104 protein-coding genes and 2 tRNA genes (1 of these 106 running past the window's edge) are annotated in these 115,343 nt (G+C 67.6%); 68 read left to right on the plus strand and 38 right to left on the minus strand.

Features of this window, described 5'->3' with window-relative positions; translation table 11 throughout:
- The first annotated feature begins 729 nt into the window (after positions 1-729).
- Positions 730-1,377 (plus strand): HAD family hydrolase, encoded by a 648-nt coding sequence (locus AC5WS7_RS15500; RefSeq protein WP_495955206.1) that lies wholly within the window; start codon positions 730-732, stop codon positions 1,375-1,377.
- Here the strand turns inward: AC5WS7_RS15500 and AC5WS7_RS15505 are convergent.
- Positions 1,374-2,540 carry a hypothetical protein gene (locus tag AC5WS7_RS15505; protein WP_495955207.1) on the minus strand — a complete coding sequence of 389 codons (1,167 nt, stop codon included), beginning with the start codon at positions 2,538-2,540 and terminating at the stop codon, positions 1,374-1,376. The two genes, AC5WS7_RS15500 and AC5WS7_RS15505, sit on opposite strands and share 4 nt — an antisense overlap.
- A gap of 1,162 nt (positions 2,541-3,702) precedes the next feature.
- Between AC5WS7_RS15505 and AC5WS7_RS15510 the strand changes: the two genes are divergently transcribed.
- A complete protein-coding gene (locus AC5WS7_RS15510; protein ID WP_495955208.1) occupies positions 3,703-4,161 on the plus strand; it encodes a pyridoxamine 5'-phosphate oxidase family protein in 459 nt (152 codons plus the stop codon).
- A gap of 14 nt (positions 4,162-4,175) precedes the next feature.
- Here AC5WS7_RS15510 and AC5WS7_RS15515 read toward each other — a convergent pair whose 3' ends face one another.
- Positions 4,176-4,604 carry a MarR family winged helix-turn-helix transcriptional regulator gene (locus AC5WS7_RS15515; RefSeq protein ID WP_495955209.1) on the minus strand — a complete coding sequence of 143 codons (429 nt, stop codon included), beginning with the start codon at positions 4,602-4,604 and terminating at the stop codon, positions 4,176-4,178.
- Between the two features lie 128 nt (positions 4,605-4,732).
- Between AC5WS7_RS15515 and AC5WS7_RS15520 the strand changes: the two genes are divergently transcribed.
- A complete protein-coding gene (locus tag AC5WS7_RS15520; protein ID WP_495955210.1) occupies positions 4,733-4,978 on the plus strand; it encodes a hypothetical protein in 246 nt (81 codons plus the stop codon).
- 70 nt (positions 4,979-5,048) lie between these two features.
- Here the strand turns inward: AC5WS7_RS15520 and AC5WS7_RS15525 are convergent, their stop codons facing one another.
- Positions 5,049-6,041 (minus strand): GIY-YIG nuclease family protein, encoded by a 993-nt coding sequence (locus tag AC5WS7_RS15525; RefSeq protein WP_495955211.1) that lies wholly within the window; start codon positions 6,039-6,041, stop codon positions 5,049-5,051.
- A 218-nt stretch (positions 6,042-6,259) separates the two neighbouring features.
- Here AC5WS7_RS15525 and AC5WS7_RS15530 point away from each other — a divergent pair, with 218 nt between their 5' ends.
- The gene (locus tag AC5WS7_RS15530) at positions 6,260-6,742 is read left to right on the plus strand and encodes an NUDIX domain-containing protein (RefSeq protein WP_495955212.1); all 483 of its coding nucleotides are present in this window, start codon (positions 6,260-6,262) and stop codon (positions 6,740-6,742) included.
- Positions 6,743-6,933: 191 nt separating this feature from the next.
- Positions 6,934-8,010, plus strand: coding sequence for a phospho-N-acetylmuramoyl-pentapeptide-transferase (gene mraY, locus AC5WS7_RS15535; RefSeq protein ID WP_495955213.1), 1,077 nt, complete (start codon positions 6,934-6,936; stop codon positions 8,008-8,010).
- Between the two features lie 6 nt (positions 8,011-8,016).
- Here the strand turns inward: mraY and AC5WS7_RS15540 are convergent, their stop codons facing one another.
- Both AC5WS7_RS15540 and AC5WS7_RS15545 read right to left on the minus strand, forming a co-directional pair.
- Positions 8,017-9,021: a Gfo/Idh/MocA family protein gene (locus AC5WS7_RS15540; protein WP_495955214.1), complete on the minus strand. Its 1,005-nt coding sequence runs from the start codon at positions 9,019-9,021 to the stop codon at positions 8,017-8,019.
- Between the two features lie 72 nt (positions 9,022-9,093).
- Positions 9,094-10,098: a LacI family DNA-binding transcriptional regulator gene (locus AC5WS7_RS15545; protein ID WP_495955215.1), complete on the minus strand. Its 1,005-nt coding sequence runs from the start codon at positions 10,096-10,098 to the stop codon at positions 9,094-9,096.
- Positions 10,099-10,358: 260 nt separating this feature from the next.
- Between AC5WS7_RS15545 and AC5WS7_RS15550 the strand changes: the two genes are divergently transcribed.
- From AC5WS7_RS15550 to AC5WS7_RS15610, 13 genes are all read left to right on the plus strand, one after another.
- Positions 10,359-11,267 carry a TIM barrel protein gene (locus AC5WS7_RS15550; RefSeq protein ID WP_495955216.1) on the plus strand — a complete coding sequence of 303 codons (909 nt, stop codon included), beginning with the start codon at positions 10,359-10,361 and terminating at the stop codon, positions 11,265-11,267.
- 71 nt (positions 11,268-11,338) lie between these two features.
- Entirely contained in the window at positions 11,339-12,346 is a 1,008-nt protein-coding gene (locus tag AC5WS7_RS15555) for a sugar ABC transporter substrate-binding protein (RefSeq protein WP_495955217.1), read from the plus strand.
- 11 nt (positions 12,347-12,357) lie between these two features.
- Complete coding sequence (locus AC5WS7_RS15560) at positions 12,358-13,425, plus strand: ABC transporter permease (RefSeq protein ID WP_495955218.1); 1,068 nt, start codon at positions 12,358-12,360, stop codon at positions 13,423-13,425.
- Positions 13,422-14,219, plus strand: a complete 798-nt coding sequence (locus AC5WS7_RS15565; RefSeq protein WP_495955219.1) for an ATP-binding cassette domain-containing protein — start codon at positions 13,422-13,424, stop codon at positions 14,217-14,219. The genes AC5WS7_RS15560 and AC5WS7_RS15565 overlap by 4 nt, the downstream gene beginning before the upstream one ends.
- 127 nt (positions 14,220-14,346) lie before the next feature.
- On the plus strand, positions 14,347-15,312 hold the full coding sequence (iolC, locus tag AC5WS7_RS15570; protein ID WP_495955220.1) for a 5-dehydro-2-deoxygluconokinase: 966 nt from the start codon (positions 14,347-14,349) through the stop codon (positions 15,310-15,312).
- Positions 15,313-15,321: 9 nt separating this feature from the next.
- Positions 15,322-16,215 carry a Cgl0159 family (beta/alpha)8-fold protein gene (locus AC5WS7_RS15575; protein WP_495955221.1) on the plus strand — a complete coding sequence of 298 codons (894 nt, stop codon included), beginning with the start codon at positions 15,322-15,324 and terminating at the stop codon, positions 16,213-16,215.
- Between the two features lie 274 nt (positions 16,216-16,489).
- Complete coding sequence (iolB, locus tag AC5WS7_RS15580) at positions 16,490-17,380, plus strand: 5-deoxy-glucuronate isomerase (RefSeq protein ID WP_495955222.1); 891 nt, start codon at positions 16,490-16,492, stop codon at positions 17,378-17,380.
- Between the two features lie 163 nt (positions 17,381-17,543).
- Complete coding sequence (iolD, locus tag AC5WS7_RS15585; protein ID WP_495955223.1) at positions 17,544-19,385, plus strand: 3D-(3,5/4)-trihydroxycyclohexane-1,2-dione acylhydrolase (decyclizing); 1,842 nt, start codon at positions 17,544-17,546, stop codon at positions 19,383-19,385.
- Between the two features lie 97 nt (positions 19,386-19,482).
- A complete protein-coding gene (locus AC5WS7_RS15590; protein ID WP_067888569.1) occupies positions 19,483-19,692 on the plus strand; it encodes a cold-shock protein in 210 nt (69 codons plus the stop codon).
- 578 nt (positions 19,693-20,270) lie between these two features.
- Entirely contained in the window at positions 20,271-20,474 is a 204-nt protein-coding gene (locus AC5WS7_RS15595; protein WP_040749676.1) for a cold-shock protein, read from the plus strand.
- 211 nt (positions 20,475-20,685) lie between these two features.
- Entirely contained in the window at positions 20,686-22,710 is a 2,025-nt protein-coding gene (locus tag AC5WS7_RS15600) for an ATP-binding protein (protein WP_495955224.1), read from the plus strand.
- Between the two features lie 328 nt (positions 22,711-23,038).
- The gene (serA, locus tag AC5WS7_RS15605) at positions 23,039-24,637 is read left to right on the plus strand and encodes a phosphoglycerate dehydrogenase (RefSeq protein WP_495955225.1); all 1,599 of its coding nucleotides are present in this window, start codon (positions 23,039-23,041) and stop codon (positions 24,635-24,637) included.
- Between the two features lie 671 nt (positions 24,638-25,308).
- Positions 25,309-26,316 carry a 3-isopropylmalate dehydrogenase gene (locus AC5WS7_RS15610; RefSeq protein ID WP_495955226.1) on the plus strand — a complete coding sequence of 336 codons (1,008 nt, stop codon included), beginning with the start codon at positions 25,309-25,311 and terminating at the stop codon, positions 26,314-26,316.
- A gap of 189 nt (positions 26,317-26,505) precedes the next feature.
- On the opposite strand, the gene AC5WS7_RS15615 is transcribed toward AC5WS7_RS15610, so the two are convergent.
- Positions 26,506-27,684, minus strand: coding sequence for an MFS transporter (locus AC5WS7_RS15615; protein WP_495955227.1), 1,179 nt, complete (start codon positions 27,682-27,684; stop codon positions 26,506-26,508).
- A gap of 162 nt (positions 27,685-27,846) precedes the next feature.
- Between AC5WS7_RS15615 and AC5WS7_RS15620 the strand changes: the two genes are divergently transcribed.
- The 4 genes from AC5WS7_RS15620 to AC5WS7_RS15635 all read left to right on the plus strand — a co-directional run bounded on the left by AC5WS7_RS15620 (position 27,847) and on the right by AC5WS7_RS15635 (position 30,459).
- On the plus strand, positions 27,847-28,620 hold the full coding sequence (locus tag AC5WS7_RS15620; protein ID WP_495955228.1) for a fumarylacetoacetate hydrolase family protein: 774 nt from the start codon (positions 27,847-27,849) through the stop codon (positions 28,618-28,620).
- A gap of 15 nt (positions 28,621-28,635) precedes the next feature.
- The gene (gene gltX, locus AC5WS7_RS15625) at positions 28,636-30,150 is read left to right on the plus strand and encodes a glutamate--tRNA ligase (RefSeq protein WP_495955229.1); all 1,515 of its coding nucleotides are present in this window, start codon (positions 28,636-28,638) and stop codon (positions 30,148-30,150) included.
- A gap of 121 nt (positions 30,151-30,271) precedes the next feature.
- Positions 30,272-30,343: transfer RNA gene (locus tag AC5WS7_RS15630), tRNA-Gln, on the plus strand.
- Between the two features lie 43 nt (positions 30,344-30,386).
- Positions 30,387-30,459, plus strand: a tRNA-Glu gene (locus tag AC5WS7_RS15635).
- A 172-nt stretch (positions 30,460-30,631) separates the two neighbouring features.
- Here the strand turns inward: AC5WS7_RS15635 and AC5WS7_RS15640 are convergent.
- Positions 30,632-31,132, minus strand: coding sequence for a pyridoxamine 5'-phosphate oxidase family protein (locus tag AC5WS7_RS15640; protein WP_495955230.1), 501 nt, complete (start codon positions 31,130-31,132; stop codon positions 30,632-30,634).
- Positions 31,133-31,205: 73 nt separating this feature from the next.
- Positions 31,206-31,907: an IclR family transcriptional regulator gene (locus AC5WS7_RS15645; RefSeq protein ID WP_495955231.1), complete on the minus strand. Its 702-nt coding sequence runs from the start codon at positions 31,905-31,907 to the stop codon at positions 31,206-31,208.
- 278 nt (positions 31,908-32,185) lie between these two features.
- On the opposite strand from AC5WS7_RS15645, the gene leuC reads away from it, so the two are divergent.
- From leuC to AC5WS7_RS15660, 3 genes are all read left to right on the plus strand, one after another.
- Positions 32,186-33,610 (plus strand): 3-isopropylmalate dehydratase large subunit, encoded by a 1,425-nt coding sequence (leuC, locus tag AC5WS7_RS15650; RefSeq protein ID WP_495955232.1) that lies wholly within the window; start codon positions 32,186-32,188, stop codon positions 33,608-33,610.
- A 98-nt stretch (positions 33,611-33,708) separates the two neighbouring features.
- Positions 33,709-34,308 carry a 3-isopropylmalate dehydratase small subunit gene (gene leuD, locus AC5WS7_RS15655; protein ID WP_495955233.1) on the plus strand — a complete coding sequence of 200 codons (600 nt, stop codon included), beginning with the start codon at positions 33,709-33,711 and terminating at the stop codon, positions 34,306-34,308.
- Between the two features lie 165 nt (positions 34,309-34,473).
- Positions 34,474-35,103, plus strand: coding sequence for an HU family DNA-binding protein (locus AC5WS7_RS15660; RefSeq protein ID WP_495955234.1), 630 nt, complete (start codon positions 34,474-34,476; stop codon positions 35,101-35,103).
- 84 nt (positions 35,104-35,187) lie between these two features.
- On the opposite strand, the gene AC5WS7_RS15665 is transcribed toward AC5WS7_RS15660, so the two are convergent.
- The 3 genes from AC5WS7_RS15665 to cofC all read right to left on the minus strand — a co-directional run bounded on the left by AC5WS7_RS15665 (position 35,188) and on the right by cofC (position 39,204).
- Complete coding sequence (locus AC5WS7_RS15665) at positions 35,188-36,138, minus strand: NUDIX hydrolase (protein WP_495955235.1); 951 nt, start codon at positions 36,136-36,138, stop codon at positions 35,188-35,190.
- Positions 36,135-38,348, minus strand: coding sequence for an RNA degradosome polyphosphate kinase (locus tag AC5WS7_RS15670; protein ID WP_495955236.1), 2,214 nt, complete (start codon positions 38,346-38,348; stop codon positions 36,135-36,137). Before AC5WS7_RS15670 ends, AC5WS7_RS15665 begins: the two co-directional genes overlap by 4 nt.
- Before the next feature lie 154 nt (positions 38,349-38,502).
- A complete protein-coding gene (cofC, locus tag AC5WS7_RS15675; protein WP_495955237.1) occupies positions 38,503-39,204 on the minus strand; it encodes a 2-phospho-L-lactate guanylyltransferase in 702 nt (233 codons plus the stop codon).
- 91 nt (positions 39,205-39,295) lie between these two features.
- Between cofC and AC5WS7_RS15680 the strand changes: the two genes are divergently transcribed.
- From AC5WS7_RS15680 to AC5WS7_RS15690, 3 genes are all read left to right on the plus strand, one after another.
- Complete coding sequence (locus tag AC5WS7_RS15680; RefSeq protein ID WP_495955238.1) at positions 39,296-40,291, plus strand: NAD(P)H-dependent glycerol-3-phosphate dehydrogenase; 996 nt, start codon at positions 39,296-39,298, stop codon at positions 40,289-40,291.
- Between the two features lie 45 nt (positions 40,292-40,336).
- Positions 40,337-41,494, plus strand: a complete 1,158-nt coding sequence (locus tag AC5WS7_RS15685; protein ID WP_495955905.1) for a D-alanine--D-alanine ligase family protein — start codon at positions 40,337-40,339, stop codon at positions 41,492-41,494.
- 215 nt (positions 41,495-41,709) lie between these two features.
- On the plus strand, positions 41,710-42,018 hold the full coding sequence (locus AC5WS7_RS15690) for a DUF6191 domain-containing protein (protein ID WP_495955239.1): 309 nt from the start codon (positions 41,710-41,712) through the stop codon (positions 42,016-42,018).
- On the opposite strand, the gene AC5WS7_RS15695 is transcribed toward AC5WS7_RS15690, so the two are convergent.
- Positions 42,015-42,776 carry a DUF3515 domain-containing protein gene (locus AC5WS7_RS15695; RefSeq protein ID WP_495955240.1) on the minus strand — a complete coding sequence of 254 codons (762 nt, stop codon included), beginning with the start codon at positions 42,774-42,776 and terminating at the stop codon, positions 42,015-42,017. The genes AC5WS7_RS15690 and AC5WS7_RS15695 overlap by 4 nt on opposite strands.
- Positions 42,777-42,897: 121 nt before the next feature.
- On the opposite strand from AC5WS7_RS15695, the gene AC5WS7_RS15700 reads away from it, so the two are divergent.
- The 3 genes from AC5WS7_RS15700 to AC5WS7_RS15710 are packed head-to-tail and all read left to right on the plus strand — an operon-like array spanning position 42,898 to position 44,885.
- The gene (locus AC5WS7_RS15700; RefSeq protein WP_495955906.1) at positions 42,898-43,866 is read left to right on the plus strand and encodes a thiamine-phosphate kinase; all 969 of its coding nucleotides are present in this window, start codon (positions 42,898-42,900) and stop codon (positions 43,864-43,866) included.
- Between the two features lie 39 nt (positions 43,867-43,905).
- Positions 43,906-44,583: a uracil-DNA glycosylase gene (locus AC5WS7_RS15705; RefSeq protein ID WP_495955241.1), complete on the plus strand. Its 678-nt coding sequence runs from the start codon at positions 43,906-43,908 to the stop codon at positions 44,581-44,583.
- A 35-nt stretch (positions 44,584-44,618) separates the two neighbouring features.
- A complete protein-coding gene (locus AC5WS7_RS15710; protein ID WP_495955242.1) occupies positions 44,619-44,885 on the plus strand; it encodes a hypothetical protein in 267 nt (88 codons plus the stop codon).
- Between the two features lie 40 nt (positions 44,886-44,925).
- On the opposite strand, the gene AC5WS7_RS15715 is transcribed toward AC5WS7_RS15710, so the two are convergent.
- Positions 44,926-45,441: a GNAT family N-acetyltransferase gene (locus AC5WS7_RS15715; protein ID WP_495955243.1), complete on the minus strand. Its 516-nt coding sequence runs from the start codon at positions 45,439-45,441 to the stop codon at positions 44,926-44,928.
- A gap of 79 nt (positions 45,442-45,520) precedes the next feature.
- Positions 45,521-45,712 carry a 50S ribosomal protein L28 gene (gene rpmB / locus AC5WS7_RS15720; RefSeq protein ID WP_011210730.1) on the minus strand — a complete coding sequence of 64 codons (192 nt, stop codon included), beginning with the start codon at positions 45,710-45,712 and terminating at the stop codon, positions 45,521-45,523.
- A 337-nt stretch (positions 45,713-46,049) separates the two neighbouring features.
- On the opposite strand from rpmB, the gene AC5WS7_RS15725 reads away from it, so the two are divergent.
- The 3 genes from AC5WS7_RS15725 to AC5WS7_RS15735 all read left to right on the plus strand — a co-directional run bounded on the left by AC5WS7_RS15725 (position 46,050) and on the right by AC5WS7_RS15735 (position 51,685).
- Positions 46,050-48,068 (plus strand): DAK2 domain-containing protein, encoded by a 2,019-nt coding sequence (locus tag AC5WS7_RS15725; RefSeq protein WP_495955244.1) that lies wholly within the window; start codon positions 46,050-46,052, stop codon positions 48,066-48,068.
- A 3-nt stretch (positions 48,069-48,071) separates the two neighbouring features.
- A complete protein-coding gene (recG, locus tag AC5WS7_RS15730) occupies positions 48,072-50,339 on the plus strand; it encodes an ATP-dependent DNA helicase RecG (protein WP_495955245.1) in 2,268 nt (755 codons plus the stop codon).
- Positions 50,340-50,770: 431 nt separating this feature from the next.
- Positions 50,771-51,685 (plus strand): EamA family transporter, encoded by a 915-nt coding sequence (locus tag AC5WS7_RS15735; protein WP_495955246.1) that lies wholly within the window; start codon positions 50,771-50,773, stop codon positions 51,683-51,685.
- Positions 51,686-51,760: 75 nt separating this feature from the next.
- Here the strand turns inward: AC5WS7_RS15735 and AC5WS7_RS15740 are convergent, their stop codons facing one another.
- Positions 51,761-53,182, minus strand: a complete 1,422-nt coding sequence (locus AC5WS7_RS15740) for a short-chain fatty acyl-CoA regulator family protein (protein WP_495955247.1) — start codon at positions 53,180-53,182, stop codon at positions 51,761-51,763.
- Between the two features lie 421 nt (positions 53,183-53,603).
- On the opposite strand from AC5WS7_RS15740, the gene AC5WS7_RS15745 reads away from it, so the two are divergent.
- Both AC5WS7_RS15745 and rsmD read left to right on the plus strand, forming a co-directional pair.
- Complete coding sequence (locus AC5WS7_RS15745; protein ID WP_495955248.1) at positions 53,604-57,008, plus strand: pyruvate carboxylase; 3,405 nt, start codon at positions 53,604-53,606, stop codon at positions 57,006-57,008.
- A 79-nt stretch (positions 57,009-57,087) separates the two neighbouring features.
- Entirely contained in the window at positions 57,088-57,645 is a 558-nt protein-coding gene (gene rsmD, locus AC5WS7_RS15750) for a 16S rRNA (guanine(966)-N(2))-methyltransferase RsmD (RefSeq protein WP_495955249.1), read from the plus strand.
- 75 nt (positions 57,646-57,720) lie between these two features.
- On the opposite strand, the gene AC5WS7_RS15755 is transcribed toward rsmD, so the two are convergent.
- Complete coding sequence (locus AC5WS7_RS15755; protein WP_495955250.1) at positions 57,721-58,629, minus strand: LysR family transcriptional regulator ArgP; 909 nt, start codon at positions 58,627-58,629, stop codon at positions 57,721-57,723.
- Positions 58,630-58,701: 72 nt separating this feature from the next.
- Here AC5WS7_RS15755 and AC5WS7_RS15760 point away from each other — a divergent pair, with 72 nt between their 5' ends.
- Positions 58,702-59,325, plus strand: coding sequence for a LysE/ArgO family amino acid transporter (locus AC5WS7_RS15760; RefSeq protein WP_495955251.1), 624 nt, complete (start codon positions 58,702-58,704; stop codon positions 59,323-59,325).
- Position 59,326: 1 nt separating this feature from the next.
- Here AC5WS7_RS15760 and AC5WS7_RS15765 read toward each other — a convergent pair whose 3' ends face one another.
- The 7 genes from AC5WS7_RS15765 to AC5WS7_RS15795 form a co-directional block, all read right to left on the minus strand.
- Positions 59,327-60,370: a PHP domain-containing protein gene (locus AC5WS7_RS15765; RefSeq protein ID WP_495955252.1), complete on the minus strand. Its 1,044-nt coding sequence runs from the start codon at positions 60,368-60,370 to the stop codon at positions 59,327-59,329.
- 347 nt (positions 60,371-60,717) lie between these two features.
- Entirely contained in the window at positions 60,718-61,320 is a 603-nt protein-coding gene (locus AC5WS7_RS15770; RefSeq protein ID WP_495955253.1) for a dihydrofolate reductase family protein, read from the minus strand.
- 81 nt (positions 61,321-61,401) lie between these two features.
- The gene (gene mutM, locus AC5WS7_RS15775; RefSeq protein WP_495955254.1) at positions 61,402-62,259 is read right to left on the minus strand and encodes a bifunctional DNA-formamidopyrimidine glycosylase/DNA-(apurinic or apyrimidinic site) lyase; all 858 of its coding nucleotides are present in this window, start codon (positions 62,257-62,259) and stop codon (positions 61,402-61,404) included.
- Positions 62,260-62,994, minus strand: coding sequence for a ribonuclease III (rnc, locus tag AC5WS7_RS15780; RefSeq protein ID WP_495955255.1), 735 nt, complete (start codon positions 62,992-62,994; stop codon positions 62,260-62,262).
- Positions 62,995-63,013: 19 nt separating this feature from the next.
- A complete protein-coding gene (gene rpmF / locus AC5WS7_RS15785) occupies positions 63,014-63,196 on the minus strand; it encodes a 50S ribosomal protein L32 (RefSeq protein ID WP_040826295.1) in 183 nt (60 codons plus the stop codon).
- Positions 63,197-63,260: 64 nt separating this feature from the next.
- Positions 63,261-63,863, minus strand: a complete 603-nt coding sequence (locus tag AC5WS7_RS15790) for a YceD family protein (RefSeq protein ID WP_495955256.1) — start codon at positions 63,861-63,863, stop codon at positions 63,261-63,263.
- A 103-nt stretch (positions 63,864-63,966) separates the two neighbouring features.
- Positions 63,967-64,713 (minus strand): DivIVA domain-containing protein, encoded by a 747-nt coding sequence (locus AC5WS7_RS15795; protein ID WP_495955907.1) that lies wholly within the window; start codon positions 64,711-64,713, stop codon positions 63,967-63,969.
- A 227-nt stretch (positions 64,714-64,940) separates the two neighbouring features.
- Here AC5WS7_RS15795 and AC5WS7_RS15800 point away from each other — a divergent pair, with 227 nt between their 5' ends.
- Positions 64,941-65,462 (plus strand): GtrA family protein, encoded by a 522-nt coding sequence (locus AC5WS7_RS15800; RefSeq protein ID WP_495955257.1) that lies wholly within the window; start codon positions 64,941-64,943, stop codon positions 65,460-65,462.
- A gap of 47 nt (positions 65,463-65,509) precedes the next feature.
- Positions 65,510-65,995 carry a pantetheine-phosphate adenylyltransferase gene (gene coaD / locus AC5WS7_RS15805; RefSeq protein WP_495955258.1) on the plus strand — a complete coding sequence of 162 codons (486 nt, stop codon included), beginning with the start codon at positions 65,510-65,512 and terminating at the stop codon, positions 65,993-65,995.
- Between the two features lie 6 nt (positions 65,996-66,001).
- On the opposite strand, the gene AC5WS7_RS15810 is transcribed toward coaD, so the two are convergent.
- The 6 genes from AC5WS7_RS15810 to AC5WS7_RS15835 form a co-directional block, all read right to left on the minus strand.
- Entirely contained in the window at positions 66,002-67,168 is a 1,167-nt protein-coding gene (locus AC5WS7_RS15810; protein WP_495955259.1) for a glutathionylspermidine synthase family protein, read from the minus strand.
- Entirely contained in the window at positions 67,169-68,080 is a 912-nt protein-coding gene (locus tag AC5WS7_RS15815; RefSeq protein WP_495955260.1) for a hypothetical protein, read from the minus strand. It abuts the gene before it with no gap.
- A gap of 25 nt (positions 68,081-68,105) precedes the next feature.
- Complete coding sequence (locus AC5WS7_RS15820) at positions 68,106-68,384, minus strand: acylphosphatase (RefSeq protein ID WP_495955261.1); 279 nt, start codon at positions 68,382-68,384, stop codon at positions 68,106-68,108.
- 61 nt (positions 68,385-68,445) lie between these two features.
- Positions 68,446-68,916, minus strand: coding sequence for an OsmC family protein (locus AC5WS7_RS15825; protein WP_495955262.1), 471 nt, complete (start codon positions 68,914-68,916; stop codon positions 68,446-68,448).
- A gap of 50 nt (positions 68,917-68,966) precedes the next feature.
- Positions 68,967-69,632, minus strand: a complete 666-nt coding sequence (locus AC5WS7_RS15830) for a response regulator (RefSeq protein ID WP_495955908.1) — start codon at positions 69,630-69,632, stop codon at positions 68,967-68,969.
- A 92-nt stretch (positions 69,633-69,724) separates the two neighbouring features.
- Positions 69,725-72,265: a DUF4118 domain-containing protein gene (locus AC5WS7_RS15835; protein ID WP_495955263.1), complete on the minus strand. Its 2,541-nt coding sequence runs from the start codon at positions 72,263-72,265 to the stop codon at positions 69,725-69,727.
- Between the two features lie 404 nt (positions 72,266-72,669).
- Here AC5WS7_RS15835 and kdpF point away from each other — a divergent pair, with 404 nt between their 5' ends.
- The 4 genes from kdpF to AC5WS7_RS15855 are packed head-to-tail and all read left to right on the plus strand — an operon-like array spanning position 72,670 to position 77,541.
- On the plus strand, positions 72,670-72,756 hold the full coding sequence (kdpF, locus tag AC5WS7_RS15840; RefSeq protein ID WP_495955909.1) for a K(+)-transporting ATPase subunit F: 87 nt from the start codon (positions 72,670-72,672) through the stop codon (positions 72,754-72,756).
- Positions 72,757-74,430: a potassium-transporting ATPase subunit KdpA gene (gene kdpA / locus AC5WS7_RS15845; protein ID WP_495955264.1), complete on the plus strand. Its 1,674-nt coding sequence runs from the start codon at positions 72,757-72,759 to the stop codon at positions 74,428-74,430.
- Between the two features lies 1 nt (position 74,431).
- Positions 74,432-76,591, plus strand: coding sequence for a potassium-transporting ATPase subunit KdpB (gene kdpB, locus AC5WS7_RS15850; RefSeq protein ID WP_495955265.1), 2,160 nt, complete (start codon positions 74,432-74,434; stop codon positions 76,589-76,591).
- Positions 76,591-77,541, plus strand: a complete 951-nt coding sequence (locus AC5WS7_RS15855) for a potassium-transporting ATPase subunit C (RefSeq protein ID WP_495955266.1) — start codon at positions 76,591-76,593, stop codon at positions 77,539-77,541. The genes kdpB and AC5WS7_RS15855 overlap by 1 nt, the downstream gene beginning before the upstream one ends.
- A 216-nt stretch (positions 77,542-77,757) precedes the next feature.
- On the opposite strand, the gene AC5WS7_RS15860 is transcribed toward AC5WS7_RS15855, so the two are convergent.
- Positions 77,758-78,963, minus strand: coding sequence for a L,D-transpeptidase (locus AC5WS7_RS15860; protein ID WP_495955910.1), 1,206 nt, complete (start codon positions 78,961-78,963; stop codon positions 77,758-77,760).
- Between the two features lie 540 nt (positions 78,964-79,503).
- Between AC5WS7_RS15860 and AC5WS7_RS15865 the strand changes: the two genes are divergently transcribed.
- The 6 genes from AC5WS7_RS15865 to thpD all read left to right on the plus strand — a co-directional run bounded on the left by AC5WS7_RS15865 (position 79,504) and on the right by thpD (position 84,481).
- Positions 79,504-80,214, plus strand: a complete 711-nt coding sequence (locus AC5WS7_RS15865; RefSeq protein WP_495955267.1) for a response regulator transcription factor — start codon at positions 79,504-79,506, stop codon at positions 80,212-80,214.
- Positions 80,201-81,265, plus strand: coding sequence for a HAMP domain-containing sensor histidine kinase (locus AC5WS7_RS15870; protein WP_495955268.1), 1,065 nt, complete (start codon positions 80,201-80,203; stop codon positions 81,263-81,265). Before AC5WS7_RS15865 ends, AC5WS7_RS15870 begins: the two co-directional genes overlap by 14 nt.
- A 188-nt stretch (positions 81,266-81,453) precedes the next feature.
- Positions 81,454-81,921, plus strand: coding sequence for a diaminobutyrate acetyltransferase (gene ectA, locus AC5WS7_RS15875; RefSeq protein WP_495955911.1), 468 nt, complete (start codon positions 81,454-81,456; stop codon positions 81,919-81,921).
- Positions 81,918-83,177 carry a diaminobutyrate--2-oxoglutarate transaminase gene (gene ectB, locus AC5WS7_RS15880; protein WP_495955269.1) on the plus strand — a complete coding sequence of 420 codons (1,260 nt, stop codon included), beginning with the start codon at positions 81,918-81,920 and terminating at the stop codon, positions 83,175-83,177. The genes ectA and ectB overlap by 4 nt, the downstream gene beginning before the upstream one ends.
- Positions 83,178-83,179: 2 nt before the next feature.
- Entirely contained in the window at positions 83,180-83,575 is a 396-nt protein-coding gene (locus AC5WS7_RS15885) for an ectoine synthase (protein WP_495955270.1), read from the plus strand.
- A 15-nt stretch (positions 83,576-83,590) separates the two neighbouring features.
- Positions 83,591-84,481 carry an ectoine hydroxylase gene (gene thpD, locus AC5WS7_RS15890; RefSeq protein WP_495955271.1) on the plus strand — a complete coding sequence of 297 codons (891 nt, stop codon included), beginning with the start codon at positions 83,591-83,593 and terminating at the stop codon, positions 84,479-84,481.
- Between the two features lie 83 nt (positions 84,482-84,564).
- Here the strand turns inward: thpD and AC5WS7_RS15895 are convergent, their stop codons facing one another.
- From AC5WS7_RS15895 to AC5WS7_RS15905, 3 genes are all read right to left on the minus strand, one after another.
- Complete coding sequence (locus AC5WS7_RS15895) at positions 84,565-85,404, minus strand: DUF72 domain-containing protein (protein WP_495955272.1); 840 nt, start codon at positions 85,402-85,404, stop codon at positions 84,565-84,567.
- Between the two features lie 158 nt (positions 85,405-85,562).
- Positions 85,563-86,687 carry an acyl-CoA dehydrogenase family protein gene (locus AC5WS7_RS15900; protein ID WP_495955273.1) on the minus strand — a complete coding sequence of 375 codons (1,125 nt, stop codon included), beginning with the start codon at positions 86,685-86,687 and terminating at the stop codon, positions 85,563-85,565.
- 15 nt (positions 86,688-86,702) lie between these two features.
- Positions 86,703-87,932: an acyl-CoA dehydrogenase family protein gene (locus AC5WS7_RS15905; RefSeq protein ID WP_495955274.1), complete on the minus strand. Its 1,230-nt coding sequence runs from the start codon at positions 87,930-87,932 to the stop codon at positions 86,703-86,705.
- A gap of 172 nt (positions 87,933-88,104) precedes the next feature.
- Here AC5WS7_RS15905 and AC5WS7_RS15910 point away from each other — a divergent pair, with 172 nt between their 5' ends.
- The 3 genes from AC5WS7_RS15910 (at position 88,105) to AC5WS7_RS15920 (ending at position 92,793) form a co-directional block, all read left to right on the plus strand.
- The gene (locus tag AC5WS7_RS15910) at positions 88,105-88,545 is read left to right on the plus strand and encodes a DUF1707 SHOCT-like domain-containing protein (RefSeq protein ID WP_495955275.1); all 441 of its coding nucleotides are present in this window, start codon (positions 88,105-88,107) and stop codon (positions 88,543-88,545) included.
- Between the two features lie 73 nt (positions 88,546-88,618).
- Entirely contained in the window at positions 88,619-92,242 is a 3,624-nt protein-coding gene (smc, locus tag AC5WS7_RS15915) for a chromosome segregation protein SMC (RefSeq protein WP_495955276.1), read from the plus strand.
- A gap of 53 nt (positions 92,243-92,295) precedes the next feature.
- Positions 92,296-92,793 (plus strand): hypothetical protein, encoded by a 498-nt coding sequence (locus AC5WS7_RS15920; protein ID WP_495955277.1) that lies wholly within the window; start codon positions 92,296-92,298, stop codon positions 92,791-92,793.
- A gap of 12 nt (positions 92,794-92,805) precedes the next feature.
- Here the strand turns inward: AC5WS7_RS15920 and AC5WS7_RS15925 are convergent, their stop codons facing one another.
- The 3 genes from AC5WS7_RS15925 to AC5WS7_RS15935 all read right to left on the minus strand — a co-directional run bounded on the left by AC5WS7_RS15925 (position 92,806) and on the right by AC5WS7_RS15935 (position 95,916).
- On the minus strand, positions 92,806-93,825 hold the full coding sequence (locus AC5WS7_RS15925) for a DUF3089 domain-containing protein (RefSeq protein ID WP_495955278.1): 1,020 nt from the start codon (positions 93,823-93,825) through the stop codon (positions 92,806-92,808).
- A 68-nt stretch (positions 93,826-93,893) separates the two neighbouring features.
- Positions 93,894-94,376, minus strand: a complete 483-nt coding sequence (locus AC5WS7_RS15930) for a glucose-6-phosphate dehydrogenase (RefSeq protein WP_495955279.1) — start codon at positions 94,374-94,376, stop codon at positions 93,894-93,896.
- Between the two features lie 616 nt (positions 94,377-94,992).
- Positions 94,993-95,916, minus strand: coding sequence for an NmrA family NAD(P)-binding protein (locus AC5WS7_RS15935; RefSeq protein WP_495955280.1), 924 nt, complete (start codon positions 95,914-95,916; stop codon positions 94,993-94,995).
- A gap of 110 nt (positions 95,917-96,026) precedes the next feature.
- On the opposite strand from AC5WS7_RS15935, the gene AC5WS7_RS15940 reads away from it, so the two are divergent.
- Positions 96,027-96,815, plus strand: a complete 789-nt coding sequence (locus tag AC5WS7_RS15940) for a TetR/AcrR family transcriptional regulator (protein WP_495955281.1) — start codon at positions 96,027-96,029, stop codon at positions 96,813-96,815.
- Positions 96,816-97,067: 252 nt separating this feature from the next.
- Here the strand turns inward: AC5WS7_RS15940 and AC5WS7_RS15945 are convergent, their stop codons facing one another.
- Positions 97,068-97,457 (minus strand): DUF2237 family protein, encoded by a 390-nt coding sequence (locus tag AC5WS7_RS15945; RefSeq protein ID WP_067888406.1) that lies wholly within the window; start codon positions 97,455-97,457, stop codon positions 97,068-97,070.
- Between the two features lie 265 nt (positions 97,458-97,722).
- Here AC5WS7_RS15945 and ftsY point away from each other — a divergent pair, with 265 nt between their 5' ends.
- The 12 genes from ftsY to trmD all read left to right on the plus strand — a co-directional run bounded on the left by ftsY (position 97,723) and on the right by trmD (position 110,668).
- Positions 97,723-99,243, plus strand: a complete 1,521-nt coding sequence (gene ftsY / locus AC5WS7_RS15950) for a signal recognition particle-docking protein FtsY (protein WP_495955282.1) — start codon at positions 97,723-97,725, stop codon at positions 99,241-99,243.
- A 570-nt stretch (positions 99,244-99,813) separates the two neighbouring features.
- Positions 99,814-101,229: an ammonium transporter gene (locus AC5WS7_RS15955; protein ID WP_495955283.1), complete on the plus strand. Its 1,416-nt coding sequence runs from the start codon at positions 99,814-99,816 to the stop codon at positions 101,227-101,229.
- A gap of 5 nt (positions 101,230-101,234) precedes the next feature.
- Positions 101,235-101,573 (plus strand): P-II family nitrogen regulator, encoded by a 339-nt coding sequence (locus AC5WS7_RS15960; RefSeq protein WP_495955912.1) that lies wholly within the window; start codon positions 101,235-101,237, stop codon positions 101,571-101,573.
- Positions 101,574-101,662: 89 nt separating this feature from the next.
- Positions 101,663-104,080: a [protein-PII] uridylyltransferase gene (locus AC5WS7_RS15965; RefSeq protein ID WP_495955284.1), complete on the plus strand. Its 2,418-nt coding sequence runs from the start codon at positions 101,663-101,665 to the stop codon at positions 104,078-104,080.
- 321 nt (positions 104,081-104,401) lie between these two features.
- Complete coding sequence (locus tag AC5WS7_RS15970) at positions 104,402-104,713, plus strand: hypothetical protein (protein WP_495955285.1); 312 nt, start codon at positions 104,402-104,404, stop codon at positions 104,711-104,713.
- A 144-nt stretch (positions 104,714-104,857) separates the two neighbouring features.
- Positions 104,858-106,498 carry a signal recognition particle protein gene (locus AC5WS7_RS15975; RefSeq protein WP_495955286.1) on the plus strand — a complete coding sequence of 547 codons (1,641 nt, stop codon included), beginning with the start codon at positions 104,858-104,860 and terminating at the stop codon, positions 106,496-106,498.
- An 82-nt stretch (positions 106,499-106,580) separates the two neighbouring features.
- A complete protein-coding gene (locus AC5WS7_RS15980; protein WP_495955287.1) occupies positions 106,581-107,681 on the plus strand; it encodes an amidohydrolase family protein in 1,101 nt (366 codons plus the stop codon).
- 217 nt (positions 107,682-107,898) lie between these two features.
- Positions 107,899-108,477, plus strand: coding sequence for a Uma2 family endonuclease (locus AC5WS7_RS15985; RefSeq protein ID WP_495955288.1), 579 nt, complete (start codon positions 107,899-107,901; stop codon positions 108,475-108,477).
- A gap of 209 nt (positions 108,478-108,686) precedes the next feature.
- A complete protein-coding gene (rpsP, locus tag AC5WS7_RS15990) occupies positions 108,687-109,121 on the plus strand; it encodes a 30S ribosomal protein S16 (RefSeq protein ID WP_495955289.1) in 435 nt (144 codons plus the stop codon).
- On the plus strand, positions 109,121-109,366 hold the full coding sequence (locus tag AC5WS7_RS15995) for an RNA-binding protein (RefSeq protein ID WP_067888384.1): 246 nt from the start codon (positions 109,121-109,123) through the stop codon (positions 109,364-109,366). Before rpsP ends, AC5WS7_RS15995 begins: the two co-directional genes overlap by 1 nt.
- 26 nt (positions 109,367-109,392) lie before the next feature.
- Entirely contained in the window at positions 109,393-109,947 is a 555-nt protein-coding gene (gene rimM, locus AC5WS7_RS16000) for a ribosome maturation factor RimM (protein ID WP_495955913.1), read from the plus strand.
- Positions 109,948-109,984: 37 nt separating this feature from the next.
- The gene (gene trmD / locus AC5WS7_RS16005) at positions 109,985-110,668 is read left to right on the plus strand and encodes a tRNA (guanosine(37)-N1)-methyltransferase TrmD (protein ID WP_495955914.1); all 684 of its coding nucleotides are present in this window, start codon (positions 109,985-109,987) and stop codon (positions 110,666-110,668) included.
- Between the two features lie 314 nt (positions 110,669-110,982).
- Here the strand turns inward: trmD and AC5WS7_RS16010 are convergent, their stop codons facing one another.
- Complete coding sequence (locus AC5WS7_RS16010; RefSeq protein WP_495955290.1) at positions 110,983-111,867, minus strand: SDR family NAD(P)-dependent oxidoreductase; 885 nt, start codon at positions 111,865-111,867, stop codon at positions 110,983-110,985.
- A gap of 83 nt (positions 111,868-111,950) precedes the next feature.
- On the opposite strand from AC5WS7_RS16010, the gene AC5WS7_RS16015 reads away from it, so the two are divergent.
- The 3 genes from AC5WS7_RS16015 to AC5WS7_RS16025 form a co-directional block, all read left to right on the plus strand.
- Positions 111,951-112,526 (plus strand): TetR/AcrR family transcriptional regulator, encoded by a 576-nt coding sequence (locus AC5WS7_RS16015; RefSeq protein WP_495955291.1) that lies wholly within the window; start codon positions 111,951-111,953, stop codon positions 112,524-112,526.
- Positions 112,527-112,781: 255 nt separating this feature from the next.
- Positions 112,782-115,154, plus strand: a complete 2,373-nt coding sequence (locus tag AC5WS7_RS16020) for a Tex family protein (protein ID WP_495955915.1) — start codon at positions 112,782-112,784, stop codon at positions 115,152-115,154.
- Between the two features lie 157 nt (positions 115,155-115,311).
- Positions 115,312-115,343, plus strand: the start of a protein-coding gene (locus AC5WS7_RS16025) for a hypothetical protein (RefSeq protein WP_495955916.1). 853 nt of this gene lie beyond the right edge of the window; only the first 32 of its 885 coding nucleotides appear in the window; its start codon is at positions 115,312-115,314; its stop codon lies off the right edge, out of view.

Below are 115,343 nucleotides of genomic sequence, written 5' to 3' on the forward strand. Positions count from 1 at the left end.
AGGGACTGAGGTCCCAAAGACTGCGCTGCACAACTGGGTGCACGGACGGCAGAAGATTCCGGCGCCTGACGACCTCCGAAGGGTCTACAAGCATGCGGCTGAGTTGGCGGGCATCGAGCGCATTCCGGCGTTGGATGACTTGGAGCACTGCAGGATGGCGGCGGTGGGCGAATCCGACAGGCCTGATTTGTCCTATGAGGACTGGGAAATTCGCCCCCTGGCTCATAGGGATTTGAAGGTCCACCGCCGACAACGGACATGCTCTGCGTGTGGAACTCCCTGCGATGCCTGCGGTGGTGCTGGGTCTGTTGAAGGGGCGGTTAGCGCTTCGGCCGGTGTGCCGCCTGTTACTCGGAGTGTTGCGCCGGTCCCCCCGGCAGAGGGGGACCGGCGCAACGAGCCGCACACGGATCTGCGATGGCCGGACGCCTTGCATCTGCGGGCTTTGGTCGCTGCCGGCAAGCTCGAAGACTTGAGCAGTCAGGTTCGTTGGATAGGCGCTGGTCTCAGTCCAGCGGACGCAGCAGATGCTATTGACTCATGCCGAGTCATCGACTTGCATGATGCGGCGGATGCGATCATCCACAGCGCGAGTCGCGAGCGCGAGCCGCAGGATGTGCTGTGTGTAATGAAGGCATTGGTGGATCGCGGGAGGTGTAGCGACGCAGAGGCTCTGCTCAGGCTTGTTGTGCCATGACAGTCTCGGTTGTGCGCCAGATACAGTGTGAGGTGAGCATCTTGATCCGGTCGATCATTTTCGACGTGGGTGAAACCCTGCTCGATGACAGTCGTGAGTTCGGGGTCTGGGCTGACTGGATCGGGGTTCCGCGTCATACCTTTTCAGCCGTGCTGGGAGCGGTGACTGCTAGTGGGGCCAATAATGCGGAGACGTTCCAGTATTTCCGGCCCGGCTTCGATGTGCAACATGAGCGGCAGCTTCGGGAGGAAGCCGGCGTCGGGGAGAACATCGCCGAAGAAGATCTCTATCAGGACGTCAGATCTGCGATGTCCGCTCTTCGGAAGCGAGGAGTGTGGGTTGGAGTCGCCGGCAACCAGACCGCCCGCGCGGCTGGCCTGCTACGGGCGCTCGATCTCCCCTGCGATGCGATCGCGACATCGGGTGAGTGGGGTGTTGCGAAGCCGGATTCTGCCTTCTTCGACCGTGTTGCAGAGTTCGCGCCGGGTGCGAAGGACGAGATCCTCTACGTGGGCGATCACCGGGACAACGACATGATTCCTGCTCGCGCGGCTGGCCTTCGGTGTGCGCTCATTCGGCGAGGGCCGTGGGGATATCTGTGGGCCGATGATGTTGCAGCTCGAGGGGAAGCTGATTGGGTGATCAGTTCGCTTGATGAACTGGTTGATCTGGTCACCTAGGTGCTGAGCCGGGTCAGCATGTCTTTCACCCGAGGATGACTGCTGGTGTGCTGTGGAGCGATCGCGTGTGCCTTCTGGATTGCGGTCATGGCATCGTCGCGCTTGTTGGCCTGTATGTTGGCACGGGCCAGGTCGATGTAGAAATGGGAGCGACGCTCAGCGGGGACGTCGTTGGCGGGGAACCAGTTCCGCGCGACAGTGAGGGCTGCGTCGATGTCGCCGAGCTCGATGTTGAGGGACATTCGGTGGATCTGTACTGATGACTGCCCGAAGGCGGTTCCCAGATACGAGGATTCGGCAACCGACTCTGCGGCACGTTGTGCCTCGCCGAGGTGTGCTCGTGCGACATCGGGCAGGAGCTCGCGGCCGGCGAGGACTGCTGCGCGCATGTGCAGAGTGCCGAAAGTGGCTGCGGCGCGGACCGAGTCTGTTGGATTAACACTGCACGCAGCAGCTTCGAGGAGTTTGCGTCCGGTGGCGAATTGGCGATTGCCGAAGAAGAGTTCGCTGCGGACGTAGGTTGTCGTCGCGGCCAGAAGTTCATCACCGGATCCGAGTGCGGCGTCGTACATCATGCCGATGATGCGCGCGGACAGGTCCGTGTAGCCGTACTTGTCGGCGATCGCGTCCGCGGCGCGGTATGCCTGCGCGAGAAGGGAGTTCATTTCCATGCCGGGACGTTGGAGACGCGCCCGATGCAGCTCGGTCAGTAGGGAGGGGAGTTCGCAGGCGAGTCGCAGGTAGTTCGAGTTGAGTCGATCTGCGATCACCGAGGCGACAGTCTCGCGGAGTAGCGTGACCGATCGTACCGGGCCGTCTTCAGGCATGTCGTGGGAGTCGAGGGCGCGGCGGAGATCCGGGAGCCGCGCTTCGACGGCGCTCACGGTGTCGTCTGCGGGCTGAGGCAGTGCCCGGTGCACACCAAGTGCGGTCTCGAAGCGTGCGGCTTGGTGCTCGTCCAGGCGCTGCAACAGCGTGTCCATTGCTGCGGCGAACTGGCGAACCAGTGTGATCGTGTCTCCCCGACCTTCCCACTTCCTGATGACTGCCTCGCTGAAGCCGAGCCGCTCGGCGAACTCGCGCTGTGTGATGCGGAGTGCATCGACGCGCAGTGCGCGAACTTCCCTGCCTGTCCATCTGGTCACGCTCATTGCGATCTTCACCGCCTGCGTCCGCTGGTCCGTATCTGCAGCGTAGAGGTTCCGTAGCTGCCGTGTGGCTTCAATCCCCGGCGGTGTCGGACGAACCTTGAACCAGCCCCGCCGCCGGGTTGACGAGGCCGGTGCCGATCGCCCTCGCGTGGGCGTGGTCCGGAAGTCTCCGTCGGCGGGTGCTTTTCAAGCATTCAGGAGGGAATCGAAGGTGATATCGAACGTTGTTGGTCTGCTGTCGTGTGGTGGACGATCGAGAATGCCGCCGTGGACGTGGCAGCCGCATATGGACGATGGAGTAGCAGGGGTTCGGCGGGCGATCGGTTACATCGATAGTTCATTGCCTGGGTGGCCGGACAACGAAGTGGCCGTTCATCGGCACGCGGTGCAGCTCGGATACATCTTCGCACGACTTGTTCTCTATTACAGTGCGACAGTTGATGATTCGAGTGCTCGATTGATCGCTCTCGCGTCTGTGTACAACGTGAACGCGATCGTGGTCCCGAGCCTCGAGCATCTCGGCGGCGCTCCCGGGAGTCTTCGTCATGTATGTGCTGTCGAAACTGTCACTCCCGCTGTGACATTCGCGCCTGTCGAGACCCTCGACGGTGATCGGTGACTGCGCTGGGTCTCCGGAGCAGTGCTACCGGCCGAGCGGCATTGTCGTACGTGGCCGAGGGGTGCTTTCGATATGTCTATCAGCACAATTCATCTGTTGGATGCGGTCTACAGCGATGTGCTGTGGACCGACAGGAGACAGCGGCCACCGTCGTCTGTAGCTGGAGTTCAGTGTGGTCGTTTCTGGCCGTAGTCGGCCTCAGCGTGGGCGCAGTGGCACTGGCGGCGTGCCTGTGGCCGAGCGTAGACGTGGGTAATGAGATGACTCCTCACGCGTCGAAAGCCGGTGGCGCGAGAGCCTTTGCGGGAAGGGAGCAGTGGCCGAACATACAGATTCACGCGGCACCGGGCGATCCTTTCGATGTTGCCGCGGCACACCGGAACATGCAGTTGCACTCGAGTTGTCATCTCGACACCTGTCCGCGCAAGGCTATGGCGTTGCATATTCTGGAGGCAGCCGGGCGACGGACTGCGGACCGATCTCGGCGGCTTTGAGTTCCAGGCCCACACGAGTGTCATCGGACCTGTCCGGAATCTACGGCCGTAGCGTGTAGCCGTGGATGAACGCGAGCTTCTCGAGGAGTACGTCCGGGACGCCAAGCTGATGCAGCTGTCGACGGTATGCGGGGACGGCACACCATCGGTGTGCAGCGTGTGGTACCTAGCGGCATTCAGGCCGGATCGGTTGTATTTCGTCTCCCGCACCGATCGGCTGCATTCGAACAACATTCGGCGCAACCCCGCGGTCGCGGGGGCGATTCTGGACAATCCGCCGGCGGAACTCGGGCTGACGGCTCGTGGGGTTTCGTTCACCGGGCGGGCGCGGCAGCTGCCTGGGACTGGTATCGATGACTTGGGTCGGGCGTTCGTTGCTCGCTGGCCGAAGGCGGCGGGGGTGGTGCAGGCGATGCCGGAGGGGGCGTCGCGAATGTTCGAGATCGCGGTGGGGCAGTGGGTGTTGTTCGATGAGGAGAACTTTCGGGGTGGGCCGCGCCGTGAGATCGATGGCGTGTGAAATGGCGGCAGCGCTTACCCTTCGGCTTGGACCTCGGGGATGGGCAGGCTCGCGGTCAGGTGGTCGAGTAGGGGAGTGAGCCTTCCCAATTCGGCGAGATGCAGTTCGCTGAGGGCCTCGATTCGCTCTTCTCCCAACGCCGTGGCGATCAACCGGACCACCCGTGAATCCTGTGGATCCCGAATGCGTTGCACCAGACCGGCTTCCACGGCCCGGTCGACCAGGCCGACTGCGCTGTGGTGGCGGACGGTGAGGTAGTCGGCTACCTCGCCGATGGTAGGGCCTTGGTGGTCGGTGTGGCCGGTGATCGCCAGCAGGAGTTGGTGTTGGGCGGGGGTGAGGCCTACCTGCTTGGCGCGTTCCTCGCTCCAGCGCTCGAAGCGGCGTAGGGCGGTGCGGAAGTGCAGGAGCGTGCTGTAGTCACGCGATGTCAGCTTGGGCATGCCGTTCCAGTTCCCTCGTATCGCGTACCGGTCGGTGCGAATGACTGATTGTTCACACCCTACCGCCCTTGTATCGGGTCACGACATATAAGTATCGTAGTACGATATTTGCAGAAGGAGTTGAGCCCATGGCCTTGGATATTCTGGCTTTCGCACTGCCGGTGGTCGTCCTGATCCTGGTGATCACTGGGCTGCTGATCGGCTGGTCGGAGCTGTCCGATCCGCCGACCTCCACGAACTGCGCCAACTGCGACCGGTGGATGATCAACAAGCATCACCGGGCGCATCCGATCTGCATGCGGTGCCGCGTGCAGTACCTGTTCGCCGAGCCGCAGCCGCACCCCCGGCACAGCGATCTGTACAGGATTCACTGAGGGTGATCAGCGTCCCGCCGACCGGCTCGGCGGTGGGCGGCCTTGTACCGAGCGGGGTGATCCGCGTGGGTCAGAGTTCCCCGCCGAAGTCCATCTGCTGCCGGTACGCCTCGGTCAGCACGTCGTTGGCCAGATCCTGATTGTGGTTGCGGGCGTAGCGGGAGATGCCGCGGCGCATCATCCGGATGTTGAGGCTGTAGGCGAGGTCGAAGAAGTCGTAACCGCTGGTGACCGAGTCGACGTTGATGTCCTCCTCGATCAGGTCGTACAGCCCGAAGACCCACGACCACACGCGCTGATTGCGATAGGTACCGGGTAGGGCGTGGAACAGATCGCTCTCGATGGTCAGGTCCTCGTCGGCCATCCCGTGCGGGATGTCGACGTTCATCCGGATCGTGGTGTAGAGACTGCCGTCGTCGAGTTTGCTTTCCGAGACGAACAACGTCTCCAGGCCCCCGCAGCGCAATGTCATCAGCCGGCGCCCGCCCCGCGAACGGGTCGGCAGCGCGGAGATGTTCCACAGATAGCGTTGCGTGTTCACCGGATCCGGAATCGTCTCGTTGATGTACAGCGCGATGGCGGCACGCAGCGCGGGATAGTCGTTGTGCCGGTGCAGCTCCCAGTAGCGGTGTCGTTGCTCGCCGGCGGTTCCGGTGTCCACCGTGGTGCGTGATCCGCGGTCCCAGGGCAGCACGATCGAGCGCGCGTGCTCGACCGGGACGAATTCGTCGTCGTCGTCACCGGCCAGATAGACCCACTGCTTGTTGCGCAGTTCGGTGGTCTGCTCCAGCAGCGAGATCAGGTGACGTTCGGCGAAGTCGAGGTCCTCGACCGGCCACGGTGCGAAATCGATCGTCTCGATGTCGTTCCACATCCGGGCGTGCGCGGAGAATCTGGCCGCCACGTTGACCGACTGTCCCACATACGCCTCACCGTCGGAGAAGTGCAGGACGTACAGCCCGCAGAGGGTCGTCTCCGCGACCAGAAGCGGCGTGATGGTACCCAGACCCGACACGTTGTAGCACTTGAATCGGTACTCGGGCTCGAGCGCATCGTTCGCCATGGGTCATCGATATCAGAATTGCCAGGCGGCGGGGTAATTATGCATACCTATCGATACCCATGAAACCCGGTGCGGCCCAGATGAAAACCGATCGCTCCCTGCGCCGTCCTGTGCGGATGCCGGGCGCGCGGCAGTGCCGGTATGAGATCGTGTTCGGCGAATGTACGGATCCGGAATGAAGTCTCGCATCGTGCGGGCTGGTGAGGTCGGTGGGCGACATGAATGCCTCGTTTGAGCAAACCAGTTATACCCCTGAAGTTTTCGCCCGACCGTGGCTCGCCGCCGGAGCACTGTTCGTGCGTGACGAGTCGGTACTGCTGGTGCACAAGACCTACGGCGACGGCTGGGACATCCCCGGCGGATTCGTGGACGTGAGCGAGGCCCCGGTGGAGGCGTGCCGCCGGGAGATCGCCGAGGAACTCGGCATCGCGCGGCCGCCCCGGCGTCTGCTGGTCTGTGATTGGGCACCGCACGACGGTACCGATCGGCTGCTGTTCGTGTTCGACTGCGGTCGGCTCGGCGACGAATCGGCCATCGTGCTGCAGGACAGCGAGCTGGATCGGTGGGAATGGGTGCCAGTCGCGGCGCTCGACGACTACGCGGTGCCGCGGCTGTCGAGCCGGCTGCGGCAGGCGTACGCGGCCTATCACGAGGGTCGCACGGTGTACCTGGAGCGCGGGGAGCCGTTCGTCGGGGTGTGAGCCGGTCGGGCGCGGGAATTCGGTCTGCGCGCAACGGTTGTCGCAGGCGCGTGCCGGAACCGGTTACGCGGCCGTTGGTTTCGATCTCGCGTCGTTCCGGACCGGGGCACGGCGGGTGGAAAGCGGGCATGGTTACCATCGGTGAAATCCGCCGGAGTGGTCGGCGGCTGTAGTCGGTGGTACGGGAGCGCATGAACCAGGTCCTCTTCGCGGCCATGATCGCGCTCGCGGTCTCGATCACGTTGACGCCGTTACTGATCAGGTGGTTCACCCGCAGCGATGTCGGACAGGAGATCCGCGCCGAGGGCCCGGCGAGTCACCAGGCCAAACGCGGCACGCCGACGATGGGCGGTATCGCCATCCTCGCCGGTATGTGGGCGGGGTATCTGGGCGCGCATCTGATCGGGGCGCACTACCATCCGCCGGGGATTTCGGCCTCGGGCCTGCTGGTGCTGGGCCTGGCGACGGCGCTGGGTGCGGTCGGGTTCGTCGATGACCTGCTCAAGGTCCGCCGAAGACGCAATCTCGGGCTGACCGCGGGCGGGAAGTTCGCCGGGCAGATCGCCGCGGCACTGATCTTCGGGGTGCTCGCGCTGCGTTTTCCGAGCAGTACTGGGTTGACCCCGGCCAGTGTGCACGTGTCCTATGTGCGCGATATCGATACCGTCGCCTTCGGGCTCGTCGCATTCCTGCTGGTCGTGTCCTTTCTGGTGGTGGCCTGGTCGAACGCGGTGAACATCACCGACGGGCTGGACGGGCTGGCGGCCGGATCGATGGGCCTGGCGCTGGGCGCGTACGTGGTGGTGACGTCGTGGCAGTACATCAACTCCTGTTCCACCCGGCCCGAGATCGGCTGCTACGACGTCCGTGATCCGCTCGACCTGGCCGTGGTGTGCGCGGCCGGGGTGGCGTCCTGCGTCGGATTCCTGTGGTGGAATGCCGCGCCGGCGCGGATCTTCATGGGCGACACCGGATCGCTGGCGCTGGGCGGAATGCTGGCCGGGCTGTCCGTCACCACCCGGACCGAACTGCTGACCGTGGTGATCGGCGCACTGTTCGTCGCGGAGATTGCCTCGGTGTTGCTGCAGATCGTGGTCTTCCGCACCACGCGCAGCCGGTTGTTCAAGATGGCGCCGTTCCATCACCATTTCGAGTTGAGCAAATGGGCCGAGACGACCGTCATCATCCGGTTCTGGATACTGGGCGGGATCGCCGCGGCCATCGGGCTGATGCTGTTCTACGGGGAGTATCTGCACGTCGTCGGGTGAGGCGCCTCAGCGAACCTCGGCGACCGACACCGTGCGATTGTGCCTGCGGGACAACTCACATGCCTCGGCGACGTGAAACGCTTCGAGCGCATCGACTGCGCCGCAGGGGTTTTCGGCCTCGCCGGTGGCCACGGCGGTGAAGACGGTCAGCTCCTCGATGTAGGCGCGGCGGAAGCGTTCCATGAAACCGGGGTAGGCGGGGAACAGCGGCGGCGGATAGTCCGGTTCGACCGAGCGCAGTGGTGCGCGATCATCCAGGCCCACAATGGCATTGGCGACCGAACCGAGCACCTCGAGGCGCACGTCGTAGCCCGCGCCGTTGTAGCGGCTCAGGGAGACCGTGGCCAGGGTGTCGTCGTCCAGGCGCAACGCGATCGCGGCGGTGTCCACGTCACCGGCGTCGCGGAAGAAGCGTTCACCGCGATTCGCGCCCAGGACCGTCACCTCGGTGATCTCGCGGCCCGAGACCCAGCGGATGATGTCGAAATCGTGTACGCCGCAATCGCGGAACAGCCCGCCCGAGCGCGGAATGTATTCCGCCGGCGGGGGAGCGGGGTCCAGCGTGGTGGCGCGCAGGGTGTGCAGGCGGCCGAGTTCGCCGGAGGCGACGGCGGCGCGGGCGGCCCGGTACCCGGCGTCGAAACGCCGCTGGAAGCCGATCTGCACGGGTACCCGCGAGTGCGCGAGATGATCGATCACCGCGAGCGTGCCCGCGATATCCGCCGCGACCGGTTTCTCGCAGAAGACCGGGACACCGAGATCGACGGCCGCGCTGATCAGTTCGGGATGTGCGTCGGTGGCTGTGGTGATCACCAGACCGGTGAGATCCGAGGCGAGCAGCGTCTCGATATCGGGCGCGAACGCCACGCCCAGTTTCGCCGCGGTGGTGCGGGCGCGTTCGGGCTCGGCATCGGCCACGACGACCTCCTCCACGGCGGGCAGGTTGCGCAGGATCTCCGTATGTGCGGCGCCGATGCGGCCGGTGCCTGCCAGGCCTATCCGGATTGTCATGGGGGCGTTCTCCTTTCGTGGCGGGGCGGGCGAGTCCGGGGACCCGTACGACCGGCGTGGTGTGCTCGATGGTCAATCGGCGGGTGCGGCGGTGGTCGCGCGGACGATCAGCGCGGGCTGCACGCGCCGCCGGACCGGGTCGGTGCGATCGGCGTGCAGACGTTGGGCGAGCGCCTCGATCGCGAGGCGGCCGATCTCGGTGCGCGGCTGATCGATGGTGGTCAGCGCGACGTGACGCAGCGCGGCCAGCGACGAGTTGTCGTAACCGACGACCGAGACGTCCTGCGGCACACGCAGTCCCGCATCCTCCAGCGCGGACATCGCGCCCACGGCGTTGAAGTCGTTGCCGCACACCAGGGCGGTGGGAAAGTTGTTGGGGGAGAACACCGTCAGGAGTTTGCGCACGGCCGCGATGCCCGCTTCGTCGGTGTGCTCGCTCGGCACGACCAGCGGTTCGAGGCCGTGCCGGTGCATCGCCGCGACGTACCCCTTGCGCCGGGGGGTCGCGCTGAAGGCCGCGCCCCCGTCGAAGTGCACGATGCGCCTGTGCCCCAGGGCGACCAGATGATCCACGGCCAGCGCGGAGCCCGTCTCGCCGTCGTCGTCCACGGTGTCCACGCCCGCCGCCGACGAACTGCGCGAGACCATGACGACCGGGCACTGCGTGGACGCCTCCCGAATCGCCGCGGCCGCGAGAACCGGTGAGAGCAGGATGATTCCGCCCGGCCGGAAGGCCAGCAGGCTGCTCAGCGCGGTGCGTTCGCGAGCGGGGCTGCGGCGGCCGGTGTTGAGGATCAGCTCGAGGCCGGCCTGCTGCGCAGCGCCGTCCATGGCCTCCACGACGTCGGCGAAGAACGCGTTGTGCAGATCGGAGACCAGCACGCCGACGATATTGGAGGTCCGGCTGGCCAGCGAGCGGGCCATGGTGTGCGGCCGATAGCCGAGTTCGGCGGCCGCGGCCAGGACCGCGCGGCGGCGATGGTCGCTGACCTTCGGCGAATCGCGCATCACGAGCGAGACCAGGGCGCGCGAGACGCCCGCCCGTGCGGCGACGTCCTGCATCGTCGGTCGCTGCATCGTGCCCTCTCCCGGACGGTCGGCGGAACCTGTGCGCCGACGGTACCGCGCGCCGCCGAGTCGAGCAATAGAGCGCTCCAATCGGACATTCATACCATCGTGATTTTCCGGGATTCGCCTGGATGCGGCACATTCTCCGTGGTAGAAGACCTGTAAATGCGATGCGGGGCCCTCTTGACACTACCGTGACACAGGTTACATTGTTGGAGCGCTCCAATGACGCCGAGCGTACCGTGCACCGACAGGCCGGAGCAGTTCTGATGACCGAACCGATGCGTCCGCTGCGGATCGCCGCCGCGCCGATCTCGTGGGGCGTGTGCGAGGTGCCCGGCTGGGGGCAGGTGCTGCCCGCCTCGACCGTGCTGTCGGAAATGACCGCACTCGGGCTCACCGCCACCGAATTCGGGCCGCCGGGATATCTGCCGCGCGAGCCCGATCGGCTGCGGGAACTGCTGGCTCCCTTGGGTATCGCGGCGATCGGTGGATTTCTCGCCCTCGCCTTGCATCGCGATCCGGCAGTTGCGCGTGCCAGAGCCCGCGAGAGCGCGGAGCTGTTCGCCGCGGCGGGGGCCGAGGTGCTGGTACTCGCGGCGGCGACCGGAGACGAGGGATACGACACCCGTCCGCAACTCGATGATCACCAGTGGCGAACCCTGCTCCGCACCGCCGCCGAAATCCGCGATATCGCCGCCGGCTACGGTCTGCGAACCGTTCTGCACCCGCATGTGGGCACGCTCGTGCAGACCGCCGCGGAGGTCGAACGGCTGCTCGCCGACTCGGATCTCCAATTGTGCTTGGACACCGGGCATCTGCTGATCGGCGGCGTCGATCCGGTGGCGCTGGCCCGTCGGCACGCCGATCGGATCGGGCATATCCACCTCAAGGATGTGCGTGCCGATCTCGCGGACCGAATTCGCAGCGGCGCAACGGAATACAGCGTGGCCGTGCGACAGGGACTGTTCGTGCCGCTGGGCGAGGGGGATGTGGACATCGAGGCCCTGATCCGGTGCGCGCACGCGGGCGGTTACCGCGGTTGGTATGTGCTCGAACAGGATACGGCGCTGGCGGCGGGCGACACCGCCGCCGGGCCGAGCCGGGATACCGAACGGAGTCTGCGCCGACTCGAACATATCGGCGCCGCACTGGTTTCCGCCGGAACCCAGGAATGAGCGGATCGGAGCCGGAGGCAGCGGAGCGTGACTCCGCCGACCCTCGCCGTTCCGCGCTGATAGGAGAGATGATGACAACGAAGTCCGCCCCGGCCCGCACCGTCCGATCGCGGTGGCGGCGTGTGCTGCCGTGGTTCGCCACCGCCGCGGTGCTGGCCGCGTGCAGCGGGCCCGCCGCCGAGAACACCACCACGCCCCAGGCCCCCAGTGCGGCAGGCGCGTTGACGTCGGTCTCCGTGGTTACGCACGGCAGCGCGGGCGACGCGTTCTGGAACGTGGTCAAGAACGGGGCGGATGCCGCGGGTAAGCAGCTCGGGGTCAAGGTCGACTATCAGTCCTCCGGCGATCCGACCCAGCAGGCCAAACTCATCGACAACGCCGTGGCCCAGGGGGTCGGCGGCCTCGTGGTCTCCATGGCCAATCCGGACGCGCTGCGTCCCTCGATCCAGAAGGCCGTTGCCGCGGGCATTCCCGTGGTCACCATCAACTCCGGCGAGGCGCAGAGCGTTGGCGTCGGGGCGATCGGGCACGTCGGGCAGAGCGAGGAGTCCGCGGGTGAGGGCGCGGGCAAGCGTCTGGCCGCGGCCGGAAAACACAAGCTGCTCTGCGTGATTCACGAGGCCGGCAATATCGGCGACAATCAGCGGTGCGACGGTGCGACCAAGGGGTTCGGCGGCAGCGCGAGCACGCTGCAGGTCGACATCAACAACCCGACCGACGCACAGTCCCGGATCAAGGGCGCCCTGGACGCTGACCACTCCATCGACGCTGTGCTGACGCTCAATTCGCAGGTGGCGGCGCGCGCGGTGGCCGCGGTCGGGGAATCGGGATCGGCCGCGCAGGTCGCGACGTTCGATCTGAACAGCGAGGTCGTCGACGCCATCAAATCCGGCAAACTGCTGTTCGCCATCGATCAGCAGCAATACGAGCAAGGCTATCTGCCGATCGTGATGTTGCAGCTGTACAAGTCGAATCGCAATACCGTCGGCGGCGGCGCGCCGGTGCAGACCGGTCCGGCGTTCGTGGACAAGGACAATGTCGACGCGATCGCGACGTTGGTGTCGCAGGGCACCCGCTGAGAGGCGATGAATTGAGTACCGCCGCAACGTCTTCGGAATCGGCCGCCGCGCAGGGTGCTGCGCCGGAAGCGGTCTCGGGCCCCACGCTGCTGCAACGGGCGATCGTGCGGCCCGAGATCGGAGCGCTGCTCGGCGCGCTGCTGGTGTTCGTCTTCTTCAGCGTGATCACCGACAGATTCCTGAGCCCGCTGGGCATCGCGAACTGGCTCGACGATTCCTCGACGCTGGGCATCATGGCGGTCGCGGTGGCGCTGTTGATGATCGGCGGGGAGTTCGATCTGTCGGCGGGCGTGATGACGGCCTCGACCTCCCTGGTCACCGCGCTGCTGGCGGTGCACGCGGGTTGGAACGTGTGGTTCGCGCTGCTGGCCTCGCTGCTGTTCGCGCTGGCCGTGGGCGCGTTCAACGGATGGGTCGTGATGCGGACGGGGCTGCCGAGCTTCATCGTGACGCTCGGTACGTTCCTCGCGTTGCAGGGCCTGAATCTCGGTGTGACCCGGCTGGTCACCGATACCGTGCAGGTCGCCGGGATTCGCGGCGCGGCGGGATACTCCTCGGCCGGTGCGGTTTTCGCCTCCACGATCGATCTGGGCGGCACCCGCATCCAGGCGTCGGTGGTGTGGTGGATCCTGCTGACTGTCCTGGGCTCGATCCTGTTGCTGCGCACGCGATTCGGCAATTGGACGTTCGCGGTGGGCGGGTCGCTGCCCAGCGCCCGCGCGGTCGGCGTGCCCGCGGTGCGGACCAAGATCCTGCTGTTCATGGGGACCGGATTCGCCGGGTGGGTGGTCGGCTCGTGCGGCATTCTGCGGTTCGGCAGCGTGCAGGCGAATCAGGGCGTCGGGCTGGAACTGCAGTTCATCATCGCGGCCGTGGTGGGCGGCTGCCTGCTGACCGGCGGATTCGGGTCGGTGATCGGTGCGGCCCTCGGTGCGCTCATCTTCGGAATGGCCAGGCAAGGCATCGTATTCGCGCGCTGGAACGACGACTGGTTCATGTTGTTCCTGGGCGTGCTGCTGCTCGCGGCGGTATTGGTCAACAACGCATTCGGCAAGCGCGCGGAGAGGATTCGGCGATGACCGAGACGTCCGAGGTGACCCCGCTGATCGAAACCGTCGGCGTCACCAAGAGTTACGGCGGCGTGGTCGCGCTCGAGAACGTGTCCATGGTGGTGAACGCCGGCGAGGTCACCTGCGTTCTGGGTGACAACGGGGCGGGAAAGTCCACGCTGATCAAGGTTCTGGCCGGGGTGCATCAGCACGATTCGGGTGAGCTGCTCGTCGAAGGGGAGCCGACCCGGTTCGCCAACCCGCGGGCGGCGCTCGATCGCGGAATCGCCACGGTCTACCAGGATTTGGCGGTCGTGCCGCTGATGAGTGTGTGGCGCAACTTCGTGCTGGGCTCCGAGCCGACCTACGGGGTCGGGCCGCTGCGCCTCCTCGATCGTGGTCGCGGCCGCGAGATCGCGCGTAAAGCGCTGTGGGACATGGGCATCGAGATCCGCGATATGGAACAGCCGGTGGGTACGCTCTCGGGCGGACAGCGGCAGTGTGTGGCGATCGCACGGGCGGTGCACTACGGCGCGAAGGTGCTCATCCTGGACGAGCCGACCGCCGCACTGGGCGTGAAACAGGCCGGGGTGGTGCTGCGGTACGTCGTCCAGGCGCGCGATCGTGGTCTCGGGGTCGTGCTGATCACGCACAACCCGCACCACGCCTATCCCGTCGGTGATCGCTTCCTGCTGCTCAAACGCGGCGCGTCACTCGGTTCGTACGCCAAGTCCGAGATCGACCTGCCCGAGCTGACCCGTCAGATGGCCGGTGGCGCCGAACTCGCCGCGCTGGAACACGAATTGGAGCGGGTGACCGAATGACCGGGAAGGGGTCGGACCGCGACGATGTGGCGATCCTGTCGACGTGCGGAGTCTCGAGCCCATCAGACCCGAACACACCATCGGGGTACGGCGATGGTGGGGCCCTGCTCGCGGGTGGTGAACCGACGTGAGCGAGCTGGAGGTCCTGACGATCGGGCGGGTCGGGGTGGATCTGTATCCGGAACAGAGCGGTGTTCCGCTGGCTCGGGTCCGGACGTTCGCGAAGTCGCTGGGCGGCACCGCGACCAACGTCGCGGTGGCCGCCGCCCGGCTCGGGCGGCGCAGTGCGGTGCTGACCAAGGTCGGGGCGGACGGGTTCGGTGAGTACGTGCGAACGGCGCTGGGGGAGTTCGGAGTATCCGCGCGGTACGTGTCCACCTCGGCGGATCTGCTGACGCCCGTGGTGTTCTGCGAACTGAATCCGCCGGCCGATCCGCCGTTGCTGTTCTATCGTGCCCCGATCGCGCCGGACCTGACCCTGACCGATGACGATATCCCTTGGGACGTGGTCGAATCCGTGCCGCTGCTGTGGGTGACCGGCACCGGCGTCAGCACCGAACCCGCGCGCGGCACCCAGCACCGCGTGCTCGAACGGCGTGCGCGACGCGGACACACCGTGCTCGATCTGGACTACCGGCCGATGTTCTGGCCGGACGAGGCGACCGCTGGGCAGGAGATCGGCGCGCTGCTGGATCACGTGAACGTGGTGGTGGGCAACAGAACCGAGGTGAAAGTGGCGGTCGGCACCGACGATCCGGGTGCGGCCGCCGAGCGGCTGGTGGCTCGCGGCGTCGAGCTCGCGGTGATCAAGTGCGGTGCGGACGGCGTGTTCGTCGCCGACGCGGCCGGGCAGCGGTGGACCGTACCGCCGTGCCGGGTCGAGGTGGTGTGCGGACTCGGTGCGGGTGACGGATTCGGCGGTGCGCTGGTGCACGGGCTGCTGGCGGGCCGGCATCCGCGGCGGGCCGCGGAGTACGCCAATGCCGCTGGGGCGCTTGTCGCTTCACGCCTGGCCTGTGCGGACGCGATGCCCACATCCGCCGAGATCGAGGAGCTGTTGCGCCGGAACCGGCGTGCCGAGGAGAGCGTATGAGGAGATACGGTGCACCTGACCGACGAACGCTGGCGTGAGCTGTTGCGCGTGCGCAGCACCGAACCCGGGGCGGTCGCGCGTGCCTATGCCGCGCGCCGCCGCCGCGAGCGGCTGCTGTCCGAGCAGGGCACGTTGTTCCTGGTGGCGGCGGACCACCCGGCTCGCGGTGCGCTCGGAGTCGGTTCGGACCGCACCGCCATGGCGGATCGGCGCATGCTGCTCGAGCGACTGCTGATCGCTCTGGACAATCCGGCGGTGGACGGCGTGCTCGGCTCACCGGACGTGGTGGAGGAACTGCTGCTGCTGGACGCGCTGCACGACAAGGTCGTCATCGGATCGATGAATCGCGGCGGCCTGGCCGGTGCGGACTGGGAGATCGAGGACCGGTTCACCGGATACGATGCCCGGTCCCTGGTCGAGTTCGGCCTCGACGGCGGCAAAATGCTGCTGCGGCTGGTGGATTCGGACCCGCGCACCATCCCGACCCTGCGGGCGTGCGCTCGCGCGGTCTCCGAACTCGCCGCCAACGGACTGATGGCGATGGTGGAACCGCTGCCCTATCATCGCGACGAATCCGGATCGCTGGTGATGCACAAGGATTCGGCCTCACTCCAGCGCGCCATCACCATCGCCTCGGGCCTCGGCGTGACCTCCGCCTACACCTGGCTGAAAATTCCCGCTCCGCAGGATGTCTCGGTGCTCGACGCCACCACACTGCCGGTGCTCCTGCTCGGCGGTGCGCCCTCGGGGGACCCGGCGACGGATCTCGCGGCATGGGGAGGCGCACTGCGGCACGAGGTTTCGCGCGGCCTCGTGGTCGGCCGCAGTCTGTTGTATCCACCCGACGGCGATGTCGCGGGCGCGGTCGACGCCGCCGCACGAATACTCACGGAGGCGCGATGAACATCTCGCACTACTCGACCGGAACACGCTGGGCGGGTGCCGCTCCCGATCTGCTGAGCATCGAGGCTGGGGGATCGGCTCGTCCCGAAGTGCCGTCGGCCGCCGACCGGTCCGGCTGTGCGCGAAGTCGTGCGGTGAGCCGATTTCCCTTTTCCGCCGGGACGTTGGAAGTCTGTCATGTTCCCGCATCGCCGACCGACAAGGCCGTGGCGCGGCGTACTCGGCAGCGCTCATCTGCCGGACAGTCTCGTATCGAGCGCAGGGGCGTCGCGCGATGAGCCGGTTGCACCGCCCCGCGGGCACATCGGCGGACGGCGACGATCCGCTCCTGCTGACCGCCGAGGCCGCGGGGTGGACCTACACGGGTCTGCGCGTGCTGAGGCTGCCGGCGGGGGAGCCGCGACGGGTGCACACCGGCGAATACGAGGCGTTCGTCCTTCCGCTCAGCGGTGGCTGCACCGTCCGGGTGGATGGCGAGAGCTTCGAATTGACCGGCCGGGAAACGGTTTTCACCCGCGTCACCGATTTCGCCTACGTCCCGCGTGAGGCCGAGATGGAGATCGTCTCCCGATCCGGCGCGGAGATCGCGCTGCCGATGGCGCGCTGTGAGCGGCGTCTGCCCGCGAAATACGGTGCGGCCGAGCATGTTCCGGTCGAGGTGCGGGGCGCGGGCCGGGCCACCCGGCAGGTCACGAATTTCGGCACGCCCGGGGCCTGGGAGCACGCGGACAAACTCAATGCCTGCGAGCTCATCACACCGGACGGGAACTGGTCCTCCTATCCGCCGCACAAGCACGACGAGGCGAGCGAGTGCGAGGTCGTGAACGAGGAGATCTACTACTTCCGGATCGCCGGACGCGATGCGATCACACCCGCCCGGGAGGGGTTCGGCATGCATCGCACCTACACCCCCGACGGCGAGCTGGAGGAGAACGTCGCGGTGCGCGATGGGGACGTCTTTCTGATACCCCACGGGTATCACGGGCCGTGCGTGGCCGCCCCCGGCTATCCGATGTACTACCTCAACGTCCTGGCGGGCCCGGCGCCCGAGCGATCCATGGCCTTCTGTGACGATCCCGCGCACGCCTGGATCCGCGACACCTGGTCCGAGACCGCGCCGGACCCGCGCTGCCCGGTCACCGACCACCGCGGACGCGTGTGCTGACCCGGCGTCGGACCTCCGGCATCGCCGCGACCGTCCGGCCCGCGGTCGCCCGGAAACCGGTTGGTACGCGGCGCGTCACGGTGGGTACTCGCCGAACGCGGGCCGGAATGCGGGCAGACCGGCAGCAACTGAACCGTAGGACCGGCACGACGAGGAGCAACGGATGCGACTGACGACCGCGCAGGCACTGGTGGCCTGGCTGATCGCCCAGCGCTCACAGACACTGGACGGACGCGAGGTGCCGCTGTTCCCCGCGGTGTTCGCCATTTTCGGCCACGGCAACGTCCTGGGCCTGGGCACGGCGCTCGAGGAACGCCGCGATGTGATCCCGGTCTGGCGTGGGCATTCCGAACAGGGCATGGCCCTGGCGGCGGTCGGTCTGGCCAAGGCCGTGCACCGCCGGCAGGTCGGCGTGGTCACCTCCTCGATCGGGCCCGGGGCGTTGAACATGGTGACCGCGGCCGGTGTCGCGCACGCGAATCGGCTTCCGCTGCTGCTGCTTCCGGGGGACGTGTTCACCGGTCGCGGGCCCGATCCGGTCCTGCAACAGGTCGAGCACTTCGGTGATCCGACCGTGACCGCCAACGACGCGTTCCGCCCGGTGAGCCGCTATTTCGACCGCATCACCCGGCCCGAGCAGCTGCTCGCGACGCTGCCGCAGGTCGCGCGGGTGCTCACCGATCCCGCCGATGCCGGACCGGTGACGCTCGCTCTGCCACAGGATGTGCAGGCCGAGACCTTCGATTTCCCGGACGTGCTGTTCGAGCCGGTGGTGCACACGGCCCCGCGGCCGCGCCCCGATCGCGCCGCCGTCGCGGCGGCGGCGCAGGCGCTGCGCTCCGCGCAACGTCCGCTGCTGATCCTCGGCGGCGGCGCGCGGTATTCGGGAGCGGGACCGCTGGCGCTGGAAATGGCCGAGCGGCACGGCATTCCGGTCGTGGAGACCACCGCCGGGCGCACCCTCGTCGCACACGAACACCCGCTGTACGCCGGGCCGCTCGGCGTCACCGGATCGGCATCGGCCGATGCCCTTGCGGCGCAAGCGGATCTGGTGCTCGCGGTGGGAACTCGTCTGCAGGACTTCACGACCGCGTCGTGGACGGCCTTCGCGCCCGACGTCCGGATGATCACGATCAATGCCGCGCGCTTCGACGCGGTCAAACGTGGCGCCCTCGCGGTGGTGGCGGATGCCGCTGCGGCGCTGGAGGATCTGGAGCCGGAACTGTCCGGTTGGCGGGTGGCTCGGGAGTGGACTACTCGTGCGTCGGCGGTACGCGGCGATTGGGACGACTACATCGACAGCCTGCGCGCGCCGACCCCCGGACCGCCGACGTACGCCCAGATCGTCGGCGCGGTCAACGATCTGAGCGAACCGGGCGATTACGTGATGACCTCGTCCGGCGGGCTGCCGGGTGAGCTGGTCGGCGGCTGGCGGGCCGGAGGTGGGCAACCCACGATGGACGTCGAATACGGATTCTCCTGTATGGGTTATGAACTCGCGGGCGCGTGGGGCGCGGCCATGGCACATCGGCACGGGCTGGTCACCACGCTGCTGGGTGACGGTTCGTATCTCATGCTCAATTCCGAGCTGTTCTCCGCGGCGTTCGCCGGTCATCCGTTCGTCGCGGTCGTCTGCGACAACGACGGATACGCGGTGATCGCCCGTTTGCAGGAGGGGCAGGGCGGCAACGGTTTCAACAATCTGTACCGCGACTGCCGCACCAATCATCCCGCGCCGCCACGGGTGAATTTCGCCGCGCACGCGCATTCGCTGGGGTGCGTGGTATTCACCGCCACGGGCGCGGACGAATTTCGCGAAGCCTATGCCCACGCCCGGGAGGCGGCCGTGCGGCAGTCGAGACCCGCGGTGGTCGTGGTGCGCACGCATCCGTCGGCATGGACCGAATCCGGTGCGTTCTGGCAGGTCGGCGTGCCGGAGCAGCTGCCCGGCCACGAGGCCCACGAGACCGCGATGACGCGTCAGGTGAGATATCTGCGTCCGTGAGCTGAACGGCGCGGTGCGCGACGCGCCGAATCAGCCTGGACTGCCGTCGATTGCCTCGCTATGGTTCGGCTGGCTCGACGGCGAGAAGGTATGTGATATGGCACTGGGCACGGTCAAGTGGTTCGACACCAAGAAGGGTTTCGGGTTCATCCGTCAGGACGACGGCGGGCCCGATGTCTTCGTCGACTACACCGAGCTGGAAGGTACCGGCTTCCGGTCGCTCGTCGAGGGACAGCGGGTGGTGTTCGAAATCCGTCATACCAAGACCGGGCCGGAAGCCAGGAACGTCCGGAGCGTACAGAACTGATTGTGTGTGTCGTGGCACACAGTTCCGAAAATGTGTTGCCCGGGTCACCTTTCCGCAATTCTGGCTAACGAGTGTTTCAAGGTGCTCGATATTCCTGTCGAAAGCCGGTTCGGCCGGATGACGACAATGAAAGGAAGTCAATGATCCCCGTTATCATCGACACCGGTTCCGCCGCTGTGCACGGACTGTTCAACACCGGCAGCGCCGCGTTCCACGGCATCCTGAACACGCTGTGGACCGGGTCTTTCGGCGGCTGATCTCGCACGACTGCGGAGTGAATCGACTGGGCGGCCGGTCTCGAACAATAACTGTCCGAGACCGGCCGCCATTTATATCGATTCGCTGGCGCGGTCGGGTGGCGCGGGACCGCGAATAACCGGATCGGTCGCCCGATTTTCCTATATCGGTATGATTACAGGTGCTCATCCGGGGTCCTGTGGATCTGCTGGCATACCGGCCGCAAACGCTCGTTCCGCGAAATCACAGTGGCGCGGAAGCCGCCGGGCATGGCAGTCTGGAACATCGAGACCGGGTTCGGCGGACGTTGGCCGGCCTGGCTCGTCTACAGAAGGTATGAAATGGCGCAAGGCGTAGTGAAGTGGTTCAACAGCGAGAAGGGCTTCGGGTTCATCGCTCAGGACGACGGTGGTCCGGATGTGTTCGTGCACTACTCGGCTGTTTCCGGTAGCGGCTTCCGGTCGCTCGACGAGGGTCAGCGCGTGGAGTTCGAGATCGGCCAGGGCCAGAAGGGTCCGCAGGCCCAGGGCGTTCGCGTGATCTGAGTCACCTGACTTCAAGGCTCCGCACCATTGTGGTGCGGGGCCTTTCGCGTTTCCGGGGCGCGTCTTCTCCCCGGTTGGGCCGCCGAATCCGGAATCGGCTTGTGACGACCTGGACGTTTACCGTTCAACCCCTGGTCAACGGGGCCACGCAGCATGGTGGCAGTGGTGGTGGCTGAACAGCGGCTGCCCACGGGCAGCGGAAGGCCCGACCATGGAAGAAGATGTGCGGTCCGACCACAAGTACACGATGCGGATCAGCCGGCTGGCCATCGACAAGCTGGGAATCCGCCTCTACGACCGGGTTTCGGCGGTGCTGGCCGAACTCATCGCCAATTCCTACGACGCCGACGCCAGTGAAGTGGCGGTCTGGTTGCCGTGGGGAGTGACCCTCGCGGGCACCGTGCGCGGCGCGCAGGAGACGCCCTACGAGATCGTCGTGACCGACAACGGCCACGGCATGACCGCCGACGAGGTCAACGAGCACTATCTGATGGTCGGTTCGGACCGGAGAATCCGCACGGGCTCGGATCTTTCGCGGGAGCGCGGCCGACCGGTCATGGGCCGCAAGGGAATCGGGAAACTGGCCGCATTCGGCATCTGCCGGACCATCGAGGTGATCAGCGCGGGCAGCGGCGAGCGGGATCGCACCGAGGCCGGATGGCCTGTCTCCCATATCATCCTGGACCTGGACGATATGGTGCACGACACCGAGAGCGACTACTACCCGTCGGTCGGCCCGTTGGACGGCACCGTCGCCCCGCAGCGCGGCACGACCGTCGTCCTGCGCGACTTCTTCCGCAAGCGAGTCAATTCCGGTGCGGAACTGAATCGTCAGCTCGCCGCGCGTTTCGGGATCGAGCGTCCGGACTGGCGGGTCGAGGTGCACAACAGCGCGCCCGCGACGCAGGAGCCGGAGAGTTTCATCCTCAGCGATCTGCCCATCGACGTGATGGAGGAGACGCGGATCGATGTGGCCTCGCGCCCGGTGCGCGCGGGCCGGCAGTATCTGCCGGTCACCGGCTGGATCGCCTACTCCCGCCATCCCTACCGGGACGAGGCGATGGCGGGCGTGCGGATCTACGCGCGTGGCAAGATCGTCGCGCAGACAAGGGATTTCGGCATCGCGGCCGGATTCACCGGCGAGTACAAACTGCGTTCCTACCTGGTCGGGGCCATCCACGTGGACTGGCTCGACGACGAGGAGGATCTGGTGCGCTCGGACCGGCAGGACATCATCTGGAACTCCGGCCGCGGGGAGGCGCTGGCGGAGTGGGGGCGCGCCCTCATCGCCGAGATCGGCAGGATGGGTGAGCGCTCGATCCGGCGTCGCGTATGGGAGGAGTTCGTCGACCGATCCAGCATCTACCGGAAGCTGGAGGCGATCGCGCCGGGCGACAAGGTGTTTCGCGAATCGGTGACCGCGGCGGCGCGAATCCTGGTGGCCAACAAGGACCGTGCCGCGCTGGAGGACCCCGGGCACGTGGAAAGCATTGTGCGCCTGGCCTTGTCGCTCGGACCGCAACGCAGCCTGCTCGATACGTTGCGGCAGATCGCGGAGGATTCCGATCCGCGCCTGGACGTCGTCGTGGCGCTGTTCGAACGCGCCCGGGTCGCGGAGATCTACTCCCTGGGGCAGATCGCGGGAGAGCGAGTCGCGGTGGTGGACAAGCTGCACGCGCTCATCGACGATCGCCGCTCGCTCGAACGTCCCTTCCAGGAACTCATCGAGCGCGCGCCGTGGCTGCTCGCACCGGAATGGACGCCGCTGGGGATGAACGAATCGCTCACCCGCGTCCGCGCGGCCTTCGAGCGTTGGTACGCACAGAAATTCGGTTCCACCCTGGTGACCACCTCGATCGGCAGCCCCAAGCGCGAACCGGATTTCGTGCTGCTGCACGACGCCGGCGAGCTGTGGATCGTGGAGATCAAGCGGATGGACTACCACCTCACCGACGAGGAGTACAACCGCGCGATCAACTACCTCTACGCGCTGGACACCTTCCTGACCGAGAATCCGCGCATCGGCGATCAGTTCCCCCGACGCCGCCTGACCTTCATCGTCGACCACATCGACCGGCTGCGCCCCGCCTCCCTCTCCTCCCTGGACAGCGATGCCCGTATCGACCGCCGCACCTGGCGCGAACTGCTGGACTCCACGCTGCGCGCCCACCGCGACTTCCTCGAGCGGGTGTACGCGATGCGCGGGCTGGACGAGGAGCGAGCGCAGGCGGGATAGGGGCCAGGCCATTGTCTCCGGGTGCTCCCGGCCAGCACTTCGGCGGCGTCGCCGGGAATGTCGCTCGCGCGGTGGTGTGCTGCGCCGCTTCCGGCTGCCGCTCGTGGACGTGTCATGTCGTTCTGCGGGTGCATGCGGCGGGCGGGCGGAGGTGGAGGCGAGACCGCGTCCGATGCTGAGGGGCGCACCCGTTCCGGAATCGGTGAGACCGAGGTCACCCCCTGTGCAGGGCGCGAGCCGATCCGCCCACCCGCACTCCCCGGCGCAGACGAGCCCATTAAGCTTGGCCCCGGTAAATGCCGATCCCCCTCTTCCAGGAGTGCCTCCAGTGAGCCAAAATGGCCGTCCCGTTGTTTTGATCGCCGACAAGCTCGCCCAGTCGACCGTCGATGCGCTCGGCGACGGTGTCGAGGTGCGCTGGGTCGACGGGCCCGATCGGCCCGCTCTGCTGGCCGCGATGCCCGAGGCCGACGCACTGCTGGTCCGCTCCGCCACCACGGTCGACGCCGAGGTCCTCGACGCCGGCCGGCGGCTGAAGATCGTCGCGCGGGCCGGTGTCGGCCTGGACAACGTCGACGTGCCCGCGGCCACCGAGCGCGGCGTGATGGTCGTCAACGCGCCGACCTCCAACATCCACACCGCCGCCGAGCACGCGGTCACCCTGATGCTGTCGACCGCGCGCCAGATCCCCGCGGCCGACGCCACCCTGCGTGAGCACACCTGGAAGCGCAGCAAGTTCAACGGCGTCGAGATCTTCGGCAAGACCGTCGGCGTGATCGGCCTCGGCCGCATCGGTCAGCTTTTCGCGGCGCGGCTGGCCGCCTTCGAAACCAAGATCGTCGCGTACGACCCCTACGTCTCGCCGGCGCGCGCCGCGCAGCTGGGTATCGAACTGCTCGAGCTGGACGAGGTGCTCGCCCGCGCCGACCTGATCTCGGTGCACCTGCCCAAGACCCCCGAGACCAAGGGCCTGCTGTCCGCGCAGAAGCTGGCGCTGACCAAGCCGGGCGTCATCATCGTCAACGCCGCACGCGGCGGGCTGATCGACGAGGCCGCCCTCGCCGACGCGATCAAGTCCGGTCATGTGCGCGGCGCGGGCATCGACGTCTACGAGACCGAACCCTGCACCGACAGCCCGCTGTTCGAACTGCCGCAGGTCGTGGTGACCCCGCACCTGGGCGCGTCCACCTCCGAGGCGCAGGATCGCGCGGGCACCGATGTGGCCAAGTCCGTATTGCTCGCTCTCGCAGGCGAATTCGTTCCCGGTGCGGTGAACGTCACCGGCGGCGCGGTGGACGAGTTCGTCGCGCCGTGGCTGGAGATCGTGCGCAAGCAGGGCGCGCTGCTGGGTGCGCTGGCCGACGAGCTGCCGGTCAGCCTCGAGGTGCAGGCGCGCGGCGAGCTGAGCGCGCACGACGTTGCGGTGCTGGAACTTTCGGCGCTGCGCGGCATCTTCTCCGCGCTGATCGAGGATCCGGTCACCTTCGTCAACGCCCCGTCGCTGGCCAAGGAGCGCGGTATCGAGGCGACCGTCACCACCGCCACCGAGAGCCCCTCGCACCGCAGCGTGGTGGATCTGCGCGCGGTGTTCGGCGACGGCCGCACCCTGAACGTCTCCGGTGCGCTGACCGAGCCCGAACTCGTGCAGAAGATCGTCAACATCAACGGCCGCAACTACGACATGCGCGCCGAGGGCCTGAATCTCGCGGTGCTGAACTACGAGGACCGGCCCGGCGCGCTCGGCCGGATCGGCACCGCCCTGGGCGAGGCCGATATCGACATCCAGGCCGCCCAGCTGAGCCAGGACGTCGACAAGGAGGGCGCGACGGTGATCCTGCGGGTGAACACCCAGGTCCCCGCCGACGTGCAGGCCGCCATCGCGCAGGCCGTCGGCGCGACCAAGGTTATCCAGGTCGACCTGAGCTGAGTCCGTGCGCGAACCGTTCCCTGACGGGATCGGTTCGCGCACAGTGCTTTTCGCATACCGGCCGCGTCCCGATGAACGCACATCGCGGAGCCGGGCCGCGCCGCTACATTGCGGTGCCCGATGTATCGGAGCACTCCTAGGTGCGTGCCGGACTATGACGGACAACGAATGTCCGGCGGTGTCGGCGCGTGCCCGGTCGTACGAGTCTCAAACCGTCCGGGGGTGGATGCGTGCGCTGGGGTGGGCTGGACGTTGCGATCCGCAGCATCGCGTCGTGTCGAACCGTGGCGTGCAACGAATGTCCGGTGGTGTCGGCGCGCGTCCGGTCGTACGGGTCCCAAACTGTCCGGGGGTGGATGCGTGCGCTGGGGTGGGCTGGACGTTGCGATCCGCAGCATCGCGTCGTGTCGAACCGTGGCGTGCAACGAATGTCCGGCGCGCGTCCGGGCGCGCGAGTCCCGATCTCACGGATTGAGAGCGGCTCGCCCTGGTGACGGCACCGATTCGGGCTACGGATAAGGTGGCCGATGCTTGCGATCGGCGCGTGTGATCGCATGGCCGATCGGCTCGGTTCCGCGGCACTTGCCGGGATCGTGCCGCTCGGCCGGACCGGCTGATTCGGCCACATATCCGGTATGGGCCACGAGCGTGAACGAACGGAGCGTTGTCATATGAAACTGGCTGTTATCCCCGGTGACGGTATCGGTCCCGAGGTCATCGCCGAGGCGCTCAAGGTGCTCGACGTGGTCGTGCCGGGTGTCGAGAAGACCCATTACGACCTTGGCGCCAAGCGATACCACGAGACCGGTGAGGTGCTGCCGGATTCGGTGCTGCCCGAGCTGAAGCAGCACGACGCGATCCTGCTCGGTGCGATCGGCGATCCGTCGGTGCCCAGTGGCCTGCTGGAGCGGGGACTGCTGTTGCACACCCGGTTCGCGCTGGACCACCACGTGAATCTGCGTCCGTCGCGGCTGTTCCCGGGCGTGCGCAGTCCGCTGTCGGGCGATCCGGCGATCGATTTCGTCGTCGTGCGCGAGGGCACCGAGGGGCCGTACACCGGCACCGGCGGCGCGATCCGCGTGGACACCCCGCACGAGGTCGCCACCGAGGTCAGCACGAACACCCGGTTCGGCATCGAACGCGTCGTGCGGTACGCCTTCGCCGCCGCCCAGCAGCGCCGCAAGCATCTGACCCTGGTGCACAAGACCAATGTGCTGTCCTTCGCCGGTTCGCTGTGGCAGCGCACGGTGACCGAGGTCGGCGCGGAATTCCCGGAGGTCGAGGTCGCCTATCAGCACATCGATGCCGCGACCATCCACATGGTCACCGATCCGGGCCGCTTCGACGTGATCGTCACCGACAACCTGTTCGGCGACATCATCACCGATCTGGCCGCCGCGGTCTCCGGCGGCATCGGGCTGGCCGCCTCGGGCAATATCGACGCCTCGGGGGTCAACCCGAGCATGTTCGAGCCCGTGCACGGCAGTGCCCCCGATATCGCCGGCCAGTCCAAGGCCGACCCCACGGCCGCGATCCTCTCGGTTTCCCTGCTGCTGAACCATCTCGGCCGGACCGACGAGGCCGCCCGCATCGAATCCGCTGTCGCCAAGGATCTGTCCGCTCGCACCGGCACTGCTTCCACCGTCGAGATCGGTGACCGGATCGCCGCCTCGGTCTGAGTTTCGGCAACCAGGCCCCGTGTCCGAATGTCTTCGGGCGCGGGGTCTTTCGGTTGTAGCCTCAACCTGGCAACGTCGCCGGGCCGCGAAAAAACAGGCGGACAAGGCCTTTCGGGCCTCTAGTTCGATCTTGTTCTCGCAGAAGAGATTCCGAGTGGAACGAATGAACTTCGCGCGGTTGCGCGAAGGCTAGCGCCGGTCTCGCGGGACGAGCGGGACGGCGGCGATGGCGAAAGCCGCGGCGGCGAGATAGGCGGCGGGGAAGCCTGCGGCGCTGATCAGGGCGCCGAAGGCCGGGGCCACCGCGGCGGTGGCGAGGTACTGGCCGGTGTTCTGGACGCCGAGGCCGCGGCCGCTCCAGAACGGGCCGGCGATCTCGGCCACGGCGGTGAAGGACAGGCCGTTGTCGGCGACGGTGATGACCGACGCGATCACCAGAATCGGCAGCGCCGCCCACCACCAGTGCAGCCATGCCGAAAAGGCCAGTGCGGCCATCGAAATCACTGCTGCGATCGCAATAGTGCGCAGCGGTCGCAACCGGCTCCCGAGCCGATCGGACCAGATTCCCGCGCCGATCCGACCCGCCGCCCCCAAGATCTGCGTCACTGTGACGAGAACGCCCGCGATCGCAAGTGACAGTCCGACACCGTGATTCAGCCACAACAGTGCGAATGTCCACACCGTCGCCTGTGGGACAACCAGTAGCACCGAGACGGCGTGAATGCGCCATAGCGTCGTATCGCCGCGGTACGGATTGTCCGAAACAATCTGTGTCACAGAACGTTCGGGGCGGGGCGGATCGATGATCCAAAGCGCGCAGCCGATCGCGGCGATACCGGCCATCATCGCGGGAACCAGTATCGCGGTGGAAAACCCGTGTGCCGCCGCGATTGCCGGGATCGCCAGGGCCGCGATGCCGACGCCGAGCGGCTGCGCGGTCTGCCTGATTCCCATCGCCAGTCCGCGTTGATCGGGCGGAAACCAGCCCGCGATCACCCGTCCGCTCGCGCCGTTGGTGCTCGCCGCGCCGATTCCGGCCAGCAGCAGCAATGCGCCCAGCGCAAGGTAATTCGTGGTGGCGGCCGCGGCCGCGCCCGCCCCGCACATCAGCAGCGGCCCGATGATCAGTACCGCGCGTTCGCCGAACCGGTCCACCGCGTAGCCCCAGGCGATCAGTGTGCAGACCATGCCGACCATCGGCATGGCCACCAGCAGACCGGCTGTGGCCAAGGGCATTCCGCGTTCGGTGAGGGCGGGCAGCAGGAAGGGCGCACCGTTGCTCATCACCGCGCTGGCGGCCTGGGCGAAGAGTCCGAGGGCGAGCATGACCCACCGCCGGTTGGTGCTCAGCTGGGTCAAGGTCACCATATCCTCACCTCATATCTCAGATATTGGGACAGAAATCTTATTCTGTGAACTCCCCGCTCACCGTACACCCGGCCCGCGGCCGGACGCGAGGCGGTTCTTCCGCCGCGGGGAGTGCAGACCGGGTGGTCGGGCCCATACCACCTGGTGGATAGACTGCGAGCCATGCGTCTAGGTCGAGTTGCCAGCCCCGATGGGGTCGCGTTCGTGAGCATCGAAGGAACCACCTCCGATGGTGTCGCGAAGGAGATCGCCGAACATCCGTTCGGTACGCCCACCTTCACCGGCCGCAGTTGGCCGGTGGCCGATGTCCGCCTGCTCGCGCCGATCCTGGCCAGCAAGGTGGTGTGCGTCGGCAAGAACTACGCCGCGCACGCCCGCGAGATGGGTGGTGAGGCTCCGGAGGATCCGGTGATCTTCCTCAAGCCCAACACCGCGATCGCCGGGCCGAACTCGGCAATCGTGTTGCCGCCCAGTTCCTCTCAGGTCGACTACGAGGGCGAGCTGGCGATCGTCATCGGGCGGCCGTGCAAGGACGTGTCTGCCGCCCGCGCCCGTGAGGTGATCCTCGGCTATACCGTCGCCAACGATGTCACCGCGCGTGACCAGCAGCGACACGACGGTCAGTGGACCCGCGGCAAGGGTTACGACACCTTCTGCCCGCTCGGGCCCTGGATCGAAACCGAACTGGACCCAACGGATCTGGAGATCGTCACCGAACTCGACGGCGAGGTCCGCCAGCGCAGCCGGACATCACTTCTGCTGCACGATATTCCGAAGCTGATCGAATGGGTGACCACCGTGATGACGCTGCTGCCCGGCGATGTCATCCTCACCGGCACCCCCGAGGGTGTAGGACCGATGCGGGACGGGCAGACCGTCTCGGTGACGGTCGAGGGCATCGGCACCCTCACCAATCCCGTTGCCGCCAAACGTTGATCGAAAGTAGGGCTTGTGACTACCCACACTGCCGGCTCCGCAAGCTCCGCCGGCTCACCATCCCCCACGACTGAGGTACGGGTCCGTTTCTGCCCGTCGCCGACCGGTACGCCGCACGTGGGGCTGATCCGGACGGCGTTGTTCAACTGGGCCTTCGCCCGGCACCACGGCGGCACATTCGTCTTCCGCATCGAAGACACCGATGCCGCACGCGATTCCGACGAGTCGTACCACGCCTTGCTGGACGCGCTGCGCTGGCTCGGCCTCACCTGGGACGAGGGTCCGGAGGTCGGCGGACCCTATGCGCCGTACCGGCAGTCGTTGCGCCGGGACCTGCACATGGACATCGTCCGGAGGTTGCTGGAGGCGGGCGAAGCGTACGAATCGTTCTCCACCCCAGAGGAAGTCGAGGCTCGGCACCGCGCGGCCGGGCGCGATCCGAAGCTCGGTTACGACAACTTCGACCGGGACCTGACCGCCGAGCAGATCGCCGATTTCAAGGCGCAGGGCCGCGGTCCGGTGATCCGGCTGCGGATGCCGGACAAGGACATCGTCTGGCACGATCTGGTGCGCGGGGAGACCACCATCCGGGCCGGCGTGGTGCCCGACTTCGCGATCACCCGGGGTACCGGCGAACCGCTGTACACCCTGGTCAATCCCGTCGACGACGCGTTGATGAAGATCACCCACGTACTGCGCGGCGAGGACATTCTCTCCTCCACCCCGCGGCAGATCGCGTTGTACGAGGCGCTGGCCCGAATCGGGGTCGCGGAGTTCACTCCGCAGTTCGGACATCTGCCCTTCGTGATGGGGCAGGGCAACAAGAAGTTGTCCAAACGTGACCCCGAGTCGAATCTGTTCGTGCACCGCGACCGGGGATTCATTCCCGAGGGTTTGCTGAATTACCTGGCTTTGCTCGGGTGGGGCATAGGTGAGGACCGGGACATCTTCTCGATGGAGGAGATGGTGGCGGCATTCGACATATCGAAAGTAAATTCGAATCCGGCCCGGTTCGACCAGAAGAAGGCCGACGCCGTGAACGCCGAGCACATTCGTTTGCTGGAGCCCGCGGATTTCGCTCATCGACTGCGCAGCTACCTCACCGGGCAGGGGCACATCGGGGCGGAAGTGGACGATGCGCTTTTTTCGGCCGCGGCCGACTTGGTGCAGACCCGGATCGTTGTTCTCGGGGATGCCTGGGACTTGTTGAAGTTCCTGTTCCAGCCGCCCGCGGAGTTCACCGTCGACGAGGCGGCGGCGCAAAAGAATCTCGGGCCCGACGCCGCACCGGTGTTGCGGGCCGCCATCGACGCGCTGGAGGGCATTTCGGACTGGTCGGCAATCGCACTCGAAACGGCGCTGAAAACCGCTCTGGTGGACGATCTGGGCCTCAAACCGCGTAAGGCGTTCGCACCAGTGCGAGTGGCGGTCACCGGTTCACACATCAGCCCGCCGCTGTACGAATCGCTGGAGCTGCTCGGCCGGGAGGTGACCATGCAGCGGCTGCAAGCCGCCGCAACCGCGATCTGAGCCCGTTCGACCCCGTTTGACCAGGCGATTTGTATAAAGCGGGGAGGGGACTGGTAATCTTCTCCCCGGCCCGGAAACGAGCCTCCATCCCATTGGGACGGAGGTCGAACGTCCAGGTCATTGGGGTATGGTGTAATTGGCAACACAGCTGATTCTGGTTCAGCCATTCTAGGTTCGAGTCCTGGTACCCCAGCAGAGTGTCTCCGGGTCGTTCGATCCGGTTGAACACTCGTCCTGGCCCCGTCGTCTAGCGGCCTAGGACGCCGCCCTCTCAAGGCGGTAGCGCGGGTTCAAATCCCGTCGGGGCTACGCACAATGGACGGCTCATGCTCATGGAGAGCATGAGCCGTTTTGTGTTTCGCGCTATTTGTGGGGGCACGGCCCCCACACCCCGTCCGGAGGGGCCTCGCCCCCCGGACCCCGGTGCCGCTCGTTGCGTCAGAGGGTTGGCGGGTTCGAATTGGCTGGTCGGCGCGGGTGTCTAGTTCTCCAAGGGCCAGGTCGAGCCGCCGGGGGGCATTTCCGGCATGCCGAGTTTGCGGTGATCCCAGCTGCGGGTGCGTTCCGGGACCAGTCGCACGGCGACGCGCTTGTTCAGCATCGCCTCCACCATCGGGCGCACCTGTTCGGTGTACGGCCCGGTGTACCGCTCCCAGACGCTCACGCCCACCTTGAACAGGGCCTCGGCGTCGTCCACGATCTCCGCGCGGCCCTCGATCGACACTCCGCGCAACTGGTCGTAGCTGTCGCCGGCCTCGACCAGCACCGTGACCCGGGGGTCGCGGCGGATGTTGACCGCCTTCTGCGATTTGGCCTTGGTCTCGAACCAGATCTCGCCGTCGACCAGGCCGTACCACATGGCGGTCAGATGCGGCAGGCCCTTCGGGTCGAGCGTGGCCAGCGTGATGATCCGGCTGCGCTCGAGGAATCCGGTGATCTCGTCGTCGGACATCACGATCTGTGCGCGTTGATTCACTCCCATGGGCCGACTGTAGTTTACGGCGTATGGTGCGCGTCACACGGACTTCGTCACATGGCGCGGGCGCCGTGCCCGGCTACAGGCGTTTGTGCAGTGCATCCGCGGCCGCGACCAGATCCGCGGCCCAGCGCGCGCCCGGACGACGCCCCATCCGGTCGATCGGTCCGGATACCGAGACCGCGGCTACCACCGCACCGGACGAATCGCGCACCGGCGCGGAAATGCTGGCCACCCCCGCTGCCCGCTCGGCCGCGCTCTGCGCCCAGCCGCGCCGGCGCACCTCGGCCAGGGCGCGTTCGCCGAAGACCGCGTCGGCCAGCACGCTGCGCTGCAGTTCCGGATCGGCCCATGCCAGCAGCACCTTGGCCGCCGATCCGGCGGTCAGCGGAAGGCGCGCGCCGACCGGGACGGTGTCGCGCAGTCCGGAGGCGGGTTCCAGGGCCGCGATCGCGATTCGCGAATGGCCGTCCAACCGGTAGAGCTGCACACTTTCGCCGGTGATCTCGCGGAGCCTGGGCAGCACGACGGCCGCGGCGTCGAGCATGGGATCCTGCGCTGTACTCGCGAGCTCGGACAGAGCGGGGCCGGGCTGCCACAGGCCGTTGACGTCGCGGGCCAGCATGCGGTGCGTTTCCAGGCCGACGGCCAGCCGGTGCGCGGTGGCCCGGGGCAGCCCGGTCCGCGCGCACAGCTCGTTCAGGCCGCAGGGCTGCTCGGCCACGGCGTAGAGCACGGTCATGGCTTTGTCGAGCACCCCGATACCGCTATGCTGTCTCATAGGACGATATTTAAGTCTCAGATAATGAGATTTGCAAACTCGTCCGGTTCCCACCCAGCCCGGTGGGGGACCAGCACAGCAACAACACAACCACGCAACTTCCGCTCTCGACCCGGCCCGCACGGAGCGAGTCCCCGAGCGACCGTTCGCGGCCGGCTCGCCGTTCAGCCCTCGAAGCGCATGGGCGAAGCCCGGGTCTCGAACGGCGAGCCTTCAGGGCCGCGAACACGCCGGAGCGAAGCGGAGGCAATCAAATACAGCACACAGAGGTGATACCGATGGCCGAACGGCCACGCACACTGGCGGAGAAGGTCTGGGACGAGCACGTCGTCGCCCGCGGTGGGGGTGAGGGCGAGGCGCGCGAGCCCGACCTCATCTACATCGATCTGCACCTGGTGCACGAGGTGACCAGCCCGCAGGCGTTCGACGGACTGCGGCAGGCCGGACGGCCGGTGCGCCGGCCCGATCTGACCATCGCCACCGAGGACCACAACGTGCCGACGGTCGACATCGACAAGCCGATCGCGGACCCGACCTCGCGCACGCAGGTCGAGACATTGCGCCGCAACTGCGCGGAATTCGGCGTCCGGCTCTACCCGATGGGCGATATCGAACAGGGCATCGTGCACGTGGTCGGTCCGCAGCTGGGGCTGACCCAGCCGGGCACGACCGTGGTGTGCGGTGATTCGCACACCTCCACGCACGGCGCGTTCGGTGCGCTGGCGATGGGTATCGGCACCAGCGAGGTCGAACACGTGCTGGCCACGCAGACGTTGTCGCTGCGGCCGTTCAAGACCATGGCGGTCACCGTGGACGGTCAGCTGCCGCACGGTGTCACCAGCAAGGACGTCATCCTGGCGGTGATCGCGCAGATCGGCACCGGCGGCGGCCAGGGCTACGTCATCGAGTATCGCGGCGAGGCCGTGCGTTCGATGTCGATGGAAGCGCGGATGACGATGTGCAATATGTCCATCGAGGCGGGTGCGCGGGCGGGCATGGTCGCCCCCGACGAGACCACCTACGAATTCCTGAAGGGCCGTCCGCACGCGCCGCAGGGTGCGGACTGGGATGCCGCGGTGGCGGCCTGGGAGGCGCTGAAGACCGATCCCGACGCGCGATTCGACGCCGAGGTGCACATCGACGCCTCCACGCTGACCCCCTTCGTGACCTGGGGTACGAACCCCGGCCAGGGCGCCCCGCTGGGTGCGTCGGTGCCCGACCCGGCGGAAATGGCGGACGAAACCGAGCGCGAGACCGCCGAGAAGGCATTGCGTTATATGGATTTGGAGCCCGGTACTCCGCTTCGGGATGTCGCGGTCGACACCGTATTCGTCGGTTCGTGTACCAATGGCCGGATCGAGGATCTTCGTGCGGTGGCGTCGGTGCTGGAGGGTCGTACGGTGGCCGACGGTGTGCGCATGCTGATCGTGCCCGGGTCGATGCGCGTGCGCGCGCAGGCCGAATCCGAGGGTTTGGGCGAGATTTTCACCGCGGCGGGCGCGGAATGGCGTCAGGCCGGATGCTCGATGTGCCTGGGCATGAATCCCGATCAGCTTTCTCCCGGCCAGCGCTGCGCGTCCACCTCGAACCGCAATTTCGAGGGCAGGCAGGGCAAAGGATCGCGCACACATCTGGTTTCGCCGCTGGTCGCAGCGGCCACCGCGGTCCGCGGAACCCTGTCCTCACCTGCGGACTTGAACTGATCGTAGATATTTCGGCATGAGCCGGGGCGCTACGTGGTTATGCTCCGCTGCCGCCTCCGCGCCTGACCGTTCATGCCACGACCTAATCAGGAGAACTCATGGAACCCTTCAAGGTGCACAAGGGGATCGGGGTGCCGCTGCGCCGGTCCAATGTGGATACCGACCAGATCATCCCCGCGGTCTATCTGAAGCGAGTCACACGTACCGGATTCGAAGACGGGCTGTTCGCGGCCTGGCGCTCGGATCCGACGTTCATTCTCAACAACGAACCGTTCAACCGGGGCAGCGTCCTGGTCGCGGGCCCGGATTTCGGTACGGGATCCTCACGCGAACACGCCGTTTGGGCGTTGATGGATTACGGCTTCCGGGTCGTGATCTCCTCACGCTTCGGTGACATCTTCCGCGGCAACGCCGGTAAGGGCGGGCTGGTGGCGGCCCGCATGTCACAACATGATGTCGAATTGCTCTGGAAGTTGCTCGAGGAACGTCCCGGTCAGGAATTGGTGGTCGACCTCGAGGCGCGCACAGTGGCGACCGGAACGGTCGTGTTGCCCTTCGAAATTGACGACTACACCAGGTGGCGTCTGCTCGAGGGCTTGGACGACATCGGACTGACACTCCGTCAGGAAGAGGCGATCGACCGGTTCGAAAAGGCAAGGCCAGGTTGGAAACCCACGACCATTCCGACGCCTAATTAGCGGGCCTAATCCGCCCTAGGCGTTAGCTGAGCGCCGCCAATCGCGGTAGCTGTGCGTGTGCCACACCACATGAAATTTGGCGTGGCACATAGACTCTTGCCCATTGAGGGTTTACCGTGGTACCTAGTCGGTCCGACGACGGGCCATTAGTCTGCGGAGGATTCAATGAACAAGGCGGAACTGATCGACGTTCTGACCGAAAAGTTGGGTACTGACAGGCGCACGGCCACTGCGGCAGTCGAGCAGATTGTCGACACGATCGTGCGCGCGGTGAACAAGGGCAACAGCGTCACCATCACCGGATTCGGTGTGTTCGAACAGCGCAAGCGCGCTGCGCGAGTGGCGCGTAACCCGCGTACCGGTGAAACCGTCAAGGTCAAGCCCACTTCGGTCCCTGCATTCCGGCCGGGTGCACAGTTCAAGGCGATCATCGCCGGGAAGCAGAAGGTCGCGGCCTCCGGCCCGGCCGTGAAACGCGGTGTGGCAGCACCGGTGTCGGGTGCGGCGAAGAAGACCGCCGCCAAGAAGGCCGCGGCCAAGAAGACCGCCGCCGCCAAGAAGACCACGGCCGCCAAGAAGGCCGTGGCGAAGAAGACGGCGAGCAAGGCTCCGGCCAAGAAGGCCGCGGCGAAGAAGACCACGGCGGCCAAGAAGACCACCGCCAAGAAGACCACGGCCGCCGCCAAGGCGCCTGCCAAGAAGACCACGGCGACCAAGGCCGCGGCGAAGAAGACCACGGCCGCCAAGAAGACCACGGCGAAGAAGACCGCCGCGAAGCGGACCGCCCGCCGCTGAGGTCTCTCCGACGAAGAATCGGCCCCGGCCCATCAGGCCTGGGGCCGATTCGTATGTCGGCGCAATATTTCGCGTGGGCGCGCGTCAGTGCGCGCGCAGCGCCTTGTCGAGATGGTCGGCGGCGACCAACCGGCCGTCGGCCACGGACAGCACCCAGGCGCTGCCCTTGCGATTGCGCGCGGGAGGCAGTGTGACACCGTCGATTTCGGCCCAGGCGGCCAGCAACGGCGGAATCACCTTGCCCTGACTGCAGATAACGCGCACGGTGTCCGGGGACGCCAGTTCCCGGATCCGCCGCAGCGCCGCGTCCGGCGCTGCGGCATAAGCGGTTTCGGACATCGTCGGCTCGAGGCCGATCTCGACGCCGAGTTGGTCCGCGAGCGGTCGCACGGTCTGCACGCAGCGCACCGGCGGGGCCGAGTAGACCTCCCGCGGCCCGAAGGCCGCCAGATTCGGCGTCAGGTCCTGCACCTGTGCCACGCCGTGCTTGTCCAGCGGGCGCTCGGCGTCCGGACCGGCGAAGCGATCCCGATGGCCGGCCTTGGCGTGCCGCACCAAAAGCAGGGTCGCGGTGTCCGCCGGGAACCGCAGGAAATTGCGGACGATGGTGCGATCCATCGGATACGACAGCGCGTCCATGACCCGGTCCATACCGAGCCACCGCAGCCGGTCGACCTCCGAATTGACGGCGAATTCACCGTCTTCGATCCGGGCGGACCAGTAGTCCACGCGTTTGAGTTTGCGATGCCCGGTCACCGGATAGGTGACCTTGCCCAGATACCTGCCCAGCCGGGTGCTCAGACCGGTCTCCTCGGCCACCTCGCGCACCGCCGCGATCATCGCCGTCTCGCCCGGATCGAGTTTCCCCTTGGGCAGCGACCAGTCGTCGTACTTCGGGCGGTGTACCACCGCGACTTCGACCGCGCCGTCCCGGCGCCGGCGCCACACCACCGCACCCGCGGCGCGGATGTTCGCGGTGACGCGGGGGTCGGGGTAGCGAGGGCAGTCGGAATCCTGTGTCGCCGAACGGCTCACTGCTGATCCGGACGCCGCAGCCGCATGAGGAATTCCTGGTGGTCGCGCACCTGCTCACCGAGTTCGGCGACCTCTTCCGCGCTCGGCCGGGCCTGCCAGGTCCCGTCCGGCTGCAGCACCCAGCAGCGCGTCGTCGGATACAGGGCCGAATCGAGCATCACCGTCAGCTGTTCGCACAGTCTGGGGTCCTTGACCTGCGCCATGACCTCGACGCGCCGGTCCAGATTGCGGTGCATCATATCGGCGCTGCCGATCCAGTACTCGTCCTGAGCCTGGAAGTGCATGACGCGGGAATGTTCCAGGAACCGCCCGAGGATCGAGCGCACCTCGATGTTCTCGCTCATCCCGGTCACACCGGGACGCAGCCCGCAGATGCCGCGCACCACGATCTGCACCGGCACCCCGGCCTGCGACGCCCGGTACAGCGCGTCGATCACCTGTTCGTCGACGATCGCGTTGGCCTTCATCCGGATTCGAGCGGGCTGCCCCTGCTCGGCAAGTTCGACCTCGCGCTGGATCCGCTCGATGATTCCGGCCCGCACACCGGTCGGGGCGACGAGCAGATTACGGTAGGTGGCCTTGCGCGAGTATCCGGTCAGCGAATTGAACAGATCGGTCAGATCCGCGCCGATTTCCGGTGCGGCGGTGAGTAATCCGACGTCCTCGTATAGTCGCGCGGTCTTCGGGTTGTAGTTGCCGGTACCGATGTGGCAGTACCGGCGGATGGTGGCGCCCTCGCGGCGGACCACCAGACAGGTCTTGCAGTGCGTCTTGAGCCCGATCAGGCCGTAGACCACGTGCACGCCCGCCTGCTCCAGCGCCCGAGCCCATTTGATGTTGGCCTGCTCGTCGAAGCGGGCCTTGATCTCGACCAGGGCCACGACCTGCTTACCGGCCTCGGCGGCATCGATGAGCGCGTTGACGATCGGGGAGTCGCCCGAGGTGCGGTACAGCGTCTGCTTGATCGCCAGCACCTGCGGATCGGCGGCGGCCTGTTCGATGAATCGCTGCACGCTGGTGGAGAACGAGTCGTACGGGTGGTGCACCAGCACGTCGCCCTCGCGCAGGGCGGCGAAAACGTTTCGCGGAGTTTCCCTTTCGCCGAACGCCGGTGGGGTGGTCGGGACGTAGGGCGCGTCCTTGAGTGCGGGCCGGTCCACCCCGTAGACCTGCCACAGGCAGGACAGGTCCAGCAGACCCGGCACCTGGATCACATCGCCCGGGTCGACGTCGAGTTCCCGCAACAGCAGATCGAGCATGTGCTCGGTCATATCGTCGGAAACCTCCAGGCGCACCGGAGATCCGAAGCGCCGGCGGGCGAGTTCGCGTTCGAGGGCCTGGAGCAGATCCTCGTCGCGGTCCTCGTCCACCTCGAAGTCGGCGTTGCGGGTGATGCGGAACGAATGATGTTCCACCACATCCATTCCCGGGAAAAGCTGATCGAGGTGCGCGGCGATCAGATCCTCCATCGGCAGGAAGGCGGCCAGGCTCGACACCGCCGGATCACCTTCGCGCAGTACGGGCGCGCGGCCCGGAGCGACCGGGGCGCTGCGGCGTACGCGCACGAAGCGGTCCACGTTGTCGGGCACCTTCACGCGCGCGAAATGTTCACCCCCGTTGTCGGAATCCTTCACCGTCACAGCGAGGTTCAGGCTCAGGCCGCTGATGTAGGGGAACGGGTGGGCGGGGTCGACGGCCAGCGGGGTCAGCACCGGGAAGACCTGATCCTGGAAATAACCCGACAGGCGGCGGCGCTCGTCCTCGTCCAGATCCGACCAGCCGATGATCGCGATGCCCTGTTCGACGAGTGCGGGCTGCACCTCGTCCAGGAAGACCCGGGCGTGCCGGGAGGCCAGCTCCTGAGTGGCGGCCGCGATCAGCTCCAGCTGTTCGGTGGGCGACAGGCCGTCGGCCGAGCGCACCGAGAGCCCGGCTGTGGCACGGCGTTTGAGCCCGGCCACGCGGACCATGTAGAACTCGTCGAGGTTCGAGGCGAAGATCGCCAGGAATTTCGCGCGCTCCAGCAACGGCTCGGATTTATCCTCGGCCAGGGCCAGCACCCGCGCGTTGAAGTCCAGCCAGCTCAGTTCCCGGTTGAGATAGCGATCCGCGGGCAACTGCGAGGCAGCCGTGTTCCCGGGAGGCGGTGCTGCGGCCGGCGGCGCCGCCGGCAACCGGGGCTGCTGCTGGACGATTTCTGTATCACTCACACCATCACCTCGCTGCGCTCGGTCGTAACCTGCGCGACGCGGGCAGTGCTGCCGGGTCGCTCGCAGGCTCGATCACACTCACGATCATCCCTCATATTCGAGCGGCACCGTGACCGGCACCGCTGGTTACCGACCCTCGACGCAGGTCTGGCGATCATCTGGCACACATATGACCCGCTCCGCACCTCCGCATGAGATCCGTGTGAACAGGGTGCGGCCAGCCGATGTCACGCAGCAGTGCGGTCGTGGCCGGGCCCAGGCCGAGCGTCACCGCGGCCCGCAGGTCCGCGGGGGTGTCGACGTCCAGGCGCAGGCCGGGCCAGTCGCCGTCGAGACCCTTCGCGCCCGAGTCGGCATGGCGGCGAGCCGAATCCGGGCCGAACAGCGGTGTCAGCGGCGCGGTTCCGTCGCGCACCAGCAGGGCGGCGGTGCCCTGTCCGGTGTGGTCGGCGACCAGGGCGCGCCCGGTCGCGGGAGCCGCGGCCAGCATATCGGTCAACTGGTCCGGGCGCAGCGCGGGCAGATCCGCTTGCAGTGCAAGCAGTTCCACCGCGCCGTGCCGGGCCCGCACCGCCTCGGCGGCGTCGGCGAGCGCGGCATTGAGCCCGTCGACGGCCATTTCCGGGTCGGGGTGGACCGCCGCGCCCAGTGCGCGCACCGCCGCGGCGACACCGGAATCCGGTGTGACGACGGTGACCGAGCCGATACCGGCGGCGAGGGCGGCGCGCACGGTGTCCGACAGCATGGCAAGCACCAGGCGCGACCGATCGGCGGGTGGCAACTCCTCGGCGAGTCGGCTCTTCGCGCGCTCGAGGTTCTTCACCGCGATCACGGCGTGGACGGCATCCGGACGCATGCGCCCATCGTTGCATGTCCGGCATTGTGGTGGGGGTCATGACCACCCGTCTTGCGACGCGAATGCCGGAACGAATGGCAATATCGGTCTGGTGACTAGGGCGGCAGTGATGGGTGCGGGATCGTGGGGCACCGCATTCGCGAAGGTGTTGAACGATGCGGGCACCGAGGTGACGATGTGGGCCCGGCGGCCGGAGGTCGCGCACACGCTGGCCGCCGAGCATCGCAATCCGGACTACCTGCCGGATGTGCGCCTGGACGGGGTGCGGGCCACCGACGACTATCTCGCGGCACTCGACGGTGCGCAGCTGGTCGTGCTGGCCGTCCCGTCCCAGTCGCTGCGCGCCAATCTGGCGAACTGGCGGCCCGCGATCGCGCCCGACGCGACGCTGCTGAGCCTGGCCAAGGGCATCGAGACCGGCACGCTGCTGCGGATGAGTGAGGTGATCGCGGAGGTCACCGGTGCGGACCCCGGCCGGATCGCGGTGTTGTCCGGGCCGAATCTGGCGCGGGAGATCGCCGCGGAACAGCCCGCCGCCTCGGTGGTGGCCTGCGGCGACGAGGCACGCGCACAGGCCGTGCAGCACTCGTGCGCCACGGGGTACTTCCGGCCCTACACCAACACCGACGTGATCGGCTGCGAGATCGGCGGCGCCTGTAAGAACGTCATCGCGCTGGCCTGCGGGATCGCCTCGGGAATGGGCCTGGGCGACAACACCGTCGCGAGCCTGATCACCCGGGGGCTGGCCGAGATCATCCGGCTGGGCGTCGCGCTGGGAGCCAATCCGGTGACCCTGGCCGGCCTGGCCGGAGTCGGCGATCTCGTCGCCACCTGCACCTCACCGCTCTCGCGCAACCGGTCGTTCGGGCATGTACTGGGTACCGGCGGGTCCATGGAGGTCGCGCAGCAGGCCACCCACGGTCAGGTGGCCGAGGGCGTCAAATCGTGCACCTCGATCCGGGCGCTGGCCGAACGGCACGGGGTGGAGATGCCGCTGACGACCTCGGTGCATCAGGTCTGCCACGAGGGGTTGTCGGTCGCCGAGGCCGTCGGGCGGTTGCTCGGGCGGTCGATGAAGCCGGAGTGATTGAATTTCCGCTGGACGGGTACGGTTCCGGTCATGACTGAGTCGATGGCGGGCGCGGGGCCCTCCGTGGGTACGCAAGCTGCCGCCTCCGGGCCCGACCGTGCGCACGGTGGCCGGATCCGGGTCGGAGTCGTCTTCGGCGGCCGCAGCAACGAGCATGCGGTGTCCTGCGTGTCGGCGGGTTTCGTGCTGCGCAACCTGGACCCCGAACGGTACGAGGCCGTGCCGATCGGGATCACCAGCGACGGGACCTGGGTGCTGAGCGGCTCGGAGGCCGCAACGCTCGCGATCGCCGATCGCACGCTGCCCTCGGTCGACCGATCCGGCACCGAACTCGTGCTGGCGGCCGATCCGACCCGCGGCGGCAGTCTGCTGCCGCTCGACGGCTCCGCGATCGGGGCCGGTGCGCTCGAGGTGGTGTTCCCCGTGCTGCACGGCGCGTTCGGTGAGGACGGCACGGTGCAGGGACTGCTGGAGATGGCCGGCCTGCCCTACGTCGGGCCCGGCGTGCTGGCCAGTGCCACCGGCATGGACAAGGAGTTCATGAAGAAACTCTTTGCCGCCGACGGTATTCCGGTCGGTGACCATGTGGTGCTGCGCCCCGGCGCGGCCACCGTGCGCGAGGCCGACCGCGAACGCCTGGGGCTTCCGGTGTTCGTCAAGCCCGCTCGCGGCGGATCGTCCATCGGCATAACGAAGGTGGACAGCTGGGATCGGCTGGACGAGGCGATCGCTGTTGCGCGCCTGCACGATCCGAAGGTGATCGTCGAGGCTGCCGTCATCGGCCGCGAAATCGAGTGCGGCGTACTGGAGTTCCCGGACGGACGGGTCGAAGCCAGTGTGCCCGCCGAGATCCGGATGCCGGAGGTCAGCTCGCAAGCGCCGGACTTCTACGACTTCGACACCAAATATCTCGACGACGTATGCGAGTTCGACATCCCGGCGAAGCTGAACGACGATGTGGCGCAGGAGATCCGGGAACTCGCGGTGCGGGCGTTCCGCGCGCTGGACTGCCAGGGGCTGGCCCGGGTCGACTTCTTCATCACCGATCAGGGCCCGGTGATCAACGAGATCAACACGATGCCCGGTATGACCGCCATCTCGATGTACCCGCGGATGTGGGCGGCGACGGGTATCGATAACGGCGCTCTGATCAGCACGTTGATCGATACCGCGCTCGCTCGCGGCACCGGCCTGCGCTGACTTGCCGACCGGGGACGGGTCGGCTGCGGGCTGGCCGTCCGATGGCCCCGGATTCGGCGCATCGGGGGATGACCGACATCCGGTGTCCGCCGACGCGTGGCGCAAACAGGTCACGGTCCGGTTTGTCCCGTGGGCATGCCCGTGACGTGGCATTCCGGGTTCGAGCGAGACCGAGCCATCCGTATCCGCCGCCGATCGCCGGTACTCTCGGGGTGGTGCTGTTCGCGATGACGATCCCTGGTCTGGTCGTGCTGATCACGGTCGTCGCCTGTGGTGATGTGCTGTATCGAAGGCTGACCGGGCGAACCGCGCTGCCGTGGATGCGCGGATCGGGTGGTCCGGGCGCCGCCGCCATCGGGCTGGAGGGTCTCGACGCGGTGTTCGGCGCGGGAAAACAAATCGAATTCCAGCAGCGTCAGGTGGTACTGATGCACCGGGAGAATCCGGGCGATGCCGCGCCCGGCGGTCTCGGCGTCGATCTGGGCACCGGCCGGATCACCTTCCGGCGACCCGATGGAAACTAGTTCGGGATCGGCGCGGGATCGATCGGACGGGCGGGCAGCGCCTTGCCGACCGCATTCGAAATGTCTTGCAGCGGAGTCGGTCCGGCCTTGTCGGGCATGGTGACGGCGATGTAGGTGCCGCGGTCGACGATGTACCAGGTGCCCGAGGTGATTCCGCTGGACGGATCGCGCACCTCGAACCAGTTGACGCCGTTGATCACCTGCAGCCCAGCGGATTTGACGAATTCCGCCGGGCGGTCCAGGCCGCACCGCAGCACGATGGGGTCGCCGCCGTCGGGCAGTTGCCAGCCCGCGGTCGCGGGCGGGGCGGGCTGGGCCAGCTCCGCCCGGGTGTAATCGCCCATGCTCGACGGCAGCGCCGGAAGCAGTGCGGTGCACGCCTGACCGGTGGCCTGCGGTTGCGGGACCGAGCCCAGCGCGAGCGCCTCGCGGCTCGGGTGCTGTCGCGCGAAGACCGCGATGGCAAGGACCGCGACGATCAGCGCGACCGGCAGCGCGACGGCGGTCGCGATGAGCGCCGGCGAGCGCCGGGTGTCCTCGGGCTCGAAGCTGTAGCGGTCGGTTTCGGAATCGGACCGCGTGGTTTCGTTCGCGGCGTCCGAGCCGCCGGTTTCCGGGGCGCGGCCGCCCGGCGGGCCGGCTTCGCCGCCGGTCGAGGGCGTCGGTTCGGCCGGACGCGGGACGTTCGCGCCCTGGGCGGGCGAGGCTATCGCATCCTCGGACGCGGGGGCGTCCGGCCGTTCCGTATCGCTGCTCATCCCGGAGATCTTCTCCACTCGTCTCGGTACCGGATCCTGGCTGGTGGTCGTTGGTTTCGGGTCCGAGGGTAGCGTCGCGGACGTCCGTTGCCCCCGGCGCGGTTCGTGAAAGGAGACGGCCATCACTGAAACCAGCCCGCTGACGGTGCGTGACCTGGGCGAGTTCGGGCTCATCGCGCGGATGACCACCGGCCGCGCACAGGTGCCGGCCGTCCTGCTCGGGCCCGGCGACGATGCCGCGGTGCTCGCCGCGCCGGACGGGCGTTTCGTGGTCAGCACCGACATGTTGGTGCAGGACCGGCATTTCCGGTTGGACTGGTCGAGCCCGCGCGATATCGGGGCCAAGGCGATCGCGCAGAACGCCGCGGACGTGGTGGCGATGGGGGCCGCGCCGAGCGCCTTCGTGGTGTCCTTCGGCTGTCCGGCCGACACCCCGGTGACCTTCGTCGACGGATTCGTCGAGGGGATGTGGGCCGAGGCGGGCCGGGTGGGCGCCTCGATCGCCGGGGGCGACGTGGTGCGCGCGCCGCTGCTGATCGTATCGGTGACCGCGTTCGGCGATCCGCGCCGCGCGCCGGTGCTGCTGTCCGGTGCGAAGCCCGGTGATGTGGTCGCGGTCGCCGGGCGGCTCGGCTGGTCCGCGGCCGGGCTGGCCGTGTTGAGCGCGGGCCTGGACCCGGACCGCTTCCCCGGTGTGGTTGCCGCGCACCGGGTTCCGCGACCGCCGTATCGTGCGGTGCTGGACCTGCCCCGGGACACGGCCATCACCTCGCTCACCGACGTCTCCGACGGGCTGCTCGCGGATATCGGGCATGTCGCCGAAAGCTCCTGCGTCGCGGTGGATCTCGATTCCACCGCGCTCGTCGACGCGGAACTGGATCCGGTCGCCCGGGAACTCGGCGAGAAGTCGTCGGACTGGATTCTCACCGGCGGTGAGGACCACGCCTTCGCGGCCACATTTGCTGCGGGACAGGCGCTTCCGCCAGGATGGACCCGAGTCGGGCGGGTCGTGGACGGCGCCGGAGTCACGGTCGAGGGCGCCCGCTGGTCCGGACCGGGCGGTTGGGAATCGTTCTCGGAAGGTAGGTGAGCTGTCGTGGTGAACCGGCCCACACTAAGTTTGTCCGACATGGGTGCGAAACCACTGTCGGAGATCATCGATACGGGCTGGGCCGAGGCCTTGGAGCCGGTGGCCGACCGCATTGCGGCCATGGGCGAATTCCTGCGCGCGGAGAACAACGCCGGACGCGGCTACCTGCCCAAGGGCGAGAACGTGCTACGTGCGTTCCAGCGCCCGCTGGACAAGGTCCGGGTGCTGATCGTCGGCCAGGACCCCTATCCGACGCCGGGACATGCGATGGGCCTGAGCTTTTCGGTCGCGCCCGATGTTTCGCCGGTGCCGCGCAGTCTGGCGAACATCTTCTCCGAGTACTCCCGCGATCTCGGTTATCCGACGCCCTCCTGCGGTGATCTGTCGCCGTGGTCGGATCAAGGCGTGCTGATGCTCAACAGGGTGCTCACCGTCTCGCCCGGACAGCCCGCCTCACATCGCGGCAAGGGCTGGGAAGCGGTCACCGAGCAGGCAATTCGCGCGCTCGTCGCGCGGGAGCAGCCGCTGGTGGCGATCCTGTGGGGCCGGGACGCGTCCACCCTCAAGCCGATGCTCGGCTCGGTGCCGTACATCGAATCGGCCCATCCCTCACCGTTGTCGGCCTCCCGCGGATTCTTCGGATCCCGGCCCTTCTCCCGAACCAACGAATTGCTGGGTACATTGGGGGCCGCCCCGGTCGACTGGCGCCTGCCGTGACCGGTGTTCTAACTCATCACAGTAGGAGCAGATGCATGCAGATCAAGTCCGTGCGCGGTGCCATCGTGACCGTCGCCGCCGGAGCGGCCATCATGGGGGCGCCGGTTGCGGCGCAGGCGAGGACCATCCCGCTGGAGCAGGCCCCGGCAGCGCCCGCGAACACCGAGCAGGCCGCGCCGGTGCTGGCGCTGTACGACCCGCAGACGGGTTCCGCCTCGCTGTCGTCGAATGTCAACGCGTTCGGCCTGTGCGCCCTCCAGAGCATCAGTGCCAACGTCCAGTGCCTGGGCGGCAATAGGTAATTCCGGTCGGTAGCGCCGCGCCCGGCGGTGCGGACCTGCCCTACCGGGCAGGTTTCGTATCGGCTGGGCGCAGCATCCGGACCTCGACGGCGGGGGAGAAGCGCTCGGCTCGTCGAGCGCCGTCGAGTTCGAAACCGTACTTGCGATAGAAGGCCTGGGCGCGGGGATTCTCCTCGAACACCCACAGGGTGGTATCCCGGCGAGTGTCCAGGACCTCGCGCATCAGATCGTGCGCGAGTCCGCTGCCGTACCACGCGGCCCGGACGTACATCGCGTTCAGTTCCCGCTCGGCCGCGGTTTCATCGATCGCGCGCAAGCCGGCGAAGCCGACGACCGCGCCGTCGACGAGGGCGACGAATATCGAATCCGGGGCGCGCGTCGCCGCTCGGATGCGTTCCCACTGCTCGGCTCGGCGGGCGACGTCGAAGGCGTTCAGGACGTGGTCGGGGACCAGGCCCCGATAGGCCTCGCGCCAGCAGGCGATATGGCATTCGGCGAGGCCGAGGCAGTGTTCGGCGTGCAGCGGGGTGATGTGCCAGGGGCGGTCGGAGGTCATCGCGGCACCTGTCGATAAACGACGACACCCCGGATCACCCTCATCGGGTGCCGGGGCGTCGACGAACGGTTCGTGCAGCTCAGCCGCGAACGACCTTGCCCGCCTTCAGGCAGGAGGTGCAGACGTTCATGCGGCGGGTGTTGCCCGGGGCAACCTGCGCGCGAACGGTCTGGATGTTCGGGTTCCAGCGACGGTTGGTGCGCCGGTGCGAGTGCGAAACCGACTTACCGAAGCCGGGGCCCTTGGCGCAGACGTCGCAGACGGCAGCCATAGTCGCGAGCTCCTTCATGTCATGTACGGACCGCTGCCACACGAGACAGCCGATCCGGAAACGTATCGTCCAATGCCTGCCGACGAGAGCGTCGGCGACGCGACCGACGGCCGCGTGAGGCAACCGTGCAAGCGTAGCCGCCGACGCCGAGCGATGTCCAATCGCCCCCGGTAGCCGGGCAGCGGGACCGCCGCCAGGTCAGCCGGGCGGTCGGTCGGTGGCACGGAACTCCGGGTGGCGGGCGGTTCCGGCGACGCCCTGTCGGTGCGGGTGATTACCCTTGCGAGGGGATCTGGGTTGTGGTGGCCAGGTCGTGGTCGCAGCTGGGAGCGGAAGGATGGTGACGGTGCCCGGGGTCCGGGAGGTGCTCGATGGGGCCGCGATGGTCCAGTGGGGACAGCTCTGCCTGGTGGGTCTGGAGCTTCACCGCGAGGAGATCAACGCGCTGAACGTCTTCCCGGTCGCCGACGCCGACACCGGAACCAATCTGCTCGCCACCATGCGCGCGGCCGTCGCCGCCGCCGAGGACGCGCTGGCCGCCGCACTGCCGCACAAGGATTCCGGCAGTTCCGCCGCCGCCGCGGTGATCAGTGATGCTGTACCCCATCACAATTCCGGTGCCGATCGCGACGGCGCGGACGCCGGCTCCATGCGTAGCAGCACCGGGCGTGGCGATGTGAGGCCTTTTGACCTGGCCAGCGCCGATGAGGGACGCGATCATGCCGGCGGTGATGGGTTGGGCGGGGGCGACCTCGCCGGGATCGGTGTCGAGGGGCTCTGTGCGGATCACGGTCGTAGCGAAGTCAGCCGCCGTGATGCCGGCAACAGTGCCGATCGCGACGACCCGGCCGACGCGGGGGCGGTTCTGGCGGCGATGGCGCGCGCGGGGACGGCAGGGGCACGGGGGAATTCCGGGATCATCCTGTCGCAAGTATTGCGTGGACTCGCGGATGTGGTGCGCAGCGGGCCGGTGACGGCGGAGAGTCTGCGCGCGGCGCTGCGGCGCGCGGCGGTTCTGGTGCGGGCGGCGCTGAGTGAGCCGGTCGAGGGGACCATGCTCAGTGTGCTCGACGCCGCGGCCCGCTCGGCCGACAGCCCGGACGCGGAGTTGGCCGAGGTGGCCCGGGCGGCTGCCGACGGCGCGTGTAAGGCATTGGGCGATACGCCCTCCCAGTTGGGCGTGCTGCGCGCGGCGGGAGTGGTCGATGCCGGGGCGCGCGGGCTGCTGGTGGTGCTGGACGCGTTCGTCGCGGTGACCACCGGACAGGCTCCGGCCCGTCAGGAGTACCGGTCGAACGCTGCGGCACGCGTCTCCGAAGCCGCAGTGCGGCAGGACAAACGGTCGATACCTTCGAAGGGTGTCCCGGAATCCACAGTGCGGCAGGAGAGTCGGCCGGGTACAAAGGCCGGAGTGACTGGATTATCGTTGCCGCAAGAACATTCGACGACGAGCGATCCGCAGTACGAGGTGATGTACGTCCTGTCCGGCGCGACCGAATCCCGCATCGACGAGCTGCGCGAACAGCTTGCGCGCCTGGGCGATTCGGTGGCCGTGGTGGGCGACGGCGCGAACGGGTGGTCGGCGCACGTGCATTGCGCGGATGCCGGCGCGGCCGTCGAGGCGGGGCTGGCCGCGGGCACGCTGAGCCGGATTCGCATCGAGGGACTGACGATGAATCCGCTTGCGGCACAGGGTCCTTCCGATCGCGGTATCCTCGCGGTCGTGACGGGCGCGGGCGCGGCGCGGCTGTTCGAGGATTCCGGTGCGACGGTGCTGGACGGTGAGGTGACCGCCGACGTACTGCTCGCCGCGATCAGGCGGATGCCGCAGCGCGAAGTGCTGGTGCTGCCCAACGGCGCGCTGGCCGCACACGAACTGGTCGCGGTCGGTATGGCCGCCCGCAACGAGGCGGTTCCGCGGGAGGTGCTGATGTTGCCGAGCGGATCGATGGTGCAGGGCATGGCGGCGCTGGCCGTGCACGACGGTGGCCGGATCGCCGTGGACGACGCGTTCGCCATGTCCGAGGCGGCCGCCGGCACCCGCTGGGGTGCGCTGCGGGTGGCCCGCGAGCGGGCGCTGACCATCGTCGGCACGTGCGCCCGGGGCGACGGGCTGGGCCTGGTCGGCAACGATGTCGTCGTGATCGATCCCGACCCGCGCGCCGCGGCCCGCACCCTGCTGGACCGGATGCTCGGCCTCGGCGGCGAACTGGTCACGCTGTTGCTGGGCGCGGACGCGCCGGACGAACTGGGCCGGGATCTGGCCGAACACATCACAGCGACATTTCCCGGGGTCGAGGTGGTCGCCTACATCGGCGGTCAGCCCTTGGATCTGGTGCAGATCGGGGTTGAATAACCAATGGCGACACTGCGCGACCGGCTCGATCACGTGCTCGGGGTGAAGGCGGCCGACTCCCTGGCCGACGCCTTCGATATGCAGACGGTCGAGGATCTGTTGCGGCACTACCCGCTGCGGTACGCCACCCAGGGGCAGCCGCTGAGCGAGGAGGCGCCCGAGGAGGGCACGCACCTGACTCTCGTCGGCGTGGTCACGAAAACCGAACTGCGGCCGATGAAGAACCGCCGCGGCCGGTTGTTGAAGGTCGAACTCGACGCTGGTTCCGCGAAACCGGTCGAGATCACCTTCTTCAACGGCGACAAGGTGAGCTATCTGGTGAAACAGGGTGTGCGGGCGATGATGTCGGGCACCGTGCACTGGTGGCGGCCGGACCGCTGGAACCTGTCCCATCCCTCGTATCTGATCCTGCCGGAGGCCGGGGAGTCGGTGGAAAATCTCACCGCGGTGCGAGGCAGCGGCGATCTGCGCGGTCTGGCGCAGAGCGCCAAAGGCGCCGAGGGCGTGGACGTGTCGTTCTTCGAGCGCGAATACATCCCGGTGTATCCGGCGACGGCCAAGGTGCAGAGCTGGGATGTGCTCGCCTGCGTGCGGCAGGTGCTCGATCAGCTGGATCCGATCGATGACCCACTGCCGCAGGATCTTCGGGCCGAACGTGAACTGCTCCCGGTCTCGGACGCGCTGCGCCTGGTACACCTGCCCGAGCGCAAGTCCGATATCGAACAGGCCAGGGAGCGTTTGCGTTTCGACGAGGCGCTGGCCCTGCAACTGGTGCTGGCCGAACGCAGGCACGACGCCGCGGGGCGCACCGCCAAACCCTGCCCGCCCCGGACCGGCGGTATCGCAACCGAATTCGACAAGCGTCTGCCGTTCGAACTCACCGCGGGCCAGAAACAGGTGATCGCGGAGATCTCGCAGGATCTGTCCAGTCCGCATCCGATGCACCGGCTGCTGCAGGGTGAGGTCGGTTCCGGCAAGACCATCGTGGCCCTGCACGCCATGTTGCAGGTGGTCGACGCCGGTCAGCAGTGCGCCCTGCTCGCTCCCACCGAAGTGCTTGCCGCCCAGCACTATCGATCGTTGCGCGGCATGCTCGGCGAACTCGGCACGGCGGGTGAGCTGGGCGCGGCCGACAACGCCACCAAGGTCGTGCTGATGACCGGCTCGATGTCCACGAGCGCGAAGAAGGCCGCGCTGCTGGACGCGGTGACCGGCGAGGCCGGGATCGTCATCGGCACGCACGCGCTGATCCAGGACAACGTGGAATTCCTCGACCTGGGCATGGTGATCGTCGACGAACAGCACCGGTTCGGCGTGGAGCAGCGGGATGCCTTGCGCGCCAAGGCCAAAGACGGCATCAGCCCGCATCTGCTGGTGATGACCGCGACCCCGATCCCGCGCACCATCGCCATGACCACCCTGGGCGATCTGGAGACCTCGACGCTGACCGAGCTGCCGCGCGGCCGCTCGCCGATCACCACCCGGGTGGTGCCCGCGCGAACGCACCCGACCTGGGTGGACCGGGCCTGGGAGCGCATTCGCGAGGAGGTCGGCCAGGGGCGTCAGGCGTATGTCGTGTGCTCGCGCATCGGTGAGGAGGAGGACAAGCCGAAAGCCAAGGGGCGCAAGGCAAAAGCGGAGGAGGAGAAGGAGGCGCCGACCACCCACGCGGCCCGGGACCTCTACGAGACGCTCTCGGCCGGTGACCTGGCCGGTCTGCGGGTCGGGCTGTTGCACGGGCGGCTGCCGAGCGATGAGAAGGACGCGGTGATGCGCGCGTTCAACGATGCTGAGATCGATGTGCTGGTCTGCACCACCGTCGTCGAGGTCGGCGTGGACGTGCCGAATGCGACGGTCATGGTGATCGTGGACGCCGACCGTTTCGGCGTGAGCCAGCTGCATCAGCTGCGCGGTCGCGTCGGGCGCGGTGAACATCCCGGACTGTGCCTGCTGATCACCGAAACCTCGCCGATGGGCACTGCCATGGCGCGGCTCGAGGCGGTCGCGGGCACTCTGGACGGATTCGAACTGTCGGTGCTGGATCTGCGGCAGCGCCGGGAGGGCGATGTGCTCGGCTCGGCCCAGTCCGGCACGGCGCGGTCGCTGCGCCTGCTGTCGCTGCTCGACGACCTCGAGGTGATCACCGCAGCGCAGCAGCTCGCCCGTGAGATCGTCGAAGCGGATCCGGGGCTGAACCGTCATCCCGGTCTCGCGACGATGATGCGCGCGGCGGTCGACGGTGAACGCCTGGAGTACCTGGCCAAGTCGTAGTCGGCGCGGACCGGCCTCGCCCGCGGACCGCCCGGCGCTGGGCGACCGCCCCGACCGCGATACCGGCGAGGCCTCGGGCTGCCGCAGCGACCTACACCGGGTGGTGTGTTGGGCAGCGGTCGGGGTGCGGGAAAGGGGACTCGGCGGGTGTGCCGGGGCGGCCAGGGTGGCCCGCCGCCGAGCACCGTGTGCAGCTCCACGGTGGCGTCCGCCGGGCAGTGACAGCGGGGGCGACATTGCGCTGGCAGGGTCGCCCGGTGACACAGGTGGGTGAGGGCGTCTGCGATAGCGGACGTGGTGATAGCGGCGCGGGTTCAGCGTGCGGGAGTCGGCGGGAGTGGGTGTGGGGGTCGGGGCGGATGTCCGTGAGTGTGGGCATGGGATAGAGCGTCGGTGAGCACGGGCGCTGGACAGGAAGGACGGCGGATACGGTGGTCGCGATCGATTTCGAGCGAGTGCGCAGAGAGGCCGTACCGCGGCTGTTCTCCCGGATGCCGGTATGGCAGGGGATCGGCGGGGTGCCGCCGACCTTGCTCGTGCTGGCGGGCATCGTCAGCGTGCAGGTGGGCGCGGCGCTGGCGACCGAGTTGTTCGCCGCGACGGGTCCCGCCGGTGCGGTGAGCCTGCGACTGTTCTTCGCCGGTGCGGTCCTGTTGGTGTTCTGGCGCTCCTCGCTGCGGATCGAACGCCGGGCGGTGCCGGTCGTGCTCGGTTACGGCGCGGTGCTGGCGCTGATGAACCTGTCCTTCTACGAGGCGATCGACCGCATCCCGCTCGGTATGGCCGTCACCCTCGAATTCCTCGGACCCCTCGCGGTGGCCCTGGCCGGATCGCGACGCTGGGTCGACCCGGTGTGGGCGGTGCTGGCCGGCGCCGGGGTGCTGCTGCTGACGCGCACGGCGGGGCATGTGCCCTGGACGGGTGTGCTGCTGGCGTTGGGCGCGGCGACCTGCTGGGCCGGTTACATCCTGCTCGGTGCGAAACTCGGTGAGAAGACCAGTGGCGGTGGCGGATTGGCGTTGGCGATGGCCTTCGGCGGGGTGCTCATGGCGCCGGTCGGCATCGCGGGCGCGGGCTCGGCACTGTTGCATCCGTCGGTACTGGCCGCCGGTTTCGGGGTCGCGATGCTGTCCTCGGTGCTGCCCTATTCGGTGGAACTCGAGGCGCTGCGCCGGATTCCGCCGCGAGTGTTCGGCGTGCTGATGAGCCTCGAGCCCGCCGTGGCCGCCGTGGCCGGTCTGCTCGTGCTGGGGCAGCGCATGAACCTGGCGCAGTGGGCCGGGATCGCCTGCGTCGTGGCGGCCTCGGCCGGGGCGACCAGAACCGGGCGGGGCGATCACGTCTGATCGCGGCCGCCGGCCGACTGCCGGAACAGCGCCCGCCGGCCGCGCTGACGGCCTGATCGTTGCGGCATTCGTGAATCAGCGGATCGCGCGGGGATAGGGCAGGTCGACCGACGTCGTTTCGGTGACGGCCAGCGGCCGTCCGATCTGGGGAAATGCCCGTTGCGGACAGGACGAACGCTCGCACACCTTGCAGCCCGCCCCGATCGGCACCGCGGCCGACGGATCGTCCAGTTGCAGTCCGTGCGAGTAGACCAGCCGGTCGGCGTATTCGATGTCGCAACCCAGGCCGATGGCGAATTCCTTGGTGGCCGAGCTGAATCCGCGCGTCGCGGGCTGGGTGGTGCGTGCCACCCACAGGTATCGGCGTCCGTCCGGCATGGCGGCGACCTGCGTGAGCACCCGGCCGGGATTCGCGAACGCCTCGTGCACCACCCACAGCGGGCAGCTGCCGCCGACCCGGGAGAAGTGGAACGCGGTGGCGGACTGGCGTTTGGAGATGTTCCCGGCCCGATCGGTGCGCACGAAGAAGAACGGCACCCCGCGTTGTCCTTGCCGCTGCAGCGTGCTGAGCCGATGACAGACGGTTTCGAAGCCCACCTCGAAGCGCAGTCCGAGGAGATCTATGTCATAGCGCAATTCCTCGGCCGAGCGCAGGAAGCGTCCGTACGGCAGCACCACCGCGCCGGCGAAGTAGTTGGCCAGCCCGACCCGGGCCAGCGCGCGCGACTCACCGGTCAGCGACGGCGTTCCGGCGATGACCTCGTCCAGCAGCGGCCCGTGCAGCAGGAAGGCCAGGGTGGTGGCGATCTGGAAGGCGCGCTGCCCCGGGCGCAGCCGTCGCGCCAGGGTGAGGGTGCGGGTTTCCGGATCGTAGTGCCGTTTGGGGATGGCCGGATCGGCTCCGTCGCCGCGCACCAGAACGGTCACCCGGGCTCGCTCCTCCGCGACACGGGCCAGCTGGCGGTCCAGCGACCCGATCGTCAGGCCGGATTCCTCGAACAGCTGCTCGGCGGCCAGATCGAGCTGGGCGATGTGATTGTGGTGGTCGTAGAAGAAATCGCGCACGTCTTCGTACGGCATCGGGACGCCGGGCGCACCGGTCGGCGTGGCGACCTTGGAGGAAAGCAGATCCAGCTGATCGGTGGCCGCGCGCAGGCGGCGATGCATGGCGACGATGGTTTTGGCGACCTCGGGCAGCCGGGTGGCGAGGTCCTCGACCTCGGCGGCGGGCGGTGCGGTGCCGCCCGCGGCCTCGACCAGGACCTCGTGCAGATCCGACACCAGCCGGGCGTCGGAGTCCGCGGCGAAGAACTGCACATCCAGGTCGAATGTCGAATTCAGTTTCAGCAGAACGGGAATGGTGAGTGGCCGTTGATCGCGCTCGAGCTGATTGAGATAGCTGGGCGAGAGCTCGAGGGACTTTGCCAGTGCGGCCTGCGTCATCCGCCGTTCCTCGCGCAATCGCCGTAGTCGGGCACCCGCATACATCTTGCGCACGTGCAAGATGCTACCCACGGATATTCGCAATCATTGCAATATCTTCGGCCATGTCTGCCGGCGATCTACCGGGCCCGCCAGTTCGGTCGATATTACCGATGCGTAGTGTGCGAATCCGGCGCGGTCGAGCCGGCCGCGCAGATGATCGCCGATCGGCGCGCGGTCCGCGGCGACCGAACTGTTTCCGAAGGTAACCGATGGTGAGCCGTGCGGCGGCATCTTGCATTCGGTCGCGCGGGGATCCGATCGGGTCGTTCGAATGTGTCCGCCCCCTTGACGCCGGTGTCCGCACTCGGTCGATGCACAGGGAGATGTCGCGGTGATGTCGGGCCGCGCACCGCCTCGACCGGCTGGTGGTGAGCGTTCGGTCGAACCCGTTACAGTTTGTGCGGGGCTGTATCCGGGCAGGTACCTTTATCGGATGTTCTCCAAAGTGCTCGTCGCCAACCGCGGGGAAATCGCCATTCGGGCGTTCCGCGCCGCCTACGAACTCGGTGTCGGGACCGTCGCGGTATTCCCCTACGAGGACCGCAACTCGGTGCACCGGCTCAAGGCCGACGAGGCTTATCAGATCGGCGTGCCCGGCCATCCGGTCCGGGCCTATCTGTCGATCCCGGAGATCATCTCCGCGGCCAAGACGGCCGGGGCCGATGCGATCTACCCCGGTTACGGATTCCTCTCGGAAAATCCCGATCTCGCGGCGGCCTGCGCCGATGAGGGCATCACCTTCATCGGTCCCTCGTCCGATGTGCTCGAACTGACCGGTAACAAGGCTCGCGCGATCGCGGCGGCGCGGGCGGCGGGTCTGCCGGTGCTGGCCTCGAGCGAGCCGTCGGCCGATGTGTCCGAACTACTGGCCGCCGCGGAATCGATGGAATTCCCGGTATTCGTCAAGGCGGTCGCGGGTGGTGGCGGCCGCGGCATGCGGCGTGTGGCGGAGCGGGCCCAGTTGCGCGAATCCATCGAGGCCGCGATGCGCGAGGCCGAATCGGCATTCGGCGATGCAACGGTCTTCCTGGAGCAGGCGGTGATCAACCCGCGCCATATCGAGGTGCAGATCCTGGCCGACGGCCGCGGCAATGTGATCCACCTTTTCGAGCGCGACTGTTCGCTGCAGCGGCGGCACCAGAAGGTGATCGAACTCGCGCCCGCGCCCAATTTGGATCCCGAACTGCGCGAGCGTATTTGCGCCGACGCGGTGGCCTTCGCCCGGGAGATCGGATACAGCTGCGCGGGCACCGTGGAGTTCCTGCTCGACGAGCGCGGCAATCACGTGTTCATCGAGATGAATCCGCGTATCCAGGTGGAGCATACGGTGACCGAGGAGATCACCGACGTCGATCTGGTTCAGTCGCAGCTGCGCATCGCGGCGGGCGAGACGCTGGAATCGCTGGGACTGAGCCAGGATTCGATCAGCATTCACGGCGCGGCGTTGCAATGCCGGATCACGACCGAGGATCCGGCCAACGGATTCCGGCCCGATACCGGGCGGATCACCGCGTACCGCAGTCCCGGCGGCAGCGGTATCCGGCTGGACGGCGGTGCCAATCTGGGCGCCGAGGTCGCCGCGCATTTCGACTCGATGCTGGTCAAACTCACCTGTCGCGGAAGGGATTTCGCCACGGCCGTGGCGCGGGCGCGGCGGGCGGTCGCCGAATTCCGGATTCGCGGCGTGTCCACGAACATCCCGTTCCTGCAAGCGGTTCTGGACGATCCGGATTTCCGGGCCGGACGGATCACCACCTCGTTCATCGACGAGCGGCCGCATCTGCTGACCCAGCGCGGTTCCGCGGACCGCGGCACCAAGATCCTGAACTATCTGGCCGATATCACCGTCAACAAGCCGCACGGTGAGCGGCCGACCGCGGTCTACCCGCAGGACAAATTGCCCGCGCTGGATCTGACCGTGCCGCCGCCGGACGGCTCGCGCCAGCGGCTGCTGCGGTTGGGCCCGGAGGGTTTCGCGCAGGCGCTGCGGCAGCAGAGCGCGATCGCGGTGACCGACACCACCTTCCGCGACGCGCATCAGTCGCTGCTGGCCACGCGGGTACGCACCAACAGCCTGTTGCAGGTCGCGGGGCATGTGGCGCGGATGACCCCGGAGTTGCTGTCGATCGAATGCTGGGGCGGGGCGACCTACGACGTGGCGCTGCGATTCCTGCACGAGGATCCGTGGGAGCGCCTGGCGGCGTTGCGGGATGCGATCCCGAACATCAACCTGCAGATGCTGCTGCGCGGACGCAATACGGTGGGTTACACGCCGTATCCGGAAAAGGTCACGCGCGCATTCGTTTCCGAGGCCGCGGCGACCGGTATCGATATCTTCCGGATCTTCGACGCGCTCAACAACGTCGACCAGATGCGCCCGGCGATCGATGCGGTGCGCGAGACCGGGACCACCATCGCGGAAGTCGCGCTGTCCTACACCGGTGACCTGTCGAATCCGGGCGAGGATCTGTACACGCTGGACTATTACCTGAAGCTGGCCGAGCAGATCGTCGAGGCGGGCGCGCACATCATCGCGATCAAGGATATGGCCGGGCTGCTGCGCGCGCCCGCCGCGCACACCCTGGTCACCGCGCTGCGCAGTAATTTCGATCTGCCGGTGCACGTGCACACGCACGACACCCCGGGCGGTCAGCTGGCGACGTATCTGGCCGCATGGCAGGCCGGGGCCGACGCGGTGGACGGCGCCAGCGCGCCCCTGGCCGGGACCACCTCGCAGCCCGCATTGTCGGCGATCGTCGCCGCGGCGGCCAATTCACCGTACGACAGCGGAATCAACCTGCAGAACGTCTGTGATCTGGAGCCGTACTGGGAGGCGTTGCGCAAGGGCTACGCGCCCTTCGAATCCGGATTGCCGAGTCCCACCGGGCGCGTTTACGAGCACGAGATCCCGGGCGGTCAGCTGTCGAATCTGCGGCAGCAGGCCATCGCGCTGGGCCTGGGCGATCGGTTCGAGGAGGTGGAGGCGAAATACGCTGCGGCGGACCGGCTCCTGGGTCGTCTGGTGAAGGTGACCCCGTCCTCGAAGGTGGTCGGCGATCTGGCGCTGTCGCTGGTCGGTTCCGGGGTGTCGGTGGACGATTTCGCCGCCGATCCCGGCCGCTACGACATTCCCGATTCGGTGATCGGTTTCCTGCGGGGGGAACTCGGCACGCCCGCGGGCGGGTGGCCCGAGCCGTTCCGCAGCCGCGCGCTGGCTGGGCGCGGTGCGGCCAAACCCGAGACCGAACTCACCGCGCAGGACGAGGCCGGGCTGAACGGGAACTCGGCGCAGCGCCGAGAGACGTTGAACCGTTTGCTGTTCCCCGGCCCCACCACCGAATTCCTGGCGCACCGGGAGAAATTCGGCGACACCTCCGGCCTGTCCACGAACCAGTACTTCTACGGCCTGCGGCACGGCGAGGAGCATCGGGTTCAGCTGGAGAAGGGCGTCACGCTGCTCATCGGCCTCGAGGCGATCTCCGAGCCCGACGAGCGCGGCATGCGCACGGTGATGTGCATTCTCAACGGCCAGTTGCGGCCGGTCACGGTGCGCGACCGTTCGATCGCCAGCGAGATTCCGGCCGCGGAGAAGGCCGATAAATCCGATCCCGGCCATATCGCCGCACCCTTCGCCGGTGTGGTCACCCTGGTCGTGGCCGAGGGCGACCGCATCGCCGCCGGTGACACCATCGGCACCATCGAGGCGATGAAGATGGAAGCCGCCATCACCGCGCCCCGCGCGGGCACCGTTGTCCGGATTGCCATCGGCCGGGTGCAGCAGGTGGAGGGCGGCGATCTGCTGGTGGACGTCCGCCCGAACGAGACCGCCGCCGAGTGAACCGGCGGCGGACATCCGGGGGAACGGTGCGAATCGCCGGCGGTGGTTCGCGAGCTGTCCTCGGCGGGAGCGTATTCCGTTGACGCGGATCGTGGCCGGTGTCGCGGGCGGGCGGCGGTTGCGGGTGCCGCCCGCCGGGACTCGCCCGACCTCCGACCGGGTCCGCGAGGCCTTGTTCAGCATGCTCTGCGCGCGAATGGATTTCGACGGCATTCGGGTGCTGGACCTGTACGCGGGTTCGGGCGCGCTCGGGCTGGAGGCGTTGTCCCGCGGCGCATCCCACGCGCTGCTGGTCGAATCCGATCGCAAGGCGGCGGCGGTGGTGCGGGGCAATATCGCGGACCTCGGCTTACCCGGCGGCGAATTACGCAGCAGCACAGTATCTTCCGTACTGGCCACCACCCCACCCGAACCGTACGATCTGGTCCTGTCGGACCCGCCCTACGACCTGGACGGCACCCGGGTCACCGCCGACCTGACCGCCCTGGCCGCAAACGGCTGGCTGTATCCCGACGCCCTCGTCGTCGTCGAACGCGCCACCCGTTCCCCCGAAACCTCCTGGCCCACCGGCTTTTCCCCGCATCGTGAACGCCGTTACGGCGAAACCCGCATCGAATCCGCCGACTACGAACCCTGAACGTCCGGCTCCGTCGCACCGGCCGGACACCGGTTCGTCCGGTGCGTGACGAACATGCCGACGCCAGTCGCAGGTTCAGCGCAGAGCTTGTGCGGCGGCGTCGGCTATTGCGGCGGCGACGGAGGTCAGGGCGGGGGAGTCCAGACGCCATTGTTGCCAGTACAGGGCGACGTCGACGTGCATCGATTCGTCGATGGTGACCAGCGAATCGGCGTAGTCGTGCATGCCGAGTTGCAGATCGGGGATCAAGCCCCAGCCCAGGCCGAGACGGACGGCCTCGGCGTAGCCGGAGGTGGCGGGGATGTAGTGCCGGGGCGGGTCGACCGGACGCCGAGTGCGGCGGCGCATGAGCCGGTCCTGGAGGTCGTCGTTGTCGTCGAACATGATCACCGGTGCCTGCGCGAAGGCGTGCGCGGTCGCGCCCTCGGGGAACCAGGTGCGGGCGAACTCCGGGGTGGCCATGGGGCGATAGCGCATCGAACCCAGCCGCCGCACCCGGCAGCCCTGCACCGGCTGGGCGGTCGCGGTGATCGCGGCCATGACGGTGCCGTTGCGCAGCAGGCGGGTGGTGTGTTCCTCGTCCTCGCGGTGGATTTCGAAGCAAACCCCGGCGGGCGCACGGGACAGGGCGGGCATCACCCAGGTCTCCAGCGAATCGGCGTTGACCGCGATCGGCAGTCGGACGCGGCGGTCCGCCTCGGTGCCCGCTTCGCCGTAACCGCTTGCGGCGGAGCCGAGTTCGCGTGCGGTATCGCCGGTCAGCAATTCGATCTGCCGGGCCAGGCGAAGTACCGCGAGCCCGGATTCGGTGGGGCGCACGGGTTTCGTGCGTTGCAGCAGGATACGACCGACCGCGCGCTCTAGTGTCTTGATGCGCTGGCTGATCGCCGAGGGTGTGACCCGCAGCCGACGCGCGGCCGCCTCGAAGGTGCCCTCGGCGACCGCCGCGTCCAGGGCCCGGAGCTGGTCCAGCTGCAGATCCATATCAAGAAATTGTAATGATCGCTGAAAAACATTAGCTGGCCTGGCCGATGATCGTTACTTAGCGTGGGGCCGGTGAATACGTCGTCGGCCGTGCAGGCTGCCCTGTCGGGCCTGGGTTTCGGACTCTCACTGATCGTCGTGATCGGCGCGCAGAACACCTTCGTGCTGCGTCAGGGCATCCGCCGCGAGCATGTGCTCGCCGTGGTGGCGGTCTGCGCGGTCTCGGACGTGGTGCTGATCGCCGCGGGCGTGGCCGGGCTCGGCGCGATCATCCGGTCGGCTCCCATGGTGCTGGTCTTGGCCCGCTACGCCGGTGCGGCGTTCCTGATCGGCTACGGAATCATGGCGGCGCGGCGGGCGATGTCGCCGGGCGCGCTCACCGGCGAATCGTCCGGCGCCTCGGTGGCGCTGGGTGCGACGCTGCTCACCTGCCTCGGAATGACCTGGCTCAACCCGAACGTCTACCTCGACACCGTGGTCCTGCTCGGTTCGTTCGCCAGTACCTACGCGGGCGCGTACCGGTGGTTCCTGGCCGCCGGGGCGATGCTCGGCAGCATCCTGTGGTTCACCGGCCTCGGCTTCGGCGCGCGCCTGCTGGGCCCGCTGTTCGCTCGCCGAACCGCCTGGCGCGCACTGGATTCGGTGATCGCACTGATCATGTTCACGCTGGGTACCGTGCTGGTGTTGCAGCGTTGAGTCAGCGCGCGCCGGTGAAGGTAGTCAGCCGATCCAACGGCCAGGTATTGATGATCCGGGCCGGATCGACGCCGTTGGCCAGCGCCCGCGCGCAGCCGTAACTCTGCCAATCCAATTGGCCGGGCGCGTGGGCGTCGGTGTCGATGGCGAAATGGCAGCCCAGCTCGACGGCCAACCGGATCAGCCGTCCGGGCGGGTCACGGCGTTCGGGGCGGCTGTTGATCTCCACGGCGGTCCCGTAGCGACGGCACGCCTCGAAGACGAGTTCGGCGTCGAACTCCGATTCGGGCCGGATGCCGCGCTGCCCCTCGACCAGTCGTCCGGTGCAGTGTCCGAGGACGTCCACATCCGGATTCGCGACCGCGGTGACCATGCGCCTGGTCATGGTCGCGCTGTCCGCGCGCAGGTGGGAATGCACGCTCGCCACGACGATATCGAGTTCGGCGAGCAGATCCGGGTGTTGATCGAGCGAACCGTCGTCGAGGATGTCGACCTCGATGGCGGTCAGGATCCGGAACGGCGCCAGCCGTTCGTTCAGTTCGGCGACCACGTCGAGTTGACGGCGCAACCGCTCGGCGGACAGCCCGTTGGCGACCCGCAGCCGCGGCGAATGATCGGTCAGCGCACAGTATTCGTGCCCCAGCGCGATCGCCGTCCGCATCATCTCCTCGATCGGACTGCCGCCGTCGGACCAGTCCGAATGCGTATGCAGATCCCCGCGCAACAGCTTGCGGATCCGCGCTCCCTCCGGCGCGATCGGCTTCGCCTCCGAACGCAATTCGACCAACTTCGCCGGAACCTGCCCGTCCGCCGCCTGCGCGATCACGGCTCCGGTCTTCGGCCCGACGCCCGAAAGCTCCTGCCAGCCACCACTTTTCCGGAACCGCTCGAACTCGTCGTCCGACAATGCCGCCACCGCGTCGGCCGCCCGCCGATACGCCTTCACCCGATGCGTCTGCGCCCGCCCCCGCTCCATCCAGAACGCGATCTCCCGAAGCGCCGCCTGCACTTTCGACGCCCGGCCAACATCATCCGCTGCGGACATGAACCCTCCTGCGGTTACGTCCGAGACTCGGACAGTCTTGCAATGGCGACCGAGACATGAACAACTCCTGGGGTACCTCCGAACTCGGACTCGCACTCGATGGTCACAACTCTCGCTGCGCCGACCACCTCCAGCATCGCACTCGCGCTGCCGACTACCCTCAGCATCACACTCTCGCCGCGCCGACTAACCCGCTGCCCAACGTAACAACTGATATCGCGAGCACACCGGTAACTCCCCGGGTACGCCCAAAAGCCCATTGTCACAAGACCGCCGGCCCGAGAACCAAGTCCGGAGGCACCCGACGACCCGCTGAAGTCGCGGGGAGGCGGGGGAGCCCGCTGAAGTCACGGGGAGGCAGGGGCGCCGGGGGAGATCCTCACGTACTTCAGGAAGGCCACGCCGTCCTCGAATACGCGGCTGGTGAGCACGCGGAACCGATTCGGTTCCGGCAGACGCGATCCCGCCCCGAACAGCGGTCGCCCGCTACCCAGCACGATCGGATGCAGCTTCAGGAAGATCTGGTCGATCTCCGGCACCAGCGCTTGGGCGAGCCGGCCGCCTCCGCACAACCAGATGCCAAGGCCCGGTTCATGTTTGAGCTCTCGTACTCGTGCGAGTGGATCGGCGGAGATGAGTTCGACGTCCGGGGCGGGATTTTCGGGCAGGGTGCTGGAGACCACGAACTGGCGCAGGTGCGCGTACGGACTCGAGGTTCCGGTGCGCACGCCGAAGTCGTGCGTCCGGCGGCCCATCAGGACCGTATCGAAGGTGGCCGGCGGCTGATCGAGGCCCTGGGCCTCCCGCACCTTCGTCGGCAGGGTTTCCGGAAACTGCGCGGTGACCACCGGGACGTGATCACCGCCGACGGGGAAGAAATCCACCGAACCGTCGTCGGTGGCGATGAAACCGTCGATCGTCGAGGCGACGTAGTAGGTCAGTTTGCGCATCTGTCCTCCTCAACAGCCGGGACATGGCCGTACTGAAAACCGTAGCGCGAGCGAAACGGCAGTCGCCGGGTTTCTGCGCGGCTAGCGCCGTGGACGGGGCTGACAGCGCGGGCAGGAGTAGGAGGACCGGTTCATGAATTTCTCGCGCCGGATCGGTGCGCCGCAGCGGCGGCACGGCTCGTCCTCGCGTCCGTAGGCGGCCAGCGAGCGTTCGAAATAGCCGGACTGCCCGTTCACGTTGACGTACAGCGCGTCGAAGGAGGTGCCGCCGGCGCCCAGCGCCTCGGACATCACCGCCCGCACATCGGTGAGCAGCCCGTGCAATGCGGGCCGAGTGAGTTTGCCCGCGATGCGCTCGCCGTGGATACCGGCCCGCCACAGGGCCTCGTCGGCATAGATGTTGCCGATGCCGGACACCACGGTCTGATCCAGCAGCACCCGTTTCACATCGGAGGATTTGGTGCGCATCGTGCGCACCACGGCATCGGCGTCGAACAGCGGATCCAGCGGATCGCGGGCGATATGCGCGACCGCTTCGGGCACCTCGGTGCCGTCGACCTCGACCAGCGGATGCAGCGCCCAGCCACCGAAGGTGCGCTGGTCCACGAACCGCAGCTGCGCACCCGAATCGAGGGTGGCCACGATGTGCGCGTGCTTCTCCAGCGGGGCGTCCGCGGGCTGGACCAGCATTTGCCCGCTCATCCCGAGATGCACCACCAGCGCGATCTCCGGATCGTCGAAGGTCAGCCAGAGGAATTTGCCGCGCCGCCGGGCGGATTCGACCCGCAGCCCGGACATCCGCGCGGACAGATCATCCCCGCCGAGCACATGTCTGCGCACCGAGCGGGGATGTTTCACCGTGACGGATTCGACGATATGGCCGACCACATGATCGGTGAGGCCGCGTCGGACAACCTCGACCTCGGGAAGTTCGGGCATCTACCCCTCATTCAGAGACTGCCAGGCAGCCCCGGCGGCCTTCTGTTCGGCTTCCTTCTTGGACCGGCCCACACCCGAACCGTATGCCTGACCACCGATCACCGCGGTCGCGGTGAACTCCTTGTCGTGATCGGGGCCGGTCGAAGTGATCTCGTATGCGGGCACGCCGATGCCGCGTTCGGCGGTCAGCTCCTGCAGGCTGGTCTTCCAGTCCAGGCCAGCGCCCATGCGCGGACCACGCTCGAGCAGTTCGGCGAACAGCCGCAGCACGACCTCGCGCGCGACCTGGATACCGTGATCGAGATGGACCGCGCCGAGCAGCGACTCCATCCCGTCGGCGAGGATGCTCGGCTTGTCGCGGCCGCCGGTCATCTCCTCGCCCTTGCCCAGCAGCAGATGCCGGCCCAGGCCGCCCTCACCCAGCCCGCGCGCCACCTCGGCCAGCGCGTGCATGTTCACCACGCTGGCGCGCAGCTTCGCGAGTTCACCCTCGGACTTGTCCGGGTGCTCGAGATACAGCCGCTCGGTGATGCTCAGGCCGAGTACCGAATCGCCCAGGAATTCCAGGCGTTCGTTGGTGGGCAGACCACCGTTCTCGTAGGCGTAGGAGCGGTGGGTGAGGGCCAGGCGCAGCAGATCCTCGCGCAGATCCACGCCGAGCGCCTCGAGCAGGCTCGCGTGATCGGCGGCCTCACCCACGGCGGGTGCGTCCGCGCGGTCCTTACTGGCGGTCACTTCTGCGCTGCCGGTGTGATCAAACCGCCGAGGCGACCTGGCGGCCCTTGTAGGTGCCGCAGTTCGGGCACGCGATGTGCGGGAGGGTCTTCTCGCCGCAGGCCCGGTTCGGGCAGGTGATCAGGGTCGGCGCGGTGGCCTTCCACTGGCTGCGCCGGGAGCGGGTGTTGGAACGGGACATCCGGCGCTTCGGAACGGCCACGACTGCTTCTCCTTAAAGTCTCTCCTGCCGGACCTGTCCGGGCCCGCAGGAAATCCGTCTACGTCTAATTGAGGTCGGCGGCGGTGCCGCCGGTGCCGGGGGATTCGGCCGTGAATTTGGCGAGCCCCGCCCAGCGAGGGTCCAGTATCTCATGCCGGTGATCGGAACCCGCAATCGCCATCCGCACACCGCATTCGGCGCACAATCCGGGACAGTCCGGTTCACACAGCGGTTGCAGCGGAAGTTCCAGGCCGACCATATCGGTGACCACCGGTTCCAGATCGATCATGTCGTCCACGAGACGGTAGATCTCGTCTTCCTCGGTGGTCTGCTCGGTGACGCTGTCCGGATAGGCGAACAGCTCGGTCACCTGCAGGACGATCTCGTCGGTGAAGGGTTCCAGGCAGCGTGAGCACTCCCCGGCGACCGGCGCGGTCACCGAACCGGTGACCAGCACACCCTCCGATACCGATTGCAGCGTCAGGTCCAGGTCCACCTCGCCCCCGGCCGGAATGGCGATCAGGTCCAGCCCGATCCGGTCCGGCACGGTCACCGCACGCCGCAGTGTCTTCATCGAGCCCGGTTTGCGTCCGAGACTGCGTGTATCCAGCACGAAACCCGCGTCGCTCGGACGACGACGCGAACCGGGACCGGAGTCGGCGGGCATCACGAACTCACTTCACCTGTAGCCATGGATGGGTAACCAGTCCACGATACCGAATACGCCTGGTCGAACCGAAATCGACCCGATGACGCGGTGATCTGCCGGATCAGCGGCGGAAGTCCCCGGCATAGTCCGGGATGCCGGTACCGGTGCGCAGCTGATGCCGCCCGCGGTCCACGATGCGCATCGTGCTGTGCAGGATCTCCTCGAAATCGGCGAGCCTGCCGTCGACGTACTGGTCGCACTCCCCGCGCAACCGGTCCGCCTCGGCCTGGGCCGAATCGATCAGCCGCGCGGATTCGGCGTGCGCGGCCCGGACCACCTCGGTCTGCTGCACCATGCGGTCCTGTTCGGCCTGGCCCTCGGCGACCGAACGCTCGTAGGAGGACTGCCCGGCGGCGATCATCCGCTCGGACTCCGCACGCGCGCGCCCGGTGAGGGCGTCGAATTCGGCCTTGCCCTCGGTGACGATCCGGTCGGCCTCGGCGGTGGCGGTGGCGACCATGTGATCGGCGTGCGCGCGGGCCTCCGCGACCATCCGGTCGGCGTGCGCCTTGGCGTCGGCGAGGATGCGGTCCGCCTCCTCGCGCGCGGCCGATACGGTCTGGTCGGCCTGGGCGTTCGCGCTGGTGACGGTGTTCTCGGCGGAGTCGGTGGCGTCGTTGACGATCTTGTCCCGGTGATCGAGCACATCCTGGGCGTCGTCCAGTTCGCCCGGGATCGCCTCGCGCACGTCGTCCAGGAGTTCGAGCACGTCACCGCGGGGGATGATGCAGTTGCGCGTGGGAGGGATCCCGCGTGCCTCTTCGACGATCGCGACGAGTTCGTCGAGTGCCTCGAAAACGCGGTACATCTGCTGACCCCACTCTCCTGCCGAACTTGCGATGGCGAACATCTCTGCCGTCGTAGCCCAGTGTGCCTCGTACCGGCGGTGGCCCCGGGGTTCGGCGGCGGTGTGTCGGCTGGTGTTTCCTATCCCACACAAACAAGTGGAGGAAATCTCTCCGGTTGAGTGCTAGATTCTTACCGAGCGGTAGATGAGCCGGGCGCGGGTCCGGCGATGTCCTGATCGGAATCACGATGGCTGTGCTGTATCCGGCAGATCCGGGCATGGGGGTGACCCCAGAGCCCGAATTCACTGCATCCACCGAACTCGAGCAGACCGTGCCCACCCGGCTTCTTCGCGGTGTGGCCGGCCGGCTCGGGGAGTATCTGCGTAGCGACCGGTGGCCGGCTCAGCTGATTCGTTTCGCCGTCGTCGGCGGACTGAGCAACGTCGGATACTTCCTGCTGTTCACCGCCTGCTACGGCGAGGGGCCGCAGGTGGCCAATCTGATCGGGTCGATCGTGAGTACCGCGATCGCCAACGAACTGCATCGTCGCCTGACCTTCCACGCCGCCGCTCGCGTCGGCTGGCTGACCGCCCAGATAGAGGGGGGCGGTCTGGCCCTGGCCGGGTTGGCGATCACGTCGGCGGCGCTGGCCCTGCTGGACGTGGTGGCTCCCGGGATGGGCGATATCGCGGAGGCGATCGCCGTCATCGTGATCACCGCGGCAGTGGGGACCCTGCGTTTCCTGAGCCTGCGCCTCTGGGTGTTCTGACGGGGGCCGCGGCCCGGTCGCGGCGAGGCGGAGTCCAGAATTACCGCATGGCTGGAGCACTGTGCCCCGGATCGTTCGATCCGGTGACGAATGGACACCTGGACGTCTTCGCCCGCGCGGCAGCGCAATTCGACGAGGTCGTCGTGACGGTGATGATCAACAAGAAGAAGCAGGGCATGTTCGACGTGGACGAGCGCATCGAGATGTTGCGCGAGGTCACCGCCGATCTGCCGAACGTCCGGGTGGAATCCTGGTACGGCCTGCTGGTCGACTTCGCCCGCGAACAAGGCATCACCGCCATCGTCAAGGGCCTGCGCGATGCCACCGACTTCGGCTACGAGCTGCAGATGGCGCAGATGAACAAGAAGCTCTCGGGCGTCGACACTTTCTTCATCGCGACCAACCCGGTCTACAGCTACCTGTCCAGCTCGCTGGTGAAGGAGGTCGCCACCTTCGGCGGCGACGTCACCGACATGCTCCCGCCCGGCGTGCACAAGCGACTGCTGGCCCGGCTGGCCGAACGGCGCGGCTGAGCGTTCCTACTTCGCCGGGATCCGGTGCGGGACGAAGGTCGAGGAGTCGTCGGTGATGAGGCCCGGGGTCTCGCGGATGCCCAGGCCCGCCGACTCGTCGCCGACGATCCACGCGCCCAGGACCGGGCGCATGCCGTCGAAATCCGGTAGCGGATCGAGCAATTGGTAGACGTAGCCCTCTTCGCCGTAGACGCCGCCGGTCGAGGTCTCCATGCCGCCGCCGACGATGGTCATATTCGCGCCCTCGCGGCCGAGCTTGGGTTTGCGGATGTATTCGGTGAGTTCGTGCGGCTCATCGATATAGGCGGGCAACAGATTCGGATGGCCGGGATACATCTCCCACAGCACCGCGAGCAGGGCCTTGTTGGACAGCAGGGCCTTCCACAGCGGCTCGACCCACATGGTCTCCGGCAGTGAGTCGACCACGCGCTTGCCGAAGTCGTCGTCCAGGGCCCATTCCCACGGGTACAGCTTGAAGATGGATTCGATCGGCGCCTCGGCCAGATCCACGAAACGTTCCAGTTCGCTGTCCCAGCCGACCTCCTCGATCGGCAGTGCGACGGTGTCGAATCCGGCCTCGGCGGCGGTCTCCTGCATATAGGCGGTGGTGACGTTGTCCTCGCCGCTGGCGTCGGCCGAGGACCAGGTGAAGTGCAGTGCGCCCTTCGGAAGTTGCGCGCGCAACTTGCCCCAGCGGTCGACGAGCTTCTCGTGCAGCGAATTCCACTGGTCGTCACCCTCGTGCACGTCGGTGAGCCAGTGCCACTGGACAATTGCCGCCTCGAGCAACGAGGTCGGCGTATCGGCGTTGTACTCCAGCAGTTTCGCCGGACCTCGCCCGTCGTAGCGCAGATCGAAGCGGCCGTAGACGAAAGGGTCCGAGCGACGCCAGGATTCGGCGATCGGCCCCCAACTCCATTCGGGCAGACCGAAATCGGCGAACCGCTCGGTCAGCACGACCTGTTCGGCGGCGTGCAGGCACATGGTGTGCAGCACCTCGACCTGCGCCTCCATCGCGAGGATCTCGTCCAGGTCGAATTCGTAGTGCACCGATTCGTCCCAGTACGGACGCGGACGCCCGTCCACGTCGCGGCCGGGGGAGCCGAAGACCAGACCCTGATCGGCGATGATCCGCTGCCAGCCGCCCCGCGGCCGCTCGCGCACCCGGCGCATCTATGAACCTCCCGACTTTCCGCCGCTCTTGGTACCCAGGCCGCCGCGAATCACGGTGCCGCTCTTGGTGCTGACGTGCGCATTGGACGGTGCGCTGAAGCTGCCGCCGACCGGGGGACGGCCGACGGTGTTGCTGCCGCCGTAGTAGTACCGGTACTGGTGGCCGTTGAAGAAGAACACCGCGGGAAGTCCGCTGTGGTACGCGCCGGTGCTGGTGGCGTAGTTCTGCGCGGCGACACAGTCGTTGTCGTCGACGACGGTCTGCTGGCCGTTGGTGTCGGTGGTGCAGTAGGCCGTGACGTCGGGTTCGGAGGCCTGGCAGGCCAGATAGCCCGCGCCGACCACCGCGGCCACGCCGACGATCGCCGCGCCGCCGATCAGCGCCCGCTTGCGCTTGCGCTTCTTCTCCTCGAGGGCAAGGGCGGCCGCGCGCTCGGCCTCCTTGGCCCGCTTGCGCGCCTTGTCCCGCGCTCGCGCCTCGGCGACGGTCGGCGGGCGCGGCTGGGTGACGCCCGCTTCCTGACGTTCGATCCGGCCGCGCGGGGCGTCGTCGGGCGGGGGATAGACCGCGCCGCCGACATCGGGAGCCGCGGATTGCGACGTCTCGGAAATGCCGGGAGCCGGCGCTGTCGCCGTCGCGTCCGGATCATCGGAACCGGGCGTCTTCGCCGCCGAATCGCCGAGGCCGGGCAGGGCTGCCGTCGGGCCGGTCCCACCGAGACCCGGCAGGGGTAGCGTCGGATTCGGCATGCCCGGCAGCGGGTTCGGCGGTTCGGGTTCGGCGAAACCCCGGCCTTGCGGGCCAGGGGATTTCATCCGTTCTGTGGGCCCGGAGTCCTCGGTGGGGTGCGAGCTGCCTGCCTCGCCGGGATCGGGGCTGTACGGCCCCATACCCGGATGTTCCGTTGCCACCGTGCTACTCCCTGTTCCCCGCCGGTTACCGTTCCACGAAGCCCGAGAGTTCGCCCTGGCCGGCACCCCAGTCTTCCACAACCAGATCCACCCGGCCCGGAGTTGTTCCCGATCGCAGCAGCTCCAGCAATTTCTCGCAATTCTTCCGCGAGCCCTCCGCGATGACGTGGACCCGGCCGTCGGCGGCGTTGCGCGCGTATCCGGTCAGACCGAGTTCGAGCGCGCGGGCACGGGTCCACCAGCGAAACCCCACCCCCTGCACGCGGCCGTGCACCCAGGCACTCAGCCGCACGAGCTCGCTCACGCCTCCACCTCGCCGGCGCTCGGATCCGGCGTGCGCGATGCGCGCTGTGTCGACGGTTCGCTCACGCATCCACCTGGAAGGACAGGTTGATCTGCGATCCGGCCTTCAACGTGCGGCCGACCGTGCACACCTTGTCGATCGCCCGCTGCACGGTCACCAGCAGACGCTGACGTCCGGCCTCGTCCAGTTCGGACAGATCGAGTTCGACGATCTCGTTCAGCTCCGGATACACCTCGCTCTCGCGGTCGGCGTCGCCGGAGACCCGGATGGTGGCGTCGTAGTTCTCGCCGAGCCGGTTCGACAGCGGGAAGTCCGAACTCATCCCCGTACACGCGGCCAGCGCGATCTTGAGCAGCTCACCGGGAGTGAACACACCCTCCACCCCGTCCGAGCCGATCAGCACCTCGGCCCCGCGCGAACTGCGTCCGGTATACCGCCGCGTCCCGGTGCGCTCCACCCACAGCGAGGTCGGCGTCTTGCCGCCCGCGCCGGAAGTAGCCGCGGCAGTAGTGGTCGAGGTCTGTTCAGCCATAGCTCAATCCTGCCATGCTCTGTTTTTTGGCCGGAGCGAAGCGGAGGCAATCAGACACAGAAGCGGTAGCCCATGCCGGCTTCGGTGAGCAGGTGTTTGGGGTGTGACGGGTCGTCCTCGAGTTTGCGCCGGAGTTGGGCGAGATAGACACGGAGATAATGAGTTTCGGTGGCGTAGGAGGGGCCCCAGACCTCGCGGAGCAATTCGCGGCGGCCGACGAGTTTGCCCTGGTTGCGCACGAGCATCTCGAGCACACCCCATTCGGTCGGGGTGAGGTGGACGTCACCGCCGTGTTTGACGACCTTCTTCGCCGACAGGTCCACGGTGAACGAGGAGGTCTCCACGATCGGATCGATCCCCTCGGTGGCGGTCGCGCCGCGCCGGACCGCGGCGCGCAGGCGCGCCAGCAGTTCGTCCATGCCGAACGGCTTGGTGACGTAGTCGTCGGCTCCGGCGTCCAGCGCCTCGACCTTGTCCGCGGAATCGGTGCGCGCGGACAGCACGATCACCGGGGAGGTGCTCCAGCCGCGCAGACCGGCCAGCACATCGATACCGTCCATATCGGGCAAACCGAGGTCGAGGACCACCACATCGGGATGTTTCTCGGCTGCCGCCCGCAGGGCCGCCGCGCCCGTGGCCGCGGTGATCACCTCGTAGCCCCGCACCGACAGGTTGATCCGCAGCGCGCGCAGGATCTGTGGTTCGTCGTCCACCACAAGGACTTTCGTCGACGCGGCGACCTGATCGCGGTCGCGGGGCCCGCTCTGGCCGCGTGCGGAGTCCCCGTTGTTCGTGCTCGCCGGTGTCGTCACCCGAGTTCCTCCTGTTCTTGCTGCCGAACGGCCGGTAGATCGATCACCACGGTCAGGCCCCCGCCCGGCGTGGGCTCGGCGTGCACCTTGCCGTCCATCGCCTCGACGAATCCGCGCACCACCGACAGCCCCAGGCCGACTCCGGTGGAGTTGTCCCGGTCGCCGAGCCGCTGGAACGGTTCGAACAGCTGATCCTCCAGCCCGGTCGGCACACCGGGACCGTAGTCGACGACCGTGAGCGAGACCCGGTCCCCGGTGTGCTCGGCGATGACCCGGATCGGGGTTTCGGCGGGGGAATACCGCAGGGCGTTATCGATCAGATTGGCCAGGACGCGGTCCAGCAGACCGCTGTCGGCGAGCACCTCGACATCGCCGACCTCCACCTTCACCCGGTCGTGCACCGCGCGGCGCAATCCGCGGGTGCCCATGCCGACCCCGACCACCGCGCGGTTCACGACCTCCTCCAGGTACACCGGTTTGAGCCGCGGGGTGACCACCCCGACGGCCAATCGGGAGGAGTCGAGCAGATTCCCGACCAGGCCGGTGAGTTGATCGACCGATTCCTCGACGGTTTCCAGCAGTTCGGCGGTGTCCTCGGCGGAGAATTCCACATCGTCGCTGCGCAGGCTGGACACCGCCGCCTTGGCCGCCGCGAGCGGGGTGCGCAGATCGTGGCTCACCGCCGAGAGCAGCGCCCGGCGCAGCCGGTCGGCCTCCATCACTCCGGCCGCGGCCTGCGCCTCGTCGGCGAGGCGGCGCTGGCGGACCAGGCCGGCCGCCTGGTTGGCCACCGCGCCGAGCACGACGCGATCGGCGGCGGTGAGCGCGCGACCGTTGAGCAACAGCCAGTGCTGATCGTCCCCGGCCTCGATGGCGGTGTCCGCATCGCTCACTCGGCGCGCGGGATCGGTACCGACACAGGCGATCACGTCGTCGTCGGTGCACAGGGCGACCGCGCGCTGGCCGTAGGTCTCGCGGGCGTGTTCGAGCAGATCGGGCAGATTCGCGCCGTGCAACACCGCCCCCGCGAACAGGGTCAACAGCTCCGCCTGACGCGAGGCCGTGCGCGCCTCACGGGCGCGTCGTTTGGAGATGTCGACCAGCGCGGCCACCGCGACGGCGACCATCGCCATCACCACGATGGTGAGGAAGTTGTTCAGCTCGGCGATGGTCAGGCTGTAGCGCGGGGAGACGAAGAACCAGTTCAACAGCAGACCGCCCAGCACCGCGGACAGTGACGCCGGTGCGACGCCGCCCAGCAGGGCCACCGCGACCACGCCGATGAAGAACAGCGCGCTCTCCCCGGCCAGATCCAGGCGCGAGTCCAGGAAGTAGTAGCAGATCGCGGTGATCAGCGCGGGCACCAGCAGCGCCGCGAGCCAGGAGGAGAGTGTGCGTTCCGGCGGCATCAGTGACGACCAGCGAAATCCTCGATTGGACTCCTCGTGGGTGACCATGTGCACATCGATCTTGCCCGACAGTTGCACCACGGTCGAGCCGATGCCCTCATCCAGCATCCGGGCCCAGCGCGAGCGCCGGGAGGTGCCCAGCACGAGTTGGGTGGCATTGACCCCACGGGCGAAATCCAGCAGTGCCGTGGGGACGTCCTCGCCGGTCACGGTGTGCAGGCTCGCGCCGAGACCGGTCGCCAGCTCGCGCAGCCGGTTCAACCGCTGGGTGGACACCCCGGCCAGGCCGTCGCCGCGCACCACGTGCACGACGATCAGTTCGGCGCTGGATTTGGTGGCGATGCGGCTGGCGCGGCGCACGATGGTCTCGGATTCGGGCCCGCCGGTCACCGCGACGACGACGCGTTCGCGCGCCTCCCAGGTATCGGTGATCCGGTGCTCCTCGCGATATTTCGCCAACGCCGCGTCGACCTGGTCCGCCAGCCACAGCAGCGCCAATTCCCGTAGCGCCGTGAGGTTTCCGGGCCGGAAATAGTTGCGCAACGCCGCATCGACCTTGTCGGCGGCGTAGACGTTGCCGTGAGATAGTCTGCGCCGCAACGCTTCCGGGGTGATATCGACCAGCTCGACCTGGTCGGCGCCGCGAACCACCCAGTCCGGCACGGTTTCTCGCTGCACGACGCCGGTGATCTGCTCGACCACGTCGTTGAGGCTCTCCAGATGCTGCACGTTGACCGTGGAGATCACATCGATGCCGGCGGCGAGCAGTTCGTGCACATCCTGCCAGCGCTTGTCGTTCTTCGAGCCGGGCACGTTGGTATGCGCGAGTTCGTCGACCAGCACCACCGCGGGCGCGCGGCGCAGAACCGCCTCGACGTCGAGTTCGGTCAGTGACGCGCCGCGGTAGGACATCGTCTTCATCGGGACGCGCTCGATGCCCTCGAGCAGCACGGCGGTCTTGGCCCGGTTGTGCGTCTCGACCACTGCGGCGACCACGTCACGGCCGCGGTCCAGCCGCCTATGTGCCTCGTTGAGCATGGCGTAGGTCTTGCCGACGCCCGGCGCGGCACCGAGGTAGATGCGTAGCTGACCGCGTTTCACGCGTCCATCATCTCGCGTGGGCGCCATCGTGGCTGGTGGCGCGCTGTGGTGGCGTGGTCCGGCATGGACGTCTCCTGGGTGTAGAGGTGTGGCCGGGAGAATGTGCGGCCGGGCCCTACCTGTCTACCGTCGCCACACCGGTCGACCGGGGAATTGACGGTTTCTTGACGCCCGGGACCTCGACCTTTACGCCCTTCGAGCGGCCGTGCGAACCCACCCGTAAGCGGCCCGTCAAGGCCACCGCCCCGGGCGCTAAGAAGGCGTCAAGGACCCTCGTGAAGACACCGTTCGGACGCTTGACTCACTGGCGGCGCACTCGTGTGCGCCGCTGGTCCAAGAAAGGTTCGACCCATGTCTGTCGTGGTGTTCACGGTTCTGACCGTGGCGGTCTTCGCCCTGCTCGGGCTCATCCAACGGGGAGTCGAACGACTGTGACACAGAACATCATCGGTCTCGCGCTGGCCGTCGGAATCGCGATCTACCTGATCGTGACCCTGCTGTACCCCGAAAGGTTCTGAGTGAACACGACCACTGCGGGGATCGTCTTCGTGGCGGCCCTCGTCCTCGTGCTCGCCGTGGTCCACATACCACTCGGCGACTACATGTATCGGGTCTTCAACCGGGAGAAGCATTCTCGCGCCGAGCGCGTCGTCTACCGGCTCATCGGAGTCCAGCCCGGGGTCGAGCAGACGTGGGCGGTCTACGCCCGCAGTGTGCTGGCGTTCTCGGCGGTCAGCGTGCTGTTCCTGTTCTTCCTGCAATTGTTGCAGGGCAGGCTGCCGCTGCATCCGCACGATCCCGGCACGAAGATGACCGGAGACCTGGCCTGGAACACCGCGATCAGTTTCGTGACGAACACCAACTGGCAGAGCTATGCCGGTGAGTCCACGATGGGGCACGTCGTGCAGATGTGCGGTCTGACGGTGCAGAACTTCGTCTCGGCCGCGGTCGGTATCGCGGTGGCGATCGCGCTGGTCCGCGGTTTCGCCCGGCACCGCACCGGCGAATTGGGCAACTTCTGGGTTGATCTCGTGAGGGGGACCATCCGGATTCTGCTGCCCATCGCGTTCGTCTTCGCGATCGTGCTGATCTCCGGCGGGGTGATCGAGAACTTCCAGCTGTTCTCCCGGACCGCGTCCACGATCGCAAATACCGGCTCCCAGACGCTGCCGGGCGGTCCGGTCGCCGGTCAGGAGGCCATCAAGCTGCTGGGCACCAACGGCGGCGGATTCTTCAACGTCAACTCCGCGCATCCGTACGAAAACCCCACCGCCTGGACGAATTTCGTGGAGATCTTCCTGCTGCTGGTGATCAGCTTCTCGCTGCCGCGCACCTTCGGGCGCATGGTCGGCAGTAAGAAACACGGATTCGCGATCGTCTCGGTGATGGGCACGCTGGCGCTGTTCAGCGTGTTCCTGACGAACTTCTTCCAGCTGCACCACCACGGCACCGTGCCGACCGCGGTGGGCGCGGCCATGGAGGGGGTCGAAACCCGTTTTGGCGTAGCCGATTCCGCGACGTTCGCCAGCGCGACCACGCTGACGTCGACCGGCGCGGTGGACTCCGCGCACGATTCGATGACCGGTACCGGCGGCATGATGACGATGTTCGACATGCAGCTCGGCGAGGTCGCACCGGGCGGCACCGGTTCGGGTCTGTACGGCATGCTGATCCTGGCGGTGATCACGGTCTTCGTCGCGGGTCTGATGGTCGGGCGCACGCCGGAATACCTCGGCAAGAAGATCAATCCGCGCGAGATCAAGCTGGCCGCGGCTTATTTCCTCGTCACACCGCTGATCGTGCTGACCGGCACCGCCGCGGCGATGGCCCTGCCCGGTGAACGCGCCTCGATGGCCAACACCGGACCACACGGCCTCTCGGAAGTGTTGTACGCCTTCACCTCCGCGGCCAACAACAACGGCTCGGCCTTCGCAGGACTGAGCGCGAACACCCCGTGGTGGAACACCGCGCTGGGCCTGGCCATGGTGTTCGGCCGGTTCATACCGATCATCTTCGTGCTGGCGCTTGCCGGATCCCTTGCCGCACAAGGCCGTACGCCCGCCTCGGACGGCACGCTGCCCACCCACCGGCCGCTGTTCGTCGGCATGGTCGCCGGAGTGACGATCATCCTGGTCGCCCTCACCTTCCTGCCCGCGCTGGCGCTCGGGCCGCTCGCCGAAGGAATCCACTAGCATGACCACTCCAACCATCGATCAGAGCGCGGCACCCGCACCGCAGAAGGCCCTGCAGGCCAACAAGTCCCGGGTCTCGGCGGGCCTGTTCGACCCGAAGATGCTGTTGAAATCCTTGCCGGACGCGTTGCGCAAACTCGATCCGCGCACGTTGTGGCGCAATCCGGTGATGCTGATCGTCGAGATCGGCGCGATCTGGTCCACCGTTCTGGCGCTGGTCCATCCGACCTTCTTCGCCTGGGCGATCGTCGTATGGCTCTGGCTCACGGTGCTTTTCGCCAATCTCGCCGAGGCGGTCGCGGAGGGGCGCGGTAAGGCGCAGGCCGATACGCTGCGAAAGGCCAAGACCGACACCGTGGCCCGGCGATTGGTGAACTGGTCTCCGGGTGCCCGGGTGGTCGAGGCGAGCGTCCCGGCTCCGGAACTGCGCCGCGGTGATCACGTCGTGGTCGAAGCCGGCCAGGTCGTTCCGGGTGACGGCGATGTCGTGGAAGGCATTGCGTCCGTGGACGAATCGGCCATCACCGGGGAATCCGCACCGGTGATCCGGGAATCCGGCGGCGACCGTTCCGCGGTGACCGGCGGCACCACGGTGCTCTCGGACCGGATCGTCGTGCGGATCACCCAGGAGCCCGGCGGCTCGTTCATCGACAAGATGATCGCGTTGGTCGAGGGCGCGAGCCGGCAGAAGACGCCCAACGAGATCGCGCTGAACATCCTGCTGGCCGCGTTGACGATTATTTTCGTCTTCGCCGTCGCGACCTTGCAGCCGCTGGCGATCTTCTCGAAGACGAACAATCCCGGCGTCGCGGACAATCAGACGCTCGATGCCAACGGCGTCACCGGAATCGTGCTGGTCTCGCTGCTGGTGTGCCTGATCCCGACGACGATCGGCGCGCTGCTCTCGGCCATCGGCATCGCCGGGATGGACCGACTGGTGCAGCGCAACGTGCTGGCCATGTCCGGACGCGCGGTCGAGGCCGCGGGCGATGTGAACACCCTGCTGCTGGACAAGACCGGCACCATCACCCTCGGCAATCGCCAGGCGTCGGACTTCGTGCCGATGCCGGGGCTGTCCGCGGACGAATTGGCCGATGCCGCACAGCTTTCCAGTCTCGCGGACGAGACGCCCGAGGGGCGCTCGATCGTGGTGTACGCCAAGGAGGCGTTCGGCAAACGTGAGCGCACCGCCGGTGAACTGACCGGCGCGACGTGGGTGCAGTTCACCGCGCAGACCCGGATGTCAGGAGTGGATCTGTCCGATGGGCAGCAACTGCGAAAGGGGGCAGCCAGTGCGGTCACCGAATGGGTACGCTCGCAGGGCGGGCGAATTCCGGTAGAACTGGGGCAGACCGTCGATGGCATCTCCGCCTCCGGCGGCACGCCGCTGGTCGTGGGTGAGGTGAAGGACGGAACCGCGCGGCTGCTCGGCGTCATCCACCTCAAGGACGTGGTGAAGCAGGGCATGCGCGAGCGCTTCGACGAGATGCGCGCGATGGGCATCCGCACGGTCATGATCACCGGCGACAATCCCTCGACCGCCAAGGCGATCGCCGACGAAGCCGGTGTGGACGACTTTCTCGCCGAGGCCACGCCCGAGGACAAACTGGCGCTGATCCGCCGGGAGCAGGAGGGCGGCCGGATGGTCGCCATGACCGGTGACGGCACCAACGACGCGCCCGCACTGGCCCAGGCCGACGTCGGCGTCGCCATGAACACCGGCACCTCGGCGGCCAAGGAGGCCGGGAACATGGTCGATCTGGATTCGGATCCGACCAAGCTGATCGAGATCGTCGAGATCGGCAAGCAGTTGCTGATCACTCGGGGCGCGCTCACCACGTTCTCGATCGCGAACGATATCGCCAAGTACTTCGCGATCATCCCGGCGATGTTCGTCTCGCTGTTCCCGGGTCTGGACGTGCTCAACATCATGCGCCTGCACAGTCCGCAATCGGCGATCTTGTCGGCGGTGATCTTCAACGCGCTCGTCATCGTCGCGCTGATCCCGCTGGCGCTGCGCGGAGTGAACTACCGGCCCTCGAGCGCGTCGAAGTTGTTGAGCCGCAACCTGTCCGTGTACGGCCTGGGCGGCATCGTCGCGCCGTTCATCGGCATAAAAGTGATCGATCTGATCATCCAATTCTTCCCCGGGATGTCCTGATGCGTGCTTTCTCGACAAGACAGTCGACCTGGATCAGACAGCACCTCGCGGCACTGCGCGCGCTGCTGGTCATGACGGTGATTCTCGGAATCGCCTATCCGCTAGTGGTTTTCGTGGTCGCCCAGCTGCCCGGCCTGCACCACAAGGCCCAGGGCTCGCTGGTCGAGCAGAACGGAAAGGTGGTGGGCAGCAGCCTGATCGGCCAGGCGTTCACCGACGGCAAGGGCCAGGCGAAGGTGCAGTACTTCCAGACGCGTCCGTCCAATGCCGTGCCCGCGGCCGATCCGGCCACCGGCGCGAGTGCCGTCCCGGACGGCTACGACCCGGCAAGTTCCACCTTCGGGAATATGGGTCCGGAGAGCATCGTGGACACCCTGGACCCGAAGGACCCCAAGAACAACAAGCTGTCGCTGCTGTCCACCGTGTGCTCGCGCAGTGCGGCCGTGGGCGCGCTGGAGGGTGTGGACGGCGGTCGTCCGTTCTGCACCTCCGGCGGCGTCGGTGCGGTGCTGGCGGTCATGGGCCCGCGCGACGCACACGGAACCGTGGTGAATCCGACCGCGGTGATCAGCGTGAACGAGGATGCGCGCACCACGAAGATCCCGTTCCTGGCGTTCTACGAGGGCGTCGCGGTGCGGTTGGCCGAGCCGGGGCGGGACTATGCGGCCGGGCAGATCGTGCCGGTCCGGGGCAACGCCTCGGCCGACACCCCCGTGCCCACCGACGCGGTCACGGCCTCGGCCTCGGGCTTGGACCCGAACATCTCCCCGGCCTACGCGAATATCCAGGTCGCCCGGGTGGCCAGGGCTCGCGGCATCTCCCCGGACCAAGTGCGTGCCCTGGTCGCCGCGCACACCCGGGGGCGTGATCTGGGATTCCTGGGCGAGCCCCGGGTCGACGTCCTGCGGCTCAACCTGGATCTGGACGGCAAATACCCCTGCTGTGTTTGATGGCCTGCGCTCCGCGCCGGCGTGTTCGCGGCCCCGAAGGCTCGCCGCCTGAGCACTCGAGACTCGGGCTTCGCCCATGCGCTTCGAGTGCGCAACGGCGAGCCGGCCGCGAACCTCGCTCGAAGGCTCGCTCGTGGGGGTACGGCAGTGCGAACACGTTGCGGGCCAGGTCTATTCGACCTTCGATGAAGACGGCCTCGGTATTTCCGGATCGTGCTACTTGCTGAGTGCGCTGCCCTGCAGCCACTGGTTCCACGGCAGGGTCCAGTCGCCGTTGTCCCAGACCTGCAACGCCGGGCCACCGGTGTTGTGCACCTCGACCACGTCACCCAGCATGGAGAAGTTGTAGAACCACTGGGCGTTGGTCTCGTTGAGGTTCAGACAGCCGTGCGAGGTGTTCCGCACACCCTGGGCCGAGACGGTCGAATCCAGCTGGTGCAGATAGATCCCGTCCGCGCTGATCTGGGTGGCCCAGTTGATCGCCTCCTTGTAGCCGAGCCGGGAGTTGACCGGCAGGCCGAAGGTGGAGGAGTCCATTATCACCGGGTTGCCCCGGCCCATCACCGTGTAGGTGCCGGGCATGGTCCAGAAGTAGATCGTCTTACCGTCCACGACCTGCGTGCCGCCCATACCCATCGAGGTCGGCATGGTTCGGATCAGCTTGCCGTTCTCGAAGACCTGCACCTGGTGGGTGTTGTCGTCGGCGATGGAAACGTGCGAGGGGCCGATCGTGAACGACGCCTTCGAATTCTCCTGCCCGTACAGACCGTCGCCCAGCTGTGCGCCGAAGATGTTGGCCTGCACCGTCACCTTGGTCCCGGGCGCCCAGTACTTCTCCGGACGCCAGTGCGCGTTGCGGTCGTCGAGCCAGTACCACGAGCCCTGCACCGGGGGATTGGTCGTCACCGAGAGCTTCTTCTCGGCGGCGGCCTTGTCCGGGATCGACTCGTCGAAGTGCGCGACGATGACTGTCCCGACGCCGTAGGTCCCGCCGTCGATCTCCTTACCACCGGTCGTGGTCAGATACGCCTTGGTCTGGTTGCTCGGGGTGAGCGTGGTGAACGAGGTCTTGGCCTCGGGAATCGGGCCGGTCACCGTGACGCCCTGGGCCGCGACGGAATAGGTGTGGTTGTAACCCAGCGGCTCCGAGGGCTTCCACGCCGTCTTGTCCGGCGTGTAGATGCCGTCGATCTGCTTGCCGTTCTCGTTCGTCATCGTGACCGAGGTGAGTTGCCCCTGTGAGGCACTGACCTCGATCTTGCCGAGCGGGTCCACATTGTTGCCGCCGCCCGGGGTGACCGAGATCTTGGCCGCGGGAGCGCTCGATGCCGGACCCGCCTTGGTGGAGGAACCCGACGACGAGCATGCGGCCAGCAGGGCCACCGCGAGCGTCAGGCACAGCGCGATACCGCCCTTGCCCATGCCGGATCTGATGAGTTTGCTACGAACCCCGCCCTGGTACCGCACGCCTGTAAGGCTGTCGCTCCATACTGGGCGACCTGACATTGTGTGTCTCCTGCGCTTGCCCGTGCGAGCGCGGGTCTTCGCCCCCGCTGCGCACCATTCGCCGAACTGTTCGACGACCAGCTTACGGGGCGTGCGAGAGCGGCGGCACATCGCGGTGATTGCCGTATGTTTCCGGATGCAGTTGTGGGGTACTCCGCTACCTTTGAGCGCACGCTCGGTGGTGCGGAGCCGGCATGTCGGTCGGTTCGGTCCTCCCACGTCGTGACTGTGACCCGGTGTGGCAGCAATCACGTCGCGGTCGTTCGGCGGCAAACGTCAATGTAACAGGCCTATAACGTTTCCGCAGCCCGTCTTCCCGCCGACCGGGTGGTTGATGGCGACGGCCGGATTGCCCTACGTTTACTTCGCGCGGTCCCGGGTATCCACATCTGCGTTGCCCGAAGAGGATGCCGAGCCGGAGGGCGCCCTCGCCGCGTGCCAGCTAGGGATTGGAATATGACTGCGAACCTGATGATCGTGGAGGACGACGACCGGGTCCGCGACGCGCTGCGATTGGCCATGGAGGACGAGGGCTACGACGTAGCCGAGGCCGAAGAGGCCGAGGACGCCCTCGAACATCTGCGCGACAACGGTGCGCCCGATGTGATGATCGTCGACCTGATGCTCGGCAACATGGACGGATTCACCTGTATCCGGGAGATCCGCCGCGATCACGACGTACCGATCATAGTGGTCAGCGCGCGTGACGATACTCACGATGTGGTGGCCGCGCTGGAGGCCGGCGCCGACGACTTCGTGACCAAGCCCTTCGAGATCAAGGAGATCACCGCCCGGATGCGGGCGCTGCGGCGGCGGGCGAATCAGATGGTCGAGCCGCAGGCCCCGCAGGAGCTGGTGCTCGATGCGGATCCCGACGTGCCGCTGATCCTGTCGCCCGAGGCCGGCACCGTGCGCCGCGGCGAGGAGGAGCTGCATCTCACCCTCACCGAATTCCGGCTGCTGTGCGAGCTGGCCGAGACTCCGGGACGGGTGCTCTCGCGCAGTGTCCTGCTCGAAAGGGTCTGGGACCGAGGATTTTTCGGTGACGAGCGGATCGTGGACGTGCACGTGCGCCGGTTGCGCACCAAGATCGAGCGCGATCCGTCCGATCCGGTCATCGTGGTGACCGTGCGCGGGCTCGGCTACCGACTCGATGTGCAGCGCTGACCCGAGCCGACCCACCCCCGAACTGCCGTCGCGTCGCCGGCGGGTGTTGCCCCGCCGGCAGAGCTTGCGCGGACGCGCGGTCATCGCCTTCGCGCTGACCGCGGGCCTGGTCTCCTCGGTGCTGGCGGTTACGGTGTCGGTCCTGGACCGCGGTGTCTGGATGGCGTTGATCGCCTGCGCGGTGCTGGGCACCGCGATCGGCGCGATCGTCGGATTGTGGCTGAGCCGGCGGTTGCTCGAACCGTTGCAGCGGGTCACCCGCACCGCGGCCAAGATCGCCTCGGGTGAGCTGGGCACCCGCCTGCCCGATACCGACGACCCCGATCTCGCGCCGACGGTGGACACCTTCAACGCCATGGTCGATTCGCTGCAACGCCGTATCGATCGGGAACATCGGCTGGTCGGCGACGTCAGCCACGAGTTGCGCACCCCGCTGACCACCCTGACCACCAGCGTCGAGGTGATGGCCCGGCACGAGGACGAACTGTCCGAACGCTCGCGCCGGGCGTTGGGGCTGGTCCGGGCCGAACTCGATCATCTGCGCAGGTTGCTCGACGATCTGCTGGCGTTGGCCCGCGTCGAGGCGCGGATACATCGCGCGGACGCCGAACCGCTGTCGGTGCGCGATCTGCTCACCCACACCCTCGATGAGTTGCACTATCGACCCGAATTGTTGACCGTTTCGGCGGACGCCACCGTTATCGGCCGCAAACTCGAGCTCGAACGCGCCCTGGTGAATCTTCTGGAGAATGCCGAAAGGCACGGCGGCGGCGCGGTCGCGATCACCGCGGATCCGGTGGGACATGACGTCGTCATTACGGTCGACGACGCCGGGCCCGGCGTCGCGCCGGAGGATCGCGAACGCATATTCGATCGTTTCGTCACGGTTCGCCGGTCCCGGCGTTCGGGAACCGGAACCGGGATCGGTTTGGCGCTGGTCGCGGAAACGATTGCCGCGCATGGTGGAAACGTCGTTTGCGCGGATCGCCCGGGCGGTGGCGCGCGATTCGTCGTGACTATGCCGGCAAGTGACGAAACTCACGGAAAATAATCCTGTAACACAACCGTAAAGTAACGGACCGGGTTGGCTCAAAGTTCGGTGGGAATCCTTTAGAGGTGATGCAGACACGAACGCGGAGCACCACATTGAGCACGCATTCCGATGAAGGCAGCAAGCACCGAGACCGGACCGATTCCTCGGTGGTGATTCGTTCCCCCAGAATCGGCGACGGCGCCCCCATGTGGCGGATCGCAGTGGATTCCCAGGTACTGGATGCCAATTCGAGCTATGCCTATCTCCTGTGGTGCCGGGATTTTCGATCCACATCGGTTGTCGCCGAAATCGACGGTGACATCGCGGGGTTCGTCACCGGATATCTGCGTCCCGAAGCGCCGGAGGTGGTTTTTGTCTGGCAGGTGGCCGTCGACCACGCCTACCGCGGCCGCGGTATCGGCGTGGCGATGCTGGACCACCTGGTGAATGATGCAGCAGAACATGGTATTTCGACCCTCGAGACCACGGTCTCGCCGGACAACGAGGCATCAGTGGCGATGTTCGCCTCGCTCGCGCGCCGACGTGGCGCGCAAATGATTCGCGAGTCGTTGTTCGCACCCGAAGACTTTCCGGACGGGCATGAGCCCGAAGACCTGTACCGGATCTCGCCGCTGCGAAACAGTGGCGATCACATCACGGAGGATCACGGATGACCACCGCCGAACTGACTATTTTCGAGTCGCTGGAATCGAACGTTCGCGGATACTGCCGGGCGTGGCCCACATTGTTCGACTCTGCTCAGGGCTCGTGGCTGCGGGATGCCGGCGGCCGGGAATATTTGGACTTCTTCGCGGGCGCGGGCGCGCTGAACTACGGGCACAACAACCCGGTCCTCAAGGAAGCGCTGCTGGATTACATCGCGCGCGACGGAATTACGCACGGACTGGATATGTCCACCGTTGCCAAGCGGGAACTGCTCGAGGCGGTCGAGCAGATTCTGCTGGAGCCGCGCGGGCTGGACTACAAGGTTCAGTTCCCTGGCCCGACCGGAGCGAACGCCGTGGAATCGGCGCTGAAACTGGCCCGGAAGATCACCGGCCGCACCACAATTCTGAACTTCACCAACGCGTTTCACGGCATGACTCTCGGCGCATTGTCGGTGACCGGTAACGCCGCCAAGCGCGCCGGTGCGGGAGTGCCTCTGGTGCACGTGAATCCGATGCCTTACGACGGTTATGTCGACGGCGTGGACTTCACCTGGATGGAGCGCGTGCTGGACGACAATTCCTCGGGCGTCGACAAGCCCGCCGCGGTGATCGTGGAAACGGTGCAGGGCGAGGGCGGTGTCAATGTCGCGCGGCACGAATGGCTGCGCGCGCTGGCCGGACTGTGCGCGGCGCGGGGCATCCTGCTCATCGTCGACGACGTGCAGATGGGCTGCGGCCGCACCGGCCCGTTCTTCTCGTTCGAGACCGCGGGCATCACTCCCGACATCGTCACGCTGTCCAAGTCGATCAGCGGTTACGGCATGCCGCTGGCGCTGGTGCTGATGCGCCGCGAACTCGACCAGTGGGCTCCCGGCGAGCACAACGGCACGTTCCGCGGCAACAATCCGGCATTCGTGACCGCCAAGGTTTCGCTCGAGCATTTCTGGACCGACCGAAAGCTCGAGGAGTCCACCGGTCGCAAGGGCGAGCGGATCAGCGAATCCTTCCGCGCACTGGCCGACGCGCATGCGGGAGTGAGCACTCGCGGTCGCGGTCTGGTCCAGGGTTTGGTCTTCGAGGATGCCTCGCAGGCGAGTAAAGTCTGCCGCGTCGCCTTCGAGAAGGGACTGATCGTGGAGACCTCCGGTGCCGAGGACCAGGTGATCAAGCTGCTTCCGCCGCTGACGATCACCGACGACGAACTCGACCACGGCTTGAAGATCATCACCGACGCCGTGCACACCATCCGGGAAGGCCGCTGAACATGATCGTTCGTACCACTGCTGAAATCACCGGCACCGACCGTGACGTCGCCCAGGAGCGGTGGCGCAGCAAGCGCATCGTGCTGGGAGGTGACGGCGTCGGATTCTCGTTCCACGAGACCACGATCGAGCCGGGCACCGAGCACGTGTTCCACTACCAGAACCATGTGGAGGCGGTCTGGGTCGTCGAGGGCGAGGGCAAGCTCTACGACCTCACGAACGACCGGACCTACGACTTGGCCCCCGGCACCATGTATCTGCTCAACGGGCACGAACGCCATCGTGTCGAGACTCGTACGCAGATGCGGATGCTGTGTGTGTTCAACCCGCCGGTCACGGGCCAGGAGGTGCACGACGAGAACGGTGTCTATCCCTTGGTCACCGTTCCGGATCTGTAAGGAGGAATCTGCCGGATGACGTTGGCCGACAATCGAATCGACCGCTACCCGACCCGAACTCCGTCGCCGGAGGCGGTGATGGACCGGCTCGACCCCACGGTGTGGGGCGGGCCGGAGTCGGGTGCGTTCGAATCGTTGGCGAGCTTCGAATCGGACGGGTACTCGATCATCGACGAATTGCTGACGACCGCGGAGGTCGCGGACTTTTCCGCCGAGATCGACCGACTCGCGAGTGATCCGGAGTTGCGATCGGATGAACGGGTGATCGTCGAGAAGAAGTCGAACCGCGTGCGGTCGATCTTCGAGGTGCACCGGATCAGCTCCAAGGTGGCCGAGCTGGTGCGCGATCCCCGCGTCATCGAGCTGGCCCGGCACGTACTGGGTTCGGATGTGTACATCCACCAGAGCCGCGTCAACTACATGCCGGGTTTCGAGGGCACCGGATTCTATTGGCATTCGGACTTCGAAACCTGGCATGCCGAGGACGGGATGCCCGCGCCGCGGGCGGTGAGCCTGTCCATCGCGCTGACCGACAACTACCCGTTCAACGGCAGCCTGATGGTGATGCCCGGATCGCACCGCACCTTCGTGCCGTGCCAGGGCGCCACTCCGGCCGACCACTACCGGGAATCGTTGCAGGAGCAGCAGATCGGCGTGCCCTCGCACGAGCACATCAGTGATCTGGCGGAGAAGCACGGAATCGCGCAGTTCACCGGCGCCCGCGGCTCGGCACTGCTGTTCGACTCGAACCTCATGCACGGTTCGGCCAACAACATCACCCCGTTCCCGCGCTCGAACATCTTCCTGGTGTTCAACAGCGTCGAGAACACCCTGGTGGAACCATATGCCGCGCCGCGGCCGCGGCCGACGTACATCGCGGCACGGGACTTCGATCCGATTCGCTGATCTCGTGCGCCGAATGCCCTTCTCGCCCCGGACATCTCGGGCCAGAAGGGCATTCGGCTGTCCGGGCGGGGCGACGATTCGCCTCAGAACAACGTCATGGGCGAGTCCTGCGGCGGCCTGGGCAGCGGGTCGAGTCCGGGCACCAGCGTGCGCATCTGCTCGTGGAAGCGCCGGGCCAGGTCCAGTGCGGCGGCATTGTCGGGGGTGTGCACGAAAACCGTGGGCGAGCGGCCATCTCGCAACCATTCGGCTACCACTTCGGTCCACGGCTGCCAGCCCGCGATGGTGGCCTCGGCATCGTCGCGGCCGTGGTAGCGCACGATCGGGAATTCGGTGAGCGCTCGATCGCGACGGGGCAGTCGCGGCTTCTTGCCCCACGCCTCGCGCTCACCCGCGCTGACCGGTCGGGCGGCGAAAAGCGTTGTGGTGTCGAAGGGTATCCACTCCGCGCCGACGCGATTCAGGACGTACTCCAGTTGCCGCACCGCCCGCTCGTCGGTGAAGAAGGCGGGGTGGCGGACCTCGACGGCGCTGCGGCATTCGCGGGGGAGCCGGCGCAAGAATCCGGCCAGCACGCCGAGATCGGTGGGCCCGAACGAGGCCGGCAGCTGCACCCACAGCGCGTGTACGCGCGGGCCGAGCGGTTCCGTGGCAGCCAGGAAGGCGTTCAGTTCGGCCTCCGCGCCGTTCATCCGGCGTTCGTGGGTGATGACCCTCGGCAGTTTCACCACGAAGCGGAACTCGGGCGGGGTCTGGCGGGCCCAGGACGCCACGGTGGTCCGCGCCGGAATCGCATAGAAGGTGGTGTTGGTCTCCACGGCGTCGCACCAACCGGCGTAGCCGCGCAATCGTTCCCGCGGATCGGGCTGCCGCTCCTGCCAGGCGGTGTGCGTCCACTGCGCACATCCCACGGACAATCGCATCCGTCGACGTTAGCGCGTGCGAGCCCGGGGACCGGAATCCGTTCCCCGGCATCGCGTCGCGGGCGGTATGTGTGCACGCGGCGATCTCGACCGAGCGAGGGCGCCGGATCCGTCCCATCCGCCGGATCCGGCGCCGCCCCGATCCCGGCAGGGCCGGATCAGGGACGGGTCAGTGCGGCGTAGCGCGCGATGTGCTGGTCGGCGGTGCCCCATTCGTACTGAATCGCGGTGAGCCGCTTGAAGAAGTGGCCGATCGCGAGTTCCTCGGTCATACCCATCGCGCCGTGCAACTGCACCGCGTTCTGGCCCACGAACCGGGCCGCGCGGCTGATCGTCGCCTTGGCCGCGGCCGCGGCGCGGGCGCGCTCGTCCTTCGGCGCGCCGAGCTTCAAGGTCACCAGATACGTTGCGGCGACGGCCTGTTCGAGTTCGAGGTGCATATCCACCATGCGGTGCTGCAACACCTGGAAACTCCCGATCGGCACGCCGAACTGACGGCGCTGCTTGGCGTATTCGACCGTGTCGGCCAGCACGCGGCGCATCGCGCCCACCGCCTCGGCCGCGATCGCAGCGATCGCCTCGTCGGCGGCGGTGGCCAGCGAATCGTCCGCCGCCCCTTCCGATCCCAGCAGCGCGTCGGCCGGTACGCGGACGGCGTCGAGGGTGACGTCGGCCGCGCGACGTTCGTCGATGGTGCGGTAGGAGTTCGAGGTGAGCCCGGACGCACCGGCCTCCACCAGGAACAGCGACACCCCGGTCGCATCGGGGGTGCGCGCGGTCACCAGCAGGTGGGTGGCCAGGGGAGCGCTGGTCACGACGGTTTTGGCGCCGTCGAGAACCCACTCGTCTCCGTCGCGGCGGGCGGTGGTCGAGACCTTCGCGAGGTTGTAGCCCGAATCGGCTTCCAGGGCGGCCAGGGCGGTGATCACCTCGCCGGAGACGGTGCCGCGCAGCAGCTCTTGCGCGCGTGCGCCACCGGCGCGTCGCAGCAGTCCCGCGCCGACCACGACGGTGTCGACGTAGGGTTCCACGACCAGCGCCCCGCCGAAAGCCTCTGCGATGATGAGCGTTTCGACCGGCCCGCCGTCGAAACCGCCGACCTGCTCGGGCAGTGCCGCGCCGAGAATGCCGACCTCTGTGGCGAAGGCGCGCCAGATCTCCGGCTGCCAGCCGATCCCCACCCGGGCCGCGGACCGGCTCTTGTCCAGGTCGTATCGCGCCGCCAGGAATTCGGTGACGGTATCGCGCAGCAACTGTTGTTCCGCGGTGTATTCGAAGTCCATCTCAGATTCCGTCCGTCACAGGCCCAGGCCGGCCTTGGCGATGATGTTGCGCTGAATTTCGTTGCTGCCGGCGTAGATCGATCCGGCGCGGTCGTTGAAATAGCGCAGCGGCGCGGCCGCCTGCCATTCCTCGCCGCTGAGGTAGCCGTCGGCGGGCGGTATGAAATCGGCCACCGGACCGCCGGGCATCGCGGCGTGCGGCTGATAGGCGCGGCCGCGCGGGCCGGCCGCCTCGAGGATCAGTTCGGTGAGCTGCTGGCTCAGTTCGGTGCCGAGCACCTTGAGCGTCGAGGCGGCCGGGCCCGGGTCCTTACCGCGCGAAATCGCCGACATGGTGCGGTATTCCAGGATCTCCAGCACATCCGCGCGGATGCGGATATCGGCCAGCTTGGCCGCGAACGCCGGATCGTCCAGTAGCGCATCGCCGTTCGGGCCGGGCTGGGAGACCGCATGGGCGGCAAGGGATTCGGCCATGACCTGCAGGGCCGGGCCCATCGCGCCGCCGCGCTCGAAGTTGAGCAGGTACTTGGCCACGGTCCAGCCGTCGTCGATGCGGCCGAGCACATTGGCCTTGGGCACCCGCACCGCGTCGAAGAACACCTGGTTCTGCACCTGCTCGCCGGAGGTCATGACCAGCGGGCGCACCTGGATGCCGGGGGTGTTCATATCGATCAGAAGGAAGGTGATGCCCTGCTGTTTGCGTTCCAGTTTCGAGGTGCGGACCAGGGCGAAGATCCAGTTCGCCTCGGTGGCGTGCGTGGTCCAGATCTTGCTGCCGGTGACGATCAGATCGTCGCCGTCCGAGACCGCGGCCATGCTCAGCGAGGCCAGGTCCGAACCGGCCTCGGGCTCGGAATAGCCCTGGCAGAAGAAAACCTCACCGGTCAGGATGCCGGGCAGGAAGTAGTCCTTCTGCTCCTCGGTGCCGAAGGCGATGATGGCGTGCGAGACCATCCGGATGCCCATCGGCGACAGCAGCGGAGCGCCGGCCAGGGTGGACTCGCGCTCGAAGATGTAGTGCTGGGTCAGGCTCCACGGACATCCGCCGTGCTCCACCGGCCAGGCCGGGGCGGCCCAGCCGCGGGCGTGCAGGATGTGCTGCCACTGCATGCTGGCCTCGTGGTCGGGGTACACGCTCGTCGCCAGGCGCCCGGCGCGGCGTATCTCGGGGGTCAGATGCTCGTCGAGGAAGTCTCGCACCTCGTCGCGAAACGCCAGATCGGCGGGTGACCAGTCCAGATCCACGAAGAACTCCTTGGTCGATAAGTGGAGCTCTACCTTCTCATTTGTTGCCCACCGAACGCAAATGGCCGTTAACTTAGCGATATCTATTGACATTCCACTGTGGAGGCATAATCTTGTTATTACATTCCACTTTGGAACATTGGAACATGAATCTCGCTGAAAGGGACAGCTGATGGACATCACGTCCGGAACCCGCGCCGACGATGCCGAGCGGCAGCAGGTCGCCGATCTGCTGGCCCGGCACCTGGGCGCGGGGCGCATCGATCTGACCGAATACGACCAGCGGGTCGCGCGGGTGTGGGCCACCGCCACCCGCGAGGATCTGCGGCTCGTACTCGCCGATCTGCCGGATCTGGCGGCCGAACCGCCCGCGGGCACGGCGGCGGCGAACCGGGGTGCGCGCATCCCGGTCTGGCAGCGCATCGAGGGTGCGGCCTGGCTGGGGGTGAGCGTGCTGTGCCTGGTCATCTGGGGTCTGATCTGTCTCGGGCTGGGCCGATTCAGCTACCCGTGGCCGATGTGGGTGATCGGGCCGTGGGGCGTCGCGCTCGCGTTCCGGGCGCTGACCGGCTGGGAGGCGCGCGGCTGCCGCAAGCGCGGCCTGGCCGGGTGAGCCGGGCCGGCGAGCGGTCCGCCAGCCTGGCGTATCCGCGGCTATCGCACGGCAGCAGGTAGATTGGCGTGCTGTGCACCTGAAGAGCCTGACGCTGAAGGGGTTCAAATCCTTCGCGTCCGCTACGACGCTTCGCCTCGAACCGGGGATCACCTGTGTGGTCGGTCCCAACGGTTCGGGTAAGTCGAATGTGGTCGACGCGCTCACCTGGGTGATGGGCGAGCAGGGTGCCAAAGCGCTGCGCGGCGGCAAGATGCAGGACGTCATCTTCGCCGGAACCGCCGGACGCGCGCCGCTGGGGCGCGCCGAGGTCACGCTGACCATCGACAATTCCGATGGCGCGCTGCCGATCGACTACTCCGAGGTGTCCATCACCCGCCGGATGTTCCGGGACGGCGCGGGCGAATACGAGATCAACGGCAGTTCGTGCCGCCTGATGGATGTGCAGGAACTGCTGAGTGACTCGGGTATCGGCCGGGAGATGCACGTCATCGTGGGGCAGGGCCAGCTGTCGGCGATCCTGGAGTCGCGTCCCGAGGACCGGCGCGCCTTCATCGAGGAGGCCGCCGGTGTGCTCAAACACCGCAAGCGCAAGGAGAAGGCGGTCCGCAAGCTCGAGGCCATGCAGGCCAATCTGGCGCGGCTGACCGACCTGACCACCGAATTGCGCCGCCAGCTCAAGCCGCTGGGCCGGCAGGCCGAGGTGGCACGGCGGGCGGCCACCGTGCAGGCGGATCTGCGTGATGCGCGGCTGCGCCTCGCCGCCGACGATCTGGTCGCCCGCCGTCGCGATCTGGAGAGCCAGGAGAGCAAGCAGGCCTACGCCCGCGAACAGCAGATCAACGTTCAGGCCGAACTCGACGCCGCCAATGCCGCACTCGCCCAACAGGAATTCCAGCTCTCCAAGCTGACGCCGGGAGCGGAGGCCGCCGCGCAGACCTGGTTCCAGCTCTCCGCGCTGGTGGAGCGGGTCAACGCGACCATTCGCATCGCCCGCGACCGCGCCCGCAACCTGACCATCGAGCAGCCCACCGGCACCGGGCGCGATCCCGAACAGCTCGAGGCCGAGGCCGCGCGAGTGGAGACCCAGGAGGCCGAACTGCTCGAGGCGGTCGAGATCGCCGCCGAGACCTTGGAGTCCGCCCGCGATCAACTGCACGAACGCGAACAGGCCGCCAAGGCCGCCGAACAGGCGCATCTGGCCGCGGTGCGGGCCATCGCCGATCGCCGCGAGGGTCTGGCCCGGCTGTCCGGCCAGGTGGACACCCTGCGCTCGCGGGCGCAATCGGCCGAGGGGGAGATCGCCCGGCTGTCGATCTCGTTGACCGAGGCGCGGGCCCGCGGCGAGGCCGCCGAGGACGAATTCGAGCGCGTACAAAGCGAATTGGGCGAGCTGGACGCCGGTGAAGAGGGGTTGGACGCCGCCTACGAACACGCCGCGCAGGCGTTGGCCCAGGCCGAGGAGCGCGTCACCGAACTGCGTGAGCGGGATCGGGAGGCGAGCAAGAAGGTCGCCTCGCTCGGCGCGCGGATCGAGGCGTTGACCATGGGCCTGGCCCGCCGTGACGGCGCGGCCTGGCTGCTCGAGCACCGCGCCGAGGGGCTGCTCGGACCGCTGTCGGGAGTTCTGCAGGTGCACAACGGTTTCGAAGCAGCGGTCGCCGCCGCGCTGGGACCGCTGGCCGATGCGATCACCGCCGAGTCCGGCGGCACCGCGCACGCGGCGCTGCGGGCGTTGAAGGAGGCCGACGGCGGACGCGCCGCGGTGGTGTACGGCGGTGCGGCACTGCCGGATTCGGCCTGTGCCGAGCTGCCCGCCGGGGCGCGGCGGCTGATCGACGTGGTGGACTGCCCGGAACACATGCGCGGCGCAGTCGTGGCACTGACCGCGGGCACCGTGGTCGTGGACGATCTGCCCGCCGCGGCCGAATTGCTCTCCGCGCGACCGGAATTGCGCGTGGTCACGCGCGATGGCGATGTGACCGGGTCGGGCTGGCTGCTCGGCGGTTCGGACCGCGCGCCCAGTCAGCTCGAGATCCAGGCCGATATCGACTCGGCGGCAGCGGAACTCGCGTCCTGGCAGCGACGGGCCGAGGAACTCGAGGCGGCGCTGTCGGGCGCGCTGGCCGAGCAGACCGATCGCAAGGAAGCCGTCGACCAGGCACTGCTCGCGTTGCACGAATCCGATCAGGCGCTGGTCGCTATCTACGACCGGCTGGGCCGGTTGGGTGAGGCCGCACGCAACGCGCAGCGCGAATGCGAGCGCCTGCTGACCCAGCGCGACGACGCCGAGACCGCGCGGGACGACAACTCGGAGAAACTGGCCGAGCTCGAGGAACGGCTGCGGCGCGTGGAATCCGAACAGTCCGGGCTGGATTCGGACGATGATGCCGGAACCGAGACCGCCGGACAGCATCGCGAGGAGACCGCCGCCGCACTGGCGGAGGCTCGCGCGATGGAGGTGGAAGCGCGGCTGGCCGTGCGCACCGCCGAGGAACGCGCGGAATCGGTTCGGGGCAAAGCTGATTCGCTGCGTCGCGCGGCCCGCGCCGAACGCGAGACCCGGGCGCGCGCCGAACGCGCCCAGGCCGCGCGCCGGCAGGCCGCAGCGGTCGCCTCGGTGGTCGCCGAATCCGCGGAACGCGTTGCCGCCGAGCTGGAATCGGTTGTCGCCGAAGCTTCCGCGCGCCGCGACGAACTGGTTCGCCGCCGTACCGAATGCGCCGGGCAGGTCGACCAGATCAAGGAACGCACTCGCGCGCTCACCACTCAGCTGACCCAGCTGACCGACGCGGTGCATCGCGACGAGGTCGCCCGCGCCGAGGCCGCGTTGCGGATCGAACAGCTCGAAGCGACCATCGGCGAACAGTTCGGCATGGCCCTGGACGCGCTGATCGGCGAATACGGCCCGGATGTGCCGACCCCGCCCTCGGCGCTGGAGTGGCAGGAGTACGAGCAGGCCAAGGAGCGCGGCGAGGCGGTCAGCGAACCGCAGCCGATGCCGTACGACCGGGCCACCCAGCAGCGCCGCGCCAAACGCGCCGAGAAGGACCTCACCACCCTCGGCAAGGTGAATCCGCTTGCGCTGGAAGAGTTCGCGGCGCTGGAGGAACGCTACAACTTCCTGTCCACCCAGCTCGACGACGTGACCAAGGCGCGGCAGGATCTGCTCGACGTGGTCGCCGAGGTGGATGCGCGCATCCTGCAGGTGTTCACCGAGGCGTGGGAGGATGTGGAGCAGGAATTCGTCGGCGTCTTCGCCAAACTGTTCCCCGGTGGCGAGGGACGGCTGCTGCTCACCGACCCCACCGATATGCTCACCACCGGTATCGAGGTGGAGGCGCGTCCGCCGGGTAAGAAGGTCAAGCGCCTGTCGCTGCTGTCCGGCGGTGAGAAATCGCTGACCGCGGTCGCTCTCCTGGTCGCCATCTTCCGCGCCCGCCCGTCGCCGTTCTACGTGATGGACGAGGTCGAGGCCGCCCTCGACGACACCAATCTGCGTCGCCTGATCGGCCTGTTCGAGCAACTGCGCGAGAAGTCCCAGCTGATCGTCATCACGCACCAGAAACCGACCATGGAGATCGCCGACGCCCTCTACGGCGTGAGTATGCGCGGTGACGGCATCACCCAGGTCATCTCCCAGCGGCTACGGGGCGAAAGCCTGCCCGCCACTCCGGAACTCCAGCGCGTCGAGTAGCCGCGAACCCGCCCGGCTCGAACCGTTCGCCGCAGTCCATCGGTCGTCGGGGGTTGCTGCGACCGGAGTCACGCGTCGGCGCGGATCGCTTCCATCGTCAGGAACGCCTGCACGCACATCGGCCAGATCTGCCGACCGAACCCTTGTGGAACTACGGCTGGTTATCCACCGCTTGGACACGCTGGGGTCGAGCCGAGCCGCCGAATCCCGGTTTTGGCAGTCGCCTGGTGTTCGCCAGCGTTGAGTGGTGGTGTGTGATGTTTCTTCGGCCGGTGTGGTGCTGCTGGTCGAGCTGGGCCGCTGAGTCCTGGTTTTGGCAGTCGGTGGGTGTTGGCGAGCGTCGGGCGGTGGTGTGTGATGTTTCTTCGGCCGGTGTGGTGCTGCCCGTCGAGCTGGACCGCCGAACTCGAGCTTTCGCAGTCGGCGGGTGTTCGCGAGCCGTCGTCCAGTGGTGCCTGATGTTTCTGGCCGATGTGGTGCTGCTGGTCCAGTTGGGCTGCCGGATGCCGGATTGTGCAGGTGGCCGGCGTTCGCGAATCATCGAGCGGTGACGCCCGAGGTGCTCAGCGACCGGGGTGGTGCTGCCGGTAGAGCCAGGATCGGGTCTGCGTGGTGACCAGGTCGAGCAGGTCCTGCTGGGCGATGTTCATGTCGAAGTTGTGCAGGCCCCAGCTCGGGTTCGGCAGGGCAGGCAGGGCGGTTGCGGGCGGGAGGCCGTTGCCGCTGCCCTCGATCATCAGCACGCGGGGTCCGGCGGTGGTGCAGTGGCCGCGGTAGCCGGTCACGACGAGGCCGGCGATCATGGCGTGCAATCCGCTGTCGGTACCGGAGCCCAGCGCGGCCGGATCGGTGCACAGCACCTCGTAGCCCGGGCCGTAGGGGAGTCCGTCGCGGGTGCCGGTGGTGTTCGGCTCGGTCGGCGTCGTCCCGAATCGGGTGTCCGGGGGCGGCATGGCCGCGTAGGTGGAATAGGCGATTACGCAGCCGGTTTGCGCATTGTCGGTGCACGCCGGGATCGAGCTGAAATCGCCGCCGGTCAGCGCGCCCGGCCGCACCAGCACGTTGGCGCCGGGGAGGATGGCAGAGAGCAGCAACCGCTGCTGCGGAGTCGCGTCGATCCGTTTGCGGATCAGGATTCGCAGCATGATCGCCCCTTGCGAATGTCCGATCAAGACCACGCCGCGCCCGTGGTTCTCGTGTGCCAGGTATTCCTCCCAGGCGGCCTGGACGTCGTCGTAGGCGACGTCCGAGGCGGCGACGCGTGGTGTGCGTGGCGGGCCGGCCGGGCCGAGCAGGGTGCCCTGCCGGTACATCGGCGCCCAGATATTGCAGCGGCCGTCGAACGGTGCGACCTGGTCGGCCGCCACCGCGCGCTCCTCGGGCCCGACGGTCAGGTCCGCGTTCGCTGTCCGCTGCAGCGATACGGTCGGGTAGACGTAGAAGCAGTCCACCGGGGCATCGGTACCGCCACCACACGGGTCATCGGCCTGCCCGGGCCGGCACAGCCACACCGTCGGCGTCGCGTCGGCGGTCGCCGGGGGTGTGGCGAACCACCCGCCGGCCATCATCAGCGCGGCGGCCACGCCGATACGACGCAGTCGGCCCCGGACTCGCCCGGGGGCCGGACATCTGCGGTATCGTGCCGCGAATATCACGGCCTCCCAACGGATTCCATGCGCAGAACCGGCCGGTCGTCGAGCATGCGGCGCAGCCCGGCGTCGAGCGGCCAGGAGAACACCAGATCATGTCCGAACCTGTCGTCCACCGCGGCGGCCGATCCCGGCCGCAATGGTGTGACCCGCACCCGATCGACGATCGGCTCGAACAGCGACGTCGGCGTGGCCAGGTAATAGAGCGCTCCGGACGACTTCGCCGACGGCGTGGTCCGCAACCTGGCGGAATACACCAGTCCCCGCGCGGTGACCAGCAAACACTCCGAGGTGATGGCGATGTCGACGGCGTCCCGAATGCCCCATTCGATCGCGGCGCGGCGGCCGTGCAACAGCCGCCACTCGGCGTCGTCGGCGAGGAGCCTCTCGATGTCGTCTCGGCGCATGCGCGGGGACAGCGCGACGCCGGTCCCGAAACATTGCTGCAGGACCTCGTCGCAGAACTCGAACGACTGCTGGTTCATCGTGTGCTCCTCGGTCTCGCCGCGATCCGCGGCCGGACCACGCAATATCGGCATTCGCTTCGGCTGAATCGCCGGTTCGTCGCGGTGAAGTCGACGACTCGCTCTGACGTCACTGTGGAAAGGGCGGAATCCGGATCCCGCTCGACTACAGCCTAATAGCCGGGGGTGTGCCAGTGCACTGTTCCCGGTTGCTCCCGGTGTATCCGATACCGGATATTCGCACACTCGCCCGAGTCGACCTCCTACTTCGAACGGTGTCTGTCCGGTTGCTGGTCGATCGCAGCGTCCCCATTCGATCGCGGCGCGACGGCCGTGCAACAGCCGCCACTCGGTGTCGTCGGCGAGGAGCCTCTCGACGTCGTCTCGGCGTATGCGCGTCGCTGAGCGACCGGTCCGGATGCCGGCCGACCATTCCTCGCCGCGCGAGTCGCCAGCGTGGGCCGCACGACTACTCGCAGTACCCGGCGAAATGAAGCAGGCCGGGTTGGTCGCCGGGGGCATGCGCCGCTCGAGAATTCGTTGCGGCGGCGCATGCGGTGATGATCCGGAGACTGCTCGGCATACATACCCGGAATCGGTCCTGGCGTGAATTCGCCTGTGCGTGGCCGCCGTTCGTCTAGTTCTCGGGCCCTTGTTCGCCTTGCTGGTTCGTGAGCAGGGACTTCAGCTGGGCTGCACCGGTTTCGACCAGCCAGGTGTCGAAAGTACGCAGGCCCGGGTGGATTTCGCGCACGGCGGGTATGTCCGCGTTCCAGCTGTCCCCCTCGCGTGCGAGCCGCCAGACCTCGAGGATCGACGGACCTCGTTCGGCGGCCTCCGACTCGGGAATCTCCTCGTAGCGCACGGGAATTCCGACGGTCCGGGTGATGGTCGCGGCGGCATCGCGCATGGTGCGCTGATCGCCTGCCAGGTCCAGGGTGCGGCCGTGCAGGCGGTCCGGATCGGCGAAGGCCAGGGCCGCCACGGCGGCGATGTCCTCGACCGCGATCATCTGGATCGGGAGGTCCGCGGGGAACAGATGCCGGTGCACTCCGTCGCGGATTCCGTCCACCGAGAAACCCTGGAACAGATAGTTCTCCATGAATCGGACCGGTCGCAGCAGGGTGTAGCGCATCCCGCTGTCGGCCACCACGCGTTCGATGCGCCGCTTTCCGTTGGCCCCCCACTGCTTGTCGCGGGCGAAGGAGGCCACTCCGGTGAAGACGAACTGCTCGACGCCCGCCGCGCGAGCCGCCGCGACGAGCGTCGCGCCGCGAGCCGCCTCGAGTTCGACGTCCCAGCCGTCCGGACCGTAGGCGGCCGGCGGTACGCCGAAGACTCCGCGCACATCGCGGACCGCGGCCGCGATGCTGTCCGGTGCGTCGAAATCGCCGACGGCCAATTCGGCTCCGAGTTCGGCCAGCGCGCGTGCGGCCGCGGTGTCCGGATCGCGGACCAGGGCGCGGACGGGAATGCCGTCGCCGAGCAGCCTGCGCGCGGTTGCGCCGCCCTGCTTGCCGGTGGCGCCCGTGACGAGTATCCGATCGTGTTGTGCGGACATGATCACCTGTCTCCGTGTCGGTAGAATCCGGGTTGGGTAACCCGTATTCCGGACGATACGGGTGCCGCGACTCGATTCGCCAGGTCCGCGCAAAGGGGTGCCGTAACGAAATGAATTCCCCGTCACAGAGTTTCGGTCCCGCGGCGCGGGCCGATGCCCGGCGCAATCGCGCGCTGGTGCTGACCGCCGCCCAACGCGCCTTCGCCGATCACGGCACCTCGGTCTCACTGGCCGAGATAGCCCGTCGCGCCGGTGTCGGCGCGGGCACCGTCTATCGGCATTTCCCGACCAAGGCCGACCTGCTCGAGGCGGTGATGCAGCAGCGTATCGAGCACATGACCGCCCGCGCGACGGCTTGTCTGAGCGCCCCGGACGTCGGTGCGGCCTTCTTCGAATTCTGCGCCGAGGTCGTCCGCACCTCGCCGCGCAGCCAGGCCGTCTGCGATCTGATCACCGCCGATGACGGCTGGCCGCGCACCCTCGTGCGCGGCGCGGGGGACCGGTTCCGCCAGGCTCTGCACGCCCTGCTCACCGAAGCCCAGCGGTGCGGCGCCGCGCGCCCGGACGTCACCGTCGCGGACGTCTCCGCGCTGATCACCGGATGCGTTGCGATACAGCGCGTTTCGAACTCCGAAACCGAACTGGTCAAGGCCGCCCGGATCGCCCTGGACGCCCTGCGCGCCGTGCCGGCGGCCACCGCGACGAAACTCGACGGCAGCCGCTCGATTCGTAACGAAATGAGTAACGAAAACAATTCGCCGCGCTGTCCGATCTGCGGCACCCACCTGAAAGCCACCGGCCTGGGCCGCCCTGCGCGCTACTGTTCGGCCGCCTGTCGTCAGAAGGCGCATCGCAGGCGAAATTCGCGTGGCGATCGGGCCGCCGTTACGCACCGGTGAGGCGGCCTTGCCGCCGATTCACCGGAATCCGGCTGTCGGCGGCCCGCGGCGGATCGGGCTTGTCGCCATCCGCGTCGACCGATTCGGACAACCGGGCGAGACGACTCCGCCGAGCGCCGATCGACTCCTGCTTCGACCTGGATCGTGCGAACGGGGAACCGAATACGAGCGCGTCGACGGCGGGACCGCGACCGGTGTGTGACTCGTCACATTTGCCTGGGCGCGCGCGTAGTCCCTGCCCGGCAGCGGAGTTCAGAGCAGGTCGCTGACGTCGTCCGGGACGTCCACGGCGTATTTGCGGAGCGTTTCCATCGGGACGACCTCGAGCGCGTTCTCGTGGGTGGCGGCCAGGATGACGGGGGCAGCGACGCCGTCTTCGTGGGCGTGCAGCCAGCGCACCGCGACCACGCACCAGCGATCGCCGGGTTGCAGTCCCGGAAAGTTGTTCTCCGGACGCGGCGTACTCAGATCGTTGCCGATCGACTTCTGGTGCTCCAGGAACTCCGCGGTAACGACGGTGCACACCGTATGGCTGCCCAGGTCTTCGGGGCCGGTGCTGCAGCAGCCGTCCCGATAGAAGCCGGTGAGAGGATCGGTGCCGCACTCCTCCAGCGGTCCCCCAAGCACATTTCGATCGGTCACATCGCCGATCCTATTGTCTCTGAGATGGATTCGCCCCTGCTTCGGCGTCGGGACACCGAGACGGGCAGACCGGTCGGTAGGTGAACCGCACATGTTCGGCAATTCCGGCGTGTCATCGCAAAATTTGCCGAGATGTGTGTTACCGCGCGGTGTCGGACACTTTCGCGCGGCCCGCCGAGTCGAAACCACAGGTTGAGAGTTTCGGATTACCCGCCCGTCGCGCGGCCCTGCCGGTCTGCGGTCGGCGTTCTGTAAGGATGGGGGCGTGACTGCGCAAGCTTGGATTCTGATCGCCGTGATCGCCGCCCTGGTGGTGGCGGCGCTCGTCGTCGCTGGATTCGTCCGGTACAAGCGCGGCCGGGTGAAGCTGACTCCAGCCACGCCGGCCAAGGAGGTGACGGACCGGTCCGGCGGGTACACCGCGGCCGGTGGATTCAATTTCAGTCAGGGTGGCGCGGGCGCGAGCACACTGGCCCCGCCGCAGCCCGAACCGGTGCCGGTCGAGCGGACCGATGACGAGGGGCAACCGCATATCGGCGACGACGCGGCGATTCCGCGCGATTCGGTACGCCGCGCGATCACCGACGTCCGGCTGCCCGAACCCGAGGTCGAAGAAACCGGAACGGCCGAGGTCGAAGCGCCCGGGACCGGAACCGCCGAGGCCGGAATCGCGGAGATCCAAGCGCCCGAGGTCGAAACGCGGCAGGCGGAAACCGAAACGCGGCCCAGCTCCCCGCTGGTCGAAGCGCCTGCCGAGTCGGTGCCGACAATCGAACCCGAGGCCGCCCCCGAACCGCCCGCGGTCGTCGAGGAGATTCCCGCTCCCGTCGAAACCGTAGCGCCCGCACCGCAGCTCGAGGAGATCGAACCCACCGCGGGCCGTCTGACCAGGCTGCGCGGGCGGCTGGCCCGCTCGCAGAACGCCGTCGGAAAGAGCCTGCTCGGCCTGCTCGGCGGCGGTGACCTGGACGAGGACTCCTGGGAGGAGATCGAGGACACGCTCGTCATGGCCGATCTCGGCACCGCCGTCACCTCGACCATCGTCGAACGCTTACGCAGCGAACTGGCCGCCCGCAGCGTCCGCACCGCCGACGAGGCCCGCGCCGCGCTCCGCTCGGTCCTGGTCGAGGCCCTGCGCCCCGAGCTGGATCGATCGATTCGCGCCCTGCCGCACGACGATCACCCCTCCATCCTGCTGGTGGTCGGCGTCAACGGCACCGGCAAGACCACCACCACCGGCAAACTCGCGCGCGTCCTGGTCGCGGACGGCCGCAGGGTGCTGCTGGGCGCGGCGGACACGTTCCGCGCCGCGGCCGCCGACCAGTTGCAAACCTGGGGTGAACGGGTCGGCGCGCACACCGTGCGCGGCCGCGAGGGCGCGGATCCGGCCTCGGTCGCCTTCGACGCGGTCAGCACCGGCATCGATGACGGCGTGGACGTCGTCCTGGTCGACACCGCGGGCCGCCTGCACACGAAGACCGGCCTGATGGACGAGCTGGGCAAGGTCAAGCGCGTGGTGGAGAAGAAGGCCGCCGTGGACGAGGTACTGCTGGTACTGGACTCCACCGTCGGCCAGAACGGCCTGACCCAGGCGCGCGTGTTCGCCGATGTGGTCGACATCACCGGCGTGGTGCTGACCAAACTCGACGGTACGGCCAAGGGCGGCATCGTCTTCCAGGTCCAGCACGAGCTCGGCGTCCCGGTGAAACTCGTCGGCCTCGGCGAGGGCGCGGACGATCTGGCCCCCTTCGAACCCGGCGCATTCGTCGACGCCCTGCTGGGCTGAGCCGGATCTGCCGTCTGCGCTTCGCTGCGGCTGTTCGAGGGCCCAGAAGTCTCGCCGTGCCGCGGAATTCTGAGCGTTGTCCAGAGTGGGCGGGCCCGGGGTGATCCATGAGATGTTTCGATACGGCGCTGTGCGACGAAATGCGAATTGTGTTGGTTTGCTTCGGCTTCACCTCGGCGTCGCACGACCCGGGCAGTTCCGTCGGCGTTGTTCGAAGTATGGAGACCGGGCGGACGAGGCGGGTTCGGTAGCTGGGTGGGGATCGGTGGGTAGCGGAGGTATTCACCGGGCGTTGGTGCCGATTCCGGGCTGTGTATCGGCCGGTGATCTTCACTTCCGATCCGCGGCTGGCGGCGCGTATCGGCTGAACTGCGCGTTCATCGATGAATTCCGCACCGCGACACGAACCTCACAGTGAGCCGGAAACGGCTGTGTAGGAAACGAAACATGGTAGCAACACGGGGAGCGCATCCGTTCACTCATGTGAAACACGGGGGCGGCACGGATGAAACACCGAATAGCCAACCTTCTGTGCAGGCTCGTTTGCCGCATTTTATGGCCGGGCCCGAGATGAGGAGGAACAAGGTGGCGTACCCCTTGGTCGGTGTGCCGGACACCGGCGATACCGCATGGATGCTGGCGAGCTCGGCACTCGTCCTGTTGATGACCCCGGGCCTGGCGTTCTTCTACGGCGGCATGGTCCGCGGGAAGAACGTACTGAACATGATCATGATGAGCATCAGCGCGATGGGCATCGTGGGAGTGCTCTGGTCGATCTACGGGTTCTCGGAAGCGTTCGGGAACAACAAGTTCGGCGTGATCGGCAACCCGGCCCAATTCTTCGGGCTGAAGGGGCTGGTCGGCTCCAACGGCGTGAAAGCAGCGCCCGCCGATCCCGCCAGCGGGGCCGCCGCGGTGCACGGGGTGAACATCCCGCTCGCGGGCACCATCCCGATGACGGTCTTCGTCGCATTCCAGCTGATGTTCGCCATCATCACCGTCGCACTGATCTCAGGTGCGGTGGCCGACCGCCTCAAGTTCCGCGCCTGGCTGGTCTTCGCCGCGGTCTGGGCAACCGTCGTGTACTTCCCGGTCGCGCATTGGGTCTTCGACTTCAACGTCTCCGACGCCGCGGGCAATATCGTTCACCAGGGCGGCTGGATCGCCAACAAGCTGCAGGCCATCGACTTCGCCGGCGGTACCGCGGTGCACATCAACGCCGGCGCCGCGGGCCTGGCGCTGTGCATCGTGCTGGGTAGGCGCAAGGGCTGGCCGAAGGCTCCGATGCGTCCGCACAACCTGCCTTTCGTGATGCTCGGCGCCGGTCTGCTGTGGTTCGGCTGGTTCGGTTTCAACGCCGGTTCCGCGGTGAGCTCCAACGGACTGGCCGGTTCGACCTTCATCGCCACCACCTTCGCCACCTGCGCGGCGATGCTGGGCTGGTTGCTGGTGGAGAAGATCCGCGACGGCAAACCCACCAGCCTGGGCGCGGCCTCGGGCCTGGTCGCCGGTCTGGTCGCGATCACCCCGTCCTGTTCCTCGGTCAACGTGCTGGGCGCACTGGCGATCGGCGCGGTCGCCGGAATCGCCTGTGCGCTGGCGGTCGGCCTGAAGTACAAGCTCGGCTTCGACGATTCCCTCGACGTGGTCGGCGTTCACCTGGTCGGCGGTGTGATCGGCACCCTGATGGTCGGGCTGTTCCTGGCTCCGGAATCGGGTGCGTCGGCGAGCCTGAACGGCGCCAAGGGCTTGTTCTACGGCGGCGGTTTCGCCCAACTCGGAAAGCAGGCCGTCGGCGCGGTCAGCGTGCTCGCTTTCTCCTTCATCGTGTCGCTCGTTCTGGCCTACATCATCAAATTCACCATCGGGTTGCGGGCCACCGCCGAGGAAGAGTTCGAGGGTATGGACGATTCGGAGCATGCGGAATCGGCATACGATTTCGCTGCTGTGGGTGGCACGGCACGTACCGCCGTCAAGGAGGCATGACCGATATGAAACTGATCACTGCAATCGTCAAACCATTCACGCTCGAAGATGTCAAGAGCGGTCTGGAGCAGGCGGGTGTGCTCGGGATGACCGTCAGTGAGGTACAGGGCTATGGACGGCAGAAGGGGCACACGGAGGTCTACCGCGGTGCCGAGTATTCGGTCGATTTCGTGCCGAAGGTACGGGTCGAGGTCGTCGTGGACGACACCTCGGTCGAGAAGGTCGTGGAGGTGATCGTCGAGGCCGCGCGCACCGGAAAGATCGGTGACGGCAAGGTCTGGGTCACGCCGGTGGAGGCCGTGGTACGGGTCCGGACCGGAGAGCGTGGCAGCGACGCGCTCTAGCGCGCACGATCTCTCTGTCAGCGGGTCGATCGGCGGCCCCGCTCCCACCGGGCGACGGTAGGGCGCGGGGCCGCCCGCACGAGGGTTGGGTGGTGCAGGTGAAAAGCGACACGCCGAGCGGCGCAACGGATCTGGTGCGGGCTCGAGATCAGCTGCTGGAGGGCGGGCAGGTTCGCCGTCCGCGACTGGACGCGCATGCGCTGCGGCAGGCGCTGGTGGACCTGCACGATCTGTGGCTCACCGGTAAGGGCGCCGAACTGGGCATCACCGCGGACAGCGGCCTGGCCGTGGTCGCCGTCGGTGGTCTGGGACGGCGCGAGATGCTGCCGTACTCGGATCTGGACCTGGTGCTCCTGCACGACGACGTCGATCCGGCGCGGGTGGCCGAGGTGGCCGATCGGCTGTGGTACCCGCTGTGGGATGCGCACATCAAACTGGACCACAGTGTGCGCACGGTCCCGCAGGCGCTGCGGGTGGCCGCCGACGATCTCACCGCCGCACTAGGCATGCTGGACGCCCGGCACATCGTCGGCGACACGGAGTTGAGCAATCTGCTCATCGGCGGCGTTCGCCGCGAGTGGCGCACCGGAATCCGTTCCCGCTTCGGCGAATTGGTGGAGCAGGCGCAGACCCGGTGGCGGCGCAGCGGGGAGATCGCGCATCGCGCCGAACCCGATCTGAAGAACGGGCGCGGTGGTCTGCGCGACATCCAGTTGCTCGACGCGCTCGCCATCGCCCAGCTGACCGACGCCATGCCGGGCCTCGGCCCCGACGTCCCGGGCGGCGGGTTGAAGCACGCGCATCGCCGGCTGCTGGATGTGCGCACTGAATTGCATCGCGTTGCCGGACGTTCTCGCGATCAGCTGCGCGCCCAGGATGCCGACGAGATCGGCGCAGCGCTGCGGATCGGCGACCGTTTCGATCTGGCCCGCACGTTGAGTGATGCCGCCCGCACGGTGGGGTATTCGGTCGACGTCGGGTTGCGCACGGCGGGTAACGCCCTGCCACGTCGCGGGCTGGCCAGGCTTCGCCGCATGCCGGTGCGTCGACCACTCGATGAGGGGGTGGTCGAGCACGCCGGTGAGGTGGTGCTGGCCCGCGACGCCCGCCCGCAACGGGATCCGGGTCTGATCCTGCGGGTGGCCGCGGCCTCGGCGCAGAACGGCTTGCCGATGTCGGCGACCACGCTCAACCGCTTGTCCGAGGACGCGCCCGAATTGCGCGAGCCGTGGCCGCGCGAGGCGCTCAACGATCTGCTGGTGTTGCTGGGCACCGGCCGCGCCACCATCGCCGCGATCGAGGCACTGGATCGAACGGGCTTGTGGGGCAGGCTGTTTCCGGAGTGGGGGGCGGTGCGCGACCTGCCCCCGCGCGATGCGGTGCACACCTGGACGGTGGATCGCCATCTGGTGGAGACCGTCGCCTACGCGGGGGCGTTGAGCACCCGGGTCGCGCGCCCGGATCTGCTGCTGCTCGGTGCGTTGCTGCACGATCTGGGCAAGGGCCGCACCGAGGACCACAGCATCGTCGGCGCCGAGCTGGCCACCCAGATCGGCCGCCGGCTCGGGCTGTGGCCCTCGGATGTGCGCACGCTCAGCGCGATCGTCCGGCATCACCTGCTGCTGCCCGATACCGCCACGCGCCGCGATCTGGCCGATCCGTCGACCGCCGAGACGGTGGTCACAGCGCTGGACGGCGACCCGCAGCTGCTCGAACTCCTGCACGCCCTCGCCGAAGCCGACTCGCTGGCCACCGGCCCGGGCGTGTGGGGTGATTGGAAGGCCTCGCTGATCGGGGAGCTGGTGCGCCGCTCCCGGCTGGCGATGGCCGGGGAGAAGGCTCCCGAACCCGATCCGATCGATCCCGACCTGCTGGTCAAGGCGAAATCCGGTGGCGTGCACGTCGAATTGTCGCCGGGCGAGGGACGTTTCAGCCACGTGGTGACCGTCGTCGCGCCCGACACTCCGGGGCTGCTGTCCGACGCCGCGGGCGTGCTCGCACTGCATTCGCTGCGGGTGTTGTCGGCCTCGCTCGGATCGGAGGGGGATTCGGCGATCGATATCTTCCGTGTCGCACCGAAATTCGGCGATCCGCCCGATGCCGGCCTGCTGCGCCAGGATCTGATCCGCGCGGTGAACGGCGAACTGGATCTGGCGGCGGTGCTCGAGCGCAAGGAGCGGGAGGCCGGCCTGCCGCCGAGCCCGTACGCGCAGGCCGAACCCCGCATTCTGTGGGCCGACACCGGAATTGCCGGTCAGGTGTTGCTGGAACTGCGTGCGGAGGACCGGATCGGACTGCTCAGCCGGCTCGCCCGTGCGCTGGCGGGCGTGGGCGCGGATGTGCGGTGGGCGAAGGTGGTCACCCGCGGTGCCATCGTCGTGGACGCGTTCTGCCTGGATCTGGGCGATACCGACAGTCCGGCGCGGCGGGACGGGATCGCGGCCGCGGTACTCGCGGTCGTCCCGCCGCAGACGCCCCCGCCGCCACCACAGCAAGACGCCGAATAAGCCGGGCGCGAGCGGCATTTCGGCGGAAATGGAAAGTTCCGGCCGAAACGGACATCGCACCGGATTTCCGCCCCGGTTCGCCATCGGCCGCCCCGCCGGGGACGTTGCGGACAAACTGGACGTCTGTCAGTGACCGGATTGTTGCGTGATATTTGCTACTACCTGAAGATTTGATCAGGCGTGTCACTCTACGATCAGAGCGGATCTGTGCTGTCACATTGGCGGAGACGGTGTGCTCTGGGGTTGCGGTGATAGCGGCCCGCATGCCGTGGATGTTGTTCGAGGCTTGTCCGAGCTTTTCGAGCACGAGGGAGCGAGCCAGTGGCAATTGAAGTCGTTTCCGCATCGACGATGACCAGTGATCTGACGCAACACATTGCCCGCTGTGTCGGTGGCGACCGCTGGGTGGTGTCCTGGCTGCCCGGTCGCACGCTGTCCGGGCAGCAGGCGGTGACCGCGATGACCATCGCCTCCACGGTGAACGGCCGCACGCCGACCGAGGCCGAGTGGGCGGGCCTGGATTCGATGGCCCTGGAGTTGGGGCTGACCGCCCGTGAGGCGGTAGGCATGGTCACCAACGAGAATCGGGATATCCGCCAGACGCCGCGGCCGCGCCGCAGCTTGCTGGAATAGCGGGCCGACGCCGGTGCCCGAGCGGGCGGGCCACCGGTGCCGCGAACACCGAAACCGGGAACGACTAGGGTGAATCCTTCGATCGGCATGCGCGCATTACCCTGGTATGTCGAGTGACGTCCCTCGAGATCAGGAGCGCGATCGGTGTTCGAATCCCTTTCCGACCGGTTGACCGGTGTACTGAGCGATCTGCGCGGCAAGGGGCGTCTGTCACCGGCGGATATCGACGCGACCGCCCGGGAGATTCGCCTGGCCCTGCTCGAGGCCGACGTCGCGCTGCCGGTGGTGCGCGGTTTCATCGCCCGGGTCAAGGAGCGCGCCAAGGGCGCGGAGGTCTCCGCGGCGCTGAATCCGGCGCAGCAGGTCGTCAAGATCGTCAACGAGGAATTGATCGCGATCCTCGGCGGCGAGACCCGGCGGCTGCAGTTCGCCAAGACACCGCCGACGGTGGTCATGCTCGCGGGCCTGCAGGGCGCCGGTAAGACCACCCTCGCCGGAAAGCTCGCGAAATGGCTCAAGGGACAAGGGCATACGCCGCTGCTGGTGGCCTGCGATCTGCAGCGTCCCGGCGCGGTCACGCAGCTGCAGGTGGTTGGTCAGCGCGCCGAGGTCCCGGTCTTCGCACCGCATCCCGGCACCACGATATCGACGAGCGGCACGAGCGGGCCCTCCGTGGTTACGCAGGCTGCCGCCTCCGGGCCCGACGCTCGTACCGCGGCAGGCGGCGGCGACAATCCGCTCGGCATCACCGCCTCCGACCCGATCAAGGTCGCGCAGGACGGCATCGCCGAGGCGCGCAACAAGCAGTACGACGTCGTCATCGTCGACACCGCGGGCCGCCTCGGCATCGACGAGGAGCTGATGGCGCAGGCCGCGGGCATTCGCGACGCGGTGCGGCCCGACGAGATCCTGTTCGTTTTGGACGCGATGATCGGCCAGGACGCGGTCACCACCGCCGAGGCGTTCCGCGACGGCGTCGGCTTCACCGGCGTGGTGCTCACCAAGCTGGACGGTGATGCCCGCGGTGGCGCGGCGCTGTCGGTGCGTGAGGTGACCGGTCAGCCGATCCTGTTCGCCTCCACCGGTGAGAAGCTCGAGGACTTCGACGTCTTCCACCCCGATCGCATGTCCAGCCGCATCCTGGGCATGGGCGATCTGCTCACCCTGATCGAGCAGGCCGAACAGGTCTACGACGCGCAGCAGGCCGAGGAGGCCGCGCGCAAGATCGGCAGTGGTGAGCTGACCCTCGAGGATTTCCTCGATCAGATGCTGGCCATCCGCAAGATGGGTCCGATCGGCAACCTGCTGGGCATGCTGCCCGGCGCGGGCCAGATGAAGGACGCCCTGGCCGCCGTCGACGACAAGCAGCTGGACCGGGTACAGGCCATCATCCGCGGTATGACCCCGGCCGAGCGGGCCAATCCCAAGATCATCAACGCCTCCCGCCGCCTGCGCATCGCCAACGGCTCCGGCGTCACGGTCACCGATGTGAACCAGCTGGTCGACCGCTTCTTCGAGGCCCGCAAGATGATGGCGCAGATGGGTCGTCAGATGGGCATGGGCGGCGGCGGCAACCGGCGCAACAGCAAGAAGGGGAAGAAGGGCAAGAAGGGCGGTCGCGGTCCCACTCCGCCCAAGGTGCGCGGCGGTTTCCCGGGCATGCCGGGGCTGCCCGCCATGCCGCCGGGGATGCCCGACCTGTCCGGCATGCCGTCGGGACTCGACCAGCTGCCGCCGGGCCTGGACGGCATCGATCTGTCCAAGCTGAAGTTCCCCAAGAACTGAAACTCTTTGGGGCGCTGAAGGATTCGACGGCGTTGGACATTCTCGGCGAGGTTGCCGAACGTCGGCGCGAGCAGGAGGCGGTATGCGATTGCATCTGCGGGGAGTCGTCCTCCCGGACGAGGACGTGCGCGAGCTGTGGGTGCGCGACGGACTGATCTCCTTCGAACCGGTGCCCGATGCCGAAACCCTCTGTGCCACAGGCTGGATCGTGCCCGGACTGGTCGACGCGCACTGCCACGTCGGCATCCGATACGGCGGCGGTCACGAGGACGACGCGGGTGCGATCGACCAGGCCGAGACCGAACGCGAGGCCGGGGCGCTGCTGCTGCGCGATGCGGGATCACCGATCGACACCCGCTTCATCGATCAGCGCGAGGATCTGCCGAAGATCATCCGCGCCGGTCGCCACATCGCCCGGCCCAAACGCTATATCCGGGAACTGGGTATCGAGCTGGACGACGAGCGCGATCTGCCGCAGATCGTCGCCGAGCAGGCCCGTCGCGGTGACGGCTGGGTCAAGATCGTCGGCGACTGGATCGATCGTTCGGCGGGCGATCTGCGTCCGCTGTGGAGCGATGCGGTCCTGAAGGAGGCAATCGACGCCGCCCATCGCGAGGGCGCACGCGTCACCGCGCACGTCTTCGGCGAGGACGCACTGCCGGGGCTGATCGGCGCGGGCATCGACTGCCTCGAACACGGCACCGGCCTCACCGGCGAGACCATCGAGATGATGGCCCGCTTCGGCACCACGCTGGTCCCGACCCTGATCAATATCGACACCTTTCCCGAAATCGCCGACAGCGCAACCAAATTCCCCGTCTACGCAGCGCACATGCGCGATCTGCACCGCCGCGTCCGCGATACCGTCGCCGACGCCCACGCCGCGGGCGTCCCCATCTACACCGGCACCGACGCGGGCGGCTCGATCCGGCACGGCCGCATCGCCGACGAGATCGACGCCCTCGCGGGCGCGGGCCTGTCCCGCCACGACGCGTTGGGCGCGGCCTCGTGGAACGCCCGCGAATGGCTCGGCCGTCCGGGCATCGAACCCGGCGCGCCCGCGGATTTCGTTGTCTACGAGGAAGATCCGCGTATCGGTCCAGAAATCCTATCCACCCCAGCCCATGTCGTCCTTCGCGGGCGGGTGTATCCGCGCGGTGGCCCTGTCACCGGGCATCGGTGACGCACGCGAACTACGTACGTGTCGGTGATTCGTCGTCGACCAGGCTTCGAGTCACTCGACGAGGCTTCGAGTTACTGGAAAATCCAGTAACCGGCGCGCCTCCGGCGCCGCGCCGTTGCTGATTTTCTAGCAGCGACCTGCTGCGATGTGATCGTTACACTGTTGTGTGTACAGGTACTGCTCTGCTTACCCGCCTGATTTCCGTTGGGAGACGACGATGGCCGCCGAGGTTGCGACGATCCACCCGTTGGGGCCCACGACAGTGGACGAGTGGCTGGAGATGGAACACCCGGCCGACGGATCGCGACTCGAGCTCATCTGGGGGTACCTGCACATGACTCCGCCACCTGGCGGCCTGCATCAGAACGTCCTGGTTGAGCTGATCGTCCTGTTGCGAGACGCCCTTCGTGCCGCAGGTCGCGATGATTTGACTGTTCTTCCAGGAGTAGGGGTGCGGATCAGTACGCGATTCCGGACAGCCGTGATCCCGGATCTGACGATCGTTGATACGGACCATAACCAAGCCAGTTTCGATGCGAGCAGTCTGAAATTGGCGGTGGAGATCTGGTCGCCGGGAAATACCCGCAAGGAGCGGGATGACAAGGTCACGGCCTATGCGAGTGCGGGTGTGCGCTACTTGTGGATTGTGGAGATGCCGACGGGCAGGCCGGTGCGGTTCTGGGGTTATCAGCTGGGTGAATCCGGGTATGAACAGGCGGTCTACGCCGACGCCGGTGAGGTGGTCACAGCCCCCGGTCCTGTTCCGGTGAAGATCCCCACCGCGCAATTGCGCTGACCGCAGGCCGATTTCCGGGGTCGGCGAGTCGTCTGGCAGAATGGTCGATCGTCCTCGTCGAGGACAGTGTCAGCCCGTCTCCGGTTACGTACCGCGCGGCGGTCACACACTCGAACGCAAAACCGGGCCCGCGTGCCGTGCGGGCCGCTGAATTGCGCAGTGACCACTCAGGCTGCCCGCGGGCAGCCGTCATCGAAAGGCGATAGCCCATGGCTGTCAAGATCAAGCTCACCCGGCTCGGCAAGATCCGCAACCCCCAGTACCGCATCATCGTCGCCGATGCGCGCACCCGCCGTGACGGCCGTGCCATCGAGAACGTCGGCAAGTACCACCCCAAGGAGGAGCCCTCGCTGATCGAGGTGAACTCCGAGCGCGTGCAGTACTGGCTGAGCGTCGGTGCGCAGCCCACCGAGCCGGTGCAGCGCATTCTGGAGATCACCGGCGACTGGCAGAAGTTCAAGGGCCTGCCGGGCGCCGAGGGCACGCTGAAGACCAAGGCCGAGAAGCCGTCCAAGCTGGATCTGTTCAACGCCGCGCTGGCCGCCGCCGACAACGAGCCGGTCGCCGAGGCCGTGACGCCGAAGAAGAAGGCCGCGAAGAAGGATGCCGAGGCCGAGCCTGCGGCCGAGACCGAGGCCGAGTAATGAGCGTGGTTGTTGCCGATGCCGTCGAACATCTGGTTCGCGGCATCGTCGCCAATCCCGATGACGTCCGCGTCGAGCTGATCACCAGCCGTCGCGGCCGCACCGTCGAGGTGCATGTGCACCCCGATGATCTGGGCAAGGTGATCGGGCGCGGCGGTCGCACGGCGACGGCGCTGCGCACGCTCGTATCCGGGATCGGCGGCCGGGGCATCCGGGTCGACGTCGTCGACACCGATGCGAGTTGATGCCTGCTTCCAGCGGGGATGAGCCCATCGAACTGGTAGTCGGGCGGGTCGCCAAATCACACGGTGTGCGCGGTGAACTCGTCGTGGAGGTCCGCACCGACGAACCCGAGTTGCGTTTCGCCCCCGGCGCCGTCCTGAAGGGGCGGCTGCCGCGGGCGACCGCAGTGCGGGAGTTCACGATCGAGTCGGCTCGGGAACATTCGGGCCGGCTCCTGGTCCGGGTCCAAGGCGTCGCGGACCGCTCCGAGGCGGATGCGTTGCGCGGCATGATCTTTCTGGTCGACACCGCCGATCTGCCGCCGTCGCAGGATCCCGACGAGTTCTACGACCATGAGCTCGAGGGGCTTTCGGTGCGCTTGGCCGACGGCACCGTGGTCGGCACCGTGAACGAGGTACTGCATTCGGCTGCGGGAGAGCTGCTTTCGGTGCGGGCGGCGGCGAGCTTCGACGGCGTGGAGCCTTCCGCCGGGCCGGGCCGGGAGATCCTGATTCCGTTCGTCACCGCGATCGTGCCCACCGTATCGGTCGCCGAGGGCCTGATCGTCATCGATCCGCCCGAGGGACTGCTCGACAAGGAGTAGAGCAATGCCCGAGGGCGTCGGCGAATCCTCCGCAGCGCTGCGCATCGATGTCGTCACGATCTTCCCCGAATACCTCGAGCCGATGCGAACGGCGTTGCTGGGCAAGGCCATCGACAAGGGCCTGGTCGAACTCGGCGTGCACGACCTGCGCCGCTGGACTCACGACGTGCACAAGGCCGTGGACGATTCTCCCTACGGCGGCGGCCCGGGCATGGTCATGAAACCCACGGTGTGGGGTGACGCGCTCGACGAGGTCTGCCCCGACGACGCCCTGCTGGTGGTACCCACGCCGGCGGGGGTTCCGTTCACCCAGGCCACCGCGCACCGGTGGTCCGGTGAACGCCATCTGGTTTTCGCCTGCGGCCGCTACGAGGGTATCGATCAGCGCGTCTTCGACGACGCGGCCCGGCGCGTCCGGGTCGAGGAGGTCAGCATCGGCGATTACGTGCTGATCGGCGGCGAGGCGGCGGTTCTGGTGATGACCGAGGCCGTGGTCCGCCTGCGTCCCGGCGTGCTGGGCAATCAGCAGTCGCACGAACAGGATTCGTTCTCCGACGGACTGCTCGAGGGGCCCAGCTACACCCGCCCGGTCACCTGGCGCGGGCTGGATGTTCCGGAAGTCCTGTTGTCCGGCAATCACGCGAAGATCGATGCCTGGCGGCGCGAACAGTCCCTGTCCCGAACCCGCGAGCGTCGCCCGGATCTGCTGCCGCCGGAGTGATTTCGGGGCTTGTCGATCGACGCTGCGGAGGAGTTGTAGTTCTCGCCCGATTCTTGCGGGCTCGCGCGCGCCGCGATATCCCGCAACCTCCGAAAGTCCTTGCCTGGCAAGCATAACCACTGGGTATCAGTGGATGGACCGATTTCCTTGTGTGGCAACCGGATTAGGGACGGTCACCCGAGCCTAGCGGTTGCCGGAACAAAGTTTCGTGGTCACGCCCCGCCTGTTACCGATCTTCGGCCCGGCCTGGGATGGGGAGAGGGCCTCGGAACCCGTACGGGCGCCAACCCATTCGGTCGGCACGCCGATACCCGTCATGCGGGCAGGCCGGTCAACGCGGCGCTCTCGGCCCAGAGCCGGTCCAGTCGCGCGCGGTCGGTGGTGTGCGGTGCGGTTCGAACTTCCCTGCGGCGCACGAAGAATCGTCCGGTGACGGTGCCGAGTTCGGGCGCGGTGGCGAGCCAGACGGGCGTGTCCGCGCCCGCCTCGGGGCCGGGCAGGAGCGGGTTCACCCACTGCGTCCAGGCGAACGCGCGCAGCAGGCCGCGTGCGGAATCGCGTCCCAGGCCGGTGTTGCGAATGATCCCGGGGTGTGCGCCGTTCACCGTGACACCGGTTCCCGCCAGTCGCCGAGCGAGGCTGTAGACGAACATGGCGTTCATATTCTTGGTGCGGCCGTAGGCGACGAAGGGCCGGAAGCTCGGCGGAATCCCGATACCGCGCTCGTCGGCGAAGCCCAGATCGTCCAGGTTCACGGGAATCCGGCGCAGTGCGGCCGGGGAGGCTCCGACCACGACGAGTCGTGCGGATCGTCCTGTGGCGGCGAGCTTTTCGCCGAGCGAGCGAAGCAGCAGATAGGGCGCGAGGTGATTCGTCGCCAGGGTGCGCTGGATCCCTTCGGAGGTGTGCTCGGCGAGCGGTGCGACCACCGCGGCGTTGCTGATAACGATATCGATTCCGGTGGGGTCCAGTCGCTCGGCGAGGGCGCGCACCTGGTTCAGCAGGGACAGATCGGCCAATTCGGTCCGCAGGCCGGCCTCCGGTACCGCCTCCCGGATTCGCCGCCGCGCCGCGGACAGGCGGTCCGCGTCGCGTCCGACCAGCACCACCCGGCGGCCCGTCGCGGCGAGCCCGCGTGCGATGGCCTCCCCGATACCGCCGGTCGCCCCGGTGACCACCGCGGTCGACGATGCGTTCATGATTCCTCCCGGATGAGCTTGGGTTGACAACGTCAACCTAAGCGGCCAGGTTGACGTTGTCAACCTCGGATTACGATATGCGGATGTCGCCCAGCACCCGTGATGTTCTGCTCGATTCCGCCCTGCGCCTGCTGGACGCGGGCGGGGTGGAGGCGGTGACCCTGCGCGAGGTCGGAATCGGGGCCGGGGTATCGCACAACGCGCCCTACAAGCACTTCGCCAACAAGGAGGCGTTGCTGGCGGCCGTCGCGGCGCGCGAGTTGTCCGAGCGGGCAATGCAATTCGCGAATCTGGTGATGCGGCAGCCGGACCCGGTGCAGCGAGTGCGCGCGGTACTGCACGGGTACACCGACTGGGCGCGGGAACATCCGGCGCGCTTCAAGCTGGTCTTCGGTCGTTGGACCAATGAGTCACCGGAGCTGGCCGAGGTCGCACACAACGCACAGCAGGCGCTCACGACCCTGGTCGCCGAGGCGCAGTCGGATCGCGCTCTGCCCGGGGGAGATCCGGAGCGGATGGCGGCGCTGCTGCGCGCACTCGCACACGGTGCGGCGGATCTGGCCGCCGCCGGGCACCTCGCCGCGGACGGCAAAGGGCGTGCCGCGCCCGCGGATCTGATCGACGACCTGCTGGCCTACCTGGGGTCCTCGGCTCGTTGACTCCGGCGTCGGCGCGCGCTGCGCCGCATTGGATCCGCATAACACGCCGGGTGCTTCCGTTCGAAAAGAGTGCGGCTGTGGTCGATTCGGCGCGGGGCTGTGGCTACCTGTCGGGGTGCGGCGGTAGTGTCTGCGGGCGTGACGACAGCCTCCGAAACCGTCAGCAGCGAATCCGTCAGCAACGATGCCGTCAACACGAGCGCCGCGGGCGGCGATGCCGCCGGTGCCGCGCCGGGTGTAGCCGCGCCGGTCCAGCTGGCCAGCGTCGGCCGTCGCTTGGCCGACGAGCTGAACGTGCGGGACGAACAGGTGCGCGCCGCGGTCGAGCTACTCGACGGCGGATCCACCGTGCCGTTCATCGCCCGCTACCGCAAGGAGGTCACCGGCGGTCTGGACGACGCCCAGTTGCGCCAGCTCGAGGAGCGGCTGCACTACCTGCGCGAGCTGGACGAGCGTCGCACCTCGATTCTGGAATCCATTCGCGGCCAAGGCAAACTCGACGCCGCGCTGGAACAGCAGATCATGCTGGCCGAGACCAAGGCCCGGCTCGAGGACATCTACCTGCCCTACAAGCCCAAGCGCCGGACCAAGGCGCAGATCGCCCGCGAAGCCGGGCACGAACCGGTGGCCGACGCGCTGATCAGCGATCCGACCACCGATCCGGCCCAGTACACCGCCGAGCAACTCGACGGCGCCCGCGCGATCCTGGTGGAACGCTTCGCCGAGGACGCCGACCTGGTCGGCGAGTTGCGCGAGCTGATGTGGACCCGGGGGCAGGTCACCTCGCAGGTGCGCGCGGGCAAGCAGGAGGCGGGCGCGAAGTTCGCCGACTACTTCGAATTCAGCGAGCCGTTCGACACGCTGCCCTCGCACCGCATCCTGGCGCTGCTGCGCGGTGAGAAGGAGGAGGTGCTCACCCTGCACCTCGAGCCCGATACCGAGGAGCCCGAAGAAGGTGAACGCACCATCTTCGAGGGCCGCATCGCCCTGAAATTCGGCATCGCCGACCAGGGCCGCGCGGCCGACACCTGGCTGCTGGACACCGTGCGCTGGGCGTGGCGGACCAAGTTGCAGGTGAGCCTCGGCATCGATATCCGGATGCGGCTGCGGCAGTCCGCCGAGAAGGACGCGGTCGACGTCTTCGCCAACAATCTGCGCGATCTGCTGCTGGCCGCGCCGGCGGGCACCCGCACCACGATGGGCCTGGACCCGGGTTACCGCACCGGCGTCAAGGTGGCCGTTGTCGACGGCACCGGCAAGGTGGTCGCCACCGAGGTCATCTATCCGCACAAGCCGCAGAATCAGACCGAGAAATCCCTGGCCGTGCTGGGCGCCCTCGTCGCCCGGTTCAACGTGGAGCTCATCGCCATCGGCAACGGCACCGCCTCGCGCGAGACCGATGCCCTTGCCGCACAGCTGATCTCCCGTATCCCGGAGAACAAGCCCACCAAGATCGTGGTCTCCGAGGCCGGCGCGTCGGTGTACTCGGCCTCGGCCTACGCCTCGCAGGAACTGCCGGATATGGACGTCTCGCTGCGCGGTGCGGTCTCGATCGCCCGCCGCTTGCAGGATCCGCTGGCCGAATTGGTGAAGATCGATCCCAAGTCGATCGGCGTGGGGCAGTATCAGCACGACGTCTCCGAGACGCTGCTGGCCCGATCGCTCGGCGCGGTCGTCGAGGATGCGGTGAACGCGGTCGGCGTGGATGTGAACACCGCGTCGGTGCCGCTGCTGTCGCGGGTATCGGGCATCGCTTCGTCGGTGGCGGAATCCATTGTCGCGCATCGTGATCAGAACGGTCCGTTCCGCAACCGCAATGCCCTGCTGAAGGTGCCGAGGCTGGGGCCGAAGGCATTCGAGCAGTGCGCGGGCTTCCTGCGCATCCGCGGCGGCGACGATCCGCTGGACACTTCCGCGGTGCACCCGGAGGCCTATCCGGTCGTGCGGCGCATGCTCGAGTCCACCGGCCGCGATGTGGCCGGGCTGATCGGCAACACCACCGTGTTGCGGGCGCTGCGTCCCGGTGAATTCACCGACGAGCGCTTCGGCGTGCCCACCGTCACCGACATCATCGCCGAGCTGGAGAAGCCCGGCCGCGACCCGCGCCCGGAATTCAAGACCGCCGAGTTCGCCGCCGGGATCGAGAAGGTAGCCGACCTGCAACCGGGCATGGTGCTCGAGGGCGTGGTCACCAACGTGGCCGCCTTCGGCGCCTTCATCGATATCGGCGTCCACCAGGACGGTCTGGTGCACGTCTCGGCCATGTCGCACAACTTCGTCAAGGATCCGCGCGAGATCGTGAAATCTGGCGACGTGGTGCGGGTCAAGGTGCTCGAGGTCGATGTGGCCCGCCAGCGCATCGGCCTGTCCCTGCGTTTGGACGACGAACCCGGCGCGGGCAAGCCCGAGCGCGGTGATTCGCGCTCGCGGCAGCAGGGCGGTCAGCGCGGCGGCGGCAATCCGCGTCAGCAGGGCCGCAATCAGCAGCAGGGCGGGCAGGGCCGTGGCCAGCAGGGTCAGGGTCAGGGCCGTAACCAGCAAGGGGGGCGGAACCAGCAGCGCCGCAACGCATCCGAACCAACCGGCGCGATGGCCGACGCCCTGCGTCGAGCCGGATTCGGCAAGTAGGCTCGTCGCCAGGACGCGGTGTCCGGCCCCGGCGGTCGGCATCCGGTGAGATGCGCCCCTGCCGGGGGTGGAGGTGCCGCACAATGTGGCTGGGAGGGTAACGCGGATCCGGTGGCCCCCGCGCCCCGGAGCGCGGAAACGACGGGATATGGCAGGTATGCGACGGTGGCTGGACGAGACCGTGGTCAC

It is taken from the genome of Nocardia sp. PLKS1-43 (genome assembly GCF_059510335.1).

Excerpts from the sequence above, each read along its gene's own strand:
- AC5WS7_RS15515 (WP_495955209.1), bottom strand. The coding sequence starts at position 4,604 with ATGCCCAAGCTGACATCGCGTGACTACAGCACGCTCCTGCACTTCCGC.
- AC5WS7_RS15520 (WP_495955210.1), top strand. The coding sequence starts at position 4,733 with ATGGCCTTGGATATTCTGGCTTTCGCACTGCCGGTGGTCGTCCTGATC.
- AC5WS7_RS15525 (WP_495955211.1), bottom strand. The coding sequence starts at position 6,041 with ATGGCGAACGATGCGCTCGAGCCCGAGTACCGATTCAAGTGCTACAAC.
- AC5WS7_RS15530 (WP_495955212.1), top strand. The coding sequence starts at position 6,260 with ATGAATGCCTCGTTTGAGCAAACCAGTTATACCCCTGAAGTTTTCGCC.
- mraY (WP_495955213.1), top strand. The coding sequence starts at position 6,934 with ATGAACCAGGTCCTCTTCGCGGCCATGATCGCGCTCGCGGTCTCGATC.
- AC5WS7_RS15540 (WP_495955214.1), bottom strand. The coding sequence starts at position 9,021 with ATGACAATCCGGATAGGCCTGGCAGGCACCGGCCGCATCGGCGCCGCA.
- AC5WS7_RS15545 (WP_495955215.1), bottom strand. The coding sequence starts at position 10,098 with ATGCAGCGACCGACGATGCAGGACGTCGCCGCACGGGCGGGCGTCTCG.
- AC5WS7_RS15550 (WP_495955216.1), top strand. The coding sequence starts at position 10,359 with ATGACCGAACCGATGCGTCCGCTGCGGATCGCCGCCGCGCCGATCTCG.
- AC5WS7_RS15555 (WP_495955217.1), top strand. The coding sequence starts at position 11,339 with ATGACAACGAAGTCCGCCCCGGCCCGCACCGTCCGATCGCGGTGGCGG.
- AC5WS7_RS15565 (WP_495955219.1), top strand. The coding sequence starts at position 13,422 with ATGACCGAGACGTCCGAGGTGACCCCGCTGATCGAAACCGTCGGCGTC.
- iolB (WP_495955222.1), top strand. The coding sequence starts at position 16,490 with ATGAGCCGGTTGCACCGCCCCGCGGGCACATCGGCGGACGGCGACGAT.
- iolD (WP_495955223.1), top strand. The coding sequence starts at position 17,544 with ATGCGACTGACGACCGCGCAGGCACTGGTGGCCTGGCTGATCGCCCAG.
- AC5WS7_RS15590 (WP_067888569.1), top strand. The coding sequence starts at position 19,483 with ATGGCACTGGGCACGGTCAAGTGGTTCGACACCAAGAAGGGTTTCGGG.
- AC5WS7_RS15595 (WP_040749676.1), top strand. The coding sequence starts at position 20,271 with ATGGCGCAAGGCGTAGTGAAGTGGTTCAACAGCGAGAAGGGCTTCGGG.
- AC5WS7_RS15600 (WP_495955224.1), top strand. The coding sequence starts at position 20,686 with ATGGAAGAAGATGTGCGGTCCGACCACAAGTACACGATGCGGATCAGC.
- AC5WS7_RS15610 (WP_495955226.1), top strand. The coding sequence starts at position 25,309 with ATGAAACTGGCTGTTATCCCCGGTGACGGTATCGGTCCCGAGGTCATC.
- AC5WS7_RS15615 (WP_495955227.1), bottom strand. The coding sequence starts at position 27,684 with ATGGTGACCTTGACCCAGCTGAGCACCAACCGGCGGTGGGTCATGCTC.
- AC5WS7_RS15620 (WP_495955228.1), top strand. The coding sequence starts at position 27,847 with ATGCGTCTAGGTCGAGTTGCCAGCCCCGATGGGGTCGCGTTCGTGAGC.
- AC5WS7_RS15640 (WP_495955230.1), bottom strand. The coding sequence starts at position 31,132 with ATGGGAGTGAATCAACGCGCACAGATCGTGATGTCCGACGACGAGATC.
- AC5WS7_RS15645 (WP_495955231.1), bottom strand. The coding sequence starts at position 31,907 with ATGAGACAGCATAGCGGTATCGGGGTGCTCGACAAAGCCATGACCGTG.
- leuC (WP_495955232.1), top strand. The coding sequence starts at position 32,186 with ATGGCCGAACGGCCACGCACACTGGCGGAGAAGGTCTGGGACGAGCAC.
- leuD (WP_495955233.1), top strand. The coding sequence starts at position 33,709 with ATGGAACCCTTCAAGGTGCACAAGGGGATCGGGGTGCCGCTGCGCCGG.
- AC5WS7_RS15660 (WP_495955234.1), top strand. The coding sequence starts at position 34,474 with ATGAACAAGGCGGAACTGATCGACGTTCTGACCGAAAAGTTGGGTACT.
- cofC (WP_495955237.1), bottom strand. The coding sequence starts at position 39,204 with ATGCGTCCGGATGCCGTCCACGCCGTGATCGCGGTGAAGAACCTCGAG.
- AC5WS7_RS15685 (WP_495955905.1), top strand. The coding sequence starts at position 40,337 with ATGGCGGGCGCGGGGCCCTCCGTGGGTACGCAAGCTGCCGCCTCCGGG.
- AC5WS7_RS15695 (WP_495955240.1), bottom strand. The coding sequence starts at position 42,776 with ATGAGCAGCGATACGGAACGGCCGGACGCCCCCGCGTCCGAGGATGCG.
- AC5WS7_RS15705 (WP_495955241.1), top strand. The coding sequence starts at position 43,906 with ATGGGTGCGAAACCACTGTCGGAGATCATCGATACGGGCTGGGCCGAG.
- AC5WS7_RS15710 (WP_495955242.1), top strand. The coding sequence starts at position 44,619 with ATGCAGATCAAGTCCGTGCGCGGTGCCATCGTGACCGTCGCCGCCGGA.
- AC5WS7_RS15715 (WP_495955243.1), bottom strand. The coding sequence starts at position 45,441 with ATGACCTCCGACCGCCCCTGGCACATCACCCCGCTGCACGCCGAACAC.
- rpmB (WP_011210730.1), bottom strand. The coding sequence starts at position 45,712 with ATGGCTGCCGTCTGCGACGTCTGCGCCAAGGGCCCCGGCTTCGGTAAG.
- AC5WS7_RS15725 (WP_495955244.1), top strand. The coding sequence starts at position 46,050 with ATGGTGACGGTGCCCGGGGTCCGGGAGGTGCTCGATGGGGCCGCGATG.
- recG (WP_495955245.1), top strand. The coding sequence starts at position 48,072 with ATGGCGACACTGCGCGACCGGCTCGATCACGTGCTCGGGGTGAAGGCG.
- AC5WS7_RS15745 (WP_495955248.1), top strand. The coding sequence starts at position 53,604 with ATGTTCTCCAAAGTGCTCGTCGCCAACCGCGGGGAAATCGCCATTCGG.
- AC5WS7_RS15755 (WP_495955250.1), bottom strand. The coding sequence starts at position 58,629 with ATGGATCTGCAGCTGGACCAGCTCCGGGCCCTGGACGCGGCGGTCGCC.
- AC5WS7_RS15765 (WP_495955252.1), bottom strand. The coding sequence starts at position 60,370 with ATGTCCGCAGCGGATGATGTTGGCCGGGCGTCGAAAGTGCAGGCGGCG.
- AC5WS7_RS15770 (WP_495955253.1), bottom strand. The coding sequence starts at position 61,320 with ATGCGCAAACTGACCTACTACGTCGCCTCGACGATCGACGGTTTCATC.
- mutM (WP_495955254.1), bottom strand. The coding sequence starts at position 62,259 with ATGCCCGAACTTCCCGAGGTCGAGGTTGTCCGACGCGGCCTCACCGAT.
- AC5WS7_RS15790 (WP_495955256.1), bottom strand. The coding sequence starts at position 63,863 with ATGCCCGCCGACTCCGGTCCCGGTTCGCGTCGTCGTCCGAGCGACGCG.
- AC5WS7_RS15795 (WP_495955907.1), bottom strand. The coding sequence starts at position 64,713 with ATGTACCGCGTTTTCGAGGCACTCGACGAACTCGTCGCGATCGTCGAA.
- AC5WS7_RS15800 (WP_495955257.1), top strand. The coding sequence starts at position 64,941 with ATGGCTGTGCTGTATCCGGCAGATCCGGGCATGGGGGTGACCCCAGAG.
- coaD (WP_495955258.1), top strand. The coding sequence starts at position 65,510 with ATGGCTGGAGCACTGTGCCCCGGATCGTTCGATCCGGTGACGAATGGA.
- AC5WS7_RS15810 (WP_495955259.1), bottom strand. The coding sequence starts at position 67,168 with ATGCGCCGGGTGCGCGAGCGGCCGCGGGGCGGCTGGCAGCGGATCATC.
- AC5WS7_RS15825 (WP_495955262.1), bottom strand. The coding sequence starts at position 68,916 with ATGGCTGAACAGACCTCGACCACTACTGCCGCGGCTACTTCCGGCGCG.
- AC5WS7_RS15835 (WP_495955263.1), bottom strand. The coding sequence starts at position 72,265 with ATGGCGCCCACGCGAGATGATGGACGCGTGAAACGCGGTCAGCTACGC.
- kdpB (WP_495955265.1), top strand. The coding sequence starts at position 74,432 with ATGACCACTCCAACCATCGATCAGAGCGCGGCACCCGCACCGCAGAAG.
- AC5WS7_RS15855 (WP_495955266.1), top strand. The coding sequence starts at position 76,591 with ATGCGTGCTTTCTCGACAAGACAGTCGACCTGGATCAGACAGCACCTC.
- AC5WS7_RS15860 (WP_495955910.1), bottom strand. The coding sequence starts at position 78,963 with ATGGGCAAGGGCGGTATCGCGCTGTGCCTGACGCTCGCGGTGGCCCTG.
- AC5WS7_RS15865 (WP_495955267.1), top strand. The coding sequence starts at position 79,504 with ATGACTGCGAACCTGATGATCGTGGAGGACGACGACCGGGTCCGCGAC.
- AC5WS7_RS15870 (WP_495955268.1), top strand. The coding sequence starts at position 80,201 with ATGTGCAGCGCTGACCCGAGCCGACCCACCCCCGAACTGCCGTCGCGT.
- ectA (WP_495955911.1), top strand. The coding sequence starts at position 81,454 with ATGTGGCGGATCGCAGTGGATTCCCAGGTACTGGATGCCAATTCGAGC.
- ectB (WP_495955269.1), top strand. The coding sequence starts at position 81,918 with ATGACCACCGCCGAACTGACTATTTTCGAGTCGCTGGAATCGAACGTT.
- AC5WS7_RS15885 (WP_495955270.1), top strand. The coding sequence starts at position 83,180 with ATGATCGTTCGTACCACTGCTGAAATCACCGGCACCGACCGTGACGTC.
- thpD (WP_495955271.1), top strand. The coding sequence starts at position 83,591 with ATGACGTTGGCCGACAATCGAATCGACCGCTACCCGACCCGAACTCCG.
- AC5WS7_RS15895 (WP_495955272.1), bottom strand. The coding sequence starts at position 85,404 with ATGCGATTGTCCGTGGGATGTGCGCAGTGGACGCACACCGCCTGGCAG.
- AC5WS7_RS15900 (WP_495955273.1), bottom strand. The coding sequence starts at position 86,687 with ATGGACTTCGAATACACCGCGGAACAACAGTTGCTGCGCGATACCGTC.
- AC5WS7_RS15910 (WP_495955275.1), top strand. The coding sequence starts at position 88,105 with ATGGACATCACGTCCGGAACCCGCGCCGACGATGCCGAGCGGCAGCAG.
- AC5WS7_RS15930 (WP_495955279.1), bottom strand. The coding sequence starts at position 94,376 with ATGAACCAGCAGTCGTTCGAGTTCTGCGACGAGGTCCTGCAGCAATGT.
- AC5WS7_RS15935 (WP_495955280.1), bottom strand. The coding sequence starts at position 95,916 with ATGTCCGCACAACACGATCGGATACTCGTCACGGGCGCCACCGGCAAG.
- AC5WS7_RS15940 (WP_495955281.1), top strand. The coding sequence starts at position 96,027 with ATGAATTCCCCGTCACAGAGTTTCGGTCCCGCGGCGCGGGCCGATGCC.
- AC5WS7_RS15955 (WP_495955283.1), top strand. The coding sequence starts at position 99,814 with ATGAGGAGGAACAAGGTGGCGTACCCCTTGGTCGGTGTGCCGGACACC.
- AC5WS7_RS15960 (WP_495955912.1), top strand. The coding sequence starts at position 101,235 with ATGAAACTGATCACTGCAATCGTCAAACCATTCACGCTCGAAGATGTC.
- AC5WS7_RS15980 (WP_495955287.1), top strand. The coding sequence starts at position 106,581 with ATGCGATTGCATCTGCGGGGAGTCGTCCTCCCGGACGAGGACGTGCGC.
- AC5WS7_RS15985 (WP_495955288.1), top strand. The coding sequence starts at position 107,899 with ATGGCCGCCGAGGTTGCGACGATCCACCCGTTGGGGCCCACGACAGTG.
- rpsP (WP_495955289.1), top strand. The coding sequence starts at position 108,687 with ATGGCTGTCAAGATCAAGCTCACCCGGCTCGGCAAGATCCGCAACCCC.
- AC5WS7_RS15995 (WP_067888384.1), top strand. The coding sequence starts at position 109,121 with ATGAGCGTGGTTGTTGCCGATGCCGTCGAACATCTGGTTCGCGGCATC.
- AC5WS7_RS16010 (WP_495955290.1), bottom strand. The coding sequence starts at position 111,867 with ATGAACGCATCGTCGACCGCGGTGGTCACCGGGGCGACCGGCGGTATC.
- AC5WS7_RS16015 (WP_495955291.1), top strand. The coding sequence starts at position 111,951 with ATGTCGCCCAGCACCCGTGATGTTCTGCTCGATTCCGCCCTGCGCCTG.